At 65.2% G+C, this 108,681-nt stretch carries 116 protein-coding genes and 1 rRNA gene (1 of these 117 only partly in view); 58 read left to right on the forward strand and 59 right to left on the reverse strand.

What is annotated here, in order from left to right:
• Positions 1-167 (reverse strand): 16S ribosomal RNA (locus AV929_RS00005); the annotation flags it as partial.
• A gap of 660 nt (positions 168-827) precedes the next feature.
• Positions 828-1,136 (reverse strand): non-histone chromosomal MC1 family protein, encoded by a 309-nt coding sequence (locus AV929_RS00010; protein WP_004516406.1) that lies wholly within the window; start codon positions 1,134-1,136, stop codon positions 828-830.
• 248 nt (positions 1,137-1,384) lie between these two features.
• Here AV929_RS00010 and AV929_RS00015 point away from each other — a divergent pair, with 248 nt between their 5' ends.
• The 3 genes from AV929_RS00015 to AV929_RS00025 all read left to right on the forward strand — a co-directional run bounded on the left by AV929_RS00015 (position 1,385) and on the right by AV929_RS00025 (position 3,259).
• Positions 1,385-1,582 (forward strand): hypothetical protein, encoded by a 198-nt coding sequence (locus AV929_RS00015; protein WP_004516407.1) that lies wholly within the window; start codon positions 1,385-1,387, stop codon positions 1,580-1,582.
• Positions 1,583-1,687: 105 nt separating this feature from the next.
• Complete coding sequence (locus AV929_RS00020; protein WP_064287041.1) at positions 1,688-2,740, forward strand: quinone-dependent dihydroorotate dehydrogenase; 1,053 nt, start codon at positions 1,688-1,690, stop codon at positions 2,738-2,740.
• 39 nt (positions 2,741-2,779) lie between these two features.
• Positions 2,780-3,259: an RDD family protein gene (locus tag AV929_RS00025; protein WP_064287042.1), complete on the forward strand. Its 480-nt coding sequence runs from the start codon at positions 2,780-2,782 to the stop codon at positions 3,257-3,259.
• Positions 3,260-3,304: 45 nt separating this feature from the next.
• On the opposite strand, the gene pheT is transcribed toward AV929_RS00025, so the two are convergent.
• From pheT to AV929_RS00050, 5 genes are all read right to left on the reverse strand, one after another.
• The gene (pheT, locus tag AV929_RS00030) at positions 3,305-5,059 is read right to left on the reverse strand and encodes a phenylalanine--tRNA ligase subunit beta (RefSeq protein ID WP_064287043.1); all 1,755 of its coding nucleotides are present in this window, start codon (positions 5,057-5,059) and stop codon (positions 3,305-3,307) included.
• On the reverse strand, positions 5,059-6,570 hold the full coding sequence (locus tag AV929_RS00035) for a phenylalanine--tRNA ligase subunit alpha (RefSeq protein ID WP_011224539.1): 1,512 nt from the start codon (positions 6,568-6,570) through the stop codon (positions 5,059-5,061). The genes pheT and AV929_RS00035 overlap by 1 nt, the downstream gene beginning before the upstream one ends.
• A 273-nt stretch (positions 6,571-6,843) precedes the next feature.
• Positions 6,844-8,493, reverse strand: a complete 1,650-nt coding sequence (locus AV929_RS00040; RefSeq protein WP_064287044.1) for a tryptophan--tRNA ligase — start codon at positions 8,491-8,493, stop codon at positions 6,844-6,846.
• A gap of 141 nt (positions 8,494-8,634) precedes the next feature.
• A complete protein-coding gene (endA, locus tag AV929_RS00045; protein WP_014039236.1) occupies positions 8,635-9,669 on the reverse strand; it encodes a tRNA-intron lyase in 1,035 nt (344 codons plus the stop codon).
• Between the two features lie 263 nt (positions 9,670-9,932).
• Complete coding sequence (locus AV929_RS00050; protein WP_064287045.1) at positions 9,933-10,655, reverse strand: topoisomerase DNA-binding C4 zinc finger domain-containing protein; 723 nt, start codon at positions 10,653-10,655, stop codon at positions 9,933-9,935.
• A 117-nt stretch (positions 10,656-10,772) separates the two neighbouring features.
• Here AV929_RS00050 and AV929_RS00055 point away from each other — a divergent pair, with 117 nt between their 5' ends.
• Positions 10,773-11,429, forward strand: a complete 657-nt coding sequence (locus AV929_RS00055; protein WP_014039234.1) for an HAD family phosphatase — start codon at positions 10,773-10,775, stop codon at positions 11,427-11,429.
• 270 nt (positions 11,430-11,699) lie between these two features.
• Here AV929_RS00055 and AV929_RS00060 read toward each other — a convergent pair whose 3' ends face one another.
• Complete coding sequence (locus AV929_RS00060) at positions 11,700-11,939, reverse strand: hypothetical protein (protein WP_225306736.1); 240 nt, start codon at positions 11,937-11,939, stop codon at positions 11,700-11,702.
• A gap of 205 nt (positions 11,940-12,144) precedes the next feature.
• Positions 12,145-14,514 (reverse strand): DEAD/DEAH box helicase, encoded by a 2,370-nt coding sequence (locus AV929_RS00065; protein ID WP_064287107.1) that lies wholly within the window; start codon positions 14,512-14,514, stop codon positions 12,145-12,147.
• A 188-nt stretch (positions 14,515-14,702) separates the two neighbouring features.
• Between AV929_RS00065 and AV929_RS00070 the strand changes: the two genes are divergently transcribed.
• The 8 genes from AV929_RS00070 (at position 14,703) to AV929_RS00105 (ending at position 23,222) form a co-directional block, all read left to right on the forward strand.
• Positions 14,703-15,536, forward strand: coding sequence for a bifunctional 2-polyprenyl-6-hydroxyphenol methylase/3-demethylubiquinol 3-O-methyltransferase UbiG (locus tag AV929_RS00070; RefSeq protein ID WP_064287046.1), 834 nt, complete (start codon positions 14,703-14,705; stop codon positions 15,534-15,536).
• A 155-nt stretch (positions 15,537-15,691) separates the two neighbouring features.
• On the forward strand, positions 15,692-16,621 hold the full coding sequence (gene lipA, locus AV929_RS00075) for a lipoyl synthase (protein WP_023843075.1): 930 nt from the start codon (positions 15,692-15,694) through the stop codon (positions 16,619-16,621).
• Positions 16,622-16,793: 172 nt separating this feature from the next.
• Entirely contained in the window at positions 16,794-17,900 is a 1,107-nt protein-coding gene (pdhA, locus tag AV929_RS00080; RefSeq protein WP_064287047.1) for a pyruvate dehydrogenase (acetyl-transferring) E1 component subunit alpha, read from the forward strand.
• Positions 17,897-18,895, forward strand: a complete 999-nt coding sequence (locus AV929_RS00085) for an alpha-ketoacid dehydrogenase subunit beta (RefSeq protein ID WP_064287048.1) — start codon at positions 17,897-17,899, stop codon at positions 18,893-18,895. The genes pdhA and AV929_RS00085 overlap by 4 nt, the downstream gene beginning before the upstream one ends.
• A 3-nt stretch (positions 18,896-18,898) precedes the next feature.
• Positions 18,899-20,539: a dihydrolipoamide acetyltransferase family protein gene (locus AV929_RS00090; RefSeq protein ID WP_050037403.1), complete on the forward strand. Its 1,641-nt coding sequence runs from the start codon at positions 18,899-18,901 to the stop codon at positions 20,537-20,539.
• A 145-nt stretch (positions 20,540-20,684) separates the two neighbouring features.
• Positions 20,685-20,993, forward strand: a complete 309-nt coding sequence (locus AV929_RS00095) for a hypothetical protein (RefSeq protein ID WP_050007658.1) — start codon at positions 20,685-20,687, stop codon at positions 20,991-20,993.
• Positions 20,994-21,032: 39 nt separating this feature from the next.
• The gene (gene lpdA, locus AV929_RS00100; RefSeq protein WP_064287049.1) at positions 21,033-22,451 is read left to right on the forward strand and encodes a dihydrolipoyl dehydrogenase; all 1,419 of its coding nucleotides are present in this window, start codon (positions 21,033-21,035) and stop codon (positions 22,449-22,451) included.
• A 141-nt stretch (positions 22,452-22,592) separates the two neighbouring features.
• Entirely contained in the window at positions 22,593-23,222 is a 630-nt protein-coding gene (locus AV929_RS00105) for a hypothetical protein (RefSeq protein ID WP_014039224.1), read from the forward strand.
• A 65-nt stretch (positions 23,223-23,287) separates the two neighbouring features.
• Here the strand turns inward: AV929_RS00105 and AV929_RS00110 are convergent, their stop codons facing one another.
• Positions 23,288-23,620 carry a DUF4234 domain-containing protein gene (locus tag AV929_RS00110; protein ID WP_023843073.1) on the reverse strand — a complete coding sequence of 111 codons (333 nt, stop codon included), beginning with the start codon at positions 23,618-23,620 and terminating at the stop codon, positions 23,288-23,290.
• Positions 23,621-23,844: 224 nt separating this feature from the next.
• Between AV929_RS00110 and pheA the strand changes: the two genes are divergently transcribed.
• From pheA to AV929_RS00125, 3 genes are all read left to right on the forward strand, one after another.
• Entirely contained in the window at positions 23,845-24,660 is an 816-nt protein-coding gene (gene pheA / locus AV929_RS00115) for a prephenate dehydratase (RefSeq protein WP_064287050.1), read from the forward strand.
• 61 nt (positions 24,661-24,721) lie between these two features.
• Positions 24,722-25,129: an Hsp20/alpha crystallin family protein gene (locus tag AV929_RS00120; protein WP_050037400.1), complete on the forward strand. Its 408-nt coding sequence runs from the start codon at positions 24,722-24,724 to the stop codon at positions 25,127-25,129.
• A 2-nt stretch (positions 25,130-25,131) separates the two neighbouring features.
• Positions 25,132-25,584, forward strand: coding sequence for a peroxiredoxin (locus AV929_RS00125; protein WP_064287051.1), 453 nt, complete (start codon positions 25,132-25,134; stop codon positions 25,582-25,584).
• A 29-nt stretch (positions 25,585-25,613) separates the two neighbouring features.
• Here the strand turns inward: AV929_RS00125 and leuS are convergent, their stop codons facing one another.
• The gene (gene leuS, locus AV929_RS00130; protein WP_064287052.1) at positions 25,614-28,301 is read right to left on the reverse strand and encodes a leucine--tRNA ligase; all 2,688 of its coding nucleotides are present in this window, start codon (positions 28,299-28,301) and stop codon (positions 25,614-25,616) included.
• A gap of 153 nt (positions 28,302-28,454) precedes the next feature.
• Positions 28,455-29,846, reverse strand: a complete 1,392-nt coding sequence (locus AV929_RS00135; RefSeq protein WP_064287053.1) for a HAMP domain-containing sensor histidine kinase — start codon at positions 29,844-29,846, stop codon at positions 28,455-28,457.
• 198 nt (positions 29,847-30,044) lie between these two features.
• Between AV929_RS00135 and AV929_RS00140 the strand changes: the two genes are divergently transcribed.
• Genes AV929_RS00140 through AV929_RS00145 form a run of 3 tightly spaced genes read left to right on the forward strand, consistent with a single transcriptional unit; the run spans position 30,045 to position 30,665 of the window.
• Complete coding sequence (locus AV929_RS00140) at positions 30,045-30,230, forward strand: hypothetical protein (RefSeq protein WP_014039218.1); 186 nt, start codon at positions 30,045-30,047, stop codon at positions 30,228-30,230.
• Positions 30,230-30,397, forward strand: a complete 168-nt coding sequence (locus AV929_RS22125; RefSeq protein ID WP_014039217.1) for a hypothetical protein — start codon at positions 30,230-30,232, stop codon at positions 30,395-30,397. Before AV929_RS00140 ends, AV929_RS22125 begins: the two co-directional genes overlap by 1 nt.
• 46 nt (positions 30,398-30,443) lie before the next feature.
• Entirely contained in the window at positions 30,444-30,665 is a 222-nt protein-coding gene (locus AV929_RS00145) for a hypothetical protein (RefSeq protein ID WP_014039216.1), read from the forward strand.
• On the opposite strand, the gene AV929_RS00150 is transcribed toward AV929_RS00145, so the two are convergent.
• Positions 30,666-31,661 (reverse strand): ornithine cyclodeaminase family protein, encoded by a 996-nt coding sequence (locus AV929_RS00150; RefSeq protein WP_064287054.1) that lies wholly within the window; start codon positions 31,659-31,661, stop codon positions 30,666-30,668.
• 76 nt (positions 31,662-31,737) lie between these two features.
• Between AV929_RS00150 and AV929_RS00155 the strand changes: the two genes are divergently transcribed.
• On the forward strand, positions 31,738-32,613 hold the full coding sequence (locus AV929_RS00155; RefSeq protein WP_064287055.1) for a hypothetical protein: 876 nt from the start codon (positions 31,738-31,740) through the stop codon (positions 32,611-32,613).
• Positions 32,614-32,920: 307 nt separating this feature from the next.
• Here AV929_RS00155 and thsB read toward each other — a convergent pair whose 3' ends face one another.
• Together thsB and AV929_RS00165 are read right to left on the reverse strand one after the other, a co-directional pair.
• On the reverse strand, positions 32,921-34,600 hold the full coding sequence (gene thsB / locus AV929_RS00160; RefSeq protein WP_050037394.1) for a thermosome subunit beta: 1,680 nt from the start codon (positions 34,598-34,600) through the stop codon (positions 32,921-32,923).
• Positions 34,601-34,774: 174 nt separating this feature from the next.
• On the reverse strand, positions 34,775-35,164 hold the full coding sequence (locus AV929_RS00165) for a hypothetical protein (protein ID WP_064287056.1): 390 nt from the start codon (positions 35,162-35,164) through the stop codon (positions 34,775-34,777).
• Positions 35,165-35,289: 125 nt separating this feature from the next.
• On the opposite strand from AV929_RS00165, the gene mutS reads away from it, so the two are divergent.
• Complete coding sequence (mutS, locus tag AV929_RS00170) at positions 35,290-38,118, forward strand: DNA mismatch repair protein MutS (RefSeq protein WP_064287057.1); 2,829 nt, start codon at positions 35,290-35,292, stop codon at positions 38,116-38,118.
• A 9-nt stretch (positions 38,119-38,127) separates the two neighbouring features.
• Here mutS and AV929_RS00175 read toward each other — a convergent pair whose 3' ends face one another.
• Positions 38,128-38,844 carry a helix-turn-helix domain-containing protein gene (locus tag AV929_RS00175; protein ID WP_080510003.1) on the reverse strand — a complete coding sequence of 239 codons (717 nt, stop codon included), beginning with the start codon at positions 38,842-38,844 and terminating at the stop codon, positions 38,128-38,130.
• A gap of 120 nt (positions 38,845-38,964) precedes the next feature.
• Between AV929_RS00175 and AV929_RS00180 the strand changes: the two genes are divergently transcribed.
• Positions 38,965-39,216 carry a HalOD1 output domain-containing protein gene (locus AV929_RS00180; protein ID WP_014039209.1) on the forward strand — a complete coding sequence of 84 codons (252 nt, stop codon included), beginning with the start codon at positions 38,965-38,967 and terminating at the stop codon, positions 39,214-39,216.
• A gap of 84 nt (positions 39,217-39,300) precedes the next feature.
• Here AV929_RS00180 and nucS read toward each other — a convergent pair whose 3' ends face one another.
• Positions 39,301-40,020: an endonuclease NucS gene (nucS, locus tag AV929_RS00185; protein WP_064287058.1), complete on the reverse strand. Its 720-nt coding sequence runs from the start codon at positions 40,018-40,020 to the stop codon at positions 39,301-39,303.
• Positions 40,021-40,029: 9 nt separating this feature from the next.
• Positions 40,030-40,467, reverse strand: a complete 438-nt coding sequence (locus AV929_RS00190) for a DUF6735 family protein (protein ID WP_064287059.1) — start codon at positions 40,465-40,467, stop codon at positions 40,030-40,032.
• Between the two features lie 166 nt (positions 40,468-40,633).
• Between AV929_RS00190 and AV929_RS00195 the strand changes: the two genes are divergently transcribed.
• From AV929_RS00195 to AV929_RS00220, 7 genes are all read left to right on the forward strand, one after another.
• A complete protein-coding gene (locus AV929_RS00195; protein ID WP_004590026.1) occupies positions 40,634-40,921 on the forward strand; it encodes a zinc ribbon domain-containing protein in 288 nt (95 codons plus the stop codon).
• Positions 40,922-41,028: 107 nt separating this feature from the next.
• Positions 41,029-42,324, forward strand: coding sequence for a hypothetical protein (locus AV929_RS00200; protein WP_064287060.1), 1,296 nt, complete (start codon positions 41,029-41,031; stop codon positions 42,322-42,324).
• A gap of 30 nt (positions 42,325-42,354) precedes the next feature.
• Positions 42,355-43,338, forward strand: coding sequence for a Gfo/Idh/MocA family protein (locus AV929_RS00205; protein WP_064287061.1), 984 nt, complete (start codon positions 42,355-42,357; stop codon positions 43,336-43,338).
• A gap of 118 nt (positions 43,339-43,456) precedes the next feature.
• Positions 43,457-44,251, forward strand: a complete 795-nt coding sequence (locus AV929_RS00210; RefSeq protein WP_064287109.1) for an aldo/keto reductase — start codon at positions 43,457-43,459, stop codon at positions 44,249-44,251.
• 6 nt (positions 44,252-44,257) lie between these two features.
• Positions 44,258-44,443: a hypothetical protein gene (locus AV929_RS00215; RefSeq protein WP_050037389.1), complete on the forward strand. Its 186-nt coding sequence runs from the start codon at positions 44,258-44,260 to the stop codon at positions 44,441-44,443.
• 74 nt (positions 44,444-44,517) lie between these two features.
• Positions 44,518-44,655 carry a hypothetical protein gene (locus tag AV929_RS22130; protein WP_004516449.1) on the forward strand — a complete coding sequence of 46 codons (138 nt, stop codon included), beginning with the start codon at positions 44,518-44,520 and terminating at the stop codon, positions 44,653-44,655.
• Between the two features lie 172 nt (positions 44,656-44,827).
• Positions 44,828-45,544 carry a type 1 glutamine amidotransferase gene (locus tag AV929_RS00220; RefSeq protein WP_014039202.1) on the forward strand — a complete coding sequence of 239 codons (717 nt, stop codon included), beginning with the start codon at positions 44,828-44,830 and terminating at the stop codon, positions 45,542-45,544.
• Positions 45,545-45,567: 23 nt separating this feature from the next.
• Here AV929_RS00220 and AV929_RS00225 read toward each other — a convergent pair whose 3' ends face one another.
• From AV929_RS00225 to AV929_RS00230, 3 genes are all read right to left on the reverse strand, one after another.
• Positions 45,568-46,035, reverse strand: coding sequence for a cupin domain-containing protein (locus AV929_RS00225; RefSeq protein ID WP_064287062.1), 468 nt, complete (start codon positions 46,033-46,035; stop codon positions 45,568-45,570).
• A 101-nt stretch (positions 46,036-46,136) separates the two neighbouring features.
• Entirely contained in the window at positions 46,137-46,301 is a 165-nt protein-coding gene (locus tag AV929_RS22135; RefSeq protein ID WP_014039200.1) for a DUF6757 family protein, read from the reverse strand.
• Between the two features lie 54 nt (positions 46,302-46,355).
• Entirely contained in the window at positions 46,356-47,132 is a 777-nt protein-coding gene (locus AV929_RS00230) for a PHP domain-containing protein (protein WP_050007581.1), read from the reverse strand.
• A 146-nt stretch (positions 47,133-47,278) separates the two neighbouring features.
• Here AV929_RS00230 and AV929_RS00235 point away from each other — a divergent pair, with 146 nt between their 5' ends.
• Positions 47,279-47,566, forward strand: a complete 288-nt coding sequence (locus tag AV929_RS00235) for a hypothetical protein (RefSeq protein WP_023843068.1) — start codon at positions 47,279-47,281, stop codon at positions 47,564-47,566.
• 115 nt (positions 47,567-47,681) lie between these two features.
• Here the strand turns inward: AV929_RS00235 and AV929_RS00240 are convergent, their stop codons facing one another.
• The 4 genes from AV929_RS00240 to AV929_RS00255 form a co-directional block, all read right to left on the reverse strand.
• Complete coding sequence (locus AV929_RS00240) at positions 47,682-48,092, reverse strand: hypothetical protein (RefSeq protein WP_014039197.1); 411 nt, start codon at positions 48,090-48,092, stop codon at positions 47,682-47,684.
• Positions 48,089-48,775 carry an ATPase domain-containing protein gene (locus AV929_RS00245; RefSeq protein WP_044951579.1) on the reverse strand — a complete coding sequence of 229 codons (687 nt, stop codon included), beginning with the start codon at positions 48,773-48,775 and terminating at the stop codon, positions 48,089-48,091. The genes AV929_RS00240 and AV929_RS00245 overlap by 4 nt, the downstream gene beginning before the upstream one ends.
• A gap of 73 nt (positions 48,776-48,848) precedes the next feature.
• Positions 48,849-49,556, reverse strand: a complete 708-nt coding sequence (locus tag AV929_RS00250) for a hypothetical protein (protein WP_064287063.1) — start codon at positions 49,554-49,556, stop codon at positions 48,849-48,851.
• 51 nt (positions 49,557-49,607) lie between these two features.
• On the reverse strand, positions 49,608-50,513 hold the full coding sequence (locus tag AV929_RS00255) for an acyltransferase (RefSeq protein ID WP_064287064.1): 906 nt from the start codon (positions 50,511-50,513) through the stop codon (positions 49,608-49,610).
• Between the two features lie 138 nt (positions 50,514-50,651).
• Between AV929_RS00255 and AV929_RS00260 the strand changes: the two genes are divergently transcribed.
• Together AV929_RS00260 and AV929_RS00265 are read left to right on the forward strand one after the other, a co-directional pair.
• A complete protein-coding gene (locus AV929_RS00260) occupies positions 50,652-51,665 on the forward strand; it encodes a CPBP family intramembrane glutamic endopeptidase (RefSeq protein ID WP_064287065.1) in 1,014 nt (337 codons plus the stop codon).
• A 24-nt stretch (positions 51,666-51,689) separates the two neighbouring features.
• A complete protein-coding gene (locus AV929_RS00265) occupies positions 51,690-52,742 on the forward strand; it encodes an aldo/keto reductase (protein ID WP_050007583.1) in 1,053 nt (350 codons plus the stop codon).
• A gap of 426 nt (positions 52,743-53,168) precedes the next feature.
• On the opposite strand, the gene radA is transcribed toward AV929_RS00265, so the two are convergent.
• The 3 genes from radA to htpX form a co-directional block, all read right to left on the reverse strand.
• On the reverse strand, positions 53,169-54,218 hold the full coding sequence (gene radA / locus AV929_RS00270; RefSeq protein ID WP_014039191.1) for a DNA repair and recombination protein RadA: 1,050 nt from the start codon (positions 54,216-54,218) through the stop codon (positions 53,169-53,171).
• Between the two features lie 133 nt (positions 54,219-54,351).
• On the reverse strand, positions 54,352-54,969 hold the full coding sequence (locus AV929_RS00275; RefSeq protein ID WP_014039190.1) for a hypothetical protein: 618 nt from the start codon (positions 54,967-54,969) through the stop codon (positions 54,352-54,354).
• A 362-nt stretch (positions 54,970-55,331) separates the two neighbouring features.
• On the reverse strand, positions 55,332-56,210 hold the full coding sequence (gene htpX / locus AV929_RS00280; protein WP_014039189.1) for a zinc metalloprotease HtpX: 879 nt from the start codon (positions 56,208-56,210) through the stop codon (positions 55,332-55,334).
• A 127-nt stretch (positions 56,211-56,337) separates the two neighbouring features.
• Between htpX and AV929_RS00285 the strand changes: the two genes are divergently transcribed.
• From AV929_RS00285 to AV929_RS00295, 3 genes are all read left to right on the forward strand, one after another.
• On the forward strand, positions 56,338-57,231 hold the full coding sequence (locus tag AV929_RS00285; protein WP_064287066.1) for an NAD(P)-dependent oxidoreductase: 894 nt from the start codon (positions 56,338-56,340) through the stop codon (positions 57,229-57,231).
• Positions 57,232-57,321: 90 nt separating this feature from the next.
• Positions 57,322-58,473 carry a 60S ribosomal export protein NMD3 gene (locus AV929_RS00290; protein WP_064287067.1) on the forward strand — a complete coding sequence of 384 codons (1,152 nt, stop codon included), beginning with the start codon at positions 57,322-57,324 and terminating at the stop codon, positions 58,471-58,473.
• On the forward strand, positions 58,466-59,566 hold the full coding sequence (locus AV929_RS00295; protein ID WP_064287068.1) for a class I SAM-dependent methyltransferase family protein: 1,101 nt from the start codon (positions 58,466-58,468) through the stop codon (positions 59,564-59,566). Before AV929_RS00290 ends, AV929_RS00295 begins: the two co-directional genes overlap by 8 nt.
• Positions 59,567-59,750: 184 nt before the next feature.
• On the opposite strand, the gene AV929_RS00300 is transcribed toward AV929_RS00295, so the two are convergent.
• On the reverse strand, positions 59,751-61,478 hold the full coding sequence (locus tag AV929_RS00300) for an ATP-dependent DNA helicase (RefSeq protein ID WP_064287069.1): 1,728 nt from the start codon (positions 61,476-61,478) through the stop codon (positions 59,751-59,753).
• A gap of 161 nt (positions 61,479-61,639) precedes the next feature.
• Here AV929_RS00300 and AV929_RS00305 point away from each other — a divergent pair, with 161 nt between their 5' ends.
• Positions 61,640-61,834, forward strand: coding sequence for a cold-shock protein (locus AV929_RS00305; RefSeq protein WP_004516469.1), 195 nt, complete (start codon positions 61,640-61,642; stop codon positions 61,832-61,834).
• A gap of 56 nt (positions 61,835-61,890) precedes the next feature.
• Here the strand turns inward: AV929_RS00305 and AV929_RS00310 are convergent, their stop codons facing one another.
• From AV929_RS00310 to AV929_RS00320, 3 genes are read right to left on the reverse strand one after another with little or no spacing between them, the layout of a single operon-like run.
• Positions 61,891-62,184 (reverse strand): hypothetical protein, encoded by a 294-nt coding sequence (locus tag AV929_RS00310; RefSeq protein ID WP_050037374.1) that lies wholly within the window; start codon positions 62,182-62,184, stop codon positions 61,891-61,893.
• Positions 62,181-62,510 (reverse strand): hypothetical protein, encoded by a 330-nt coding sequence (locus AV929_RS00315; protein ID WP_014039183.1) that lies wholly within the window; start codon positions 62,508-62,510, stop codon positions 62,181-62,183. Before AV929_RS00315 ends, AV929_RS00310 begins: the two co-directional genes overlap by 4 nt.
• A gap of 1 nt (position 62,511) precedes the next feature.
• The gene (locus AV929_RS00320; protein WP_050007576.1) at positions 62,512-62,856 is read right to left on the reverse strand and encodes a winged helix-turn-helix domain-containing protein; all 345 of its coding nucleotides are present in this window, start codon (positions 62,854-62,856) and stop codon (positions 62,512-62,514) included.
• A 101-nt stretch (positions 62,857-62,957) separates the two neighbouring features.
• Between AV929_RS00320 and AV929_RS00325 the strand changes: the two genes are divergently transcribed.
• Positions 62,958-63,941 (forward strand): CPBP family intramembrane glutamic endopeptidase, encoded by a 984-nt coding sequence (locus AV929_RS00325; protein WP_014039181.1) that lies wholly within the window; start codon positions 62,958-62,960, stop codon positions 63,939-63,941.
• 4 nt (positions 63,942-63,945) lie between these two features.
• Here AV929_RS00325 and AV929_RS00330 read toward each other — a convergent pair whose 3' ends face one another.
• Positions 63,946-64,149, reverse strand: a complete 204-nt coding sequence (locus tag AV929_RS00330; RefSeq protein WP_008306949.1) for a hypothetical protein — start codon at positions 64,147-64,149, stop codon at positions 63,946-63,948.
• A 110-nt stretch (positions 64,150-64,259) separates the two neighbouring features.
• Here AV929_RS00330 and AV929_RS00335 point away from each other — a divergent pair, with 110 nt between their 5' ends.
• Genes AV929_RS00335 through AV929_RS00345 form a run of 3 tightly spaced genes read left to right on the forward strand, consistent with a single transcriptional unit; the run spans position 64,260 to position 66,970 of the window.
• Entirely contained in the window at positions 64,260-65,246 is a 987-nt protein-coding gene (locus AV929_RS00335; protein ID WP_044951575.1) for an SDR family oxidoreductase, read from the forward strand.
• 54 nt (positions 65,247-65,300) lie between these two features.
• Entirely contained in the window at positions 65,301-66,239 is a 939-nt protein-coding gene (locus tag AV929_RS00340; protein ID WP_050037372.1) for an NAD(P)H-binding protein, read from the forward strand.
• A complete protein-coding gene (locus AV929_RS00345) occupies positions 66,236-66,970 on the forward strand; it encodes a hypothetical protein (protein ID WP_064287070.1) in 735 nt (244 codons plus the stop codon). The genes AV929_RS00340 and AV929_RS00345 overlap by 4 nt, the downstream gene beginning before the upstream one ends.
• Here the strand turns inward: AV929_RS00345 and AV929_RS22140 are convergent.
• On the reverse strand, positions 66,957-67,130 hold the full coding sequence (locus AV929_RS22140) for a DUF5786 family protein (RefSeq protein WP_004516474.1): 174 nt from the start codon (positions 67,128-67,130) through the stop codon (positions 66,957-66,959). The two genes, AV929_RS00345 and AV929_RS22140, sit on opposite strands and share 14 nt — an antisense overlap.
• A 154-nt stretch (positions 67,131-67,284) precedes the next feature.
• Between AV929_RS22140 and AV929_RS00350 the strand changes: the two genes are divergently transcribed.
• The 4 genes from AV929_RS00350 (at position 67,285) to AV929_RS00365 (ending at position 71,826) form a co-directional block, all read left to right on the forward strand.
• Positions 67,285-68,259 carry a DUF5784 family protein gene (locus AV929_RS00350; protein WP_050037371.1) on the forward strand — a complete coding sequence of 325 codons (975 nt, stop codon included), beginning with the start codon at positions 67,285-67,287 and terminating at the stop codon, positions 68,257-68,259.
• A 154-nt stretch (positions 68,260-68,413) separates the two neighbouring features.
• Entirely contained in the window at positions 68,414-69,409 is a 996-nt protein-coding gene (locus tag AV929_RS00355) for an AAA family ATPase (RefSeq protein WP_064287071.1), read from the forward strand.
• Positions 69,410-69,555: 146 nt separating this feature from the next.
• On the forward strand, positions 69,556-71,238 hold the full coding sequence (gene thsA, locus AV929_RS00360) for a thermosome subunit alpha (RefSeq protein WP_008306969.1): 1,683 nt from the start codon (positions 69,556-69,558) through the stop codon (positions 71,236-71,238).
• 363 nt (positions 71,239-71,601) lie between these two features.
• Positions 71,602-71,826, forward strand: coding sequence for a hypothetical protein (locus AV929_RS00365; RefSeq protein WP_014039173.1), 225 nt, complete (start codon positions 71,602-71,604; stop codon positions 71,824-71,826).
• Between the two features lie 8 nt (positions 71,827-71,834).
• On the opposite strand, the gene AV929_RS00370 is transcribed toward AV929_RS00365, so the two are convergent.
• From AV929_RS00370 to AV929_RS00390, 5 genes are read right to left on the reverse strand one after another with little or no spacing between them, the layout of a single operon-like run.
• A complete protein-coding gene (locus AV929_RS00370; RefSeq protein WP_014039172.1) occupies positions 71,835-72,296 on the reverse strand; it encodes a TIGR00725 family protein in 462 nt (153 codons plus the stop codon).
• A gap of 39 nt (positions 72,297-72,335) precedes the next feature.
• On the reverse strand, positions 72,336-73,760 hold the full coding sequence (gene phaC, locus AV929_RS00375; RefSeq protein WP_058990864.1) for a poly(3-hydroxyalkanoate) polymerase subunit PhaC: 1,425 nt from the start codon (positions 73,758-73,760) through the stop codon (positions 72,336-72,338).
• A gap of 3 nt (positions 73,761-73,763) precedes the next feature.
• Positions 73,764-74,309 carry a poly(R)-hydroxyalkanoic acid synthase subunit PhaE gene (locus AV929_RS00380; RefSeq protein ID WP_050007575.1) on the reverse strand — a complete coding sequence of 182 codons (546 nt, stop codon included), beginning with the start codon at positions 74,307-74,309 and terminating at the stop codon, positions 73,764-73,766.
• Positions 74,310-74,354: 45 nt separating this feature from the next.
• The gene (locus AV929_RS00385; RefSeq protein ID WP_050007574.1) at positions 74,355-74,912 is read right to left on the reverse strand and encodes a hypothetical protein; all 558 of its coding nucleotides are present in this window, start codon (positions 74,910-74,912) and stop codon (positions 74,355-74,357) included.
• Positions 74,913-74,919: 7 nt separating this feature from the next.
• Positions 74,920-75,219, reverse strand: a complete 300-nt coding sequence (locus AV929_RS00390; RefSeq protein WP_014039168.1) for an AbrB/MazE/SpoVT family DNA-binding domain-containing protein — start codon at positions 75,217-75,219, stop codon at positions 74,920-74,922.
• 300 nt (positions 75,220-75,519) lie between these two features.
• On the opposite strand from AV929_RS00390, the gene AV929_RS00395 reads away from it, so the two are divergent.
• Entirely contained in the window at positions 75,520-76,065 is a 546-nt protein-coding gene (locus AV929_RS00395; protein ID WP_008306979.1) for a MaoC family dehydratase, read from the forward strand.
• On the opposite strand, the gene AV929_RS00400 is transcribed toward AV929_RS00395, so the two are convergent.
• The 5 genes from AV929_RS00400 to AV929_RS00420 all read right to left on the reverse strand — a co-directional run bounded on the left by AV929_RS00400 (position 76,066) and on the right by AV929_RS00420 (position 81,541).
• Positions 76,066-76,908 (reverse strand): alpha/beta fold hydrolase, encoded by an 843-nt coding sequence (locus AV929_RS00400; protein ID WP_050007573.1) that lies wholly within the window; start codon positions 76,906-76,908, stop codon positions 76,066-76,068.
• A gap of 76 nt (positions 76,909-76,984) precedes the next feature.
• On the reverse strand, positions 76,985-78,289 hold the full coding sequence (locus tag AV929_RS00405) for an NADH-dependent flavin oxidoreductase (RefSeq protein WP_014039166.1): 1,305 nt from the start codon (positions 78,287-78,289) through the stop codon (positions 76,985-76,987).
• Positions 78,286-78,573, reverse strand: coding sequence for a hypothetical protein (locus AV929_RS00410; RefSeq protein WP_014039165.1), 288 nt, complete (start codon positions 78,571-78,573; stop codon positions 78,286-78,288). The genes AV929_RS00405 and AV929_RS00410 overlap by 4 nt, the downstream gene beginning before the upstream one ends.
• A 38-nt stretch (positions 78,574-78,611) precedes the next feature.
• Positions 78,612-79,139 (reverse strand): KEOPS complex subunit Cgi121, encoded by a 528-nt coding sequence (gene cgi121 / locus AV929_RS00415; RefSeq protein WP_014039164.1) that lies wholly within the window; start codon positions 79,137-79,139, stop codon positions 78,612-78,614.
• Complete coding sequence (locus AV929_RS00420; RefSeq protein WP_014039163.1) at positions 79,139-81,541, reverse strand: ATP-dependent DNA helicase; 2,403 nt, start codon at positions 81,539-81,541, stop codon at positions 79,139-79,141. The genes cgi121 and AV929_RS00420 overlap by 1 nt, the downstream gene beginning before the upstream one ends.
• 116 nt (positions 81,542-81,657) lie before the next feature.
• Here AV929_RS00420 and AV929_RS00425 point away from each other — a divergent pair, with 116 nt between their 5' ends.
• Positions 81,658-81,903, forward strand: a complete 246-nt coding sequence (locus tag AV929_RS00425) for a ferredoxin (RefSeq protein ID WP_014039162.1) — start codon at positions 81,658-81,660, stop codon at positions 81,901-81,903.
• On the opposite strand, the gene AV929_RS00430 is transcribed toward AV929_RS00425, so the two are convergent.
• The gene (locus AV929_RS00430) at positions 81,893-82,339 is read right to left on the reverse strand and encodes a MaoC/PaaZ C-terminal domain-containing protein (protein WP_064287072.1); all 447 of its coding nucleotides are present in this window, start codon (positions 82,337-82,339) and stop codon (positions 81,893-81,895) included. The genes AV929_RS00425 and AV929_RS00430 overlap by 11 nt on opposite strands.
• 84 nt (positions 82,340-82,423) lie before the next feature.
• On the opposite strand from AV929_RS00430, the gene AV929_RS00435 reads away from it, so the two are divergent.
• Positions 82,424-83,893 (forward strand): MATE family efflux transporter, encoded by a 1,470-nt coding sequence (locus tag AV929_RS00435; protein ID WP_064287073.1) that lies wholly within the window; start codon positions 82,424-82,426, stop codon positions 83,891-83,893.
• A gap of 41 nt (positions 83,894-83,934) precedes the next feature.
• Here the strand turns inward: AV929_RS00435 and AV929_RS00440 are convergent, their stop codons facing one another.
• Positions 83,935-84,321, reverse strand: a complete 387-nt coding sequence (locus AV929_RS00440) for a RidA family protein (protein ID WP_064287074.1) — start codon at positions 84,319-84,321, stop codon at positions 83,935-83,937.
• A 167-nt stretch (positions 84,322-84,488) separates the two neighbouring features.
• Here AV929_RS00440 and AV929_RS00445 point away from each other — a divergent pair, with 167 nt between their 5' ends.
• Positions 84,489-85,274 carry a hypothetical protein gene (locus AV929_RS00445; RefSeq protein WP_064287075.1) on the forward strand — a complete coding sequence of 262 codons (786 nt, stop codon included), beginning with the start codon at positions 84,489-84,491 and terminating at the stop codon, positions 85,272-85,274.
• A gap of 48 nt (positions 85,275-85,322) precedes the next feature.
• On the opposite strand, the gene AV929_RS00450 is transcribed toward AV929_RS00445, so the two are convergent.
• Positions 85,323-86,450: an ORC1-type DNA replication protein gene (locus AV929_RS00450; RefSeq protein ID WP_008307001.1), complete on the reverse strand. Its 1,128-nt coding sequence runs from the start codon at positions 86,448-86,450 to the stop codon at positions 85,323-85,325.
• 94 nt (positions 86,451-86,544) lie between these two features.
• A complete protein-coding gene (locus tag AV929_RS00455; protein WP_064287076.1) occupies positions 86,545-88,593 on the reverse strand; it encodes a helix-hairpin-helix domain-containing protein in 2,049 nt (682 codons plus the stop codon).
• 142 nt (positions 88,594-88,735) lie between these two features.
• Here AV929_RS00455 and larE point away from each other — a divergent pair, with 142 nt between their 5' ends.
• Positions 88,736-89,608, forward strand: coding sequence for an ATP-dependent sacrificial sulfur transferase LarE (gene larE, locus AV929_RS00460; RefSeq protein WP_064287077.1), 873 nt, complete (start codon positions 88,736-88,738; stop codon positions 89,606-89,608).
• A 4-nt stretch (positions 89,609-89,612) separates the two neighbouring features.
• Here larE and AV929_RS00465 read toward each other — a convergent pair whose 3' ends face one another.
• Entirely contained in the window at positions 89,613-90,242 is a 630-nt protein-coding gene (locus AV929_RS00465) for a histidine phosphatase family protein (protein WP_064287078.1), read from the reverse strand.
• 1 nt (position 90,243) lies between these two features.
• The gene (locus AV929_RS00470) at positions 90,244-91,860 is read right to left on the reverse strand and encodes a twin-arginine translocase subunit TatC (RefSeq protein ID WP_064287079.1); all 1,617 of its coding nucleotides are present in this window, start codon (positions 91,858-91,860) and stop codon (positions 90,244-90,246) included.
• A gap of 104 nt (positions 91,861-91,964) precedes the next feature.
• On the opposite strand from AV929_RS00470, the gene AV929_RS00475 reads away from it, so the two are divergent.
• Positions 91,965-94,157: a twin-arginine translocase subunit TatC gene (locus tag AV929_RS00475; protein WP_064287080.1), complete on the forward strand. Its 2,193-nt coding sequence runs from the start codon at positions 91,965-91,967 to the stop codon at positions 94,155-94,157.
• 30 nt (positions 94,158-94,187) lie between these two features.
• Here AV929_RS00475 and AV929_RS00480 read toward each other — a convergent pair whose 3' ends face one another.
• Positions 94,188-94,616 carry a hypothetical protein gene (locus tag AV929_RS00480; protein ID WP_064287081.1) on the reverse strand — a complete coding sequence of 143 codons (429 nt, stop codon included), beginning with the start codon at positions 94,614-94,616 and terminating at the stop codon, positions 94,188-94,190.
• Between the two features lie 121 nt (positions 94,617-94,737).
• Here AV929_RS00480 and AV929_RS00485 point away from each other — a divergent pair, with 121 nt between their 5' ends.
• Both AV929_RS00485 and AV929_RS00490 read left to right on the forward strand, forming a co-directional pair.
• Complete coding sequence (locus AV929_RS00485; RefSeq protein ID WP_007187877.1) at positions 94,738-94,914, forward strand: ribbon-helix-helix domain-containing protein; 177 nt, start codon at positions 94,738-94,740, stop codon at positions 94,912-94,914.
• Positions 94,904-95,602, forward strand: a complete 699-nt coding sequence (locus AV929_RS00490; protein WP_064287082.1) for a queuosine precursor transporter — start codon at positions 94,904-94,906, stop codon at positions 95,600-95,602. The genes AV929_RS00485 and AV929_RS00490 overlap by 11 nt, the downstream gene beginning before the upstream one ends.
• An 18-nt stretch (positions 95,603-95,620) precedes the next feature.
• On the opposite strand, the gene AV929_RS00495 is transcribed toward AV929_RS00490, so the two are convergent.
• Positions 95,621-96,412: a 23S rRNA (uridine(2552)-2'-O)-methyltransferase gene (locus tag AV929_RS00495; protein ID WP_014039149.1), complete on the reverse strand. Its 792-nt coding sequence runs from the start codon at positions 96,410-96,412 to the stop codon at positions 95,621-95,623.
• A 319-nt stretch (positions 96,413-96,731) separates the two neighbouring features.
• On the opposite strand from AV929_RS00495, the gene nirK reads away from it, so the two are divergent.
• The 4 genes from nirK (at position 96,732) to AV929_RS00515 (ending at position 100,271) form a co-directional block, all read left to right on the forward strand.
• Positions 96,732-97,817, forward strand: coding sequence for a copper-containing nitrite reductase (nirK, locus tag AV929_RS00500; RefSeq protein ID WP_064287083.1), 1,086 nt, complete (start codon positions 96,732-96,734; stop codon positions 97,815-97,817).
• A gap of 159 nt (positions 97,818-97,976) precedes the next feature.
• Entirely contained in the window at positions 97,977-98,720 is a 744-nt protein-coding gene (locus AV929_RS00505) for a DNA polymerase sliding clamp (protein WP_004516027.1), read from the forward strand.
• Positions 98,721-98,726: 6 nt separating this feature from the next.
• Positions 98,727-99,623 (forward strand): alpha/beta fold hydrolase, encoded by an 897-nt coding sequence (locus tag AV929_RS00510; protein WP_050037352.1) that lies wholly within the window; start codon positions 98,727-98,729, stop codon positions 99,621-99,623.
• A 36-nt stretch (positions 99,624-99,659) separates the two neighbouring features.
• On the forward strand, positions 99,660-100,271 hold the full coding sequence (locus AV929_RS00515) for a hypothetical protein (protein WP_014039146.1): 612 nt from the start codon (positions 99,660-99,662) through the stop codon (positions 100,269-100,271).
• A 13-nt stretch (positions 100,272-100,284) separates the two neighbouring features.
• On the opposite strand, the gene AV929_RS00520 is transcribed toward AV929_RS00515, so the two are convergent.
• The gene (locus tag AV929_RS00520; RefSeq protein ID WP_196219965.1) at positions 100,285-101,235 is read right to left on the reverse strand and encodes a DUF4382 domain-containing protein; all 951 of its coding nucleotides are present in this window, start codon (positions 101,233-101,235) and stop codon (positions 100,285-100,287) included.
• A gap of 192 nt (positions 101,236-101,427) precedes the next feature.
• On the opposite strand from AV929_RS00520, the gene hjc reads away from it, so the two are divergent.
• Positions 101,428-101,946 (forward strand): Holliday junction resolvase Hjc, encoded by a 519-nt coding sequence (gene hjc, locus AV929_RS00525; protein WP_064287084.1) that lies wholly within the window; start codon positions 101,428-101,430, stop codon positions 101,944-101,946.
• Between the two features lie 18 nt (positions 101,947-101,964).
• Here hjc and AV929_RS00530 read toward each other — a convergent pair whose 3' ends face one another.
• Positions 101,965-102,612 carry an SWIM zinc finger family protein gene (locus AV929_RS00530; RefSeq protein ID WP_064287085.1) on the reverse strand — a complete coding sequence of 216 codons (648 nt, stop codon included), beginning with the start codon at positions 102,610-102,612 and terminating at the stop codon, positions 101,965-101,967.
• A gap of 129 nt (positions 102,613-102,741) precedes the next feature.
• On the opposite strand from AV929_RS00530, the gene AV929_RS00535 reads away from it, so the two are divergent.
• Positions 102,742-102,951: a hypothetical protein gene (locus AV929_RS00535; protein ID WP_014039142.1), complete on the forward strand. Its 210-nt coding sequence runs from the start codon at positions 102,742-102,744 to the stop codon at positions 102,949-102,951.
• Here AV929_RS00535 and priL read toward each other — a convergent pair.
• Complete coding sequence (priL, locus tag AV929_RS00540) at positions 102,948-104,024, reverse strand: DNA primase regulatory subunit PriL (RefSeq protein WP_064287086.1); 1,077 nt, start codon at positions 104,022-104,024, stop codon at positions 102,948-102,950. The genes AV929_RS00535 and priL overlap by 4 nt on opposite strands.
• A gap of 291 nt (positions 104,025-104,315) precedes the next feature.
• Here priL and AV929_RS22145 point away from each other — a divergent pair, with 291 nt between their 5' ends.
• Positions 104,316-104,468 (forward strand): hypothetical protein, encoded by a 153-nt coding sequence (locus AV929_RS22145; RefSeq protein WP_008307040.1) that lies wholly within the window; start codon positions 104,316-104,318, stop codon positions 104,466-104,468.
• A gap of 105 nt (positions 104,469-104,573) precedes the next feature.
• On the opposite strand, the gene AV929_RS00545 is transcribed toward AV929_RS22145, so the two are convergent.
• The 4 genes from AV929_RS00545 to AV929_RS00560 form a co-directional block, all read right to left on the reverse strand.
• Positions 104,574-105,029 carry a DapH/DapD/GlmU-related protein gene (locus tag AV929_RS00545; RefSeq protein ID WP_064287087.1) on the reverse strand — a complete coding sequence of 152 codons (456 nt, stop codon included), beginning with the start codon at positions 105,027-105,029 and terminating at the stop codon, positions 104,574-104,576.
• 158 nt (positions 105,030-105,187) lie between these two features.
• On the reverse strand, positions 105,188-106,465 hold the full coding sequence (locus AV929_RS00550) for an adenosylhomocysteinase (RefSeq protein ID WP_050037348.1): 1,278 nt from the start codon (positions 106,463-106,465) through the stop codon (positions 105,188-105,190).
• A gap of 44 nt (positions 106,466-106,509) precedes the next feature.
• Positions 106,510-107,469, reverse strand: coding sequence for a hypothetical protein (locus tag AV929_RS00555; protein ID WP_064287088.1), 960 nt, complete (start codon positions 107,467-107,469; stop codon positions 106,510-106,512).
• A 138-nt stretch (positions 107,470-107,607) separates the two neighbouring features.
• A protein-coding gene (locus tag AV929_RS00560) for an amidohydrolase (RefSeq protein ID WP_050037346.1) crosses the window boundary here: on the reverse strand, positions 107,608-108,681 show its 3' portion. It continues 225 nt past the right edge of the window; 1,074 of the gene's 1,299 nt are visible here — the last part of the coding sequence; its start codon lies beyond the right edge, outside the window; its stop codon occupies positions 107,608-107,610.

Below are 108,681 nucleotides of genomic sequence, written 5' to 3' on the forward strand. Positions count from 1 at the left end.
CCTGAGAGTTATATCCGCTATTGGCCTCAGTTTCCCGAGGTTATTGCGGTCTGTAGGGTAGTTTGGCCACGTGTTACTGAGCTATATGCTACGAGTCTGAACTCGTGCAACTAGCATGGCTAAATCGGACTCCGATAGCAATGGCCTCCGGCAGGATCAACCGGAATGTATCCCGGCACAATGCCGGGGGGTTAGGCGGGATCACACCCATATAATGGGTGTGGTCGCTATCGAAGGGTGTTCGAGGACACCCGTCGACCGAGTGTCACCGAACTATCAGGGCTAACATCAGATCCCATCTTGACGGCGGACCGCAGGGGTGGAATCCTCATTTCTTCGGACCTGATTGTTGTCTCGAAGCCACCATAAAGGCTTCGAGTTTCGTTGGCGAGTCGATCCCGCCTGGTCCGTGTCGGCAGGGGTTCAACACCCCGACCGAACGTCGTTCGCGTTCATTCCGAGTTCCCTATTACACTTAAGGGCATCGGATGGGACTCGCGTCGAACCGCACGACGCGAGCGACCTTTGCGTTCATTCCGAATGTCCTGTTACACTTAAGGGCGTCGGAACGAGTGCGTTCGTTCGGGGGCGTCGGCCCCTGTCCGCGTTCGCATTTCATTCCGATGGGTGAGCCACACTTAACCCCGTCGAAGGGAGTCGCCTACGGGACAAGATTACACGGGGGAGAGTGTTGCACACGACTGCAGACGGTCAGTACGGCGTGTCGGGAATGGGACGCCGAAACAGACGTCGACTCCGCGCGCGCACGAACAGTTACAGCAGCCGCTACCGGCCGGGCGTTGCACCGAAAATGTCGGGAATGCGACCTAGATCTCGTCTAGGTGTTCGACGCCCTGCTTCGAGACGTTCCCTTTCGTGATGTCGCCGGGCATCCAGTCGGGTTTGTCGTCGGGTGCTTCCTCGACCCATGCCCACGCCTCGTAGATGTGGACTTTGTGGGTTCCTTTCTCCCGTAGTCGTATCTCCTCAGGGTCAGCCTGATCTTCACCGTCGGCCGGCTCGAGTCGACGTGCTGCCTTCAGCGCAGCCTGTCGAGGTGTTCCGCCCGAGAAGACGCTCGATTCGTCACCGTCTTCGCGCAGTGCGAAGTTGCGCTTGTCACTGTCGGGTGCCATGGATTTCACCGCTCCATGCCAATTCAGCACATGGCAGAACATAAATATACCCCCCAATCCGCCCTCCGTCGGGGGGTACCTTTATAAATTGAAGCCATCACGTACCGGTTCAAACCAGCAAACCGGCCAGTTCAAGCCGAATATTCGGGTCGAAATCGTCACGCGCGTCCACAAAACCACCAGCCAGCGGCCGGCGGCACGGTAGACTTAAGTGTATCCTGCGGTGAAGTGCGGAGTAGGATAGCGCGATGGTGCGAAAGAAGAAGCTCAGCCCGAGTGGCGCCAAAGATGAGGACGGCGAGTACCACAACGTACATATCAACATTCACGAAGACGAGCTGGCCGTGGCCGGGATGGAGATCGGCGACGAGGTGTTCGTCCGCGTCCGTGACAACAAGATTATCATCCAGAAGGCCGACCCCGAAGAGGTCGAACACGACTTTTGAGGCACCATCGACGGTGACACAGTGCCACCGGGCGGAGATGCCGGAGCCATCGCCCGATATCAACCGGTCACCACTGTTTTTCGGGCCAACCGGACTACCATCACAATGAGACCCTACGATATCGCGAAACCATTCCTGTTTTCACTGCCAGCCGAAACTGCCAACCGGAGCGTCCACCGACTGCTGGAGGCAGTCGACGGAACGCGGGTCGCCGAGGCGATGGCCGACCGCTACACCGTCGCTGACGACCGACTCGCAGTGGAGGCGTTTGACCAGACCTTCGACAACCCAGTTGGGGTCGCGGCCGGCTTCGACAAGAACGCGACCATCCCCGGAGCGCTGGCGTCGCTCGGCTTCGGTTTCGCCGAGGTCGGCGGCGTCACGGCCGAGCCACAGGCCGGCAACGCCCGCCCGCGGATGTTCCGGCTCAGGGAGGACGAGGCCATCATCAACCGAATGGGCCTGAACAACGACGGGGCCATCGTCATCGGCGAGCGACTGAAGAACGTCGATGCGCCGTTCCCGGTCGGCGTCAACATCGCCAAGACCGAACACGTCGGAACGAGCGAGGCCCCCGACGACTACCGGACCACGTACGAACACGTCGCCGAAGGCGGGGACTTCTTCGTCGTCAACGTCTCCTGTCCAAACTCGGAGGGCTTCGAGGAGCTCCAGAACCGCGACGCGATGGAAGCGATCCTCAGTGAGCTACAGGACGCGGGCGCTGCTCCCCTGCTCGTGAAGCTCTCGCCGGACCTCCCCGAGCCGGCAGTCGAGGACGCGCTTGACCTGGTGACCGAACTCGGCCTCGACGGCGTCGTCGCGACGAACACGACGACTGAACGGCCCGCAAGCCTACGCTCGCCGAACGCGGTCGAGACGGGCGGCCTCTCCGGGAAGCCAATCGAAAATCAGGCGACTGAGATGGTACGGTTCGTCGCCGAGCGTGTCGACGTGCCCGTCGTCGGCGTCGGTGGCGTCTCGACAGCGGAGGGCGCATACCGGAAGATCCGCGCCGGGGCCTCACTCGTCCAGTTGTACACCGGCCTGGTGTACCGCGGCCCGTCCATCGCCCGCGAAATCAACGAGGGGCTGCTCGACCTGCTCGCGGAGGACGGCTTCGACTCGGTCGAGGACGCCGTCGGCGTGGACCTGTAGCCGGCGAATCTTGAAGTACAGTTACGGCGAACCGCCAGCATGGATGACAGTCCCCGCACCCTGCACATCGCCGCCTGGGACGACCGCTTTCTCGCGTGGCTCCTCGACATCCTGCTCGTCGGTGCCGTCCTCTCCGCACTTGGCGAGACCGCTGGCGTGTTCTCTCTCCTGGCCGGCGGCCTCTCGGGTACCACTCCGGTCACCGGCCTGAACGGGCTCGGGCTGTTCGTCTACTGGACAGTGCTCGAAGGCCGGCAAGGGCAGTCGGTCGGGAAAATGGTGATGAACATCGCCGTGACAGACGAACGCGGCGAGGCCATCGATTACGGCACGGCAGCCATCGAGAGCTTCGGGAAGGCGTTCCTGCTCCCCATCGACATCCTCGTCGGCTGGCTTGCCTACGAGGAAGAGGGCCTGCGGCTGTTCAACAAGCTCTCCTCGACCATCGTGGTCGAAACCGACGAAGAGGCCACAGGAAAACCGAGCGACGTAGAGTACGTGTACCCGAGCGACAAGTAGAGCAGCGCGGAGAGAATTGGACGCTCACTCCGCTCGCAGTCGAAGCTATTCCAGCGCGTCTAACCGGAACTCGAATGCTGCGACCGGCAGCTCCAGGTCGTGCTCGACGAGCACTTTCGGATGAATCTCGCCGATGACACCGGCCGATTCACCGTCGAGGACGACCTCGGCGGCGCGGCCGCCGATGAACGACGGATGCGTGGTTGGTGGCGTTTCGAGGTCCTTGTCGAAGGCGTCGGCGAGCGCCTGCAGGCGGGCCTTCGCGTCCTCGTATGAGGCGTCCGTGCGCGCGAGCGCGGCGGCAACAGTGCGGTGTTCGGCGACGCCGGTGTTCTCCGAGTCGTCGAGACCGGCGGCCAGCCCGATTTCGGCGAGGTCCTGCGGGTAGCTCCGGTGGGTGTTGTTCTCCAACACCATCATGATAGAGGGAAGCGCCCACGTCCGGAGGATGGTGTAGTCCTCGCTGTATGGCTCCTGAATGGTGACCGGGTCAACCAGACCGACAGTGTCTGCGTCGTTTCCGTCTTCGGCCTCCGGCGTTGAGAGGTTCATCCGCTCGAAGTTCTCGACCTCGTTTGTCATGTGGAAGTTCAGCAGGTCCTCGAAGCCCAGGCCGACGAGCGCGTCGCGGGCGGCGTCCTCAAGCCGAGACCGTTCATGCCGACCGCCGACCGTCGACACGTCGGGGTAAGTCGGTTCGAGGCTGTTGAATCCGAGCGCCCGGCCGATGTCGTCGATGATGTCCAGCGGGTGGATGACATCGACGCGGTACGGTGGGACCTCAACGTCGTATGCCACACCGTCGTCAGATTCGGTTTCGCTCGCGTCGAGGCCAGCGCGCTCGGCGTAGTCGACGACCTCGCGGCTGTCCAGTGAGACGCCGAGAATGGATTCGATACGGTCGTGCGTGACCGTCTTCGTCCGGACCGAGAAGTCCGGTCGCTCCAGCGTCTTGCCAGCGTACTCACCGGGCGCATCGTCGGCATAGGAGACGTCGACCTTCTCGACCTGGCCGCCACGGGCGGCGAGCGCGTAGCAGACGATGTTGCACATGTGGTCGATGGTCCACTGGTCGGTCCCGGTCATCTCGATGAACAGGTCCCGGGAGTCGGCGCTGACCTCGGTCCGGCGGCCGTTGATGACCGGCGGGAACGAGAACAGGCCGATGGCGTCGTAGATGGCCGGCACGCGGTCGAAGTCGGCGACGAGGTCGCCGTAGGTCTGGCCGGTCTCGTGGGACGCCATGACCTCGCTGGGGGTCATCTCCGCGTCGGCGTCAAGCGGTACGAACGTCGCCTCGTCGGGGTCCGCGCTGGTGTACGTGATGGACTTGCCAGTCTCGTCGGTGACCGAGTCGCCTTTCAACATCGTAAGGTCGTGGACCCCAATCGCACCCTTCGCCCGCTTGCGACCCATCGTCGCGTGGAGTTTCTCCTGCAGTTGGATGAGCGACTCCAGCGCTGCCTCGTCCATGTCCAGCCCGCGGACGATAGCGCCGGTGACGTACGGGCGCTCGTCGGGCTGGTCCTCGACCTCAATTGTCCAGTCAGCGCTGTTCGTGTTGGGAATCTCCACCCCGCGGTCGTCGCCGTAGTGATACCGCAGCGACCGGGCGACCCCCTCGACGGAGAGGCGGTCCAATCGGTCCGGCGCGAACTCCAGTTGGAACTCGTCGTCCTCGGTCCAGCCCTCGAATTCGAGGCCGAGGTCGAACAGGTCCGATTTGAGTTCGTCGTCGTCTTTCTCGCTGTGGCCGGTCAGATACCGCAGTTCGTCGGGGTCGACGTCGACGACCGGCATCAGCGAATCACCTCCGTCTCCCGCAGCAGTTCAAGATCACACAGCGTCCCGTGCACGTCGCGGATGTCCTCGAAGCCGTACATGAGCATGAGTAGTCGTTCGAGCGAGAGGCCCCACGCCATCACGTCGCAGTCGACGCCGAGCGGCGTGAGCACCTCGTCGCGGAAGATACCGGAGTTGCCGACCTCGACGACCTCGCCGGTCTCGGGGTGGGTGCCGAACAGTTCGAAGCTCGGCTCCGTGTAGGGGTTGTAGTGGGGCTTGAACTCCAGGTCGGTGATGCCGAACTGCTCGTAGAACTCCGTGAACGTCCCCATCAGGTCCCGCACGGAGAGGTCCTCGGCCATCACCCAGCCTTCAATCTGGAAGAACTCGAGCAGGTGGGTCGGGTCGAGCGTGTCGTTGCGGTACACCTTCTCGACGCTGAAGTAGCGCTCGGGCGGGTCGAGTTCGCCGACCTGATGGCCCGAGAGATAGCGCATCGACAGCGAGGTGGTGTGGCCCCGTAGGTCCATCCCGCGGGCGATGTCCTCGGTCCACGGCGAGTGGTACCCCTCGCCGTCGGGGCCGACGCCCTCCTTGTGGGCCGAGCGGACCCGTTCGACGAGGTCCGGTGGGAGGTGACCGATCTCCTCGGGCTCCTCTAGGGCGAACTGGTCCCAGTGGGTCCGCGCCGGGTGGTCCTGTGGCATGAACAGGCAGTCGTTGATCCAGAACTGGGCGTCGGCGTGGGGGCCTTCCATCTCGGAAAACCCCATGCCGACGAGCGTGTCCTTCACGCGGTTGGCCGTCTGGCGGAGGATGTGCTCCTTGCCGTGGCTCACGTCCTCGGCGTCGGCCTCGACGTTGTACTCGGTGAACGCCACGTCTTCCCACTCGCCGCTGGTGAGCATCTCGGGGGTGAGCTGGTCGACGGTCTCGGCGGCTTCGACGCCCTCCATCAGCGCGGTGACACCGTCGTCGGTGAGCTGGACCGAGCGGACGGTTTCCTCACGCACGTCGAGGAGCCCACGCCGTTCCAACTGCTCGAGCGCGTCCGCATCGGCGTCCTCGACACGCCCGTCTGCGACGGCCTCCAGTGCCAGCATCTCGGGGTCGGACCCGGGGTCGGCGTCTTGGTTGGCCGTGATTTCGCCGCTGTCGATCTCACCGTAAGCCTTGCGGGCGTAGTTCGAGAGCGCGATGTCGACCGCGCCGCCTTCGAGGCCAGACGCGCCGATGACCTGTCCCATCTGGACCGGACCATCAGCTGCGCCGGCGTCGATAGCTGCCTCGTAAAGGTCCTGTTCGGGCAGACTCTCGCGGACGTACTGGTCGCCTTCCTCGGTGAGTTCGTAGTGTTCCAGCGTCTCCTCGGAGACGGCAAGCAGTCCGTCGGCTTCGAGTTCGAACGCCGCTCTGGTGGCCGCTTCCGGCTTGAGGTCAGCCTCCGCAGCCACGTCGTCGATACGCCTGTCTTCCTGTGCGTCGGCGGCCTGCAGGACGGCCACCTGTGCCTGTGGTCGTTTCATACGGGTGTCTCGGTCTTGTGGGGATAACCGCGGGTCGCTCAGTTAACGGTTCTCACTTCCTGTTCGCGGTTTCGTCTGACCTCGCCTCTCGACGCCGTCAGAGTCCACACACGATCAGGCAGCGAAGAAGAAGCCGAACCCCGGACTGTCGAGTGGCTGACGAGCGACGCCTGGGTGGGATTCGGGTGCCATATCTGAGCGATTGTGATTAGCGCCTAAAAGCGTTGCGCGTGTACTCGTCTCGACACGAGACGGGGTGTCTCGGCTCGGTTCTCAGTCCGCGCTCGTCGGCGCGCGGTCGGAGTCGAGGTCGATATCAAGTTCGTCGAGCTTGTCCTCCCACTCTTCGCGTTTCTCCTGGTGGTCTTCGAGGAACTCGGCCATCAGTTCGGCGGCCTGCTCCTTGCAGCCGCCACAGAGCCGTTCGCCGCCAACACACTCGTCGTAGACCTCTTTGGCGAACTCGTCGTCGGCGCCCGAGAGCAGGTAGGCGTACAGCTCGTACACCGGGCACTCGTCGGCCTTCCCGCCCTTCTCGCGCTGTTCCTCGGCTGTGGAGCGACCACCGGTGGTGGCCGATTTCACTTTGTCGTAGCCGTCCTCCGGGTCATCCAGCAGCGAGATGTGCGAGGCCGGAATCGACGAGGACATCTTGCCGCCGGTGAGGCCGGTCATGAACCGGTGGTAGATGGACGAGGGCGGCTGGAACCCGTAGCCGCCGTTGTCGAGTTCGACCTGGCGAGCCAGCTCCTCAGCCTCGGCGTGGTCCAGGTCGAACGTGTCGATGTGCTCGTCGTACACCCGTTTCTCGCCGTCGATGGCTTCGATGAGGGCCTCGAAGGCCGCCTCGGTGGCGTTGCGGTCGAGGAACCGGATTCGCGGGCGGAGCGGTTCCTTGCCCGCCTCGGCGAGTTTGGCGACGACGGACTCGCGGGCGTCGGCGGGCGCTGGCTGGTGGTCGCGCAGCCAGTCGGCGGCCTCGCCACACCGCGGCCGGTCGACGTCCTCGGCGTACTCCTCCCGAGCATCGTAGGCCTGCCGGAGCAGCGTCCGCTCGACGGCGTCGGCCTCGAAGCTGGCGAAGGCCTCCGTCACGCCGAAGAACCGCATCCGCGCGGCGAGGTCCCGGGCCAGCCGCATGTGCGGGTCCTGGTCCGGGCCGACGGGGATGACCGTCGGCTTCGGCCCGTCCAGTTGCGGGTAGAGGATGTCCGCCATCTGGGTGACGACCGACTGCATGTGGGAGACGTCCGTCTCGCCGTCGAAGTCGTAGATGGCCTGCAGTTCCGAGAAGTTCGCCTCCGCGCCGAGTTCGAACGCGAGGTCCTGCACCTCGCGGTTGTCCGACTGGCGATACAGCGTCCCCTCGTCGGGGTCGAATCCGAGCGCGAGCAGCGAGAGGACGTAGTCCGTCGCGTGCTCGTCGATTTCATCCCACGACAGCCCGCGGGCGCTGTGGGCTTCGAGGTCGGCGATGAGCGCGTGTGCGTCCCCGCCCTGCTGTTGATGCCAGATGATCTCGTCGAAGACCAGCTTGTGGCCGATGTGGGGGTCACCGGTCGGCATGAACCCCGATAGCGCGGCGAAGGGATCGTCGTTGCGCATCGCCTCGGCGACCGGTCGGTAGTCCCGGTGGCCGAAGATGACGCCCCGCCGCATCAGGTAGTGGGGATTGGGAACTTCGGGGAGCACCTCGTCGAACTCCTCGATGCCGAACTGCTCGAACAGTTTGCGGTAGTCGGCGATAGTCGAGGAGCCCCAGGGGTCGAGCGTCGCCTCGTCGGCCCCTTCGGCCTCAGTGCCGCCGTCCGGTAGCACCGACTCGCCGCCGGAGCGGGCGTCGGACTCCCGCCACTCTCCGCCCGACTGGCGGCGGTCCTCGTCGGGCGATGCGTCGTCGTGGTGGGAATCGTCTGTCGTCATGGATGTGCTCGGCTCGCGGTGAGCCACGTTACAGGTGCTTTGGTTCCGGTCGGCGCAAAAAGGGTTCGTTTCGGTGCGCCACACAGAGCGGCGTATCAGGGAACAGATGAATGACCACCGGCCGGTGAAGTGGCGACCAGATCAGGGCGTCAGCCGCTCGACGGCGATCCACTCGAGATCGTTGCCGTTGCCGCTATCGCCACTACCGTCGCCACCGTCCGCCGTGAGAGCGAACACCATCGTCTTCCGGACGCCGTGGGCCAGGCGAACGTCCAGCGCGAGGTCCCGCGGCTCGAAGCGGTGGTCGGCCGGCAGCACCCGCACCAGTAGCTCTGAGTGCCCAAGGTTCTCGGCACTTTCGACGTCGGCGTAGGTCCGGAAGTCCGCGCCGAATTTGAAGCCGGTCTTTGGCGCAACGCCGCTCGCTCGCAGCGCCGTATAGACGGCCAGCCGGCGGTCGAAGCGGTCGCCCTCGACCTCGCGACCCCGCCCGACGACAGCGTCGGCCCCGCCATCGACCGTGAGCAGCCCCTCCTGTGCGAGATACGCGGCCTCCACGAGCGAGAGCTGGACCGCGCCGTCGTCGCCAAGTTGCTGCCCGTAGAATGCCTGATCGTACAGCTCCGCCGGCGGTTCCCAGCACACCACCCGCTCTCCGAGCAGTTCACCCGCCGTCGCTGGGACGGCGGCGTCGCTGGTCCCGGAGACCTCGCGTCGGTCGGTATCGAGGTACGTCACTTCGCTCTCCTCGTCGACGACCGCCAGCACGCAGCCGCCCAGGGCCGTCGCGTCGACGGTATCACGCTCGCCGATAACCCGGACGCGGTAGGCCACTTCGTTGTCCCACGGCCCCTTTCCCCGCGGGTAGACCACGAAGTCCGCGCCCGCGGCGTCGTCGACCCATCCTTCGCGGGCGGGCGTGAGGTAAAAACCGCGGTCCCGCAGGTCTTTGTAGACGGCGAAATCGACCTCGGAGACGGCCGCCGACCCGAGGAACGCGCGGAAGTCCATCCCGTCGATGCTCTCGATATCTCCGCGGTAGAGGAGGTGTGCGGCCTCCACCGGGGACAGGTCGATGTCGCCGTTGCGGACCTTCCCGTAGCCGCGCGAGTCGTAGAACCGCTCGCGCGCCTCGTAGCCGGCCCGCACGACATCACCGTCGAGCGTCAGTTCCATGCTCTGACGTGGCTCCCGCGGCGACAAAGCCCCTGCGGGTCAGGTCTGTTTTCACAGTCGCGGACACAAAGGGCCAGAAAGCCCCGAGACGCTGGAGTCGGGGGCAGGTCTGCGCGCCTCGCTTCGCTGCGGTGCTTGAACCAGCCGCCTTCCGCCAGCGTCTCGCCCCTTTCATTCCCACCCAGTGTCGGTTGGGCAACACTGGCTAAGTAGACTCTCAGGAGGTTCAGAACTGTACCCCCAGCAAACACAGTCTTGAAACCTCACCCCAATTCCGAACAGGAGCTGTCCAGACACCGCGTTCCCCCGGCAGTTTCGAACAGCGGCAAGCCACAGTCACAGTCGCCGACGACGACGCCTGACGGGATCGAGAAGCCGGTGTCGCAGTCGGGGTAGTGCTCACAGCCGGCGAGCAGGCCGCCGCGGCGGAGCATCAACAGGTCACCGTCGCAGTTGGGACAGTCCCACTCGCGGTCGAAGGCCGCGGTGACAGCGTCGTCCAGCGAGTCACAATCCCGGTCAAGGCACAGTTCGAACGCCCGCCCGCGTTCCACCCGAAGCGTGGGGAGTCCGCAGTCGTCACAGCGGCCGCCGGTGACCGCGGCATCGCTCGGAATTCCGTAGGCGGCGTCACAGCCAGTACAGGTGACATCGCTTCGGGTGCGGACCAGCGTTCCGGCGCAGTCGGGGCAGTCACGCACCGGGACACCAGCGTTCGAGGCCGGATAGCGGGCACTGCCGTGTTCCTCGTGAGGGACCACCTGGAGGAGTTCGTCGCCGTCGCGGGCGGTCACCGCCCCGTCGTCGATGGTGACGCTTTCGGCGCGCGTGAGCCACGCGACCGGCTGATACCCTTCAGCATCATGAACGAGGACGGTATTGTCCGGCTTGACGACGACGAGCACGTCGCCGCGCTGCTCCCGCTCGCGCGTTCCCTCGAAAACGGTCGTACATTCGCCAGCTATCACACGGGTTCCGTCGTGCATGGGCCAACCTGGCCGGGTTCCGGTACTTAAACCCTCAGTCGGCGACAGGGCCCCGTCGAACGGTCACCGCTGCCGGAGTCGGAACAGCCAAAGCCGTCGCCGAGCGACAGGGAGGCAATGAGCGAACCACCGGCTGCAGTCTGTTTCGATATGGACGGCGTGCTCGTCCAATCCGAAGAGCACTGGGTCCGTGCCCAGCGCGAGGACATTCTTCCGACGGCCGCACCGAACGACGACATCCCTGTCGCCGCCATTACCGGTCGGAACTACCGGGAAGTGTATCCGGACCTCGATGCCGAGTACGACCTCGAAATCAGCCGTGAGGTATTCGAGAGTCTGTTCGAGAAACACGGCGAGCGGATTTACGGCGAAGAGGCGACCGTCCTCGACGGGGCACACGAGCTACTGGACGACCTGCGGGACGCTGGCGTGGCGCTGGCGCTGACGACCTCCGCGCCGTGGGCCTGGATCGACGTGGCCGACGAGCGCTTCGACCTCCTCTCGAAGTTCGACGTCGCCATCAGTGCCGGCGACATCGACGGCCCCGGCAAACCGGAACCGGACATCTACGAGCGAGGCGCGGCAGAACTCGGCGTCGCGCCCGAGGACTGCTGGGCCGTCGAAGACTCCACCGCGGGTGCACGCGCCGCCGTCGCCGCCGGGATGACGACCGTCGGATTCCGGGGCGACGGCGATGAGACGGACCTGTCGATGGTCCACGAGATCGCGGACGACGCCGCGACACTGCACGAGGTGCTGTTAGGCGGTGTATAACAGCCGAGTATAGTCTGTTTGCAGGGGCGGAGAGAGGGCAGACTCATACTCCGGCTGTAACTATTTCAAGAGATTCGCCACCCCGAAGTGGCGATATTCGTCACAGACGTACAGCCGGCAGTATCAGGAGCGGTGGGTAATAGCGATCCGATACAGAACTGGGCCGGAGACCGGGAAGCGATACTGTTCGGGTATTAGTACGGTGTACAGAGATTCGAGCGTCACGAAACAGCGTGAAATGCCGGCGTGGAGGGGAAAGACCCGGCCAGGTCAGGCGGGGTCACCGTATCCTCGGCCTGCCAGCAGGCCGAAGACGTTGAGGGCAACGACACCCACGAAGATGAGGAAGCTCTGACTGTCCAGCCCGCCCAGCAGCAGCGGCGGATATGCCAGCGGCGTGACGATAGCCAACCAGAACGCGATGAATTGCAAGGGACGAGTGAGTGACCGGAGGATGAGGCTACTGGGGGCGGCTTCCATCGGGGAACGGAAGGGCGATGCACTGGACATTGTGGGCTTCCTCACTTCTTCGTAAGAACCCATACCCCCATATAAACGCCAGACCCTTGGGGATAATTCGTGCTCTTTTCGGAATGTTAACCGGATTTCAGCACCTTTCAACGATATTTCACGGAGTGCTGTAACGCTTTTAGATAGCTTTGTAAATTTTACCGAGCCATCTGAGCGCGTTTCAGAGAGACAGTCGAAACGTCGATTACCGGACCAGCACGGATCGGGTTTCGGTAATCGTCGGGAGCGGCAGCGCGGGGAACGCGACCTCGACGGTGAACGTGAGTTCGTCCGCGTCCGCGCCGAAGACGGCCACCGGAAGCGTGGCCTCGCCGAGATACGACGGCTTGGCGGTCATCTCGCGCCCGTTAACCGTCACTCGCAGGCCCGCGCGGGCGCTGCCGCCGGTGTTCCTGACCGTCACCTCCCGCATGTCGTTGTCGCCGGGCGCGATTGTCCCGGGGAAATCGCCCCAGTCGATACTGATGACGGGGAGTTCCCGCGCGTTCGCGAGCACCTGTTCGGCGACGCCGTCCGAGAGTCCGGCACGGACGAGGCCGTCCTCGCCGGCTTCGACCACGTCGGCGGGTGATGTGAGCCCCGCAGCGGCGAGTTTACCAGCACGGCCGCTGCCGACGCCGTCGATAGCGGTCAATCCTACCGCATCAGCGCTGATACCGTGTTCGACTCTGGCTTCGACCCGGCAGGCCAGGTTCGCGTAGCGGGCCGGCCCCAGCGTGTCGACGAACTCCCGCATCGCCGCGAGCAGGCGAAGGGCGTTCTGGCGGATGACCCACGCGTCGCTTTTGAGTTCCGTCGGCGTCGTCCCGGTCATGCCCGAGCGGAGGATGGCCAGCACCTTCCGCTGACCGGCGTCGAGGCTGTCGTCGACGCTGTCTCCCAGCACTGCGTGGACAGCGTCCTCCTCGTCGGAGCGGGCGCTGACGCTGTCGAACTCCGTCGCGCCGGCCACCGCGGTCAGCAGGTCGTCCGCGTCAACGGAGACAGCGGAGTCCGGGTCGGCGGCGTCCTGACACCGTTCGGCGACGTCCGCGAACCGGCGCGCGGTCGAGAGCCGGAGGTAGAACTTCGAGGCTAGCTGCCCGAGCCGCGTCGGTTCGACGTTGAGACCGTCCTGTTCGACGAAACCCTCGTCGACGAGTGCGGAAAGCGTGTCACTGACCCGGTTTCGGAGATCGCTGCCGGCGTCATACTCGTTGGGGGCCGACTGCGAGCGAGCATAGTAAAAAGTCGTGGAGAGCCAGTCCATCACGTCGTCCACGTCGTCGATGGTTCCGAGCGCGATTTCGGCGTTCAGGTGGGCGTCGAGTTCCGCCGCGAGCCGTGACTCGATCTCCTTGCCGTCCCGGAGCAGGCGGCGGTACTTGTCGGCGTCCGAGCGGTCACAGACGACCCAGGCGTAGCCCATGTCGTCGTAGCCGGGCCGACCCGCGCGGCCGAGCATCTGGAGCACGTCGAGCGGGCTCATGTCGACCTCGCCTTCAAGCGGGTCGTGGAGCTTCGTGTCCCGGATGACGACACAGCGGGCGGGGAGGTTCACGCCCCACGCGAGCGTCGAGGTCGAGAAGAGGAGCTGAATCTTCCCTTGCTTAAACCACTGCTCGACTTTGTTCTTGTCCTCGCGCGCGAGGCCGGCGTGGTGAAAGCCCACGCCGTCCAGCACGGACTGGCGGAGCGTGTCGTTCGAGAGGTCGGCGGCGTCGTTGTGGAAATCGTAGTCCCCGCGTGCACCCATCGGGATATCTCGCTCGACAATTTCGTCGCGGGCCTTCTTCGCGGCCTGGACCGTGTCCTGACGGGAGGAGACGAACACGAGCGCCTGACCCTCCTCCCGGATGTGTGGCTCGGCGAGGTCCAGCGCCCGGTAGAGCCGCCGGTACTTGTCGGCAAAGGCGTTCTCGCCGTGGGAGTAGGTCTTCACGTCAGCGTTCAGCGGCACGGGTCGGTACTTCTCGCCGAAAGCAAAGGTCGTCTCGTCGGGGGCATCAAGCCAGTCGGCCACGTCGTCGATGTTCGGCATCGTCGCCGACAGCGCCACGACCCGCGGGTCACAGAGCCGGCGGAGCCGCGAGACGGTGACTTCGAGCACCGCCCCCCGCCGGTCCGAATCGAGCAGATGGACCTCGTCGATGACACAGCAGTCCACGTCAGTGATGAAAGAGTAGCGGCTGGTCTCGTGTTTCCGGGTGGCCGAGTCGGCCTTCTCCGGTGTCATCACGAGGATGTCGGCCCGCTCGGCGCGGCGGGGGTTCAGGTCCCGCTCGCCAGTGACGACGTAGACGGAGTAGCCCAGGTCCTCGAAGCGCTCCCATTCGCTCTCCTTCTCGTTGGTGAGCGCGCGTAGCGGCGCGAGAAACAGCGCGGTCCCGTCCTCGGCGAGCGTCTTGCAGATGGCCAGTTCCGCCAGCGCGGTCTTCCCGCTGGCCGTCGGCGCGCTGACGACGACGTTGTCGTCGCGGTTCAGCAGGGCCGGCAGGGCCGCCGACTGCATCCGGTTGAACTCCTCGAACGGGAAGGCGTCGACAAACTCGGGGAGCACCTCCGCGACCGCCACAGTCGGCTCGCTGTCGCTTCTGGATGACACGTCACAGTCGCAGTTCCGCGACGGCAAAGGCGTTTCTATGGGGGAGCGAACGTGTGTGAAAAGCGGATGCATTCTCTGGCTTCGCTGTGCAGTTCATCGGTGTGAGTGTCCAGCACACCTGGCAAAAAATTAACTCAGCTGGCTGATAGTGCGCAGGTGTGCCTCTCAGTGACCCCGAGGACTATTACGACGAGAACGACGAGAGCGAGTGGGACCGCCTGACAGCCACGCTACACGGGCAGTTGGAGTGGTCGGGGACCGTTGCACAGCTCGAAGCGAACCTCCCCGACACGGGACACGTTCTCGACGTGGGCGGCGGTGCTGGCCGGTACGCCGTCTGGCTGGCCGAACAGGGATACGATGTCACGCTTGTCGACCCCAGCAAGGGCCAGCGAGCTATCGCACAGGAGAAAATCGCCGAGCACGGGTACGAAGAGCGGGTGGCCGTCGAGGCGGGCGACGTGCGCGACCTCGGGTTTGACCGGGACGTATTCGACGCGACGCTGTGTCTGGGTGGGCCGCTTTCGCATATACTCGACGCTGACGAACGGGCAGCCGCCGTGCGGGAGCTGCACCGGGTGACGAAAGCCGGGAGTCCGGTGTTCGCCTCCGTCATGGGGCGGCTCAACTGGCTGGTGCTCTCGCTGGTCGGCGAGCCGGAACACCTCGTCAATGCGGCCGAACTCGCTGAGACGGGCGATTACGACCGCCCGTTCGTGGCGCAACTCGGGCACGACGCGGCGTTCACCGAGACCCATTTCTTCCGCGCCGATGAGTTCGAGGCGCTGTTAGAGGCGGGCGGAGTAACCGTCGAGACGCTGGTCGGGCTGGAAGGGCTGGCGTCAGTACTCGCCGCTCCATGGCTCCGAGAGACCGCTGCCGACCTGTCGGCACACGAGCGGGCCGGTGTTCAGGCGCTCGTAGACGAACTCCGGACGGACCGAACTGTCGTGGATATGTCCGCACATATGCTTGCGGTCTGCCGTGCCTGAGGTGGGCACGCGGGCAGTAGCGTTGATGTCCCTGAGTGCGCAGGTGGCGGTCGGTTCGGCTGAGCCGCCTGACCGCCCGACTGGCCTTCAACAAGGGATGTGACAGAGGACATGACCCCCGCACGTTTTTGACCGACCCAACCTAACTGCCGGTAATGAGTCGTTCGCGCAAGCCTGACTGGCTGAAGATGCGGCCACCGTCGGGCGAGCGGTTCACCGATATCAAGCAGACGCTCCGGGACCGAAACCTCAATACGGTCTGTGAGGAAGCCAACTGCCCCAACCTCGGAGAGTGCTGGAGCGGGCGCGATGGACCGGGGACGGCGACGTTCATGCTGATGGGCGACCGCTGTTCGCGGGGCTGTAACTTCTGTGATGTCGAAACCGGTGGGATGGACCCGTTAGACCCCGACGAGCCACAACAGGTGGCCGACGCCGTCGCGGAGATCGGGCTGGACTACGTGGTGCTGACCAGCGTCGACCGCGACGACCTCCCCGACCAGGGCGCGGGCCACTTCGCCGAGACGATCCGGGCCATCAAAGAGCGTGACCCGTCAATCCTCGTCGAGTGTCTCATCCCCGATTTCCAGGGCGAGCCGGAGCTCGTACGAAAGATCATCGACGCCGATCCGGACGTCATCGCGCACAACATCGAGACGGTCGACCGGCTCCAGTGGCCGGTCCGGGACCGCCGGGCGGGCTACGAGCAGTCCCTCTCGGTGCTTCGGCAGGTCGACCGCGAGAGCGATTGCTACAGCAAGACCAGCCTGATGCTGGGCGTCGGCGAGTACGCCCACGAGGTGTACCAGACGCTGTCGGACCTCCGGCAGGCCGGCGTCGACGTGGTCACCTTCGGCCAGTACCTCCAGCCTTCCCGCTCGCATCTGGAGGTCTCGGAGTACGTCCATCCGGACGCCTTCGACACCTGGCAGCGGGTCGCCGAGGAGGAATTCGACTTCCTGTACTGCGCCTCGGGACCGATGGTTCGGTCGTCATACCGGGCCGGCGAACTGTTCGTCGAGAGCGTCCTGCGTGAGGGCCAGAGTGCAGACGAGGCGCGGGCGAAAGTGCGCGCTGACAACTGATACATCGGAGTTATCACTAATAAATTGGGCAGAATTTAAACCGGCTCAGAATGTCTTAGGCACCCATATTCCCAGTAATACCTACGTCGGAGGTGTTTTTCAGCCCCGCGAAAGCTCTAAAGGTAGTGCGAGTGAACAGTCGTCGTATGCCACTTCGACGGAGGCGGTTTCTATGAGTGTCCTCCAGCGCGACCCAGCGGACAGGGTACAGATTCTCGATGAAGACGGGACAGTGGTCGACGGCGCAACGGTGCCGGACCTCTCGGACGACGAACTGGTGGAGATGTACCGGTATCTCAAACTTGGCCGGCACTTCGACCAGCGGGCAGTGAGTTTGCAACGGCAGGGCCGGATGGGGACTTACCCCCCAATGTCGGGACAGGAGGCCTCGCAGGTCGGCAGCGCCTTCGCGCTGCGAGACGGCGACTGGGCCTTCCCGAGCTACCGAGAACATCTCGCGATGTACGTCAAGGGATGGCCACTGTCGGACGACCTGTTGTACTGGATGGGGTCGGAGTCGGGTAATTCGCCGCCGGAAGACGTCCAGGCGTTCTCGTTTGCGGTCCCAATCGCGACGCAGATCCCGCACGCGACCGGGGCCGCGTGGGCATCGAAACTCAAGGGCGATGACACCGCTGCCCTCGTGTACTTCGGTGACGGTGCGACCTCCGAGGGCGACTTTCACGAAGGCCTGAACTTCGCTGGCGTGTTCGATGTGCCAGCGGTGTTTTTCTGTAACAACAACCAGTGGGCGATTTCGGTGCCACGGGAGCGCCAGTCGGCCAGCGAGACGCTCGCCCAGAAGGCCAACGCCTACGGCTTCGACGGCGTCCAGGTCGACGGGATGGACCCGCTGGCGGTGTATCAGGTGACCCGCGAGGCCGTCGACAAGGCGCACGACCCACCAGAGGGTGAACTCCGCCCGACGATGATCGAGGCAGTGCAGTACCGCTTCGGCGCGCACACGACCGCCGACGACCCGTCGGTGTACCGCGACGACAGCGAGGTCGAGCACTGGAAGCAGAAAGACCCGATTCCGCGGATGGAGGCGTTCCTCAGAGACCAGGGCCTGCTCGACGACGAGCGGGTCGACGCCATCGACGAATCGATTCAGGAGGAGGTGGCCACAGCTATCGACGAGGCAGAGGCGACCGAGCGACCGGAACCGGAGGAGATGTTCGCGGACGTGTACGCGGAGATGCCACAGCGACTCGAACAGCAACTGGACTACCTCGAAGACCTGCGCGAGCGACACGGTGACGAGGTGCTACTGGAATGAGTACACAGAACGCAGACACACAGAGTTTGACGCTCGTACAGGCCGTCCGTGACGGCCTCTACGGCGAGATGGAACGGAACGAAGACGTGGTCGTGATGGGGGAAGACGTCGGGAAGAACGGCGGCGTCTTCCGAGCGACGCAGGGGCTCCACGAGGAGTTCGGTGACGAGCGGGTCATCGACACGCCGCTCGCGGAGGCCGGCATCGTCGGGACGGCTATCGGCATGGCCGCCTACGGGCTCCGGCCGGTGCCGGAGATGCAGTTTTCCGGGTTCATGTACCCCGCGTTCGACCAGATTGTCAGTCACGCCGCCCGACTTCGGAACAGGAGCCGCGGCCGATACAATTGCCCGCTCACCGTTCGCGCGCCCTACGGCGGCGGCATCCGCGCGCCGGAACACCACTCCGAATCCAAGGAGGCGTTCTACGTCCACGAGGCGGGGCTGAAAGTCGTCGTCCCGTCGACGCCGAAGGAGACAAAGGGGCTACTGACGGCGGCCATCCGGGACCCGGATCCCGTCATCTTCCTCGAACCGAAGCTCATCTACCGGTCGTTCCGCGAGGAGGTTCCCGACGACCCCTACACGGTTGAACTGGGCGAGGCGAAGGTCCGTCGTGAGGGGAGCGACGTGTCCGTGTTCACATGGGGTGCGATGACCCGGCCGACGGTCGAAGCCGCCGAGGAACTGGCCGAGGAGGGCATCGACGCAGAGGTGATCGACCTGCGAACGCTGTCGCCGATGGACACTGACGCCATCGTCGAGTCGTTCAAGAAGACCGGGCGAGCGACTGTCGTCCACGAAGCGCCCAAAACCGGCGGGCTGGCCGGCGAAATCATCGCCACCATTCAGGAGGAGGTCCTGTTGTATCAGGAGGCCCCCGTTACGCGGGTGACCGGCTTCGACGTGCCCTACCCGCTGTACGCCTTAGAGGACTACTACCTCCCCGAACCCGCCCGCATCAAAGACGGTATCAGAGAGGCAGTGGAGTTCTGACGCATGTTCGAGTTCAATCTCCCGGACCTCGGTGAAGGGGTCGCAGAGGGTGAGGTGCTGACCTGGCACGTCTCGCCGGGCGACGCCGTCACCGAGGATCAGGTCCTCGCGGAGGTAGAAACCGACAAGGCCGCCGTCGACGTGCCGTCGCCGGTCGACGGCGTCGTGCAGGAACTGCACGCCGAAGTCGGCGAGATGGTACAGACCGGCGAGGTGCTCATCACTATCGACGAGGCGGGCGATGCCGAAGCGGCCGACGCGGCGGCTGGCAGTGCGGCCGACGCCGAATCGGCAGAAGCTACCACAGAGGCAGTAGCCGACGACACTGCGAGCGAAGCCACAGCGGCCGATGCGTCGGACCAGTCGGACGCAAGCACGGCCGACGGCCGCGTGTTCGCCTCGCCGAGCGTTCGCCGACTCGCCCGTGAGAAGGGGGTCGACATCGCGGCCGTCGACGGGAGCGGGCCGGGCGGTCGCGTCACCGAGGGGGACGTCGAGGCGGCCACGGCGTCAGCCGATGAGACGGCTGACAGTGACGACGGCCCCACGTCGGTCGTTTCGGAGGCGTCCGACGACGGGGACGGCCCGACCACAGCAGTTTCGCAGGTCGACGATGCGGACACAGACGACGGGAATGCTGTCAAGTCAGCCGTCAGAAGTGTCTCCGGTGACGGACAGGCGGCCGCCAATCGCGACCAGACGCTGGCGACGCCGGCAACCAGAAAGGCCGCCCGCGAACTCGACGTGAACATCGACGCCGTCCCGACCGACCAGACCCGGGACGGCCAGCCCTACGTCGACGAGTCGGCCGTTCGGACGTACGCGGAGGCACAACAGGCCGCGCAGGCGGCTGATGCCGAAGCTGTCAGCGCCGAAGGTGGTGCGGCGGGAACGGCAGCCGAGGCGGGCGGCGCTGGGGCCGAAACGACAGCCGTCGAGACAGGCGACGGCGAGCGCCGCGAACCGTACCGTGGCGTCCGTCGGTCCATCGGCGAACAGATGGCTCGATCCCGGCGAGAGGTGCCCCACGCGACCCACCACGACCAGGTCGACGTGTCCGGCCTCGTCGAGGCACACGAGCGACTACAACCGCTCGCCGAGGAGCGCGACGTCACGCTGACGTACACGCCCTTCGTGGTGAAATGCGTCGCCGCGGCGCTGGACCAGCACCCGGTGCTCAACACGGCCCTGGACACCGAAAACGAGGAAATCGTCTACAGAGACGTCCACAACATCGGCGTGGCGGCAGCGACCGACCACGGGCTCGTCGTGCCGGTCGTCGACGACGTGGACGGGAAGGGCCTGGTCGAACTCGCAGACGAGATCAACGACCTCGTCGGGCGGGCCCGAGAGCGTGACATCGAGCGGTCGGAGATGCAGGGCGGGACGTTCACCGTCACGAACTTCGGGGCCATCGGCGGCGAGTACGCCAGCCCGATAATCAACGTCCCAGAGACGGCGATTCTCGGGATCGGGGCGCTGAAGGAGCGGCCGGTGGCCGAAGACGGCGAGGTCGTCGCAAAACCCACGCTCCCGCTCTCGCTAGCAATCGACCACCGCGTCATCGACGGGGCAGACGCCGCACGCTTCGTCAACACGCTCAAGGAGTACCTGGCGGACCCGACGCGACTCCTGTTAGAGTAGCCGCTCGGGTTCGCAATCGAAACCGAAACGGGTCACTGGAACGACAGGGCTGGTGATGCCCTCCACGAGAGACACATGGATCTGGTACGGATTAGCCGCGCTGTTCGTCTTGCCGCCGGGGTGTATGGCCCTCTCCCGGCTGTCGATGGACCTGTTCATATCGTCAGGGTCGGCCGGTGAAGCGAGTCTCGGAACGTTCCTCGGCGCGTTTGCTCTGACCGTCCTCGCCAGTTGGGCGAGTGTGCTGTTCAGCCTGCTTCTCACGGTCGGCCTCTTTCTCGACAGTCGACAGCTCCGGCGGACCGACGGCGACTGGTCCCCGACACCGCTGTATGCGCTCGCCGGCATCGTCCACGGGGTGGGATCGACACTGCTCCCGGCGTTTGCGGTGTCGGTACCGGTCGTCGGCTATTATCTGTATCGCCGGCGCACGCGAGACACGACAGCGAGGTGAAGGGCGATAGCTTTTCACGGACCCGGACGAGGCACCGGTATGGTCGTCGGAGATGTCACTACGGGAACCGAACTGCTTGTTATCGGCGGCGGTCCGGGCGGCTACGTCGCCGCGATCCGGGGCGCGCAACTGGGACTGGACACGACGCTCGTCGAGCGGGACGCCTACGGCGGGACCTGCCTGAACCACGGCTGTATCCCCTCGAAAGCGCTCATCTCGGCCTCGGACGTCGCCCACGACGCCCGGCAGGCCGAATCGATGGGTGTGTTCGCGGACCCGGCCGTCGACATGGCCGGGATGACAGAGTGGAAAGACGGCGTCATCACACGGCTGACACGGGGCGTCGAGTCGCTGTGTGAGAGCGCCGGCGTCAATCTGGTGGAGGGGACCGCCGAGTTCGTCGACGACGGGACGGTCCGGGTCGCCCACGGCGGCGATGGGCAAGGCTCGGAGTCGCTGTCGTTCGAACACGCCATCGTTGCGACAGGGAGCCGACCGATGGCGGTCCCCGGCTTCGAGTTCGACGGCGAGCACATCCTCTCTTCGAAGGACGCGCTCGCGCTCGAATCGGTCCCCGAGAAGCTGCTCGTCGTCGGCGCGGGCTACATCGGCATGGAGCTCTCGACGGTGTTCGCGAAACTGGGCGCGGAGGTCACGGTCGTCGAGATGCTCGGCGACGTGTTGCCCGGCTACGAGGACGACGTCGCGGCGGTCGTCCGCGACCGCGCCGAGGACCTGGGTATCGATTTCAACTTCGGCGAGGCGGCCGACGACTGGGACGAGACAGAGGAGGGCATTCGCGTCCAGACCGTCGACGAAGACGACGCGGTCACCGAGTATAACGCCGAGAAATGTCTTGTCGCGGTCGGGCGCGAGCCAGTCACGGACACGCTCGCGCTGGAGAACATCGACCTCCAGACGGACGAGAACGGCGTCATCCCGACCGACGACCAGTGCCGGACGGCGTACGAGTCGGTGTTCGCAGTCGGCGACGTGGCCGGCGAGCCGATGCTTGCCCACAAGGCGATGGCCGAAGGCGAGGTCGCTGCGAGAGCCGCCGCCGGCGAACCCGCCGCGTTCGACCATCAGGCGATTCCCGCCGCAGTGTTCACCGACCCCGAAATCGCCACCGTCGGGATGACTGAGAGCGAGGCCGAGGCGGCGGGCTTCGACCCGGTCACTGGGCAGATGCCGGTACGGGCCAACGGCCGCGCGCTCACGGTCAACGAGAAGGAGGGCTTCGTTCGCGTCGTCGCTGATGCTGACGAGGAGTTCCTGCTCGGAGCACAGATCGTCGGCCCGGAAGCGTCGGAGCTTATCGCCGAACTCGGGCTGGGTATCGAGATGGGCGCGCGGCTTGAAGACATCGCCGGGACGATCCACACGCACCCGACGCTCTCCGAAGCGGTCCACGAGGCGGCCGCGGCGGCACGCGGCGAAGCCGTTCACACGCGCTGAGAACGTGTGGGGCTGGTTCACGAAGGCCCAGTCAAACACAACTCTGTGGGTGTTTACTGACAGAGAGACAGAATCTTGCGCCGTGCAAAAGGGTTATATTGTGGATTGAGTAAACTGTCGGTGACTAGGAACCGGTAAGATATGTCTACTGACTCAGAGCCCGACGATACCATCGCCCAGGCGATCATTTCGGGGTCGACGTACGAGCGACTCCGTTATGAACGCCACTCGTATCTCAGACAGACCGTCCCGCGAACGCTCGCACTCCAGAGCGCCCTGCTTGGTGCGCTGGCACTGTTACTACCGATCTACGGTCTGTATCCGGACAGCACCGCGGCGTTTCTCCCGGCAGTTGACCCCGCCGTCGCCTCGCCGAAGGTGCTGTTGCTCGGGCTGTTCGGCGGGTTCTTGCAGTTGTTCGGTGCGACGTTGCTCGTCGGGTCAGTCCTCTACCGAGTCCGGCTTGCCCCGCTGACTGAGCGACAGGCGCACGCGGCGCTCAACGCCGAGGACTTCGCGCGCTACGTCGGCCTCGGGACCGGCGGACTGGCAATCGTGCTCTCGCTTTGCCTGTTCGCTGTGGGGCTTGGCGGCGGTGACGCAGTGTCCGCATACGTCGCGTTCACGGGTCGAAACCCGTTCGTCGACTCCGGGTTCGGCCTGTCGGTTGCAACGGTCTCGCTGCTCGCCTTCGTCGCCAGCGTGACGGTTTTTTACGCCTCGCGATACCTTCTCGTTCACCTCGCGCTGTTCCACCGTAGCAACGAGTGAGGAGTGTCACCGGTAGCGATACAGCAGTGGCGAAATTCCACGTCCGTGAAAAGTCGAGGACGCCGTCAGTTAGTCGCAACGTCGTTGATACCTGACTGTATCAAGAACCACGAAATGGGACCGAAGACGACGAACAGCAGGAACAGGACCACACCACTCTGGTCGGTGACGGCTTCCGCCGCGTTTGAGATCTGCCAGATCCCGATGATGTTTACGAGAGGAATGACTGCCAAGATAGGAGTCAGGTTCTGGTCTGTCCCTGCATCGAGTTGCTTGGCGGTCTTGTACAGCCAGTACAGGCCATAGAGCGTTCCAGTCACGACAAACAGGACGACCTGCAGGCCGAGCGATCCGTCTTCGAACGCGGTTGCGTCAGTCACTTGCGGTGATGCTGACATACAGTCGCTATTCGCTCACGCTTGCTGAAAAAAGTACACCCGCTGTAGATTCGCAAGCAGTCGGACGGGTGCCTGTCTGGCACGGCACTGACGAGGACCTGGCACGGTTGTCCTGAACGGCGGCTGACGCCACCGAGACAGCGTCAGACGGATACCGCGACCGCCCCGGCACAGCGCTTGCCGATGACCACGGTTCTTTTGGTTCCCACCGCTGTACCCCGGGTATGACCACTGTTACCCTGGGTCCCGAGGGGACCTACTCCCACCGCGCCGCACAGGCAGTCACCGACGACGAGATATCCTTCTCCGAGTCGGTGACCGCCATCGTCGAAGCCGTCGCCAGCGGCGAGGCCGAGCGCGGCGTCGTCCCCGTCGAGAACAGTATCGAAGGCTCCGTCACCGAATCGCTCGACGCCTTCGCGGAGTACGACGTTGCCGTCGTCGAGGAGATTATCACGCCGATCCGCCACGCGCTGCTCGCACAGGACGAGTCGTTCTCGCTGGTGGCCAGCCACGCCCAGGCGCTGGCCCAGTGTCGCGGCTGGCTCGACGAGCACTACCCCGGCGTCAACGTCGAGGCCGTCGCGTCGACGGCCCGCGGCGTCGAACGCGCCCGCGGCGACCCGGACATCGCCGCTATCGGCCACCCCGAGAACGCGACCAACGGGACCGAACTGAAGGTGCTCGCCGAGGACATCCAGGACCGGTCCTCGAACGCCACCCGCTTCGTTGTCGTCGCCACGAAGAGCGAGCGCAGCGAGGCCGGCGGCAAGACCTCCTTCATCGTCTACCCCGACGTCGACTACCCCGGCCTGCTGCTGGAACTGCTGGAGCCCTTCGCCGACCGCGACATCAACCTCACTCGCGTCGAATCTCGACCCAGCGGCGAGCGCCTGGGCGACTACGTCTTCCACATCGACATCTCGGCCGGCCTCTACGAGCAGCGCACGCAGGACGCCCTCGCCGACATCGAGGACATCGCCGAGAAGGGCTGGGTCCGCCGGCTGGGGTCGTACGACTCGCAGACGGTCGTCAACTGAGTCAGCGGGACACCGCCGGCCCCGTTCAAGCGTTAAGTCCCGGGCCCGTGTACCCCCGTGTATGTCTGACCGCGATCCGTTCAGCGAGATCGAGCGCGCGTTCGATATGCTGGGAGAGCAATTCGGCGTCGACATGGGCGCTATTCCAGTGGATGTCGTCGACGAGGGCGACGCCTTCGTCGTCCACGCGGACCTGCCGGGCTACGACAGCGACGACATCGACGTCCAGCTCGTCGAGGACCGAGAAGTCACCATCAGCGCCACGTCGAGCCGGGAGCAAGAGTCGACTGACGGCCAGTACGTCCAGCGCGAGCGCCGCCAGCAGTCACTGAGCCGGTCGGTCCGCCTCCCCGAAGCCGTCGACGACGATGAGACCACCGCGAGCTACGACGACGGCGTCCTCACCGTTCGGCTGGCGAAGGTCGGACACAGCGAGGACGATAACGGGACGGATATCCCCGTAAACTGACGATGGTACTCGAACCCGGCACGGACGTGCCGACGATCAGGGCGACGAACCAGCACGGAAACCCGGTCCAGCCCGCCTTCGAGCAGCCAACGGTGCTGTACTTCTATCCGGCAGACGACACGCCGGGGTGTACGACGGAGGCGGAACAGTTCGAGGAGCACGCAAACCGGTTCGAGGACGCCGGCGTTTCAGTGTACGGCGTCTCGACCGACGGCGTGGAGAGTCACCGTGACTTTGCGGAAAAGAACCACATCAGTTTCGACCTGCTAGCCGACCCCGAGGGACGGCTGTGTGAAGCGTTCGACGTGCCGCTGGTCGACGGGCGGAGCCAGCGGACGACGTACGTCATCGCGAAGGAACGCGTCGTCGCCGTCTACGAGCGGGTCGGCCCCGACGGCCACGCGGCGAGCGTCTTCGAGGACCTCATTGACACCGGCCTGGTCAGGGCCGAGTAGGGCTCAGAAAGCGATAGCACGCCGACGGGCTACTCGTCGATGTCGATGGCCGGGCGACCGGGACCGGCTTTGCCGACGAGGTCGGGGTCCGCTTCCGCTGGTCCCTGAACGATTACGTCAGCGCCGAACTCTCGTTCGACGAGCCACGCGGCACGTTCGAGCGCCGCCTGTTCGCGCTCGGGTGGCAGTTGCTCGTCCAGCGACTGCGCGCGGCCGGCCAGTTCCTTGGCGAAGTCCGCGGCCGCCTCGCCCTGCTCGCGCAGGTCCTCGTCCTGCATGACGGTGCCGACGACGTTGCCGTCGGCGTTCCGAGCGAGGTCCAGCACGCGGTGCTTCCACTGGGGCGCGACGGCGAGCGTGATGGTCTGTGGGTCCTCGATGCCGACCGTGTCGACGATATCGCGGATGTCCTCGCGGGTGTTCTCGACCAGCCGGCGCTCCATCTCGTAGTCTTCGGGGGCTTCAGCAGCCGGCCACTCGGCCTCTGCGATGAGGTCGTCGTGGCCCAGTTCGGCCCACATCTCCTCGGCGGCGTGGGGCGCGACCGGGGCGAGCAGTTTCGCCGCCGTCGCCAGCCCGCGCTCGAAGGTGTCGGCATCGGGGGTGGTCGCTTCCTGATAGCGGCGCAGCAGCGACACCAGTTCCCGCACGGCCTGGAGCGCGTGGTTGAAGCGGAAGTCCTCGAACTCGGCCGTCGCGTTCGCCGCGGTGGCGTCGATTTCGCGGGCGACGTAGTCCGCGATGTCGTCACCGTTCGCCAAGTCTGTGGCTGTCTCCGCCTCGCCGTTGGCGTATTCCGAGACCAGCGTGTACACATTCTGGAGGAAGCTGTGGGCGGACTGCACGCCCTCGGGACTCCAGGCGAACTCCTTCTCTGGCTGGGCGGCCTCCATGATGAACAGCCGGGCCGTGTCCGCGCCGTACTCCTCGATGATGCGCTGGGGTGAGACGCCGTTATCCAGACTCTTCGACATCTTGTTGCCGTCCTCGCCCAGCACCATCCCCTGGTTCGTGAGGTTGGTGAAGGGTTCGCGGACGCCGTCGACCATGTCGAGGTCGTCCAGCACCTTCGTGAAGAAGCGGGCGTACAGCAGGTGCATCACGGCGTGTTCGATACCGCCGACGTACTGGTCGACCGGCATCCAGTCGCTGGCCCGCTCGGCGTCGAAGGGGGCATCCGCCATCTCCGGCGAAGTGTATCGCAGGAAGTACCACGAAGAGTCGACGAAGGTGTCCATCGTGTCCGTCTCCCGCACCGCGTCGGCCCCGCAGTCGGGGCAGTCGACGTGTTTCCACTCGTCGGCCGCGTCGAGCGGGTTCCCGGTGGTGTGGACGAACTCCGGCAGTTCGACGGGGAGGTCCTCGTCGGGGACCTCGACGTAGCCACAGTCGTCGCAGTGAATCATCGGAATCGGGGTGCCCCAGTAGCGCTGGCGGGAGATGCCCCAGTCCCGGAGGTTGTATTCCGTTCTGTGTTCGCCGTCGAACTCCTCGACGAAGCGGTCGCGGGCCTCGGCGCTCGCCAGCCCGTCGAACTCGCCGCTGTTGACCAACAGGCCGTCTTCGGGATACGCTGCCTCTTGCACGTCGATGTCCTCGGGGTCGGCGTCGGCGTCCTCGGTGGGTTCGACGACCTGCACGATGTCGATGTCGTGGGCCTCCGCAAACTCGTGGTCGCGCTCGTCGTGGGCCGGCACGGCGTACAGCGCGCCCGTCCCCACGTCGGTCAGCACGTAGTCGGCGACGTAGACAGGAATCTCCTCGCCAGTAGCGGGATTGGTCGCGTACTCGCCGGTAAACACGCCGGAGGTCACGTCGAGTTCGTCCTCGTCGGCCTGTTCGGCCGTTTCGATGTACTCCGCGACTTCATCGTTGCCCTCGGCGATTTCCTGTGCGACAGGGTGGCCCGGAGCCAGCGAGAAGAACGTCGCCCCGTGGATGGTGTCCAGACGGGTCGTGAAGATGTCGACCTCGCCGTAGTCGCCAACCTCGAAGGCGACGCTCGCCCCCTCTTGCTTGCCGATCCAGTTACGCTGCATCTCCCGGACGTTGTTCGGCCAGCCCTCGAGGTCGTCTAAGTCCTCGAGCAGTTCCTCGGCGTAGTCGGTGATGGTGAAGAACCACTGGTCCATCTCGCGGGCTTCGATTGGTGTGTCACAGCGCCAGCAGAGCTCTTCTTCGCCCTCGACCTGCTCGTCGGCGAGGACAGTCTCACAGGAGGGACACCAGTTCAGCTCGGCGGCCTGACGCTCGACCAGCCCTTCCTCGCGGAACTGTTTGAACAGCCACTGGTTCCACTGGTAGTAGTCGGGTTCACAGGTCGCGAGTTCGCGGTCCCAGTCGTAGCCAAAGCCCATCTCAGTGAGTTGCTCGCGCATCGAGTCGATGCACTGCATCGTCCAGTCCCGCGGGTTGGTGTCGCGTTCCTCGGCGGCGTTCTCCGCGGGGAGGCCGAAGGAGTCCCAGCCCATCGGGTGGAGGACGCTCTCGCCGCGCATCCGCTCGAAGCGGGCGTAGGCGTCCGTGATAGTGTAGTTCCGGACGTGGCCCATGTGGAGGCTCCCGGAGGTGTAGGGGAACATCGCCAGGACGTACTCCGGGTCGCTCTCGTCGTCGTCGATCCGGAACACGTCGGCCTCGTCCCACGTGCGCTGCCACCTGGGTTCGATCTCCATGTGATCGAACCCCCGCTCGCGTTCCTCACCGGTCGTGGTCATGATATCGGAACATCCGGCAGCGACCGTGCTATACCTTTCCCTTCGGGAGGCTATCAGGGGCCGCCGCACGAGCCCACAAGCCGAATGGATGTGAATCCGGGGGACCGGCGTACCACAGAGCGGTAACGTCGCCACAGGTCGACCAGCCGCCCGCTATGCCTGACAGTCGACGTTGCCGATGTCGAATCGAGCGCCGCCCGACTCGCTCTCGGACATGGAGATCGTCCAGCCGTGGTCCGCGGCGACCCGGCGAGCGACGTAGAGTCCGAATCCGGTGTTCTCCGGGACAGCGGTGTGGCCCGCGTCGAACACGCGCTCCGGCGGTTCGACATCGATGCCCGGGCCGTCGTCGGCGACGAAGAAGCCGTCGGCCGTCGTACCGACGGTGACGGTAACCGACGGGCCAGCGTGTTCGAGCGCGTTCTGGAACAGTATCTGGAGCAACAGCCCGGCGGACTCCTGATCGGCGACAATGCGGGTGTCCCCGTCGAAAGTCAGGCACGCCTCACTGCCGGCGAGGGTGTCCCACACCTCCCGACTGAGACGGGAGAGCCAGACGTGTTTTCGCTTCGGGACCTGTTCGATCTCGTCGCGCTGGCTCGAGCGGTTCGGATCGCTCGTGGAGAGTTCGACCACGGTATCGATAATCGTCGAGATCTGGGAGAGCGACTCCTCGATGTCGGCGGTCGAATCGTCACAGTCAGCCAGTTCTTCGAGTCGCCCGTAGGCGATCTGGAGTTCGTTTCGAAGCTCGTGAGACGCCACGAGTGCGACTTTCACCATCCGTTCGTGCTGGCGGCGAAACGCGTGCTCGCGGAGCTTTCGTTCCGTGATATCCTGAGTGTGTCCGACGATTCCCCGAACGTTCCCAGCGGAATCGTACCACGGCATCTTGCGGGTGCGGACGTACGACGCGTCGAGATCGAGGAACTCCTCCACTTCGATCCGGTCCGTGTCGCCCTCGATGACGTCCATCTCATCACGCAGGGCCGCTCTCGCGTGTTCATCGGCCAGTTCCGGGACCTCGACGTCGGTGAGGCCAAGCCGGTCGGTCGGCTCGTTGAACCCCCGACCCATCAGGACGTGTCGTGCCTGCTCGTCTTTCGCGTACAGGTGGTCCGGCAACTCGTTGAACAGGGAGAGCAACAGCGTCTCCATCGGGGACGGCGGGCGTCCGGCAACAGTCGGTGGCTCAGCGTCGAGACTGTCCCGGAGGGCCTCGGCGACGGTGTCTTCGAGACGTGTCGACGCCTCGACAGCCGTCACGTCGAGGGTATCCGGGACCGCCGCCGGGTCCTCGCCAGCGACGATCACCGGCAGGTCGGGAAACAGCTTCCTGACGCCGTACGCGATATCGGTTCCGGACTGGCCGTCGACTGTTTCGGGTAGAACGAGAGCGTGGAACACCGAATGGGTGAGCGTGTCAAAGAGGTCTGTGAGGTCCGACAGGTACGTGATCGAAGCCGGCGTCTCAGCGAGAGCGGATTCGAGAGTCCCAGTATCCAGCCTGTCGGCTGCGACGACGAGCACAGATTTGCTACCCATGGTGCGTTCCCAGTGAGCAAACTATTGCGTGTGGTGGACTGTCACTGTTTCGGGTGTTTCGAAGGCCAGACGCCGCTCAGGACTGCCAGTGCAGCGATGTCGCCCGGACTGTCGAGCCGATAGCGTCGCCGGTACTCCGGCCGAGAGAGCGGCGCCCCACACAAGATTTTTGCCGGTCTCGGCTGGTGTCGGGAGTGTATGGTACACTGCCCTGACTGCCAGACCTCGCTGGAAACGGCCGACGACATCGAGTTCGTCGAAGTAGACGCCAAGACCGGCTTGATTAAAGCCTCCAAGCGCTTTTACACCGCCAACTGCGCGGCCTGTGGCGTCACTATCGGTAGCGGCGTCGCCGGCGCAAAGTCCAACGGAGGTGCGGCCTGATGGTCCACTGTCCGGAATGCGACGCGGAGATGGCCGACCAGGACGATGTAGAGTTCCTCGACATGGATTCGACGACCGGCTTCTTCACCGCCTCCAAACGCTTCTACCTCGTGGCCTGTGGCGAGTGCGGGGCCGCAATCGGTAGCGGCGTTGCCGGCGCAATGTAGTTACACCGGGGCCTAGGCTTATACACGTTTCAGTGCAAGAGAAAGTATGTCTGAATCACCTGACGACGACACGAAGGACAGCGGACGACTGCCGGCACCGCTCCGGTCGGTCACGCCGGGGACGCGTAGCCGTCCCAACGAGGGGATGGACGTGATCGGTTGGGGGATGCTCGCCGGCCTGTTCGTCCTGCTGATGCCGCTCCTTCCGTTTATCATCATCGTCTGGGGCATCTCGAAAGTGACCGAGATGCTCACGCCCTCGTCGTAATCAGGACGTGTCGGTGTCGACGAGCGAGAACGGCGTCCCGTCGCCGTCATCGCTTGCGTTCTGATAAACGACGTGGGCGGCCGCGACATCCTGAATGGCCAGCCCCGTCGAGTCAAAGAGCGTGATGCCGTCGTCGTCGGTCCGCCCCGAGAGGGTGCCCGCGACGATGTCGCCGAGCTCCCCGTGGAGGTCGGTATCAGTCAGAACGCCCTCGCCCCACGGAACGTTGATCTCGCCGGAGTGGGTGCACTGTTCGTAGTTGTCGATGACGAGTTTCGCGTCCAGCAGCGTGCGTTCGTCGTGTTCTTGCTTGCCGGCGGCGTCGGCACCAATGGCGTTGATATGCGTGCGCTCGCCGAGCCACTCCCGGTTGACGATGGGGGATTCGACGGGCGTAATCGTCGACAGCACGTCACAGCCGGCGGCGTCCTCGATACTGCCCGCACGTACGTCGAACTGGTCGGCGAAGGCGTCGACGAACGCCTGCTGTTTCTCCGCGTCCCGGTCGGCGACGACCACCGTCTCGATGTCCCGGACCGACGAGATGGCGTCCAGTTGCGTGTACGCCTGCGTGCCAGCCCCGACCAGACCAAGGGAGTCCGCGTCGGCGACGGCGAGATGGTCGGTGGCGACCGCCGCGGCCGCCCCGGTCCGCAGGCGCGTCAGGACTGTGCCGTCCATCACGGCCAGCGGGAACGCCGTCTCGGGGTCCGAGTAGATGAGCGTCCCGAGGACGGTCGGCAGGTCGTGGTCGCGGGGGTTGTCCAGGTGGACGTTGACCCACTTGACCGCGGCGGCGTCCCACGTTTCCGCGTTGACGTAGGCCGGCATCGACCTGAAGTCGCCGTTGTACTGCGGCAGGTCGACGTATGACTTGGCCGGCATGATGGTGTTCTCCCTGGCATCGGCGGCGAAGGCCGCGGCGACTGCGTCGATGACTGCCGGCATCGCCGCGTGGTCCTCGACCGCGTCCACGCCGAGAAGTAGCGTCTGCATACGGTATGTTGACACTCGACGATATTCAGCCCTCCGCCGTCACAGGGGTTATATCGTCACACGACCAGTCACGGGTATGCGTCGCGGGGCGGCGATTGCCGCGGTCTGTCTCTGTCTACTGAGCGCCGGGTGTGCCGGTCTGTTCGGCGACGACGCGGCCGCCAGGGAGACGGTGACACCGGCTCCAGTCCCGACCGCGGACGCGCCGACGAGCCCCGAACAACGGGCCCCGGGCGTCGTCGGCGACCGCGTCGTCAACGCCACCGCGCTCGGCCGCGCCCACGTCAGCCAGCTCTCGAACACCTCCTATCGCGTCCACCACACCAGGACCGTCATGAACGGCAGCGGCCTGCACAGCCGCGTCCGGACCCGTGCCAGCGTCAGCGCGGGCTACGAGTCGTACACGGCCACCCGAACGATATCTGGGCAGAGTGTGACAGCGCGTGAGATCCATAGCACCTGGCGGGACGGCCGTGCGCTCAGGCGGACGACCGTCAACGGGTCGACGTCGGCGGAAGTGGTCGCGGACAGCCGCGGTATCGGTGGCCCGCCACGCTCACCTCGGGCCGCGCTGTTCTTCGAACCCACGTTCAACGGGCGTCTCATAGCGCTGCTTTCCGCCACTAACATCACATCCATCCGCCCCGGCGACGAGGTCATCAAGCAACTGTACGGCGTTCCGTTGTATCGCATCAAAGGAACCGGGTCGGCCGACGACAGCGCGGTTGCCACCCGTCCCGTCGACCGTGTGACCAACGTCTCCCTCTCGGCGACCGTGACGCCCAACGGCGTCGTCCGAGGCTACGCGCTCCAGTACACGGTCGTGAACGGAACGGATACCCACAGAGTGACCGAGATTCTCCGCTACAGCGACCTCGGAACGACGGACGTGGTGTTCGAAGACCGACAGCGGACCGAACGCCATCGAAACCGAACAGCGCGTCCCGAATGACGCGAGCAACGGCTGGACGCCGTCGAATCAGTCACAAAACGGAGAGAGGCCCCCACCCGCTGTCACCAGTCCGTCCCACCAAACGGACCGGGACAGTCGATACTTCGCAGAGACGTACCTAACTGTTTCTCCGGTTTCACGTCTCGATATACACGCTGAGATGACTCGGCGCGTTACAGAACCGCAAAAAACCGAACCGCAAGCGGCGATTCGCTCGTTCGGAGGTCTCTCCGGTCGACCTCCCTGCTCGCGTGTCGCTACGCTCCCGCTCGCAATTCGAGGGCCCTCACTTCGTTCGGCCCCTCGCTTACATCATGCCGCCCATACCGCCGCCCATGCCGCCCATACCGCCAGGGGCGCCACCGGGGCCGCCGGGGCCGCCTTCGTCGCCGCCGGAGGTCGAGAGCTCGCCGGCAGCGATGATGTCGTCGATCTTGAGGACCAGGTTCGCGGCCTCTGCAGCCGAGGAGATCGCCTGTCGCTTGGCGTGGGCTGGCTCAACGACGCCGGTGTCGAGCGTGTTCTCGACGTCACCGGAGAAGACGTTCAGGCCGGCGCTGACATCGCCGTCCTCGTGGGCGGCGCGCAGGTCGACGAGCGTGTCGATGCTGTCGAGACCAGCGTTCTCGGCGAGGGTGCGCGGGATGATCTCCAGCGCGTCGGCGAAGGACTCGATAGCGAGCTGTTCGCGGCCTTCGACGCTGTCGGCGTAGTCGCGGAGCCGGCGGGCGACTTCGACTTCGGGTGCGCCGCCGCCGCCGAGGACGCTGCCGTTGGCGACCGTGGACGCGACGACATCGAGCGCGTCCGTGACGCCGCGTTCGAGTTCGTCGACGACGTGGTCGGTCGAACCACGGAGCAGGAGCGTGACGCCGTGGGCTCCGTCGCCGCTGCCCTCGACGTAGAACAGGCCTTCGGCGTCGTCGCGGGTGACAGAGCCGTGACCCAGGTCTTCCGCGCTCGCGGAGTCGAGATCGGAGACGATGCGGGCACCCAGAACCTCTTTGAGGAACTCGATGTCGGACTTCTTGGCGCGGCGGACGGCCAGGATACCCTTCTCGGCGAGGTAGTGCTGGGCCATGTCGTCGATGCCCTTCTGGCAGAAGACGACATCAGCGCCGGTGTCGGCGATCTGGTCGACCATCCCCTTGAGCTGCTCTTCTTCCTTGTCGAGGAAGTTCTGGAGCTGGCTCGGGTCGTCGACAGAGAGCTGCGCGTCGACTTCGGTCTCGTCGAGTTCGATGGCCGTGTCGACCAGCAGGACGTCGGCGTCGTCGACTTCGGTCGGCATCTCCTCGTGGACCGGGTCCTTGTCGATGACCGCGCCTTCGAGGAGTTCGGAGTTGCCGGCGGAGCTGCCGGTCTGGGTCTCGATGTTGAGGTACTCAAGGTCGGCAATGACGGAGCCGTCCTCGGCCTCGACGGTCACGGCGTTGACCGCATCGACGATGAGCTGGGCGAGCAGCTCCTTGTTGAGCTCCGCGCCCTTGCCCGTCATCGAGGTTTCGGCGACTTTCTTCAGGAGTTCCTCGTCGTCGGGGTCGACTTCCGTGGCGATATCCGCGATTTCGTCCTTGGCCTGCGTGGCGGCCATGTCGAACCCTTTGATGATCGCCGTCGGGTGGATGTCCTGTTCGAGGAGGTCCTCGGCGTTCTTGAGGAGTTCGCCTGCGATGGCGACGGCAGAGGTGGTGCCGTCACCGGCCTCGTCTTCCTGTGTCTCGGCAACCTCGACGATCATCGAGGCTGTCGGGTTGTCGATGTCCATCTCCGAGAGGATGGTGACGCCGTCGTTCGTGACGGTCACGTCGCCCATCGAGGAGACGAGCATCTTGTCCATCCCCTTCGGGCCGAGCGTCGAGCGTACTGACTCGGCGACCGCGCGAGCGGCCGAGATGTTGTGTTCCTGTGCAGACTTGTCCTTCATCCGCTGGGAGTCCTCTCCCAGGATGATCATCGGCTGGCCCTGCATCTGGCGTTGGCTCATAATCAAGCGAAGATTGCATGTGGTTCTATATAAAAGTATGGGTTATGGGACGTTCGTCGGTCACCCGTTGAGACAGCCAGAACAGGTGAAACCACCAGACAGAGGGAGTACGGTCCGTCGGTAATGGTAGCTGTTGGCACGCCCCATCAAGCGAGCGACGACCTGTTTATATATTCACTCGACGGGTTCCGTCCAGTGGACCGTGACCGACCCGACGACGAAGGCGTCCTTCGAGTCGGTGTCCCGTCGGAACTGGATCGTGTTCTTGCCGAGGTGCAGTCGCTCGGGTGCAATCGTGTCCATCCAGAGCTGCCACCCCTCGCCAGGCGCGATGTCGAACCCCGACAGCGCCTCGCCGTTGACCACGATCTCGTGGTCAAAGTCCTCGACGTCGAACACCTGCATCTGCACGTACGGGTCATCCGGTGACGAGGTGGGGATGTCGAAGGAAATCGGATCGGTCGAATCACCGGTGTACTCGGCCCAGGGAACGTCGAGCGAGTCCGCCGACGGGCCGAGGAGCTGCTGGAACTGACAGAGCGCGTAGTTGGCACGACGTGACATACGGGTTACGTCTCCCGGGCGGTATAAAAATCAGTGGTCAGTTGCGGTCGCAGTGTCACCCAGAGCGAACAGAGCACGCACAGGAGAGCGGAGCGCCTATGAGTGGCCGGCTGTTGCCCATCGGTATGGACGCTGCGCTTGGCCCGCCAGAGAAGATGGCCGAGCTCGAGGAGGACCTGACGCCGATGATGGCACAGTACTACGAGCTGTGCCGGCAGTACGACGACGCCCTGGTCCTCTTTCAGGTCGGGGACTTCTACGAGGCCTTCTGTGCGGCCGCACAGCGGGTCGCCCGGCTGTGTGAGATCACGCTGACCCAGCGCGAGGACTCGACCGGCGAGTACCCGATGGCCGGCATCCCCATCGACAACGCCGAGTCCTACGTCGAGACGCTGCTGGACGCGGGCTACCGGGTCGCCATCGCCGACCAGGTCGAGGACCCCGACGAGGTCAGCGGCGTGGTCGAGCGGGCGGTGACGCGAATCGTCACCCCCGGCACACTCACGGAGAGCGAACTGCTGGGCGGGGCGGACAACAACTACGTCGCCGCCCTGACCGCTGGCGAGCGATACGGGCTGGCGTTACTGGATATCTCGACCGGCGACTGCTACGCGACCAGTGTCGGCTCCGAAACCGCCGTCGCCGACGAACTCAGCCGGTTCGGCCCGGCGGAAGCCATCGTCGGGCCGGAGGTCGACGTGGACCGGGACGCCGTCTTCGGCCCGGCCTGTCTGGTGACGCGCTACGACGCGGCCGCCTTCGACCGGGAGCGCGCCGAGGACCGCGTGGGGCAGTACTTCGGCCCGCCGGAGCGCCTGCTCGCCGGCGACGCGGAAATCCGGGCCTGTGGCGGCCTGCTGGCCTACGCTGAGTACACCCGCGGCAGCAGCGGCGCGGTCGGCCCCGACGGCGAACCGGTCGACGCGGACGTGGACCCCGCCGGCACGCTCGACTACCTCAACCATCTCACGCGGTACGACCCGCGGGAGTACATGCTGCTCGACGCCGTCGCCGTCGAGAGCCTCGAACTGTTCGAACGGCGCTCGGTCCGGGGCCACGAGAACCGAACGCTCGTGGACACGGTCGACGAGACCGCCTGTGCGCTAGGGCGGCGGAAACTGACCGACTGGCTCCGCCGGCCGCTGCTCGATGCGGACCGCATCGAGGCCCGCCACGGCGCGGTCGCGGAACTCCAGCGCGACCCGGCGACCCGCGAAGGGCTCTCGGACCTGCTCGCGGAGGTGTACGACCTCGAACGGCTCATCTCTCGGGTCTCTCGGGGTCGGGCGAACGCGCGTGACCTCCGGTCGCTGGCCGCCACACTGTCGGTCGTGCCGGATATTCGTGACCACCTTGCTGACGCCGATGCCCGCCTGCTCGCGGACCTGCACGCCACGCTGGACCCGCTGACCGAGACCCGCGAGGAAATCGAAGCGGCGATCCGCCCGGACCCGCCACAGCAGGTGACCGAAGGCGGCGTCATCCGCGAGGGCTACGACGATGAACTGGACCGACTGCGCTCGACCGAACAGTCGGGCAAGCAGTGGATCGACGACCTCGAAGCCAGCGAGCGCGAGCGCACCGGCATCGACTCGCTGAAGGTCGGGCACAACTCGGTGCACGGCTACTACATCGAGGTGACGAACGCCAACCTCGACGCCGTGCCCGCGGACTACCAGCGCCGTCAAACGCTGAAAAACAGCGAGCGCTACTACACGCCGGAACTCAAGGAGCGCGAAGAGGAGATTCTGCGAGCCGAGAGCGCGGCCGACGACCTGGAGTACGACCTGTTCTGTGCGGTCCGGGACGAGGTGGCCGACGGGGCCGAGCGCGTGCAAGCCCTGGCCGAGCGGCTGGCTCGCCTCGACGTGCTGGTCTCTTTTGCCGAGGTCGCGGCGCAGTACGACTACTGCCGGCCCACCGTCGGAAGCGACGGTATCGACATCACCGCCGGCCGCCACCCGGTCGTCGAACGCACCGAAGACGCCTTCGTCCCCAACGATACGGGGCTGGGCGGCGGGCCGGTCGGGGACAAAACGGACGGGAGCGGCGACGGCGATGCCGCGGACGACAGACAGCCCTTCCTCGCGGTCGTCACGGGACCGAACATGAGCGGGAAGTCGACGTACATGCGCCAGGTCGCGCTGATATGCCTGCTCGCGCAGGCGGGGAGTTTCGTCCCCGCGAAGGCGGCGGACCTCCCGATTCTCGACCGGGTGTTCACCCGCGTCGGGGCCAGCGACGACATCGCCGGCGGCCGCTCGACGTTCATGATAGAGATGACCGAACTGGCGACGATTCTGGACGCGGCGACCGCCGACTCGCTGGTCCTGCTGGACGAGGTCGGCCGCGGCACGTCGACGGCCGACGGGCTGGCTATCGCCCGCGCCGTCACCGAGTACCTCCACGACGAGGTCGGCGCGTACACGCTGTTTGCGACCCACCACCACGACCTGACCGCCGTCGCGGCCGACCTACCGGGCGCAACCAACCGCCACTTCGAGACCAGCCGCGAGGACGGCGACGTTCGCTTCGACCACGAACTCGCGCCCGGCCCCGCGGCGGCCTCCTATGGCGTTGAGGTCGCGAGTATGGCCGGCGTCCCCGAATCCGTCGTCGACCGGTCACGGGCCCTTCTGGCGGAGGCCGAAGCGACCGATTCGGGCGTCGAAGGGTCGAGTGGGGCAGAATCCGAGGGCAAAACGATGGGTGACTCCGATACGGGTTCCGCCCCCACGGCGACGACTAGAGCGACGGAGAACGGACCAGCGGTGGCGGCGGCCGATGAGGCTCCAGCAGACGACCACAGACAAGGGATGCTTCGGGCGAACGGAGCCGCCGAGGGCGAGTTGCCAGAGTCAGTGGCACAGCAGTTAGCGTCGCTGGACGTCGCGACGATGACGCCGATAGAGGCGATGAACGCGCTCGCGGACTTGCAGGACAGACTCGAATGACAGCGCCGGTCAGCTATCACCCTCAGCAGCCAGGTCGTCGTGCGGGCAGGCGAACATGGTCGCGACGAGTTTCTGTTCGGCAGCCCGCAGATGCTTGTGAAGCGTTGGCTCCGAAATATTGAGAAGCGAAGCGAGGTCCGCAGCTGTCGCTTCGCGGGGCCAGCTGTAGTACCCCGCTTCGTGGGCCGTCGCGAGAACCTCCTGCTGTCGGTCGGTCAGTGGCTCGGTGTGGGACGCGTAGTTCTGGAACCCGAACAGCGGCACGATGGACTCGCGCTGTTTCTTCGCCGCGAGTTCGGCATCCGAGTGGGCCGTCAAGAACGAATCGATAACCGCGGCCGTATCGGTTTGGCTCGGGACATCGGCTACGATAGTCCCCTGTCCATCGACGCTCCGGGCGGTCTGTGGTACTGCCCCGGCGTCCGCAAGCGAGACAACGGGACAGTTGTCCCGCACGTTGATTTCGACGAGCCCACCGTCGCTGGTGCACTCAATCACCCGCGCCGTACCGCCGTTTTCGTCCTCAATGCGTTCGACAAGCCGGCCGGGGCGAGCACCCTCGACCGAAAAAAACTCGGCGTACGTGTCGTCTGTCTGGGGGAGACATTTTTCGAGAATCACGGAACACGATTCGGCTGCAGACACCGAGACGAAGGGATACGACCCATCAGAGAGGGCAAACTCCACACGGGTGACCGCCCGGCCGTTACCAGACTGTTGGGACATAGGTAAATGTAATTGGCATACTGTGAAGAGTGTTGGCATATATCGTGTTTCGGCGTTTACTATGCTAGCCACACTGAACTTTACATCTACAAGACAAATACAACATGAGGTCAGAGAACCGTGTCCGGAATATCACCAACCGTTATAGAAGTCCACGGCGCCGACCAGTCTATCGTCACGGCAGTCGTTCGCGCTGTCGCGACCGCGGAGAGACGGCCGGTCGAGACGCTCCCCCCACTGGCCGATAGTATCAATCCGGATGCACTGACGACGTGCATCGCTGATTCGAACACCGACGGTCATGTGGCGTTCGACTACAGCGGCTACCGCGTCGTCGTTGACACCGATGGAACGGTTACTGTAGACGGATAACTGCGTCATCCAACCGTGTGACGACAGCGGCAGTCAGTACGGGCGCGAGACTGACAGCTCCCAGAGAAGAGGAGAAAATAGCGGTTATGGCGGCTTGAGCGAGACGAACTCCAGCCCTTTCTCGGCGAGCAACTGACGCGCTCGGTCGGTCACCGACGGAGCGACGAGGATACCTCGGACCTCGGTGTCGGCGTGCAGGTCGCGCTCCAGGGCATCGACGTACCGACCCAGTTGGCCGACGGCGTCGGGACCCACGCGCCGGCGCTTGAGTTCGAGTATCGTCGTCCGGCCGTCGGCGTCCTCGCCGTAGATGTCGACCGCGCCGGCGGGGGTCTCGCGTTCGGTCGCAAGCGGCGTAAAGCCCGACTCCACCAGCGCCGGCTCGTCGAGGATGCGGTCTTTCAGATCGGCCTCCGTGCCGGTGAGTGCGAGGTCCTTGGAGTCGGTCACGTCGAAGGCGGCGGCGTGGGCGACCGTTTCAAAGGCCACTTCGAGCGACTCCTCGGGGGTCGACCGCGTGGAGCGGACGACCAGCGAGCCGTCGTCGACGCTGATGCTGTGCTCACAGCCCGGCGGCTGCCAGTTCACCGGCTGTTGGCCCTCGTCGGTGTGGACCAGCGCGGCCCCGTCGGGCTTGAGCATCACATGGCGGTCACCGAGCCCCAGCGAACTGGCCGCTCGGCCCTCGTACTCGACCGTACAGGTGCCGACAAGCGTCACCAGCGCGCCGCGGTCGGCGTTGCGCGACGCGAGGTCCAGCGCGTCAGCGGGGTCGGGGTAGGTCAGCGTCTCGACGGCGGTCACGGGTGGCGGTTAGCGGTCCCCGCGTAAAAAGGACGCGTCGTCGGGGCAGTGGACGGACGAAGCGTGGTTTCGGAGCGACGCGAGTAGGGCGCGCCGAACAGTTGCCGGGTCGCAGCCGTTGCTATCGAGAGCGCGACAGGCCTCGTCCTTGCGCCCGACCCACCACGTCCGGAACGCATCCGGGTCGGCAGTGCGGGCCAGAACGATATCGTCGAGGTCCGACAGCGTCGGATCGAGCCAGCAAACGGTGTAGGTCCAGACCGACCCGTCAAGCACGACCAACCGGTCGTGGGTAGCATCGATGGCAGCGAGGACGGCCGACGCCGTCCAGTCGTTCCCCAGCGGCCGGGACTGCGTGATGGGGTCGGCGTCGACGCCCCAGTGTGCGATGCGGCAGTCGTAGCGGCCGTCGGGACGGGTGACAGCGACGAGCGTTCGACGACCCATCAGGGACCACCGAGCGTGTAAGCGGGCATGGGGTTCCGTGGCTCCGTGGTCCTATTTGAACGCTGGCCTACAGGATCCCTATCGAGTGCCCGCCAGCGTAACCGAAACCACCGACCATTGGTAACCCAGCACAACCCTCAAGTAGTACGTTCACGTATCATTACATATGATGGTGAGCGAGTGGCTCTACGGCGCTATCGCGCTTCTCGTGGGGCTCCATGTCCTGACCATGCTGTATGCGTACCGGCACCGGGGTGACCCCGCCGGTGCGACCGGGCAGGGCGATACCGAAGGGCGCCGTGGCAGCGCCACCGACGACAGCACTGAATCCATCGACTGTCCCCACTGCGGGGCGAGGAACGAGCAGGACTACCAGTTCTGCCGGCAGTGCGTCGCCGACCTGACGAGCGGGAGCCCGCAGCGTCAGCCGACGGATCGAAGCCAGCCGTACTGACCGTTTACAAGGCCGGGGTCGAATCAACCGGATTGAGCGCTGCTGTCGGCCAAAGTATTTATTTCTCCGAATATATATTTGAATATACTGACGAACGGGGGTAGACTGTGGAAACCGTTATCGACGTACGCTCCTCGGGTCGACCGGAGATATTCGAGCGGGCGAACACCGACGGGCTGTTCGGACGCACACGCCGGCTCGAGCAGCCGCTGGGGCAGTATCTACGGGCGGCAGAGACGCCACGATATCTCGCGTACAACGACCGGTCCGGCGTCGTCGCTGGCCGGGGAAACGATAAGTCGCTCACGCCGGCCGGCGACTACCGCGCGTATCTGCTTGCAACGAACATCCGGGTCGTGTTCGTCGTCGGCGACGACAACGGCGACCGGACCATTTCGCTCCCTTGCGAAGACATTGTGGCCGTACACTGTCAGTCGGGGCTCCGTACGTCGACACTCGAAATCGTCACCGTCGACGAAGACCGCTGGGCGTTCGAGTGTAAAGGCGACCTGACACCGGTTCGTGCGTTCGTCGACGAAACCACACAGGTCTGGACGCACACGCTGACCGAGCTTGACCGGGCAGAATCTCAGGTCGAGGCTGCAACGGCGGCACTGGAGGCGGCGAACCCCGACACAGCAGCCATGCACATCACGGCCGCACAGGAGGCACTCGATAGCGGACGGGAACGGGTCGAATCGCTGGGGGAGGGGGCGACAGCGACCATCGATGCACGCCTCCAGTCAACGCAAGCACAGATCGACACCAGCCAGCGCCGACGGCACGTCAGGGCGGCCGAGGAGCACCGCGACGCGGCCCGGCACGCGTGGGAGGACCGGGCGTACGAGCGGGCCGCGGATGCGTACGCACAGGCCAGCGTCGAGTACGAACGAGCACTGGCGGTAACGGCACCGGAGCCGTCGGCAGAAGCCATCACGGACGCACGGGACGCAGTCGAGGCGGAATACGCCGAACACCTGTCGGCCCCGGTCGACGCGGCACAGGCGGCTGCGGGCGCGGCCAGAGCCGCGACGGACCCGGCAGCGCGGGCCACACATTGGGAAGCCGCCCTCGACCGATACCGGACGGCGTACGAACTGGACTGGGGTCGTGACCGCCGCTTCGACGGCGACCGGGCGTCGCTCCGACAGGCGCTCGCGGACATCGCCGTCGAACTGGTCGATGCACACCGTGAAGCGGGGCAAGAGGCGCTGCGTGAGGGCAGCGACGAGTCAAAGCGAGAGAGTGCCGGGGCCGCGTGTGACGGTGCGGCGGCCCACTTCGAGCGCGCACGCGAGGTGGCCGCCGAACTCGTGCCCGACAGACGCGAGCCGCCAGCGGACGGACTGGCCGCCGTATCCGAACAGGAAGTCAGCGTCGAGTCAGAAGCGAAAGGTCGGTAATTGTTTATCAACGGAGAGTCGGGTATCGGTATGCGCTTTGGCATTATTTCGACGGCGAAAATCGCACGCAAGGACGTGATTCCGGGCATCCAGAAGTCGGACCACACGGTCGCGGCGATCAGCTCCAGAACCCGGGACCGTGCCAGCGAGGTCGCCGAGGCCCTCGATATAGACAGTGCCTTCGGCGACTACGAGACGATGTTCGCCGAGGCGGATATCGACGCGGTGTACAACCCGCTTCCGAACGCGCTCCACGCCAAGTGGAGCCAGCGGGCCGCCGACCACGGGCTCGACGTGCTCTGTGAGAAGCCACTGACCGTCGACACTGCCGGGGCAGTGGACCTCTTCGACTACTGTGCCGAACAGGGCGTCACGCTGATGGAGGCGTTCATGTATCAGTTCCACCCGCGGACCCGGCGGGCAAGGGAAATCGTCAAAAACGAACTTGGCGAGGTACACACCGTCGACGCGTCGTTCAAGTTCTCGCTCAGCGACGCCAGTAACATCCGGCTGGACCCGGAACTGGCCGGCGGGAGCCTGATGGACGTGGGCTGTTACGCCGTCAGCGCGGCCCGGGGCTTCCTCGGCGAGCCGGACCGGGCGTTTGCCCATGCCCGTGATTCCCGGGACAGCGGCGTGGACACGAACTTCAGCGGCGTCCTCTCGTACGACGACGGGGGGGTCGCCTCGGTTTCCTGCGGGTTCGACGGACCGAGACGGGAGTACTACCGGGTCGAGACCGACGACGGCTGGCTCGAAGCGCCGAACTGCTTCGGCCCGGAACACGACGAGTCAGTCTCGCTGACGTACAGCGTCGACGGCCGCGAGGTCACAGAGACGTTCGACCCGGTGGACCACTATCAGTTGCAGGTCGAGGCGTTCGCGGACGCCGTCGAGAACGGCGAAGCGCCGCCGATTGACCGCGCCGAGACGCTGGGGAACATGCGCGCCATGGACGCGCTGGCCCGGAGCGCGGACACCGGCCAGCCGGTCGACATCGCCAGTCCCGAGTGAAACGTAAATCGGGCGTGTGCCACGACACGACGAGCGCGAAACGGTTTTGACTGCGGCGGATGAGGCACGTACTGTGACACCCCCAACAGTGACGCTTCCGAGTGGCGACGAACTGCCGATGGTCGGCGTCGGGACGTGGGACATCGACGGCGACACCGTACAGGAGTCCGTTCGAGCGGGGCTCGATGCGGGCTACGCTCACGTCGACACCGCCGAAGGCTACCGGAACGAGGCCGAAATCGGCGAGGCCCTGGCCGACTACGACCGCGAGGACGTGTTCCTCACGTCGAAGGTGCTGCCCAAGCACCTCGATTACGAGTCCGTCATCGAGGCCTGCGAGGCGTCGCTCGACCGCCTCGGGACTGACTATCTCGACCTGTATCTCGTCCACTGGCCAAACCCCGCTGTCTCTATCCGCGAGACGATGAACGCGATGGCGACGCTCCACGACCAGGGGAAGATCCGCAACGTCGGCGTCTCGAACTTCAGCGCGTACCAGCTCGGGGCCGCTCAGCACGTCGCCGACGTGCCCATCGCCGTCAACCAGATCGAGTACCACCCCTGGAACACCCAGGACCAAGTCGTCGAGTTCTGCCGCGACACTGACACCGTCGTCGAGGCGGCCGCGCCGCTGGGTCGGACCGAGGTGTTCGCCGACGACGTGATTCAGGAGTTAGCCGGGGAATACGACAAGTCGCCGGCCCAGATTATCCTGAAGTGGGCGGTCGAGAACGACGTGGTGGTGCTACCGAAGTCTTCCTCTCCCGAGCACGTCCGCCAGAACCTCGCGTTGTTCGACTGGGAACTCGACGCCGCCGACCGCGAGCGAATCGATGCCATCGAACGCGAGCAGGCGGTCTACGACACCGGCGTCAACGACTGGGACAACGATACTTACGGCATTTCACAGTAGTCCCAGATGGTCGATCCGCCCGCACTGGACCGCTGGGACGCCACGGCCGCGGCGAGCATTGCCGCTTTGCTTGTCCTGGCGTACGTCCTGGTTCCGAACCCGACAGTCCAGTACGGGACGTGGCTGGTCATATTCTGCGTCTGGATGGCCTGGTTCGTCTCTTTCGGTGCCAGATGGTTATATGGCCCCTAGAGGAGGTCGTTGAAGCTTTTACTCGATTCCGTGTCAGCGGAGATTTATTTACTCCCGCTCTCTATACGCACTTGATGCCCCGTATCGAAGTCTCGGAAAACCTGTACCGGCAGATCGAGAGCGAAGCCAACAACGACGACTTCAACGACACGCTGTGGAAGATGGTGGGCTCCTATCGGCGGACGAACAACCCGGAAGCGGACCAAACGTAAACGCACGTATCGTAGTCGTCGACGCCCCGTAGCGAGACAGTTCTGAATGGCCAGTTATCTCCGATAGCCGCTGTATCCGTGGTCGATTTGACGCCGGTGTCCCGTCACTGTGAGCGGCAATCACTACCGTCAGTACGTACGTTTTTACCGTTTGAGCCGCTGCATACTGGTAATGAGGCCACGGATCGCCCTACTGAACGCGGCCCACGACGGCGATGACAACCGCCGGAACTTCCGGCGGGAACTCGACGCCGACCTCGTGGAATACGACGTGACCGAACGCGAACTGCCCGACACCTTCGCGTTCGACGGCTGTCTGGTCACGGGCAGCCGCGCGTCCGTCTACTGGGACGAGCCCTGGATACGGGACCTCGAATCCTGGGTGACCGACGCGGTCGACCGCGACATCGCGTTCCTGGGCGTCTGTTTCGGCCACCAACTGCTGGCGCACGCGCTCGGCGGGACCGTCGAGGCGATGGACGAGTACGAGATCGGCTACCGAACCGTCGAACACGACGGCGAGAACGAACTGCTCGCCGGCGTCGACGAGTCGTTTACCGTCTTCACGACGCATTCGGACCGTGTCGCCGAGGTGCCGCCGGGTTCGACCACGTTCGCCGAGAACGACTACGGCGTCCACGGGTTCCGGAAAGAGAACGTCTTCTCGGTGCAGTTCCACCCCGAGTACGACCCCGAGACGGCCGAGACGGTGACGAAAGGCAAGGACGAGCAACTCTCCGACGAGCGCATCGAGGCGGTGCTGGACGGCGTCACGGAGGAGAACTACCGCGCCGCCTGCGAGGCCAAGCGACTGTTCGACAACTTCACCGAGTTCGCCGCGCGTCAGACTGGTGACGCGACCGGCACCGCCGCTGCTTCCGATGACTAAGCCGTCGAAGTACCTTCTGACGGTCAGGTGAACCGGCCGGTCTCGGCATCACATTCCTCACAGCGTGTCACCAGCGCGTCCCGGTCGTCCGTCATCTCGACGTAGTTGTGCGTGCGACCGCCACACTCCTCGCAGTGCCGAAGCATGTCCGTGTCGCCCATCTCCTGTGGCGCGCCGAGCGCAAGCGCAACGACGCGCTCGTCGCCCTCGTTGTGGCCGCGTTGCCACTCACCGGGGGCAAAGCGGATGGCCTCACCGGTTCCGACGCGCACGTCGCCGTCCTCCGTCTCGAACGTCGCTGTGCCCGACTGGACGAGAAACACCTCCTCCTGGTCAGGGTGGCGGTGGTAGCCGAAGCCGAAGGACTCGCCCGGTGCCAGTTCGTAGTAGTTCAGCGCGATGGCGTCGGTGCCGAGCGGCCCGGCGAGCGCCCGCTTGACCGACGCCGGCCCCATTCGCGACTCGACGGCGTCGAGACTGACTTTCTCCATAGTTGCCATGTACAGCGGACAGTCCTTAACCGTTAGTCAGGGCGAGTCACATCGGTGCCACTGGGGCACGCCACGGCAGAAGCAGCAAAACGGAGCGTCGGTCACTCGCGTCGGTCGATGTCGAGTTCTTCGTCGAGGTCTTCGAGCCAGTCGGCGTCTTCCAGTTCCGCCATCTGTTCACGGAAATGCGTCTTGCAGACACCGACCTTGATGCCGTCGCTCTCGACGGCGATGTCGGCTTCACGGTCGCAGTAGTGACACTGCATACCTGAATAGTAGCCCCGGACGACATTGAACCCTCGGGTTCCGTCTGCCGGTTGTCAGACGCTGAGCGCTGTTTCTACCTTGCCCCAGGCGGCGGCGTCCAGACCGGTGTCACCCAGCGTCTCGCCGTGAGCGTCGCTGCCGCCCGTCGGCACGAGGTCGTATCGCTCGATAGCGTCGTCGACGAGGCTGTCGTCGACCGTACGGCCATAGGGGTACCACCGTTCGACGGCATCGAGCGACGCACACTTGGACAGCGCGGCCGCCGTATCGGGGTATCGAAACGGATGGGCGAGGCCGACCAGCCCGCACGCGTCCGAGAGGACTGCACAGCCGCGCTCGAAGGACGGGACCTCCCGGGCGACGTAACAGGGACAGTCGTCGCCAATTAGCTCGTCGAATGCGGACTGGAAGGTGTGATCCGACACCTCGGCGATCCCGTGGGCGATGTGGGGGCGACCCAGGCCGTCACGCGGTTCGACGGGGAGCGAGACGCCCAACCGGTCCTCGACACATTCGATGATGCGCGCGCCGCGCTCTCGGCGGTTCCGCTGGATGCGCTCACACTCGGCCCGGAGTTCGTCGGTCGGGTCGACGCCGTAGCCCAGCAGGTCCAGTCGCTGGGTCCCGGTTTCGACGCGGAGTTCGATGCCGTGGAGCAGCGTCACGCCGTCCCGGTCGGTAACGGGGCTGTCGAGTGCAGGCTGGAGTCGGTCGTGGTCCGTGAGGGCGACGACCTCGACGCCCGCTCGTCTCGCGGCGGCCGGGACCTCGTCGAAGGAGAGCGTCCCGTCGGAGCGGGTCGTGTGTACGTGCAAGTCAGCGACGACCATACAACACCCACAATCCCCAGCAGCAAGCCGCTTCTGGTCGAGCCATGTGTCGTGGGCACACGAAACGTGAGTTCCTTATACGCATTAAGGGATATTATGATTATCTATAGTGGAGGTTTATTATCGACCATGAACTTTCGACACATATGCGAATGCTAAGCAACGCGACGGACGCCTTCCAATCGTATGACTACCCGGTTTCCGCCGAAGAGATCATCGAGGGCGACGGCGACATGGAGCTAGAACTGCCAAACGGCACCGAACGGCTGGGCGACGCGCTGAGCCGGTCGGCCCCGGAAACCTTCGAGAGCGCGGAAGACGCCGAGTTCGCGGCGTTCGCGGGCGTGTCGAGCAAGGCCATCGGCCGAAAGGGCTACTCCGACCGCGACCCGGTCTGCATGGGCGAAGACGGGCCGGACCAAGTCTCCTTCTAACGGCCCAGCACTACCTGCGGCCACCCCAGCTCTGGACGGGTTTCCCGTCTCCTTCGTTTTTACACGGGCGAGCAGCAGCGCTATCGCTGTCGGTGAGTGCACACACTGGAGCCAGCTACCTGTCGAGAAAGTCCGGTCTGTCGACGGCGTCAGTGCTGTCGATCGACTGCCTGTCGAGCAGTTCCGAGGAGTCGAGCGCCGACGGCAGACCGTCGCGGCCGCTGGTCGGCACGTCGTCTTCGTCGATGTACGTCTTCTCGCCGTTGATCAGGTCGGCCCAGAGGGCGTCCCGGTCGGCGTTGGTCGTCTCCGCCGCTTCCTTCGCTTCGTTGCGGCCTTCGTCGTACGCGAGTTCGACCATGCTCTTGTGGTACGCCGAGTTCATCTCGGCGTAGATGGCTTCGAGTTCCTCGCGGTTGTACTCCCCGAGGCGCTCGGCAACGCCGATGGCGTAGGCCCGGTCGGTCGCCTCGTCCTTGTCGAGGGTCTCCCAGTCGGTCCCGAACTCGCGCTCGTAGCGGCTCATGTCTCCACTTTCCGGTCGGCGTGGACCTGCAGTCCGGCGTCAGAGAAGGATATCTCCCGAATGTCACAGTCGATGGCAGTGCCTCGCATCTTGATAACCTGGACGCCGCGGGTCATGCTCCCGTTTTCGAGGAAGTTGTGGAAGAAGACGACGCCGTGTGCGAGGTAGTGTTCGTCGCTGTAGGAGGACGGGTCGGTCATCTCAGAGATGAGCAGCGTCGTCGCGTCCGTCTGTTTCAGCGCGGAGAGAAAGCCCGTGATCTCGTCTTCGACGTCGTTCATGAAATGCTGCAACAGCATCGTCGAGTCGATGACGACCCGCTGGATGTCGTTCTGTCTGATATAAGCGACGAGGCGGTTCGTCAGGCCGCCCTCGCTGCCGAACTGCGTGATAGTTCGCTTTCCGCTCTCGGTGACGAGGTTGAGGAACTGGATGGCGTCGGACTGCATGGCCCGGTCGAACCCGAACTCGTAGCCGGCCATGTCCTGCATCAACTCCGTCTTGGTCTCGTGCATCGTCACGTACAGGCACGTCTCGCCCTCTTTGACGCCCTGTGTAATGAACTGTGAGCAGAAAGTAGTCTTCCCGCTGCCCGGCGGGCCGCTGACCACATAAAGACGATTCGGGAGTAGCCCCCCCTCAATGAGTTCGTCGAAGCCGGGGACCCCACTAGAGAGACGCATATCAGCTACCTGAGTCCGTCTGGACATATGCTTTCACATTCTATTTTCACCGGTGATAACTCATTCGGCTGCCTCAGCGTTCGAGGGCGCTGGGGTGGCTATCAGCCAGTTCGAGCAGTCGCTCCGTGCCAGCCTCGTCGAACCGCATCGGCCGTCGCCACCACGGCCCCTTCCCCGAGTCGGACGACAGTTCGGTGACCAGTTCGTTCGCGTCGGTGCCGCCGCTCGGTGCCGACAGCGGGACGACCGTGTCGTACAGTCGTGACTCGTCAGCGTTGCCGCGAATGAGAACGCGAGCGTCGAAGGGGTCGCGTTTCACATGGGCGTTCGAGGCGAACTGTGCCTGTTCCTCGGACGGGAGGTCCCGGTACTCGTCGCCGGTCACCGCGTCACGAGCGAGTTGGAAGTGACCGATGACGTGGGCACCCCACTTCGGCGACGCCCAGGCCGAACGCTCGTCGGCCATCGACAGCGTCGCGTAGAAGAACAGGTAGTCACCGGCCGACAGCTCCGAGAGCGGGCCGGCCTTCACGCCGTGTTCGTCGCCGTACGTGTAGCGCTCGCCGCCGGCCTCGGGAAACTCCGGGTCGAAGTGGACCGGCTGGTCGGCCACCGCAGAAACGTCGGTCCGCAGGTCGAGGTCGCCGTAGGTCGGCACTGGCTCGCTGGTCGGTTTCGATTCGGGAATGGGAATATACTCGAAGGTGCCGTCGGAGAACAGTGGCCCGCGAAAGCCGGGCTCGTTCGTGTTCGCTCCGACGTTGATGGCGACGCTTCGCATACCAGGGGTTCGGTCGGTGCGGCAAAAGGACTGCCGGCGTGGCCGCACCGGCTACTGGCGGTCCGGCGGCTGGAGGTCCCGCTGGAACTCGTCGAACTGCTCCAGATTATCGGGCAGGGTAACGGACAGTTGCCGCTCGGCGCGGCGGTCGACGTTCGCCCCCTCGATGGGTTCCGCGACGGACTCCCAGCCGTCCTTGACGGTCAGGGACTTCGCCGGCGTGCCGGCGGCGATATGATGGGCTGGGATGTCCTTGCCGGCGATGGACTTCGCCGCGAGGATGGCGTTTTCCCTGACTTTGACGCCGGCCCGGACCATCGAGTCGTAGGTCAGGCGCACGTCGTCTTCGATGATGGTGTGGTAGTTGTCGACGTGGGTCTGGTCGACGGCGTCGTGGTCGTGGCTGTAGACGTGGGTGTCGTCGGAGATAGAGACGCGGTCGCCGATAGTGAGTCTCCCGCGGTCGTCCAGGTGGACGTCGTCGTGGACCACGACGTTGTCACCAACCTCGATGTTGTGGCCGTAGGTGAACGTGATGCCCTTGAAGAAGCGACAGCCCTCGCCACAGGAGTCAAAGAGGTGGTCGGCGAGCATCCGCCGGAACCGGAGCGCGAACTCGACGTTGTCCGCCATCGGCGTCGCGTCGAACTGCCGCCAGAGCCACTGGAGGTGTTTCGAGCGTTTGAACCGCTCCTCGTCTTTCTCGGCGTAGTACTCGCTTTCGAGGGTCGTGTTACAGGGGTCATAGCCCTGAAGCCGGACCCGCTCGGCCGGGGAGATATCCGCGCCGTCCTGCCAGCGCTCGTAGGCGTCCCGGTCGCCGTGGAGGTCGACCAACACGTCAGTGACAACATCGCAGGTGTCCTCGTCACCGGAAAGGCGCTCGTCGACCTCGTCGATGAACGCCCTGAGCCCCTCTTCAGCGAGCGGTGGCAGCGACACGTGACGCTTCGTCATGTCGAGTACGTGGCTTCGCGGGCAGATAGGGGTTTCCGTTACCTGAAACCTACCCAGTAACACCCGTGTCACGACACCGTATACCACGGAATTCGGCGAGCAAGCCACAGTTAAGACGCCGCCGTTCCAGACGACGACATGGTCAGGTCGGATTTCATCATGGAGATACGGCGCTACATCGTCAATCCCTCTGAGCGCCGGCTGCGAGCGCCGTGGCGGGTCACGCTGTGGGTGTTTCTCGCCGGATTCGGCCTCGTTCTGCTCTCAGGAGTGGTCGCAGTGGTGTCGTCCGTGGTGGGCGTGACGCCAGCGGTCGCAGTTGCGCGCCAGATTGCGCTCTTTGCGGCCGGAACCACCGTCGCTGTCGTACTCGGCTATCTGCTGGACCGACGGACGCTCTCTGACTACGGGTTAGGGTTCGACCGACAGTGGTGGCGCGACGCTGCGTTCGGCCTCGCGCTCGGGGCGGGGCTTCCCACGCTCGTCCTGCTTGTCGAGCTAGGCGCAGGGTTCGTGGAAGTCAGCGTCATCTTCGCTACCGTCGACAGCGGGCCGCTCCCACTGACCGCGTTCGGACCGCCGGTCGCTGTCCTCCTCTTGGGAGCGTTCTTCATCCTCCAGGCGACTGCAGAGGAAGTGCTCGTCCGTGGCTACCTGTTGACGAATGCGGCCGAGGGGCTCGCTGGCTGGGTCGGGAAGCGCCGCGCGGTCATCGCCGCGACGGCGCTGACCGGCGCGCTATTCGGCGTTCTCCACTGGACGAACCCCAGCGCGTCGCTGCTCAGCGTGACCAACATCACCCTCTACGGCCTCCTGCTCGGTGCGTGTTACGTCCTGACCGGGCGACTCGGGGTCGCCAGCGGCTTCCACGTCGCCTGGAACTACACGCTGGCACTGCTTGGCTTCCCCGTGAGCGGCCTCCGCATGGGTGTCTCCCTGCTCTCAACCGATGCGACCGGCCCGACGCTGGTGACCGGCGGCAACTTTGGCCCCGAAGGCGGCCTCATCGCGCTCCCGCTGCTTGGCGTCGGCGGAGCCGCGCTATACTGGTGGGTCCACCGCGAGTACGGCACGGTCGAACTGCTCGATGCTATCGCCACCCCCGAGCTCCGGATTCGGACGCGGTCCGACACCGCAAACCAAGACGGCTAAGTGGACAGCGCCGCTACAACGGGTATGGAATACGCGACACTCGGAAACTCCGGCGTCGAGGTCTCGGAAGTCGGATTCGGTGCCTGGGTCGTCGGCACGGACTGGTGGGGCGACCGCACCCGCGACGATGCTATCGACATGGTCCAGCACGCACTCGCGGAGGACGTGACGTTTTTCGACACCGGCGACGTGTACGGCCACGGCGACAGCGAGGAGATCATCGGCGAGGCGCTGGCGGAACACCGCGACGAGGTCACCGTCTCGACGAAGATCGGCTACGACTTCTACAACAACCCCCAGGCCGGCCACGGCGAACTCCCGAAGAAGGTCACGCCCGAGTGGGTTCACACCGCCGTCGACCGCTCTCTCGACCGCCTCGGCATGGACCACGTCGAACTTCTGATGCTCCACAACGCCAACGTCGACGAGGTCGACGAGGACGTGCTGGAGGCGCTGGACGAACTCCGCGAGGAAGGGAAAGTCGAGGCCATCGGCTGGGCGCTCGGCCCCTCTATCGGCTGGCTCGCCGAGGGCGACGCTGCGGTCGCAAACGAATTCGACGCGCTCCAGACCGTCTTCAACCTCTTCGAGCAGACTCCCGGCCAGCATTTCATCGACACTATCCGCGAGCAGAACGCCGATACGTCGGTACTCGCTCGTGTCCCGCACTCCTCGGGCCTGCTGAACGAGCAGGTGACCCCCGAGACGGAACTCGGCAAGGGCGACCACCGTTCCCACCGGCCGAGCGAGTGGTACGAAACCGGCTGGGAGAAAGTCGAGGAAATCCGGTTCCTAGAACGTGACGGAGCACGGACGATGGGCCAGGCGGCCATCCAGTGGCTCCTCTACAACGACGAGGTGGCGTCGGTCACTCCGACGTTCCGGACGAACGCCGACATCGACGAGTGGGCCGGCGCGCCCGATACGCCGCCGCTCAGCGACGAGGAGTACGACCGCGTGCAGGAACTGTACCGGGACAACTTCGGTATCGACCGCGACGACGGGATGGACGCCCTGCGCTCGTCGGTCGGCGGTGCGGACCTCGAAGAGACCGGGATGAAATCTGCCGGGGACTGACGGCGAGGTGTCGGAGCGCCGACGCACAGGCCACGGCAGATCAGGCGGGCGACTGATTTTCTCGCTGTCCACCGACTTTCGTACCGTCCAAACATGGCGGTTGGACTCTGACATCTCCAGTCGACAACTGACCCCTGGAGAACATCGACGACCAGACAGCTGTCTGTCGGTTCCCGGCTGTTACCCCTCTGTTTCGACAGGAGATGTACCGCCGTCTTGCGGTTGGGGTGGCGAAGTTTCACATTCACCACGGTGCGTCTGACAGCCGCAAGACGCGGGACGGAAGGCGGTTCGAGATGAAATGAAGGGGTTCGAGGCGCGGGAGCAGTCCACATGCCAGTTCGGGCGGACGCTGTTGCGGGTCTCGAAAACCGCCGGAGAAAAAGTCTGGAATCGTCGCGTCGGTAGTAGTCCTTAGGACTCGGGCTACTCGTTCAGCAGGCCGTCTTCTTCGACGCGCATGACGCCCTCGCCGTCTGGGAGGTTCGGCGCGTCGACGAGTTTGACGATGCGCTTGTTCCCCTTGGACTTGCGGAGGTACATTCGGAACGTGGAGGTGTGGCCGAGGATGTTGCCACCGATGGGCTGGGTCGGGTCGCCGAAGAAGGAGTCCGGGTTGGAGGCGACCTGGTTCGTGACGACGACGGCGGTGTTGTTGAGGTCGCCGACCCGCATCAGGTCGTGGAGATGCTTATTGAGCTTCTGCTGGCGGTCGGCGAGTTCGCCACGCCCGACGTACTCGGCTCGGAAGTGGGCGGTCAGCGAGTCGACGGCGAGCAGGCGGACGGGGAACTCCTCGTCCTGACTCTCGCTTGCGATTTCCTGGGCCTTCTCGGCCAGGAGAATCTGGTGGTTGGAGTTGAACGCTTTCGCGACGTGGATCTTCTCCAGCACGGAGGCGACGAGGTCATCGAGCAGGTCCTCATCGGTGGGGTCTGCGTCGTCCCCCTCCTCGACGATGCCGTGGAGGACCATCGTGTCTGCCAGTACCTCGTCGGCGAGGCCCTTGACCATCTGTTCGATACGCTCCGGTCGGAACGTGTCCTCGGAGTCGACGAAGATGGCGCTGCCTTCCAGTCCGCCGTGTTCGGCCGGCAACTGGACGTTGACCGAGAGCTGGTGGGTTACCTGGGACTTGCCGGCCCCGAACTCGCCGTACACCTCGGTGATGGACTGGGTCTCGACGCCGCCGCCGAGCAGGTCGTCGACCTCGTCGACACCCCACGAGAGCTTCCCGATCTGCTCGCGGCGTTCGAGCACCGTCGACCCGGTTTCGAAGCCGCCGATGTCGGCCGCTTCGCGTGCGGCCTGGATGATGTCTGCCGCCGACGACTCGCCGATGTCGGCCGTATTCGACAGTTCGCCGGGGGAGGCGACCGCAATCCCCTGGTATGAATCGTAGCCGTTGTCTTCGAGTTTCTCTGCTGTCGCCGGACCGACACCCGGCAGCTCTTCGAGGTCCTCACTTGCGGACATGGACGTGCCTTGTGCGTCCGGGGGTATAAAGCCTCGTTAACACCAGAGTGAAAGTGAAAGTGTAGGACGGCAGCGGTGTCGTTCGAGACGGAATCGGGAGTTTTAGATGGGAAAGGGGAAAGAGCGCGTCGTCCTACTCCCAGGGGTGGTAGCCGGGACGGTCGGGCCACAGCGGATACCAGTACTCCTTGTCGCCTTCCACGGTAATTTCGTCGCTGAGGTTGCTGTCCAGTTTGAACTCCGCGGACGTGTTGCGTTCGTGGCTGTCGTGAGGGTCCGGCGCGAACGGGTAGTACGCGCCCCGGCGGAACGAGTACACCCAGTAGACAGTCTGGTTCTCGCGCGCGTGCTCGAACGCGAACAGCGCTGCGAGCAGGCGCGACCCGTAGCGCCGCTCGACGAGCGTGTCCGCGGCGAAGTGGATCGACGTGAGCAGGTCCTCGAAGTCGTCGTCGTGCAACACGACCCACTGGTAGCCGTGGTCGTCGGTCTCGAAGGTCGCCCGCGTGCCCGTCTCGACCATCCCGGCGTCGAGAATAGATTCGACCTCGTCGACGGCGTCCTGGAAGTCCGTGCTGTCGACGTCGGCGAAACACAGTGCCGCCTCGCCGGTCGGCTCGTACCCCAGGTCGGCCTCCATCGTGACGTAGGCGGTACTCATCCCGAACAGGTCGTCGGGGTCGGCGTCGCGTGTCGCGTCGGCCTCGGCTTTCACCCCGAGGACGCTCTTGAGTCCGTCGAGCAATCCCATATGCGAGCCTCTACGGGCCGGGGACCAAGGTGGTTTGTGTCTCTGGCGGGAGGAGTCGGATTCAGGAACAGGTAGTAGAACAGCCAGAAAACCCCGCCCTGTAGCTGATTGAGCAGCCGAAACGGTGGGACTGAAAGGGGCGAGACGCTGGGCGTACGAGACGACGTAAGCACTGGAGCGAATGGAATGAGCGAAGCGCGCAGCGAGTGTGCGGCGCTCCGCGCCGCGACTACTCGAACGGCGAGCGAAGCGAGCCGTGAGAGTCACAGGAGCCCAGCGTCTCGGGGCTTTCTGGCTCTATGCAGTAGCTACTGCGAGACGGCACACTCCGTCATACCTGACAGTCAGAAAACTAGCTATTTCTAGCGGCCTTCGAGTTCGCGTTCGAGGTCCTGCAGGCGGTCGATACGTTTCTTCGTCGACGGGTGGGTACTGGCCAGGCGGCCGATCCACCCGACGTCGATGGGGATGATGAAGAAGGCGTTCATCTCCGCCTGGTCGCGCATGTCCTCCTTCGGAACTTTGTCCATTTGGCCGTCGATCTTCATCAGCGCGTTGGCGAGGGCGGCGGGCTTGCCGGTAATCATCGCGCCGCCGCGGTCGGCGGCGTACTCGCGGTAGCGGCTGAGCGTCCGGATCAGGAGGAACGAGATGACCCAGACGACCAGCGAGATGAGGATGGCGACGATGACCGGTACCTGCTGCCCGCCGCGCTCCCGGCCGCCGCTGAACAGCCAGCCCCAGCGGACGATGAGGAAGGCGATGGTCGAGAGGAACGACGCGATGGTCATCACCATCACGTCACGGTTCTTGATGTGGGCCAGCTCGTGGGCCAGCACGCCCTCCAGTTCGTCCTGATCGAGCGTGTCCATGATGCCCGTCGTCACGCAGACGGCCGAACTGTCTTTCGACCGGCCGGTGGCGAAGGCGTTGGGCACCCGAGAGTCGGCGACGGCGACCTTCGGCTTCGGGAGGTCGGCCTGCTGAGCCAGGCGGTCGACAGTCCGGTGGAGTTCGGGGTACTCTTCCGGTTCGACCGTCCGGGCTCCCATCGAATACAAGGCGAGCTTGTCGCTGAAGAAGAACTGCGCACCGAGGAACAGTCCCATGACGACCACGATAAGCGCGAGGTTCTCGAAAGCCACAACGAGCACTCCGAGGAAGACGATGTACAGCGCGAACAGCAGGAACATCGTCAGGGCCATTCGGCCGCGGAGCCCCCAGTCTGTTTGCCACTCCATGCCCAGTGATAGACGGTCGACACTCTAAAACCTCGCTATCGTGGGAAAGTGCCACACGTCGGGGCCAGAGGACCGTCAGCGGGGCAACTGTCCACACACATTTACTCTCAGGGCAACAACCGGATGCATGAGCGACACAGTCGTCGTCACTGGCGGGCGCGGGCGCTCCGGGCGTTGGATTTGCGACCACCTCGCCGGCGAGTATCGCGTCGTCTGCGTGGACCTGGACCACCCCGGATGGGAGATTCAGACGCGGGAGCACATTGATTTCAAGGCTGCCGACGTGACTGAAGGGGTGGAGGTCCGTGATTTGTTCAGCGAAATCGACCCGGACGCTGTGGTCCACTGGGCCGCGTTGCCAGCGCCGGAGCGCCACGCGGGCTCGCGGGTGTTCGACACCAACGTTTCGGCGACGTACAACGTCATCGACGCGGCGGGTCGGGCCGGCGCGGACGTCGTCTGGGCGTCCTCCGAGAGCGCCTACGGACTGGCCTTCGCCGAGGAGACGCCGCTCCCGGCGTATCTCCCGATAGACGAATCGCATCCGACTGCGCCGGAGGACCCGTACGGCACGTCGAAGGTCGCCGGCGAAGAAGTAGCGAAGATGGTCGCCCGGCGCGATGGGATCGACGTGGCGTCGATACGGCCGTCGTGGATTCAGTACCCCGGCGAGTACAACTGCCGGGACGTGGCCACGGGGGACCTCGCCGGCGGCACCGGTAACTGCTGGTCGTATGTCGATGTGCGCGACGTGGCGACAGCGGTCGCGGCGGCGCTCGATGCCGACATCGGCGGTCACGAAGCGTTCAACGTCGCCGCCGCCGAGAACTACGTCGGCCGGCCGACGGCTGACCTCGTGGAAGAGCAGTGGGGTGAGCTTCCCGCAGAGTGTGAACTGGACGACGACCAGTCGGCGCTCTCAACTGCGAAAGCGCAGGGCCTGTTGGACTGGGAGCCGGAATACGACTGGCGTGAGGCCGTCGACGCCGACATTGCAGCGCCGACCCTCACGGGTGAGTGAGCGCTTGGGAGCAGTGCTGGACCTGCCGACGGCGTCCTGCCGCGGCGGCGGAACACACGGCTTAAACAGTTCAGTACAGTAAGGCCGGTAATGAGCCGGTCGGGAGAGTTCTGTCCACGCTGCGGTGACGAAATACCGGAGGGCACTGACGAGCGCCCGGAGCTTGCGGGTGCCGGCGGCCAGCGCAACTCCGAGCACGTCCTCTGTGACGCCTGCTACTTCGAGGAGTTCGACTTGGTGGACGCCCCCGACACCATCCAGGTTCGGGTCTGTTCGCGGTGCGGCGCGGTCCACAAGGGGAACCGCTGGGTCGACATCGGCGCGGAGGACTACACCGATATCGCCGTCGAGCAGGTCAGCGAGGCGCTCGGTATCCACGTCGACGCCCAGTCAGTTGCCTGGCAGGTCGCCCCCGAACAACTCGACAAGAACAACATCCGGATGCACGCGGAGTTCTCCGGCGTCATCCGCGGAACGCCAGTCACCGAGGAAGTGACCGTCCCCGTCCGCATCTCCCGGCAGACGTGCAAGCGCTGCGGGAAGATCGCCGGCGGGTCATTCGCCAGCATCGTTCAGGTGCGGGCCGACGGGCGCGACCCGACCGACGACGAGCGCGAGCGGGCCGAAGAAATCGCAGAAGAGTACATCGCCGCCCGTGAAGCGACCGGCGACCGCAACGCCTTCATCACCGAGACGAAGTCCGTCGACAACGGGCTGGACATGAAGATCTCGACGAACCAGATGGGGCTTGGCATCGCCAAGCGCATCACCGCCCAGCTCGGCGGGTCGTACTCCGATTCGCGGCGTCTCATCTCCGAAGACGAGGACGGCCAGGAGCTGTACCGGATGACCTACGCCGTCCGCCTGCCACGGTACCGCCAGGGCGAGGTCATCGACCCGGAGGACGGCGACGGGCCGGTGCTGGTCCGTTCGGTGCAGGGGAACCTCAAGGGCGTCCGCCTGACGACGGGCGAAGACTACGAGGCCAGTTTCGAAGAGGGCGAAACGCCCGACGCCCGCCGCCTGGGGTTCCGCGAGGACGCCCAGACGACCACTCTCGTCGCCGTCGAGGACGACAACGCCGTCCAGGTGTTAGACCCCGAAACCTTCGAGAGCAAGACCGTCCCGCGGCCGGACTACCTCGACACCGACACCGACACCGACGAAGTGCCGGTGCTGAAGAGCCACGCCGGGTTGCACATTCTCCCGGCCGAGGGAGACAACACGGATACCGATGAGTGAGGACGGAGCCAGACGCGAGTCGAGCGAGACGGACGACCAGCAGCTAGCCGCTGTCGTCGCCAAGCCTCGCTCGCAAGTCGCTATCGAATCTTTGCGGGCCGAGGGCGTCTACGACGATACCAGAAGCATCACCGAGTGGACCGCGGACAGCGTCGCGGTTCCGGTGACGGCTCCGCCACAGGAGACGCAGTTCCGGGAGGTCGTCCGGCAGGTCGGCGAGCGCCGTCTCCGAACGCTCGATGACCACCTCCGGGAGCGCGGCTGGAGCGACGAGGAGATCGCTGCCGCGCCGAGTTCCTGGGCCGTCCTCGGCTCCGTCGTGCTGGTCGACATCGGCGACAGCCCTCGGCCGGCGGAAGTCGGCGAGGCGCTGCTGGCGCTCCACGGCGAGGCCGAAACGGTGCTGGCCCGTCACGGCATCTCCGGCGAGCACCGCGAACCCAGCGTCGAAGTCATCGCCGGCGACGGCGACACTGAGACGGTCCACACCGAACACGGCACGCGCTACGCGATGGACCTCGCCGAGGTTATGTTCTCGCCCGGCAACAAGGCCGAGCGGGCGCGGATGGGCGACATCGTCGCGGCAGACGAGCGGGTGCTGGACATGTTCGCCGGCATCGGCTACTTCACGCTCCCGATGGCCCGTGCCGGCGCGCAGGTCACCGCCGTCGAGCGCAATCCCACGGCGTTTCGCTTTCTGGTCGAGAACGTCATGCTGAACGATGTGGACGAGCGGGTCCACCCCTACCGGGCCGACTGCCGGGATGTCGTTCCGGGCTTCGCCGAGGAGGCACTCGCCGACCGAATCGTGATGGGATACTACGAGGCCTCCGCGCCGCGCGCGGATGACAGTCGGGCTCCGCCCGACGCTTCCCACGAGTACCTCGACAGCGCGCTCGACGCGCTCGCGCCCGGCGGCGTCCTCCACATGCACGAGGCCACGCCGGACGCGCTCGTGTTCGACCGTCCCATCGAGCGACTGGAGGCGGCCGCCACCGAGGCCGGCCGGGACGTCGAGATTCTGGATACCCAACGCGTCAAGGAGTACAGCGAGGGCGTCGCCCACGTTGTCGTCGACGCTCGGGTGCAGTAGGGCGTCTTTACGCACGCAATCCAGACAAGTGAGAACAGGTAGCATGCCCCGGGCAGACGGTCGTAACGCCTAATTAGGCGAGTAGTCAAGGGAACGGCATGGACAGACAGCAGATTATCGCCATCATTCTCGTCGGTCTGATGGTCGGGTCGTCGGTGGTCTACGGGTTAGCCTTCGCCTTCTTCTAGTCCCACACGTCCGAAAGCGGGTGGTTTCCGTCCCCGGACCGCGAGCGCGAGCGGTCGTGCCGGCGTTTGGTCCCCGAACTGAGCGCAGAAAGCGCCTGGTCCGGTGCGAACCGTGGCAGGTCGGGCGCTGAGAGGCGGTCGACCTGCGCACGGAACCAGTCGGGCATATCGTGCTCGGCGCGCTCAAACAGGTCCAGCAGCGACGAGTCCGCGAGGTAGGTCGCGCCATAGTCGTCGGGCGCGCGGACGACGCGGCCACAGGCCTGGATGACCGTCCGCAGTGCCGTCCGGTAGTACCAGCCCCACTGGTCGTCTTCGAGCCGTCGGGCGACGCGGGAGTCGCGGGTGTTTGGATAGGGAGCCTTGCACAGCACCTGCCAGCGACAGAGATCGCCCTCCAAGTCGAGGGCCTCCTCCATCTTCACCGAGAGGAACACGTCGGGGTTGTCGCTGCGCTTCCAGGCGGACAGCGCCCCGTCTCGGCCGTCTTTATCATGGGTGCGGACGCGAGCGCCGACGCCGAAGTCGTCGAGGAGGTCCTTCAGTTGCTCCTGAATAGCGTAGGAATGGCAGTGAATGAGCCCCTTCTCGTCCGTGTGCTGTGCCATGATGCGAACGACGGTCCGGGCGATGTCGGGCAGCGTGTCGTCGCGGTGCTCGTAGGTCATCTTCCCCTGGGCCACGTCGTACAGCGGCCGGTTCTCGACGGGGAAGGTGTGGCCGACCTCGACGAGCGCGACGTTACTGGGATCCAGACCGACGTTCGCACAGAACGCCTCCTTGTTGAGGATGGTCGCCGACAGCAGAGCGAAGCGGTTGCCCCGGTCCCAGACGGTGTGTTTGAGGTAGCGCTCGGGGTTCATCGGCTTGATCGTCACCGGGGCGTTCTCGCCGTCGGCCTGGTCGACGACCCAGGTGGTCGCGCTCTCGGTGTCGGTGTAGTCCTCGCGGAACCACCCGAGGTCCTGTCGGAGCGTGTTCAGCGAGTCACGTTCGGCCACCTCGTCGCCGGTGAGTTCCGCCTTGTTCCGCAGTTCCTTCACCCGGCGCTCGGCGAGGTGTTCGACCCGTTCAGTGAAGGAGACGGCCTCGTCCAGGCCGTCGATGTCCGGCACGTCGATGTCGTTCCACATCGGGATGGACTGCGGCGAGAGGTCGATGGTGGCGTACATCTCCGCCCACTCGCCCAGGCCGTGGGCCTCGTCGATAACGACCACGTCGCGCTTGCCGAACACGTCGCTGCCGGCGGTCTGCATGAAATAGGCCAGTGTCATCGCGGCGATGCGGCGGTTCGAGGCGATGGCGCGGTCCGAGAAGTACGGACAGCGGTGTTTGACCTGGCAGTCGAACTTCCGTTCGCGCACGCACGGGGCCTGGTTCACCGGCGTGTCCGTCTCGCCGGGGAGGATGCAGTCGTAGTTGTTCTTCCCGCGGATGACACAGAGGTCCTCGAGCAGAGCGTCCTCGGCCACGTCGTCCAGCTGGGAGACCTGCGGTGTCGTGTAGTAGGCGTCGACGACCTGTTCCGGGGCGGCCTCACCCGCGGTCCGGGCACAGCCGGCGATAGCCCGAGCGAGCAGGGACTTCCCGCTCCCAGTCGGCGCGCGAACGAGGACCACGTCCTTGCCGCTCTCAAAGGCCGCACGGATGTCAGCGAGGGCCTGCTTCTGGTTGCCCCGGTAGGACGGGGCCGGGAACTCGTCGGTAATCCGCGCGGGGTACACGCGAGAAAGCAACGGACGAGGCGGCCTAAACCTTTCTTGTCGTTGGATGAGCGTCGGCGGCTAGCCGAGATGACGGGGGTGTGTCGTGTTCACAGGCACACGGTCGTGGTACTGATACTCTCGGAACTCTTATACATATACCCCCTGTACGTATATTTGCAATGGCAAACGGTAAGGTTGATTTCTTCAACGACACAGGCGGTTACGGTTTCATCTCGACTGAGGACGCGGACGATGACGTTTTCTTCCACATGGAAGACGTTGGCGGCCCTGACCTCGAAGAAGGCGAGGAGATCGAATTCGACATCGAACAGGCCGACAAGGGCCCCCGCGCGACGAACGTCGTCCGCAACTAAGGCAGATTTCCGGTCGCCTTTGGGCGACCACATCTGACACTTGTTCTTATCTGAAGTCACTCGACGAACAGCGCGTACAGCACGGCACAGAGCCCTGCGACGGTCACGAGACCCCTGACGAGCAACACAATGCCAGCCCCAGCGCCCGCCCAGACAGCGATGGTGGCAGTGGCGTAGACGCCGGCGGTCAGCGACCCGATTCCGACGGCGAGCCACCACATCTTCGGCGCATCGTTACGCCGGTAGCCCCGGTAGGCCAGCGACGCGACGAACAGTCCGACGACGGCCGTCAGGGCTCGCGAGAGTTCCGCGACGGCGTCCGGCGCGAGCAGGTCGAACGGGACCGTCACGACGACTCACCCCCGTAGACGGTCCACAGGATCGTTCCGAGCCCGAGCAGTTCGCAGGCGCTCACGAGGAGCGAGCGCCCGACGACACCGACGCCGGTGGCCGTGGGGAGCGCGATGCGGAGGATCTCCGGTACAGTCGTGAGCAGGAGAAGCCCGACGGCGAGCGTCAGCATGCCCGTCCGACCCGGCCCGCGACGATAGCCGTGGACGAGGACGACAGCGATGGCGGCCGAGAGCAAGACGGAGAGTATCGACAGCGCGACGACGGCCAGCGCAATTTCCGGATCGGTCCCACCCGTGCGTATCTGCAGTAGCGTCGCGAACATCTCAGGACAGCCCCTCGAACAGGTCGGTGAATCGGTCCGCCGGGTCCGACGAGGACCGCGTGACAGCCACGTCGTACGACCCGTCGGCGAACGTGACGGTCACGTCCTCGACGGTCGCGACATAGCGCTTGTAGTGGTGTCCGTCGGGGTCGACGGCCTGCCGTTCGGCGACGAGGTCGGCGGCTTCCAGTCGGTCGAGGCGGCGGTACGCCGTCGGGTCGGACATCTCGCAGGCCGTACAGAGTTCGGAGACGGACATCGGTCCGGTGGTGAGTTCGGCGATGATGGCCCGCGCGTACTCGTCTTCGAGCAGCGCGAGCAGTTCATCGTCGCCGACCGCGTCCATGCTCGCTGAAAGCGAGCGAGACGCAATAAAATCGGTCCACTGGCTTCCGAATCAGAAGCAGTGCCCGCGGTGATACGTCGGTCCCGGCCGGTCGTCCGGACATGCCACCGAAGTCACCGGAGCAAAGAGACAGCCGGACGACCCCGAGCGTCGTCGAGCGGACTGTCTCTCGCCTCGTCTGGCCGATCTGGAACAGCGCGGACGGCAGGCTCAGAGCGCCACTGCGTGCGGTTCTCCCGGCGGTACTGTCGTTTCTCGCCCTCGCGGCGCTACAGAGCGTCGTTCGGGCCCGATTCACGCACCCCATCCGAGAACCGCTCGAAGCGGCCGGGATCGGGGCAGTCCTCGTCGCCACGGTGTTCGTCAGCGCGCGGGTCCTCGACCGCCGACCTGTCGGCGAGTACGGCCTGTCGCTCGACCGTCACTGGTGGCGGTCATTCGCCGTCGGCGGGGCGATAGCGACCGTGATCAATGCCGGCGCGCTCGCCGTCGCAGTCGGCGTGGGCTGGGCCACTGTCGTCGGCGTCGCGGAGGGAGCCGGCGATCTCCCGTTTCTGCCGGCGATGGCCGTCGTCTTCACCTACGTCGCCCTCGCGTCGGCGTGGGAGGAGATCGTCTTCCGCGGGGCGATGCTGAAGAACCTCGCCGAAGGGGCCGACGGGCCCGTCCCGCGGTGGGCCGCGGTCGGCGTGGCGGTGCTCGCGAGTTCGCTCGTCTTCGCCTTCCTGCACGGCGGGAAGGTCGACCACCCGAGCCAGTACGGCTATTACCTGCTCGCCGGACTGGTCCTGAGCGGCGCGTACGTCCTCACCGGCGACCTCGCCCTCCCGATCGGCTTTCACGCCTGGTACAATTTCACCCAGAGCGCGGTGTTCGGTCTCGGCCACTCACAACGGACGCCCGAGCTAATCGCAGTCGATATCGTCGGCCCCGCACGCTGGGTGGGCGAAGAAGGGATCGTCTACTCGCTCTTCGTGGTCGTCGGCGGCCTCCTGCTACTGACGTTTCTCCGCTGGCGCGACGGCCGCCTTGGAATCGACGAGCGCGTGACGCGGTGGACGCCCGGATTCGAACGGGAGACGTGACGACTTAGAGGGCGGCCACGTCCGCCGCCGTCACCTCGCGGTCGTCGGGAAGCTGGTCGATGCAGTCGTAACAGAGGAAATGCTCGGTGTCGTCGCCGAGTTCGAGGACGATGCCCTCGGTCGGTCTGGACTCCTGCGACCAGATGTTGGCGATACCGCCGGCTATCGAAACGTTCGTATCGCACCCGTCGCAGGCTCTAGAGGCCATTAGCGAGTTTTTATGCGCTGTATACACTTCAAGGTAGCTGGCCCCTTCGAACAGTTCAGTACAGTTAACTCTCGACATACTTTTGTCGTCCGATGGCCACCGTCCAGATAATGCAAATACTGGTCACAGGGGGTGCCGGGTTCATCGGCGGCCACCTGGCACAGCGGTTCGCCGCCGACAGCCACGATGTGGTCGTATTGGACAACCGCGACCCGTTCTACGATCTGGATATCAAGCAACACAACATCGAAGCTGGACAGGCGGCCGCCCGGAACAGCGACGGGAGCTACGAGTTCATCGAGGGCGACGTGCGTGACGCGGAGCTAGTGACGGACCTCGTCGCCGACGCCGACTACGTCTACCACCAGGCCGCCCAGGCCGGCGTCCGCCCGAGCGTCCAGAACCCCCGCAAATACGACGAGGTCAACGTCGACGGCACGCTGAACCTCCTCGACGCCTGCCGCGACGAGGGCATCGAGCGGTTCGTGATGGCGTCCTCCTCCTCCGTTTATGGCAAGCCAGAGTACCTGCCCTACGACGAGCAACACCCCACGACGCCCGTCTCACCCTACGGCGCGTCGAAGCTCGCCGCCGAGCGCTACGCCTGCGCCTACAGCGAGGTGTACGACCTGCCCGCCGTCGCGTTGCGATATTTCACCGTCTACGGCCCGCGGATGCGCCCGAACATGGCCATCTCGAATTTCGTCTCCCGGTGTCACAACGGCGAGCCGCCGGTCATCTACGGCGACGGCACGCAGACGCGCGATTTCACCTACATCGAAGACGTCATCGACGCAAACATGACGCTGCTTCACGAGGACGCCGCCGACGGCAAGGCCGTGAACATCGGCTCGACGGACAACATCGAGATCAAGACGCTCGCGACGGAGATCCGGGACCAGATCGACCCGGATCTCGACCTGGTCTACGAGGAACGCCACGACGCCGACGCCGAACACACCCACGCCGCGACCGACCGCGCCGAGGAACTGCTCGGCTACGACCCGGACCACACCATCCGGGAGGGCGTCGCGAAGTTCATCGACTGGTACCGCGACAACCGCGACTGGTACGAGCCGCTCGTTCGACAGTCCTGACGGGCGACACGAACAGGCCACGGTTTTAACCCCGTCCCGTCCTGCAGGAAGGGTATGCACGTCCTCGTGACCGGTGCGACGGGGTTCGTCGGGGGCCACCTCGCCCCGGCGCTCCTCGCGGCCGGCCACAGCGTCCGCGCGCTCGTTCGCGACCCGAGCGAGTACGCCCCGCCCGACGGCGTCGACGTGGCGACAGGCGACCTGCTCGACGCGGGCAGTTTCGACGCCGCCCTCGCCGGAATCGACGTCGCGTACTACCTCATCCATTCGATGCGTGCCGGGACCGACTACGCCGAGCGGGACCGGCGCGCTGCGCGGAACTTCCGTCGGGCGGCCGACGCGGCCGGCGTCGACCGAGTCGTCTACCTCGGCGGCCTCGGCGAGGACGACGAGACGCTGTCCGAGCACCTCCGGTCGCGCCGCGAAGTCGAGTTCCTCCTCAAGGAGGGCGAGTACGACCTGACGACGTTCCGGGCGGCCATCATCATCGGCGCGGGCTCAGCGAGCTTTCGGATGATACGCGAACTGACGACGCGGCTACCAGTGCTGGTGACGCCGCGTTGGGTGCGCACGGACTGCCACCCAATCGCTATCGACGACGTCATCGCGTACCTGGTCGACGTGCTCGACACGCCGGAGACGGCCGGCGAGACCTACGAGATTGGCGGCCCGGAGGTGTTGACCTACGCGGAGATACTGCGGCGGACAGGGCGAATCATGGGCACGGGCGAGCCGAAAATCGTGCCAATACCGGTGCTGACGCCGAAGCTGTCTGCGTACTGGGTCGGTCTACTGACCGACGTGCCATCGAGCGTCGCCCGGCCACTCATCCACGGACTGAAGACGCCAGTGGTCGCGGACACCGAGGCCGCTCAGGCACAGTTCGCCGTCGACCTGACGCCGTTCGCAGACGCGGTCAGGCTGGCCCTCAGTGAACCGCGGAGTCGCGAAACGGCGCAGGCGGCCGCGGCCACGGGTGGTGCAGGCAGATGAGCGGGGATAGCGCCCGTCCGGAATACGGCGAAACGTGGGTGTACGAGAGCATCATCGGCGCGCTGCCGGGGATTCGGCTACCGACGTGGGCAGCGATGGCGATTCAGCTGGTGATCTTCGAGGTCGCCATCGTCGGCCTGTCGTGGTACTACGACGTCTGGAGCGCCGCAATCGCCGGCACGGTCGTCGTGTTCGTCGCCACCATCGGGAGCGCGGAGATGCTCCGTATCAGTACGCTCATCCGCCGCATCGACGTGCCGCCGACCTACCGCGCGCTGTTGTTCGCCTCGAACGTCGAGGTCGTGCTCTCCGTGCTCGCGTACGTCGCGCTCCTGACTCACCTGTTCGTCTTCGACCCGCAAGTCAGTTCGATGCCGCTGCTGGACCAACTGTTCGGCTCAGAACCGCCGGTACTAGTGGTGTATCTAACGCTGCTCATCCTCTGGGACGTGAGCTACCGCATCGGGACGGGCTGGTGGGCCAGCGTCACGGGTCTGTGGCGATCAGCGCGCTACCGGTTCGACCCCGAGACGGCGCGGGTGTTCATCCGGGCCGACCTGGAGATCTGGGGCTTTGGCGTCCTCCAGCTCGTGCTCGTTCCGTTCGTGCTCGACCAGCCGGTACTGCTCGCGGCGCTGGTCGGCCATGTGATAGCCGTCACAGCCGTGACGGCCGCCTCTGTCGGGCTATTGCGCTACCGGTCGAGAACGGCCGCCGTCAGTCAGAGTTGATCTGCTTGAACTGGTCGAGCAGCTCTTCTGTCGACTCGTCACCGTCGTAGTCAACACTCCCGTGGTACGTGCTCCGGTCGTCGTCTTCCGACAGGTCGACCTCGCTGTTCTTGCGTTCACGGCGTTCGTGTTCGTCGTCGTCGTACGCTCCCATCGACATAGGTTACCACGGTGAAACTTGGCTGGTAGTGACTATCAATGTAACGGTGGTCCCAGAAACCGTACCACACGACCTACAGAGTGTGCGAGCAGTCCGAACCGGGGTGTCTCGATAGGGCGGAACGCCCAAGACCACTGACCGTCTACACGGCCCTGTGGCTGGTCCCTTACGTCTGCGACGGTCGAACGAGCGATGGAGCGAGAAGCGGGTCCGGACAGACCTGCTGACACCGCTGCAGAACACCTTCGGTGCGACGATGAACGGTCCGTGGTTCGCCCCGCCGGAGGGGTGGGCCGCGCGCCGACTGGAGATGGACAACGGCGACCTCGCACTGTTTTGCTGGAACGGCCAGCGCGCGTACTGGGTCGGGAACACCGAGACCCCGGAGACGCTGTGGCGAACGGAGAAGTACACGTTCGACGAGGTGCCCGACGAGATTAGCGAGTGGGTCCAGCGTGAGCTGTTCGCCCAGTTAGAGGTGGAGGACCCGTGGCTCACCGAGTACGAGACGCTGGCGCACTTCTTCCTGCCCGTGTTTCTCTCGAAGGACGGCCGGGAGTCGACACGGACGTTCTTCCGGGACCACGCCAGCGGCTTCCCGGACGCCGACCGGGCGGACGGGCTGGCGTTTTACGACGACTTCCTCGCGACTGGCGAACTCGACGACTACCGCTACACGATGGCGAGCAAACTCGGGACCAGCGAGGGCTTTGACCTCTCGCGGATGCGAGCGACGATGGGCGAGTTCAACGTCGCCAAACTGCTCGTCGACGCGGGCAACGACATCAGACCCGAGGTCGAACTGAACTCGGGCCACTCCGTCGATTTCCGAGTCGAGGACACGCTCGTGGAGGTCACCCGCCCACGGCCGCCGTCCCGACGGCAGGTCAACACCGGTATCGCCGCGGTCAAAGCATCGGGTGACGCGAAGACTCGCGACCAGCTAGCGGCCCACCCCGGAGCCGTCCTCGTCGTCGACTGCAGTTCCTTCCCGGACGACGACTGGCGGCGGGTCTACGGCGAACAGCCCGATGTCGGCTACTCGCCGACCATCGTCTTCCGCGCCCGGCCGGACGGCAGCATGGAAGGGTACGCCTACGGCTCGGTTCCGTTCCCGCTCCCGTTGTAGTCAGTTCGCAACTGACGGTAGGTCGCGTTATCTTCCCCGAAATTCGGGGCGTAACATATAACGCGCCGGACGGGCAACACTGAGAGAGATAGCCGTGGTGGACGACACAGAGCAATCGGGGACCAGCGGCGCGGGTCAGTCGGTTTCCGAGGTAATGGACCGGCTCGAATCGCTCCGGTCCGAAGAAGAAGAACGTTCCGAGAGCGCCACCGCCGGCGTGTTACTGGACCAGTTGCAGGAGGTCGAACAGCGACTATTGGCCTTCGGCGAGGCGCTGGGCGGGACCGCCGATACCGTGACAGACCTCCCGTTTACCGAGGAAGCCGGGCTGGACCACATGCCCGAGCCGCTGTACGTCCGCCACGACACCGAGATGCTGAATCAGGTCACGTCCTGGCTCCTGCAGGACCAGCACATCGGATTAGTGAGTCCCTACGGCACCGGAAAGACGGCCTTCCGGGAAATCGTCCTGCGTGACCTTTCGAAACACGAGGGCTTTGTCATCACGCATCTGGACAATCCACGCGAGACGACGCCGCGAAAACTGTACCAGACAGTGCTAACCGCCGCCTACGCCGCGGGCTACTCCATCGACCAGCGCAACTACTCGCAGGTCCGAGACGGGATTCCGTGGGCGACCGCTGAAGCGAAAGACGCCGTCCACGAAATCGTCCGTCGCGTACGCGAGGACGGCAAGACGCTTCTGCTGGTCGTCGACGAAATCGAGGTGCTGGAGGCGGACCTGCTGTCGCCGCTGCAGGTGGCCGGCGACGCCGGCGTCCGGCTGTTCCTCACCGGAACACCGGAGGGGAAGCGGCGGGTGGCGGAGATCCGGGGAACGCTCGACTCACGGCTTCGCTACTACGAGGGCATCGACCCGTTCTCGTCGGACGACGTGGCCGAGTACGCCGCTCGCTCGCTGGCGTACTTCCGGGGCGACCCCTACGAGGGGCAGGCCCCGGACCTGTTTACGCGGGCCGCAATCGAGGACATCCACGAGCGGACCGAGGGCAACCCCCGTGAGGTCCGCATCGAGTGTCGCGAACTGTTCACCAGAGCGGCGTTTGTCTGGTACCGAACCGGCCAGGACATCTCTCGCATCCAGATTACCCCCGAACTGCGCCACCGGCGGTTCGGAATGGGCCGCTGAGCGCCCCTGAAAGGGTATATAAACCACCTACGTGATACGGTATCACACCGACGAGTGTGGCATGTAGTCGGGCGATACAGCGTCCGGCACCACAGCTTTTATATAGAATCACATTCAATCATCGTTTGACTATGGCTCAACAGCAGATGGGCAACCAGCCCATGATTGTACTTTCCGAGGAGTCCCAGCGGACATCCGGAAAGGACGCGCAGTCGATGAACATCACGGCCGGGACGGCCGTCGCCGAGGCCGTTCGGACGACACTGGGTCCGAAGGGCATGGACAAGATGCTCGTCGACAACTCGGGCTCAGTCGTCGTCACGAACGACGGCGTCACCATCCTCGACGAGATGGACATCGAGCACCCCGCCGCCAACATGATCGTTGAGGTCGCCCAGACCCAGGAAGACGAAGTGGGCGACGGCACGACCACGGCGGTCGTCATGGCCGGCGAACTCCTCTCGAAGGCCGAGGAACTCCTCGACCAGGACATCCACGCCAGCATCCTGGCTCAGGGGTACCGCCAGGCCGCAGAGAAGGCCAAGGAGATTCTCGAGGACAACGCCATCGACGTCGACGCCGACGACACGGAGACCCTCGAAAAGGTCGCCGCGACGGCGATGACCGGCAAGGGCGCGGAGTCCTCCAAGGACATCCTCGCCGAACTCGTCGTTCGCGCCGCACAGTCCGTCGTCGACGACGACGGCAGCGTCGACACAGACAACATCCAGATCGAAACCGTCGTCGGCGGCGCAACCGATGAGTCCGAACTCGTCGAAGGCGTCATCGTCGACAAGGAACGCGTCCACGACAACATGCCGTTCGCCGTCGAGGACGCCGACGTGGCCCTGCTCGACACGGCCATCGAGGTTCCGGAAACGGAACTCGACACCGAAGTCAACGTCACCGACCCCGACCAGCTCCAGCAGTTCCTCGACCAGGAAGAAGAGCAGCTCAAGGAGATGGTCGATCAGCTCAAAGAAGCCGGTGCTGACGTCGTCTTCTGCCAGAAGGGCATCGACGACATGGCCCAGCACTACCTCGCTCAGGAAGGCATTCTGGCCGTGCGCCGCGCCAAGAAGTCCGACATCGAAGCGCTCTCGCGCTCGACCGGCGCGCGCATCATCTCGAACATCGACGACATCGAAGCCGACGACCTCGGCTTCGCCGGCTCCGTCGCCCAGAAGGACATCGCCGGCGACGAGCGCATCTTCGTCGAGGACGTCGAGGACGCCCGCGCTGTCACGATGATCCTCCGCGGCGGCACCGAACACGTCGTCGACGAAGTCGAGCGCGCCATCGAGGACTCGCTCGGCGTCGTCGCCGCTACGCTGGAGGACGGCAAGGTCCTGCCCGGCGGCGGTGCCCCCGAGACGCAGCTCGCCCTCGGTCTCCGAGACCACGCCGACTCCGTCGGTGGCCGCGAGCAGCTCGCCGTCGAGGCCTTCGCCGATGCCATCGACGTCATCCCGCGCACTCTCGCGGAGAACGCCGGTCTCGACCCGATCGACTCGCTGGTCGACCTCCGAAGCAAGCACGACGGTGGCGCAGTCACCTCCGGGCTTGACGCGTACACGGGTGAGGTCGTCGACATGGAAGAGGACGGCGTCGTCGAGCCCCTCCGTGTCAAGACCCAGGCCGTCGAAAGCGCAACCGAAGCAGCCGTCATGATCCTCCGCATCGACGACGTCATCGCTGCTGGCGACCTCAAGGGTGGCCAGGGCGACGACGACGAGGACGAAGGCGGACCCGGCGGCCCAGGCGGCGCGCCCGGCGGAATGGGCGGCGGCATGGGCGGCATGGGCGGCGGTATGGGCGGCATGATGTAAGCGAGGTTTCGAAGAAACCTCGGCACGCCGAGCGGGGAACAGAGCGGGACCGAAGGTCCCGCAGGCAGTCGGGCGGCATCGCCGCCCGACGACGAAGTGACCCGCGAGGCAAGCCACATTGGCGAAAAAGGCGGAATCGCCGCAAAGCGGCGATTCCGAGAACCGCGGCCTTCGGCCGCGGATGCCTGCCTCGCCCGTCGACCTCGTGAAGAATCGGTGCGATTCTCTATTTTTGTTTTCAGTATAGGTGGATAACGACGCTATGACGATAGCGTAGCCGCGGTGAACGCCGTCTCGCCCCTAAGAATCCTACTATCACGAAGTAGACGCCACGGTCAAACCGACGTATCCCTTTGAGTCGGTATGGACCTGACACGGACCGAACGGCGGTTGCTGTGGGTCGGAACAGCACTAGCGGGCGCGCTTCATCTGCTCGTTCCGGGGCTGTTACTGTCGCTGGCGCGGCTGGGCTATCGCTGGGTGCTGTCGGTGGAGTTCACGCCACAGGACGGGGCCCATCGTCGGGTCAGGCTGCTTGGCGTTGGGAACCTCGTTGTTGCGGCGGTACTGAGACGGCTACTCGACTGAAACGACGGCTACTGCACGGCAGACTCAACGTATGCGACAGCCTCGGCAGGGGTGTCGACGTGTTCGATGGCGTCGCCGTCGGCCACGCCGTCGAGGCGGTGGGTACCGAGCCCGGCGACTGGGCGATTTATGTCGAGGGCGTGGCCGAGTTCCGAGAGCGTTCCGGTGCCGCCGTCAACGGCGATGACGGCCGCGCCGTTCATCACGACGAGGACGTTTCTGGCGTTTCCCATCCCCGTCGCGATAGCTGTCTGGACGTAGTCGTTCGCGTCGGCCCGGCGCTCGCCGGGTAAAATACCGAGAGTGTGACCGCCCGCCTCGCTCGCACCGCGACAGACGGCTTCCATCACACCCGTGAGACCGCCACAGACGACGTCGTGGCCGTGCTCACCGAGTAGTTTCCCGACCTCGCGTGCCTGTTGGTACTGTTCGTCGGTAACTGTCGAGCCGCCGATGACCGAGACGCGCATAGCTGGTCGTGCAACGGGAAACAGAAAAACGCCGCCGGATTACAGTTGGTCGAGCCAGTCTTGCGCGCGGGATTCGGTGGTTTCGGCGATATCGGCCAGTTCGGCCGCGTCGTACTCGGCCAGGTCCGCGACGCTGTGAATGCCGGCGGCGTGCAGCCGTTCGGCGTAGGTGGGGCCGATACCGGAGACGCTATCGACGTCGGCGGGTTCGTCGGCTGCGTCGGCGTCGTCCTCGGTAGCGTCGGCATCGACATCGTCAGTCGCGTCAACCTCGATATCAGTGGATTCCGACTGGTCCACTGTGTCGTCTTCAGGGGACTCGACCTCGATGTCGACTTCCTCGCTCCCCTTGCTGCGCTCGGAGTACCACTCGGCGACCTCGGGCCAGAGGTCAGCGTGGGTCGACGACGAGACGGAGAGACCGATGTGGCCCGTCGAGAACTCGATGGTTCGCGTGTCGTCGCTGGCGATGACGTCGTTGAACGGCTTGGAGGCCTCCGGCGGGATGAGGTGGTCGTACTCGCCCATGAGCTGGAGGACGGGCATGTCGATGTTGTCCAGGTCGACGTGCTTGCCGTTGAGCTCAAGCTCGTTCTTGTAGAGTTTGTTGTCCTGATACACGTCTTCGAGGAACTGAACGTAGGCCTCGCCGGCGACGTCGATACCGTCACCGAGCCACTGCTCCATGCGGCCGAAGTTCTCGACGAAGCCCTCGTTCTCCATGTTCTCCGCGAACCGGATGTACTTCGTGACGTAGTTCTCGACGGGGTCCATCAGCGCGAAGCCGATGTCGAGCATGTCCGAGGGGACGTTGCCGAACGTATCGACGACGTCCTGCGGGGAGTAGTACTCCTCGGAGCCCCACTCTTCGAGGACGCCGCCGGTGTGATCGAAGCACAGCCCAGCGGCCATCAGGCCCAGGGTGTTGACTTTCTCCTTGTGGAGCGCGGTGTACATCACCGACATCGTGCCGCCCATACAGTAGCCGAGGATGTTGATCGCGTCCTGACCGGAACGTTCGCGGACCACGTCGACGCAGTTATCCATGTATCGGTTGACGTAGTCATCGAGCGTGAGGTGCTGGTCGAGCCGCGACGGCTCGTTCCAGTCGATGAGGTACACGTCGTGGCCTGCCTCAAGCAGGCGTCGGACGACCGACCGCTCTTCCTGCAGGTCGAGGATGTACGGCCGGTTAATGAGCGCGTACACGATGAGAATCGGCACGGCTTCCTTGTCCTCCTCGGCGACCTCGATGCCGGCGGCCTCGGCGTCGTAGTGGAGGAGTTCGAGCTTGTTCTCCTCGTAGACGACGTCGCTGGGCGTCTGGCCGACTTCGACGGACTCCATCAGCTCCAGTCGCTCGTCGGCGATCTGACTGGTCTCGGCGGCGTCGGTCATGTTCTCCAGCGTCTTGCGCTGCCAGTTGAGCGCGGCCTCGAACGGATTGAACGGGTTACTGGACATGAGTTACTCTTCCATGTGTTCGAGAATGCGGTCGAGCTTCTGTTCGACCGCGTGCTGACGGCGCTCCAGTTCGATGAGCCGCTCAGCAACTTCGTCGACATCGTTGCGCGTTGGGAAACCCATCTGCTCCAGAGCGTCCTGACTCAGGTCGTCGGCCTCCTGTTGCATCTCCATCATCGACTCGACGAGCTGGCCGTTGGCGGCCGCGAAGGCCGAGGTTCCCATGACGTGTTTGAACGCCTCGTTGGCGGACTGCAGCCAGATATCACGGAACTCGGCGGGGTCGACGTCCTCGCCCTGTGCGGCGTCGGTCGAGCGCTCGACCATCTGCTCGGCGGCGTCGATCCACTCCTCGTAGGCGCGGTTGTAGCCATCCATCCCGTCGGCAAGGTCCTCTTCTTTGGGAATCGTGTCCTCGACGGCGTCGGCCCACGACTCCACGAAGGCCGCCTGGGCCTTCATGTTCTGCTCCATCGAGTCAGCGACCGCGTTGTTCATCTCCTCAACCATCTCCGTCCATTCCTCCTGAATGTCGTTTGTATTACTCATAATAGTACCTCGGCGGCGGGCGCACAAAAAAACCGACTGTCGTATTTACGCTTCGACGTCGACAGCGTCGGCGGCTTCGGCCTGCACTTCCTCGACCTGTTCCTGAATCTCTTCGACCTGCTCCTGCACTTCTTCGAGTTGCTCGCCGAACTGCTCGGCGGCCTCGACAGACTGCGCTTCGAGTTCCTCGTGGGCCTCGACGAGCATATCGACCTGATCGTTGACAGCGGTGACGTACTCGTCGGTCATCTCGTCGTAGGTGTCAGCGCCCTCTTCGAGCTCCGTTTCCATGTTGTCGAATATCTCGGCGTGGTTCTCGAGCAGGAAGTCGAACTGCTCGTCGACGGTTTCGCGGATCTGCTCGACAGTCTCGGTCATGCCGGGCATCGTCGACGCCATCGCGTCGAGGTAGCTGTGGAAGGCGGTCTGCTGAAGCTCGACGCCGCGGCGCTGTGCCGACTCCTGTGTGTCGAGGCTGTCGATGACCGCGCTGTTGACGTTTTGCTGGAAGGAAACGCTCTGTTCGAGCGCCTTCTGGCTCTGCTCGATCGTGGTACGCTGCATCTCGAACGCTGTCGTGACGGGGGTTGTGTAGTCTACCATTGTTGGATTACTCGCTGTTGTTGTTAGTGACCGGGAGGACGACGGCTTGAACGATATCGCCTTCGTCGATGCCCAGCGCCTCTCGCTCCGCATCGGGGATGCTGATCCGACCCCCGCTTTGCACGCGGGTTTTGAACGTCGCCATCTGGCTCATGGCACCGAGCTGATTCATATCGAAACTCGGCATGCCACCGCTGGCGAACATCTGTTTCATCAGCTGCTGTTGCTGTTCCATCGCGTTCTCGCTTGCCTGTTGCATCCCCTTGAACATCGGAGGCCACAGCAGGCCATCATCCTCGTCGGCCATCGGTCAACTACATGTACTCTCCTCAACAATATAAACTTTCCGCTGAAACCCATTGAATACCATTGATTGGTAGAGAATGGTATTACCGATTGAGGAGCGTCGAGGGACGTGCTACGCTCTGTAGCACCGATAACTTCAACCCCAAATACACGTCTGACGCCCGTTAGACGGTATTTACCGACATCTGAGGCGAAACCAACACCAAGGTTTAATACTCCGACCAATAAATTAGCAGAACAGATGAGTTCTGAATCGCCACGAAACCCGCTGTTAGACACATGGACTGAAACATCGTCACATATGTTCAACAGCGTCGTTGCAGCTAACCGGGCAGCGTTCGCTGCGTTCGGCGTCCAGCAGGAGGACGAGAACGGCGTCACGCCCGCAGACCGTATCGAGCCGGACGAAGACCTCCCGGAGTGGCACGTCTCGATCTCCGAAGACCACCCGGGCCGCCTCGGCGTCGGCGACCACGTCGATTTCACGAAGACGATCTCGGAGAACGACGTGCAACAGTTCGCCGCCGCGAGCGGCGACACGAACCCGCTTCACCTGGACGACGAGTTCGCAGAGCAGACGCGCTTCCGCGGCCGTATCGCCCACGGGACGCTCGTCGGCAGCCTCATCAGCGCGGCCCTAGCACGCCTGCCTGGGCTGACGATCTATCTCTCACAGGACCTGGAGTTCCACAACCCGGTCCGTATCGGCGACCGACTCACTGCCGAGTGTGAGATCGTCGAGGACCTCGGCGACGAACAGTACCGGCTAACCACGCGCGTCCTCGCAGACGACGAAGTCGTCATCGACGGCGAAGCGGTCGTCCTCATCGACGACCTGCCAGAATAGTCAGCAGAACGCTCGAACGGCCCGGTTGAAACGGTCGGGGTGTTCCCGCGGCGGACAGTGCCCGCAGTTCTCGAAGATTTTCAGCGTGCTATCAGTGACCGTCCCGGCCGCCTGCTCGGACCACCGACGGGGGAGCAGTGGGTCGACGGCCCCGTGAATCAACATCGTCGGCACGTCTATTTCCGCTAACCGGTCGGAGTAGTCGGTCCGGAAGCCACACCACTGGAACTCGCTGCGCTGCCAGCGCCGCATCGCCCGGACGGTCTGGCGGTCGACGGCGCTGTCGACGTCCTCGACCAGTTGCTGGGGTGGCTCCCCGGGACCCATGCTTCGGAGACTGTTTCTGATCGCCGATTGGGACGATCCCACACCCTGCCAGAGCATATTTCCGAGTATCGGTGTCTGCAAGACGCTGCTGGCCGCTGTGCGCCAGTAGGCGTCGGAACCCAGTCCGTAGCTGTCGACTAATACAAGCCGTTCGACCGGACCGCCGTCGAGCGCGTGTCCGAGCGCGATTGCGCCGCCCATCGAAAGGCCGGCCAGCGCGGGTTCCTCGATACCGAGCGCGTCGATGAACTCGGCCACGGTCTCAAGGTAATAGTCGGTCGTGTACGCGCGGTCTGGCTTGTCGCTGTCGCCGTGGCCCGGCAGATCGAGTGCGTACACCGTCCGTTCCGGCGCGAGTGCGGGGAGTGCGTGACGCCACGAAACTGTCGCGGCGTCCAGCCCGATGCCGTGGAGAAACACCAAAGGCGGCCCCTCGCCGCCGGTCCGGTAGTGAATATCGACGTCCTCACCGTCGACGGACAGTTCGACGCGCTCGGACGAAATCCCTGTCGTCATCGGCGTTCGTTCGGGACCGAGGGCGTATGAGCCTTTGTATCCGCCCAGTTATCACGGCGGGAGCGTCCGAAATCGGTCACTCGGGTCGCTCGTACGCACCGTCTCGCTGGAGTCGGGCTTGCTCGCGGACGATAGCCGGCGTCCGACAGCGACCCGGTTCGCCGGTGACCTGCGGGACAGTGCAGTTGTTACAGCTCTCACACAGCGCGTCTGCGCCCTTGAGCAGGCGAGCGCCGAGCCGCGGCTCCGCGTAGAACGGGCGAGCCATTCCGACCGCATCGGCGGCGGGGACGGTTCCAGTCGCTCCGAGGAACCGATCGCAGTCGGCCCGCGTCCGAAGTCCGCCCTCCAGCAGAACCGGCACGTCCACGCGCTCGCGGACCGCCCGGCAGAAGTCGGCGTTCCACCCCGGGTCGCGGCTGAAACGGCAGGCTTGCAGGCGATTAAGCAACTGAACGGCACGCGCTCGTAGTCGGCCGCCGAAGACTGCTGCGTAGTCGTCCTGCAGGTCACTCGCGTCCCAGGCCCGGTCCGGAAACGCACCACGGACAATGCTCATGTCCCAGAACGGGGACACCTCGACCGGAACGAGACCATCATAGCCGATAGCCGCCGCTCGCGTCGCGATAGCCACGCCATCCCTCCGAGTGAGATGCCGTCGAACGAAACTCGGCGCAGCGGTCTCAGCTGGGACCTTCGTGACCAGCGGCACGTCGCCGGCGTGTTCCCGAACGGCGTCATGGATTGCTTCGAGGAAGCGGACGCCGTCCCGGAACTGGTCGTTCCGACGGTTGTAAAACGGCGAGAGGAACTGCTGGATAAGGCTCATGTTCGCCGCAGAAAGGTGGATGCCGTCGTATCCCGCCTCGACGGCGTAGCCGGCACAGCGCCCGAACTGCTCGGCCAGGGCCCATACCTCCTCTGTCGAGAGCACATCCGGCTGGAGCGAAATCAGGCCAAGCCGGTCAAGCATCTGGAGCTGCCACGGCGGGTGGCTGACGGCGAGCTGGCGCTGGTCCGGGTGCTGTCGGCGGTACTCGGTGTGCCACGTCGCCATGCTCCGGAGACCGCCGTGGGCCAGTTGCAGGAAGACCCGGCCGCCGTGGTCGTGAATCGCACCGGTGAGCCGTTCGAGGCGCTCGACGAAGGCCGGGTCGTGGACACGCGTCATGTTCGGCGCGGCACAGCCGCCGCGGTCGGTGACGATGCTCGCCCCCTGAAAGAGGAGGCCGACACCGGAGGCTGCCGTCGGTCCGAGTTCGTCGATAAGCGTGTCGACTGCGGCCGCGCCGTTGCCCGCACACTCCAGTACCGGTGCGCGGTACAGCCGATTAGGGACCTCGACGCCGCCGATCCGCAGCGGCGTCTCCAGGTCGGTCACGACTGTTCGCGCTCGTCAAACGTCGCCTCGGTACGGCTGCCCTCCTGTGGTGTCACCTGCCGGATGGCCGCCCGGACCTCCGTCGGCGAGTCGAACTCACCGTCGGTGCCGCCCTCGATCGCGGCCGAGAGGTCCCCGGCGGGCGGGTCGGCGCTGCCGTACTCGTCTGCCAGTTCCTCCACGCGGACCGGGTACGCGGCCCCACCGGTGGTGCGGTCGACCGTCGCCTCGACCCGGCGGGCGCGCTCGCTGGCCCGCTGCCGTGCCGTCCGCTGTGGATCCATGTGTGAATATAACACGGTCGTTGTCAAAAATACTGTCGCTACTTCTCGACCGGCAACAGCGCGACGCGCTCTCGGACGGCGTCGGGAATCCCGCCCGCCGTCGCTGCGAGCTCGGTGTCCGTCACGTCGAAGAACGACCGGACGCGGTCTTCGTCGTACGCGCCAAGCGTCGGCCGGGGCGTGAGGTGGTCACGGACCTCGTCCACAGCTGCCGCGATAGCGTCATCGCCCTCATTTCCTTCGTGCGTATCTCCAGAGTCGGGGTCGACGACGGCCACGACGACGGGACAGGTCCCCTTGCTGACGCCCATCGTCAGCGCGCGGTTGATCTGGCGGCGACCGGCCGCGTACAGCAGGATCTCCACGCCGAAGTCCTCGGCGATGCCTTCGCCCCGGTCGTGGGCCCGCGTCGCAAGTTCGACGGCCAGTTCGAGGTGGGCCTGGTCCACGACGTAGCGGGCGTCGAACGCCTGTACCGTGACATCGTGGCGGTCACCGATTGCACTGAGCGTCTCCACGAACGCCCCCACGTCGTCGATATCGGCAGTGCCCTCGACGACCCGCATCAGAAATCACCCAGGCTCGACTGGTCCTCGTTCGCCGCCGCTTCGGCGTTCGTGTCGGTGTCCGCCTCGTCGTCGAGGTCGACGGACACGTCGGCTGCGGGTTCGACGCCCTCCATCGACGGGTCGCGGTGGCCGGCGTTCTCCAGCACGTTCTCGGCCGTTTTCCGGCGGCCCCGGAGCGCCGCCAGGACGACCGACTTATCGGCGTCCCGGAGCTGTGCGCGGTCGGTGATACCGGCCTGAAACAGCCGGCGGGCGCGCTTGCGGCCGACGCCGCGGACGCCGGCCAGGTCGACCAGTTCCTCCCGGACGCCGTGTTCGACGCGGATGCGGGCCTCGCTGATGGCCCGCGCAGCGTCCAGATCGACCTCGCTGGCCAGCGATTCAGCGGCCCCGAGCAGCCACTGGGCGGTTTCGACTTTCCCGCGGATGTCGCCCGGGCCGACGCCGTAGCGCTCCGTGATCGTCGCCTCGTCGACCTCCGTCGCCCAGTCTTCGAGCAGGCGGGCGGTCTTCAGCGCCGAAAGCCAGTCCTCAAAGCGGCCCTCCTCGAACTCCGAGGGGGTGGGGCCGAGCAGTTCGTCCTCCCGTTCGAACAGTTCCATCTCGTACTCCTCCCGGTCGCCCGACCGGAGATACAGTTGGTACATGTCCGGCGTCCGTGAGACGAGGTGGTACAGGCCCAGCGCGGAGATGTCATCCGGGTCCGCGTCGGCGTCGTCGCTCCCATCGGCATCCTCGGCCAGTTCGCTGGCGGTGGTGAAGCCGCTGTCTGCCGGCGGTTCAGCGGGTGCGTCAGCCGGCGACCCGCTCGCGGAGGTGCTGTCACTTGCGCCGCGCTCCCAGTCCCGGAGGCCGTCGACGATTTCGGCGGCGCTCATCGGGTCAAGGTAGAGCCGTGAGACAGTGTGGCCCAGCGAGGTAGCATCCAGCTCTCCGCCCTCGATTTCGAGGAAGTCGTTGCGCTGGAGGTACGTGAGCACGTCGTCGACGACGCGTTCCAGTTGGCCGCTGTCGTCGGTCTGGCTGGCGTACAGCGTCTGTTCGAGGAACTCCAGCAGCCCCTCCCGCGAGCGGGCGAAGCCGGAGGCGACGGTCGCGAGGATGTGGGTCCGCAGCGCCGGTTCGGCCGCGAGTTTCGACCGGACCGGCTCCGGGTCGGCCCAGACGTAGCGCTCGAACAGCTCGTCCACTTCGTCGTGGCTGGACGCGATGAGAACAGCCTCGCCGTAGGGGTCGAGTCCCGGGCGGCCTGCCCGCCCCATCATCTGATGCACTTCGAGCACCGAGAGCGGGGCCATTCCGCCGGCCGAGCCGTCGTAGCGCCGCCAGTCGCGGACGACGACGCGCCGCGAGGGCGTGTTGACGCCGGCCGCGAGCGTCGGCGTCGCGCAGACGACCTTCACTAGCCGGTCCCGGAAGGCGTCCTCGACGAGTTCGCGGTGGCCCCGGGAGAGGCCGGCGTGGTGGAACGCCGCCCCGTCCGCGACGGCGTCCGCGAGGTCGTCGCTCGTCTCCGTGTCGCTCACGTCGCGGATCTCCTCGGCGATGTCGGCCAACTGGTCCCGCTCCTCGGCAGTAAGGTGGGGCCGGACGGTGTTCGCCAGTCGGCCCGCCGCCGCCTCGGCGTTGCGCCGGGAGTTGACGAACACCAGCGTCGACCCGTCGTCTTCCAGCGTGTCGCGGACGATTGCCGCCGTCTGCTTCTCGTTGTTTTGTACCGAGAGTCGCTGCTGGCTCCCGTCTTCGAGGTGCAGCGCCTGCCCGTAGTGGACCCCCTTCTGGAGGTCGATAGGCCGCCAATCAGAGTCGACGAGCCCCGCATCGAGCCACGTCGCCAGCGCCTCGGCGTTGCCGATGGTCGCCGACAGCGCGACGGTCTGCAGGTCGGGGTTGAGCCGCCGGAGCTTCGCCAGCGTCACCTCCAGTGTCGGCCCCCGCTCGCCGTCGTCGACGAGGTGGACTTCGTCGGTGACGACGCAGGTGAGGTCCTCGATCCAGGGGGCGTCGTTGCGGACCAGCGAGTCAACTTTCTCGCTGGTGGCGACGACGATATCCTTGTCCGCGAGCCACCCACCTTCCGACTCGTAGTTGCCCGTCGAAACGCCGATGTCGAGGCCGTACTGTTCGAACTCCTCGAAGTCGGCCTGCTTCTCGCTGGCCAGCGCCCGAAGCGGGACGATGTACAGCGCCTTGCCGCCGCGGGCGACCGAGGAGAGCATCGCTAGCTCGGCGATGAGCGTCTTCCCGCTCGCCGTCGGAATCGACGCGACCAGGTTCTCCCCCTCGGTGACGCCGGCCTCGACAGCCTCGGCCTGGGGCGGATACAGCTCCTCGATACCGTCGTCGCGCAGGTGGTCCGGGAGCCACTCGGGCACGCCCGGCAGGTCCGCAACGTCCATTACACCCCGCTTGGGTCCTGCCCCGATTTAAACTGTCGCACTGCAACCGCATCGACTCACTGGCGGATCGAGCACCGAGGGGGAACGCCTTTGCCCGCGAGCGGCCAACACGAGGTATGCGAGTCGAGTACGACTACGACACCTGTATCGGGATGTTCCAGTGTGTCGCCGAGTGGGACGCCTTCGAGCGCGACGAGGACGCCGGCAAGGCGGTGCTGGCGGACAGCGAGGAACGCGAGGAGGACGTGTTTGTCCGGGAGGTCCCCGACGACGCCGAACTGGACGCGAAGTTCGCGGCCCGGTCCTGTCCGGTCGACGCCATCACGATTTACGACGACGACGGCGAACAGCTCATTCCCTGATTATTCCCTCGACAGTCGCTTCGAGCACGACGGTGTCAGCGGTGTCGCCATCGGTCGATGTCGCCGCGGCTGTGTCGGCCTGACTGGGTTCGTCGCCGCGATTGCTGCGCCGGACGGTCACGTCGCCCACGAGAGCGACGCCGGCGTCGGGACGTGGGTCAACGTTCACTACCGTCAGCTCGCAGACTAGCGTCTCACCGGTGTACACCGGGCGCTGGAACTGCAGGTCCATCTGCGAGGCGAGCACTTCGAGGTCGCCGCCGATACTGGTCAACAGCGACGCGGTGAGCAGCCCCTGAACCATCCGCCGACCATCTCCGTCAGGCTCCGTGTGGCGAGGCTGGTCGTCTCCGGAGAGGGCAGCGAACTGGTCGACATCTTCGGGCTGGAACGTCCGCGTCTCGGTGAACGTCTCGCCGGCTTCGACGGAAGGCATGTGCTGGCCTGTCGGCGTTACGGGAGAAAAGTCTATGGCCTCGTCCCGAAACCCACAGGGGGCTGGACTTCCCAGGTCAGAGCGATGTCGACTGGTGGTCGCCTCCGTCGTCTTCTGACTGCGTTCCCGGCATTGCTGGCCAGTGCAGGGCTCGTCGACCGAGAGAAGGCGACTGCCGCGACAGATCTCGCCGCGCCGGTGATGGTCACCGGCGGGCTCCGGATCCTGCTGCGCCTCGCCGACTTCCTGATGGTCGGCCTGGCGCTCGGTGACGCGGCTATTGCCGGCCTCGAACTCGGCTTCCAGTACTACTTCGTCGGGTTCGGGCTCTCGCTGGCGGTCTCCTCCGGGACGATAAGCGTCGTCTCACGGCTGCAGGGAGCCGACCAGCCCGAGCGCGCGAACCTCGCTGTCAAGCAATCGCTGTGGATCGCGTTGCTCATCTCCATCCCGCTGTCGGCGCTCTGCTGGCGCTATCCGGATCTTCTGGTGGGGGTTCTCACCGACGATCCGGCGACCATCCGGTTCGGCGCGACGTATCTGGCTATCGTGATGCTGTCGCTGGCCCCGCGGTTCTGGAGCATGGTCGCCGCCCGCGCGCTGGCCGGCAGCGCCGACACGAAGACGCCGATGTACGTCCGCCTGCTCACGCTGCCGACGAACGTCGCGCTCAACGCCGTCCTCATCTTCGGGGTGGGCCCGTTCCCCGAACTCGGCATCGCCGGTGCGGCGTGGGGGACGGCCATCGCGAACACGCTCGCGGCGGTGATTTTCCTCGGACTGTTGCTGTCCGGGCGCTACGTCGTCACGCTCCGGCCCGGCGGGACACAGTTCAGTGCCGAGCTCATGCGCGAAATCGTCCGCGTCGCGCTCCCACTGTCCGGAATGCGGTTGCTCCAGACGTTCGCCCGCTTCCCGTTCCTGTTCATCCTGGGCGTGCTGGGGACGCCGACGCTCGCGGCCTACGCCATCGGCCGCCGGGTCATGCTGCTGGCGCTGATGCCGGCGTGGGGCTATGCGACCGCCGCGTCGACGCTGGTCGGGCAGTCGCTGGGGGCCGGTGACGAGCGGGAAGCGACCGCCTACGGCTGGCAGACGCTTCGCGTCGCGCTCGCCGTCCAGCTCGTCGCGGCGGTCCTGCTCGTGGTGTTTGCCCGCCCTATCGTCGCCCTGTTCGGGACGGCCTACCCCGATCTGGCGGCAGCGTTCGTCCGCGTCTTCGGCCTGCTCGTCGCCGGCTTCTCCATCTCCCGGACGATGCGGGGCAGCCTTCGTGGCGCTGGTGACACCCGCTGGCCGCTGTACGGGACGTTTCTGGGCGGCTACTGCTACCGGCTCCCGGTGGCCGCGCTCGCCCTCCCATCGTCGTTCATCGTGACAGTTCCCGTTCTCGACATCGCCGTCTCGCCGGGCCTCGGACTCGGACTACCCGCAATCTTCGCTGCGCTCGTCGGCGACTTCTACCTGAAGGCCGCGGTCAACGCGGGCCGGTTCTGGTCCGGCGGGTGGCGCGACGTCGCCAGACGGTCGGGCGTCGGTGCGATAGACGACTGACGCCGGAGGCTATCAGCCACACCGGCCCGCTGTCGACCGCGTCACTCGACCTGCGCGACGGCTTCGACCTCGACGACGGCCTCGGGTGTTGCCAGTCCGCTCACCTCGACCATCGTCGCCGCGGGGCGCACGTCGCCGAAGAACTCGCTGTGGGCCTCGCCGACCCGCTCCTGGTCGTCGATATCGGTGACGTACATCCGGGTCTGGACCACGTCCTCGATACCGGTGTCGAGGTCCGCGAGCGCGTCCTCGACGAGACCGAAGGCGTGTTTCGTCTGTTCGTACGGGTCACCCGGCGCGACGACCTCGCCGTCGTCGTCCGTGGCGATGGTACCGGCGACGCGGACGGTGTCGCCAGCGCGTATCGCTCGCGAGTAGCCAACCTGCTGTTCCCAGACGGTGCCCGTCGAAGTGCGTTCGCGGCGCATACTCAACACTCACTTTGGACCCCGAAAATCGTTTCTCAAGTTTTAATGTCTGGCCCGAGATACTCATTGGCATGAGCAAGGCCACAAAAATCGTCCTCGGAACAATCGGCGTGTCAGCACTGCTGTCAATCGGCATCGTCATCAACCTCGTCCTGTTCTCGGCGTAGATGTTCACCGAGCGTTCACTGACCGGCGAACTGCCGGCAGTACGTGCGGCCTACGCCCCTGAGACACTCGTACTGAACTGCGACCGTGACTTCGAGACGCTGGACCCCGCAGTCGCCGAGGAACTCCTGCTGGTGACTGACAGCCTCGACCAGATTTCTTACGACGGTGCGTGGCTGCCGACCACAGCCCCGGAGGTACTACAGGAGTACATCGGCAGCGACCTGACTATCGGGATGCCGGGGGACGGCGGTGTCGCCTGGACACACCAGACAGTCCCGCCCTGCGTGTTTGTCAAGCCACGGCTGGAGACCTCGCCGGACGACTTCGTCTCGTTTCTCATCGCCGAGGCGCTCGTCGAGGTCAGTCTCGACGAACCTGAGCATTTCCTTGGCTTCTTCGGCGAGCGCTACCCGGAGTTCGTGGCCGCCACCGAGGACCACCTCGACGCCAACTCCCGGTACCAGCTCGCAGCGGCGGTGTACACAGCGTATCTGGGCCTCCAGACCCGCGCGGAGTTCGCCGACTGGGCCGACGACTACCCCGAGCTGTACGCGGCATGGGAGGATGCCGGCGAGCGCCTCCAGCCCCGCCTCGAAGACCTCCCCAGCGAAATCGCCCAGGGCCAGACGGAGTTCGCCGCGGCCGCCGAACTCGCCTGTAGCGGCGTCAAGCACGGACTCGACCTGCCCGCGCCGTTTGCCGCGCTCGACACCGACGCCTATCTGGAGTACGGCGCTGACTACGCCGTCCAGTGGGCCGAGACGACGTTCGAGAAGATGGAGTGACTCGGTTCCGCTTCGGAGGAGCGGAAGAATACGCTCTAATACGATGTGCTACAGCCGTTCCAGCACCGCATCGGCGTCGTAGTTGAGCGTCAGCTCCCGCGACCGACCGCGACCCTCGACGTTGGTGTAGTCGGCGTCGATGATGTCGAGCTGGTCGAGCTTGTTGATGATCTCGGAGTACCGGGTGTAACCTAGGTCTGTCTGCTCGGAGAAGGCGTCGTAGATGTCGCCGGCCTGCTGGCCGTCGTGGGCGGCGATGACCTCCACGAGCGCGGTTTCCGAGTCTGACAGTTCCCGCAACCGGCGGGAGAGGTGGACGTATTTGGACTTGTCGTAGGCCTCCTCGACGTCCTCCGTTTCGACAGAGCGGGAGGCACGCATCTCGGCGTTCATCCCGGCCCGGCGCAGGAGGTCGATACCGACCCGGAGGTCCCCGCCCTGCTCCTCGGTCAGTTCGGCGACGCGGTCCAGCACCGTGGGGCCGACGACACCTTCGTTGAACCCCCGGTCGGCGCGCTCGCCCAGGATGTCCGCGATTTCGGCCTGTCCGTAGGGGTTGAAATACACCTCCTCCGGGCGAAATACGGACTGGACGCGGGTATCGAGGGCGTCGATGACGTCCAGTTCGAGGTCCGAGGAGACACAGATAACGCCGATTTTCGCGCCGGAGTGGGCCTCGTGGGCGCGCAACAGCGAGTACAGCGTGTCACTGGCCTCGCTCTCGTAGAACAGGTAGTTCACGTCGTCAAGGGCGACGACGAGCACCTCGTCTTCCTCGACCAGTTTGTCGGTGATCTGTGAGAACAATTTCTTGAAGGAGATGCCCGAGGACGGTGGTTCGTAGTCGAATATCTCGGCGAACAGGCGCGAGAAGACGGCATAGCGCGTCGAGTCCATCTGGCAGTTCACCCGCACGGTTTTCACGTCCGTCTGGGCGGTGAGTTCGTCGAACAGTATCTGGACGGCCGTCGTCTTCCCCGTTCCGGGCGGTCCGCGGGCGATGACGTTGAGCGGGCGCGACCCGCGGACGGCCGGCCGGAGCGCGTACTTCAGCGTCTCCATCTGGGTGTCCCGGTGTTTGAACGTCTCCGGGAGCCAGTCGATTTCGAAGACGTGTTCGTCCCGAAAGACGGACTCGTCCCAGCCGAGCATCCGGTCCTCGGGGTCGTCGCTCATCACTTTCACCGAGCTTCGCGGCCCACTTAACCATTTGCCACAGCTTCACGAGCAGTGACAGGTACACGAGGGATCGCGGTTTCGCCGGCGGTCGCTACTCGAACTTCCCGAGCAGGTCGCTGTAGAACCCATCGGCATCGTCGGCACCGTCGTCGGCGAGCTTCTCGACGATGAGTTCCGGCGTCGACCGGGCGAGCTTTCCCTTCACCGGTGAGCGCTCGACCCGCAGTTCGCCGTTTTCCAGCCCCTTGGCTTCGATGCCGTCGATGCTGATGTCGGTCTCGGCGGCCTCGCGGATGTCGCGTGCGAGGTGGGAGACGAAAATCGCCGTGGCCTGCCGTTCGCCCAGCGCTTCGAGGATGCCGGCCATAATCTTCGCGCTGGCCCCGGGTTCGGTTATCGACTCGAGTTCGTCGACCAGCACCATCACCGGGCGGTCGTCGGTCCCGGCCGCTGGGCCGTCGGTAGCGGCACCGTCGTCTCGTCCCGGGTTGCGGTGATCGACGTCCGCGACGAGGTCCCCGAACTCCCGCAGCGTGGCCTCGAACGCGCCGGCGTCCAGCGTGCCCTGGGTCTTGGCGTGGTAGTGGAGTTCCGAAACCCGGCCGACGCGGGCAGACTCCGCCGGGACGGGCAGGCCCATGTGGGCTAGGGTCGTTACCAGCGCCACGAGGTCCAGCGTCGATGTCTTGCCGCCGCTGTTGACCCCCGAGAGGACCGTCACACCCTCGACAGCGTAATCGACGGGCTCGACGGCTTCGAAGGGGACATCCAGCAGCGGGGAGCGCCCGCCCTCGATGGCGACGCCCTCGGACTCGGTCAGGTCCGGCATCGTGCAGTCGAAGTCCGCGGCGAAGCGGGCGATGGCCAGCTCCACGTCGAGTTCCAGCGCGGCGTCGACCAGCGCCGCGGCGTCGTCGCGCATCTCGGCGAGGTCGTCGGCGAGTTCCCGCTTCCGGCGGGTCGCGCGCTGGTCGCGCGCGGCAGTCAGTTCCTCGCGGAGACGGGCAACGACATCCTCGCTGTGTTCGACAGGATAGGCGGGCTCGTCGGGGAACGCCCGGCGCGCCGTCGCCTCCATGTCTCGGAGCGCCAGCGCGTCGACGAGGTGGTCGCGGGCTTTCTCGACGGCGGCGGCGTACTCGTCGGCCAGTTCGCGCTGGAGCAGCGAGTCGACGCCCGCGCCGCGTTCGACCAGCGACAGCAGGTCCGTCCCCTCGATGGTCACGTCCTGCTCCTCGATGGCCTCCCGGAGGTGGTCGTTGGCGACGCTTTCAGCCGTGGAGACCGCCGCGTCGAGATCGTCGACAGCGGTGGCGAGGCGGTCGAGTTCCTCGTCGCCGCTGACACTCCCGTCCTCGTCTAGCTGGTCGAGCGCCGACAGGAGCGTCTCCAGATCACACGGCGAATCGAGGTCGGCGACGCGGTGGACCTCGGCAGCGGCCCGTATCCGGTCGCGGTTGCGAGCGAAGAAGGTGAGCACGCGTTCGGGCACGACGGATTCGGGCTCTTCGAGCGCGTTCGGTTCTACCCGGACATCGCCATCCACGTCAACACCGGCGAAGGCCTCGTCCAGCGCGACGACCGTCGAGTACGAGCGGGCGAGTTCGGCCAGCTGGCGGGCGTCGTCGACGACCTCGACACTGACCTCCGGAATCGCGGCCTGCGCGTCGGCGTAGCGCTCGGCGTCGCGGGTCGCCAGACAGCGGTCCCGGACCCGCACGTCGCCGGGTTCAGAAAGCGGTTCGACGGCCGACAGGGCGTCGAGAACTGCCGGGTCGGGGTCGCGGGCCATCGCCGACTCGGCGAACGCCCGGACCTCCTCGATGCGGCTGCGGACGCCGCTGGGATAGATCGTCTCCAGTCGCTTCGCGGCGTAGTCGGTCACTGTCCGCTCGGTCAACAGGGCCAGTGCATCCTCGTGGATTTCCCGGGCGCGTTTCGTCGCGGTGAACCCACCGGGGTCGTCGTGTTCGGCCCGGATCGCACCGCGAGCGATGCGGGCGGCCCGGCCCTCGCTGATGCCCGGTGCGCGTGCGAGCGACGCCACGTCGCCGTCCCGAAGTGCCGCCTCCGGATCGTCTAGTTCCCGGAGCGCCGCGGCTGTCTTTGCCCCGACGCCCGGAACCGATTCGAGCTCCATCTGCCCGCCCATTCGACGCCAGCGAGAAAAAACCCGTTGCCAGCGGCTCCGGCGGCAGAGTGGGTAGTCGACACCGCTTCGACTACGTCAGCTAAACACCGAACGCGAAGGCGTTTTTGCGCTCCACCGAGAAAGGAATCCCATGTCTGCTGTTTCGGAGAAGCTAGCGGCCGCCCGCGAAGACCTCGAATCGCGAGACGGCGTGCTGATCGCCTTCTCCGGTGGTGTCGATTCGAGTGTCGTCGCCGCACTGGCTTACGACGCCCTCGGCGACGACGCTATCGCCTGTACCGCCAAGTCCGAGACGCTCCCCGCTGCCGAACTGACGGACGCCACGCGCGTCGCGGAGGAGATCGGTATCCGTCACGAAATCGTGGAGTTCTCCGAACTCGACAGCGACGAGTTCATCCAGAACGACGACATGCGGTGTTACCACTGCCGGTCGATGCGCCTGGGCGCGATGTACGACCGCGCCCGCGAACTCGGCATCGACGTGGTGTGTGACGGGACGAACGCCTCCGACGTGGGCGAGGGCCACCGCCCCGGCCTGCGCGCCGTCGAAGAACTGGACGCCTACTCCCCGCTGCTGGAACACGACATCGAGAAGTCCGAAGTCCGCGAAATCGCCCGCGAGTACGACCTCTCCGTAGCCGACAAGCCCTCGATGGCGTGTCTCTCATCGCGGATTCCGACTGGGCTCGAAGTCACGGAGGAACGCCTCTCCCGCGTCGAGAAGGCCGAGCGCCTCCTGCGAACGTGGGGCTTCGAGCAGTTCCGCGTACGCGACCACGACGGCCTCGCCCGCATCGAAGTCGGCGAGGAAAAACTCGAAACCGCACTTGATCCCGACTTCGTTCGCACCGCCCGCGACCACATCGAGGACTGTGGCTTCGACCACGTAACGCTGGATCTCCACGGCTACGAGACAGGAAGTGTGAGCCCAGAAACGGAAGAATCAGCCGAAGAAGACGTGGTCAGCAACGTTTTCGACGCTGACTACCCGTCCGTCGACTGAGGGCTCAGTCAAGCAACGTCCGCCAGCCAGTCAGTTCCTCGCCGACCAGTTCGGGGCTGTCCCCATCGAGCCGAATCTCGTTGACGGCGCAGTTCGCCTGTGAGTGTTCGGCCAGCGCCGCGTCCGGGTCTATATCCGTGAGTTTCGCCAACAGGACCTTGATGACGCCGCCGTGGGTGACCACCAGCGTGGTTTCACCGGCGTCGGTCGTCGCGATTGCCCGGTCCCAGGCCGACTCGACCCGTCCGCGGAAGGTCGGGATGCCCTCGCCGCCTTCCGGGGCCGCATCGAGTGAGATGACGCTCGCGTCCCGGTCGTGGCCGGGAAACTCATCGAGCAGTTCCTCCGCGTACAGGCCCTGCATGGTTCCGAAGCCGCGCTCACGCCAGTCAGTCTCGAACTCAGGGTCGGGCAGGCCACCGTAGCCGTCGTTGGCTGCGGCGGCCGTCTCGCGGGTGCGCCGGAGGTCCGAGGCGAAGACGCGGTCGACGCTGTAGCGGTCGTCGAGCCACGCCCCGAGCGCCGTGGCCTGCTCCTGTCCCTGGTCGGTCAGCCGACTCGGCGCCCATCCCTGGATGCGCCCGTCGCGGTTCCACGTCGTCTCGCCGTGCCGGGCGACAAGTAGGGTTCCCATCTTATTCACCCCGGTTTCGCCAGCGCGCGACGGCGATGGTCCCCTCGTAGAGGAGGATGAGGCCGGCGGCGACAGCGATTGCGGCGTTTCGCGGGAGGCTGAACTGGTTCACGAGGCGGAACAGCGTCGGGTCGGGGCTGCCGAGGTAGCCGACGACGATGGCGACGGCCCACACCGGCAGGCGGGCGGCCCGGAACCCGCGCCAGAGCTTGACCGAGCCGTAGTAGTTCTTGTTCACGTAGGCTAGCGCCTCGAACAGGACGATCATCCCGCCGCCGACGAGCATCGGCGTGGCGTTCCCGAGGCCGACGGCCGCCAGCGTCTCGGTGACGGTGGCCGGAAGCCGCTCGTAGTAGCCCGTCGGGACCGGCGCGGGGCTGAGCAGGTAGCCGGCGATACCGAAGACCAGCCACGCGGCGGGACGGCGAGCGGCGAGGTCGTCGGCCGTCGGCACCGGCGACGTGCTGCCGGTCCACCGGAGGAGCAGCAGGGTCCCCTCGAACAGGCCGATCATCGTCACGGCGACCATGAGCGGGGCCATCCCGGTCGGGTCCGGGCTGAACAGGAACGCCACGGCGGCGAAGCCACCCCAGAAGTACAGCCGCCGGTCCTGGAGCCACTGGCGCGTCGTCACGCCCATCATCACCGCAAGCATCACGAACAGCGGAATCTGGAAGATGAGCGCGAACAGCCCGAGCATCAGGATGATGAGGTTGAACGTCTCGCTCAGGCCGAAGGCCAGGTCGGCCGCGCGGTCGGAGTAGGTGATGAAGTAGTCGAACATCGCCCGCAGCACGGCGAAGTACGCGAAGCCGACGCCGACGGCTGCGAGGACCAGACTGGTCGGGACTGCCGCGAGGTAGTAGCGCCGCTCGCGGGGGTACAGTCCCGGCCGCATGAACAAGTACGTCTGGTAGACGAACACCGGCAAGGCAGCGATAAAGCCGACTAGCGAGGACACTTTCAGCCGCGCCAGAATCAGCGCGAGCGGGTTGTACACGTTCGGACAGTCCGCCCCTTCGACGACACTGCCATCGGCATTCGTCGCGACCTGACCGCATTGGCTTGCCGGGCCATCGAGGAAGGAGTACCACAGGAAATTGATGAGTTCGTCGGAGTACGGCAGGGCGATGACGGCGACGACGGCCATCACGCCGACGACGACGAACAAGCGCATCGCCATCTCCTCAACGTGGTCGGCGAGGGGCATCTCCTCGTCGTCGGGCGCGCCCTCATCGACGATGTCCTCATCCGGGTCGTAGGTGGGCGCGTTCCCGCCGCCGTGGGTCGGTGTGGCACTGCCACCAGCCGGTGACGGCGTCGACTTGCCCCAGTCGGTCGGGACATCTGCCGGGACAGCGGCGGCAATGTCCGACGCGTCCCGGTCAAACAGCCCGGCGCTGGATTCGGATTCAGTCGGCGTGGCGTGAGAGCCAACGGTATCCTCATTGCCGCCGGCCGGTGCGGGACCGGGGCTCGTTACTTCGTCCGTCTCCCGATCGGCATCGGCCTCGGCCACGGGGTCGGTGGGGATCGACGACTCGTCGGATTCGTCGTCGGACGGTAGTGGCGGCTCTTCGGACCCGCGCCGCTCGTCGTCTTCGTCACCGTCCTCCATCTGTTCCGGGCTTAGACGGTGGGTGTTGTAAACTTTCTTTTCGAGCAGTGACCGTCACCGGGATGAATAAATTGATAACGCCCACTGGGCTAGGCACAGAGAAGATGGCGAGTGCTATCGACGAGGACACCGTCCAGACGGTCCAGAGCGGGCGCGCGACGCTCGGCGCGATGCTCCGTTCGGCACAGGTGCACCTCCAGAAGGTGTTCATCGTCTTCGTCATCGGGATGATCGGCACGATCATGGGACTGCAGTACGGCGTCTGGGACACGCTACGCGCCGATCTCCTGTACTCGCAGATGGACCTCACCACGCAGGAGGCCACGAGCATCGTCGCGGTCACGCCCTTCGACGTCATCCTCCTCCAGGTGAAAATCGGGGCCGTCATCGGGATTCTCATGTCGTTGCCGCTGTTGATCTACTTCGGCCGCGACGGACTCCGCCAGCGCGGCTGGTGGCCGGCCGAGCACATCCCGACCTGGAAGGGCGCGCTGTTCGTCACGATCAGCTTAGGTCTGTTTTTCGGCGGCGTGGCTTACGCCTACGAACTGTTCTTCCCGCTGATGTTCAACTTCCTCGCCGGGGACGCGTTCAAGGCCGGCTTCACGCCACAGTACTCCATCGTCAAGTGGTTCCAGTTCGTCTTCCTGCTGGCCGTCTCCTTCGGACTCGCCGCCCAGTTGCCCCTCGTGATGACGGTGCTCTCCTACACCGAGATCATCCCCTACGAGACGTTCCGGGACAAGTGGCGCTACGCGGTAATGGGGATTTTCGCCTTCGGCGCGCTGTTCTCGCCGCCGGACCCCTTCACCCAGATTATGTGGGCCGCGCCGCTGTGTGGTCTCTACGGCATCAGCCTCGCGCTGGCGAAGCTCGCGATGCTGGTCAGGCGTTCCGGTGACCTCGTCAGTACCAGCGCCGTCGCTCGCGGGCACTGGAACACGATTCTCGGCGGTGCAGTGCTGGGCGGCGGCGTGGTGTACTACGTCCTGGCGACGCCGGCATTTCAGTACGTTCAGCGGTTCGCCGAGGTGTTCCCCTCCGACCGGCTCACCGGCGACATCCAGCCGCCGGCGCTGTTCGGACTCCCCGTCGAGAGCACGGCACTGCTTCTCGCTGCCGTGTTCGGTGTCATCGGTGCTGTCGTCGTCCTCTACTACCACGTCCTGACCGCCCTCTCGGAGAAGGCCGGCCCCGGTCAGGTTGGCGACCCGACAGCCATCGACATCGACGAACTCAACGCCTCGGCCGTCGAGGTTGCTCCGCCGGAAGTGTTCGAGGAGATGACCGAGGACGAGGCGCTCGCCCACGCCGACCGCGCCCTCGCGGACGACAACAAGGAGAAAGCACAGGCCGTCCTCGACCGGTGGGACATGGCCCACGAGGACGACTCGGAGGGTGACGGTGGCGACGGCGCGGACGAGACCGCCGAAGCGGACGAAGAAGAGGCAGGCGTGTTCACCTCGACGACCGCCGGCATGGTCGATGCCTTCACCGAGGACGAGACTACGGAAGACGAAATCGGCGGCTACTACTACGACATTCAGTTCATCCTCAGCGCGCTGGCCTCCCGGGCGTTCGTGATTCTGGGCATCTTCGGGGCAGTGCTCGCCGCCGCGTTCCTGTTCCTCTATCAGGGCGGCATCGGGTCGATACAGCGGACGTTCGTCAGCAGGCTCCCGCCGGAGATGGCCGCCGACGTGAGCATCGTCACGCTCCACCCCGTCGAGCACCTGGTGTTCATCGTCAAGTTCTCGACGATACTCGGGGCCGTCTCTGTCATCCCCGTTGTGCTGTACTTCGCGTGGCCGGCGATGCGCGAGCGCGGCCTCGTCATCGGCAACCGCAACATCCTGGGCATCTGGGGCGGGACGCTGTTCGCCGCGCTCATCGGCGGGAGCCTTCTCGGCTTCCTCTACGTGGCCCCGATGACCATCTCCTGGATCGCCTACGACCAGCTGAACTCGAACATGGTCATCGCCTACCGGGTGAGCAAGTTCGGCTGGCTCGTGTTCTTCCTCACCATCGGGATCGGCCTGCTGGCGGAGATCCCGGTGACGATGTTCCTGTTCCACAAGGGCGGGATTATCCCGTTCCACCTGATGTACGAGCGCTGGCGGGAGGTCGTCATCGCCATCGTCGCCCTCTCGGCGATTCTCTCGCCCAGCGGCATCTTCACGATGTTCATCGTCGGCATTCCGACGGCGCTTTCGTACATGCTCGGCCTCGGCATCCTCTGGGTGTACACGCTCGGCGGCCGGCGGACGACGAACCGCCGCAGCGAACCGGCTGACTGATAGCTGTTCGTAGCGGCGACACGTCGACCGTTATTCGACGAGTATTGTGCCGCCGTTCCGGTCGTGGAACGCACAGTGATACTCGTAACGGCCCGTGACCTCGATGACAATCCCCCGAGACTCCCCTTCCTCTAGACTGAAGCTCCAGGCTTTGCCCCCGTCCGGCCTGTCGTGAGTGCAGTAGATTTCGTGGTTTCCGGAAACTGCCTGAAAGTGGACGCCCGCTCCGGACTGAATAGTGATGCTGTCTGGCGCGACGTGGTTTTCATCATCGACGCCCATGCGGATAGTGTTTTCACTGACAGGAGTCGAATCCGCTGTCGTCGGACGAGTGTCCGTCGAACTGTTACGTTCGGTCGTGGTGTCGTCTTCTTCAGCACTGTTCTCATTACTGCAGCCCGCTAGTCCGACCATCAGCGGGACGCTGCCGAGTACTGTGCGTCGCTTCAACTTTCCCATATTTTTCTGTAAATAAATGCGGAATAAAAAGCTATCGGAGAGCTGTCTCAGCGCACGCCGCCTATTCACCGCCGGTCGTCAAACCACAGCCCATAAGATACTCTTGATATATTCTTCAGATATGCCCAAGATAAGCGTCGAGGTCCCGGCCGAACTGCTGGACGACATCGACAAGCACGTCGGCGAAGACGGGAAGTTCGTCAACCGGAGCGAGGCTATCCGCGCCTCGGTACGAAAGACACTTGACATGCTCGACGACATCGATGAACGCCAGGGACGACTCGACGATGACCAGTGAGCGGTCGGAGGCGGTGCGCGTCGGCCTCGTCGCGCTGTTCGTGACGGCGCTGGTCACCTCACAGGTGACGGCCTCGAAGCTACTCGCGTTCTCGCTGCCGTTCTCGCTCCCGCTTGCCGGGTCGACGCTCGTCCTGCCCGGAGCCGCGCTGGCGTACGCGCTGACGTTCTTCGCCTCCGACTGCTACGCCGAACTGTACGGCCGCCGAGCCGCGACGGTCGTCGTCAACGTCGGCTTCGCGATGAACTTCGTCCTGCTGGCGCTGGTCTGGAGCACCATCTTCGCGCCCGGCCTCCCGCAGGCGGCACAGCCGGTCGACCTCGCAGCCTTCCAGAACGTCCTCGGGGCCAGCACGGCCATCGTCGTCGCCAGCCTGTCGGCCTACGTCGTGAGCCAGAACTGGGACGTGTTCGTCTTCCACTGGCTTCGGGACCGAACCGACGGCGAGAAACTCTGGCTCCGTAACATCGGTTCGACGGCCACCAGCCAGCTACTGGATACGGTCATCTTCGTCGGCGTCGGCTTCATCCTGTTTCAGGGCGTCCCGCCGGCCGAGGCACTGGCGCTCATCGTCGGCCAGTACTTGCTGAAGCTCGCTATCGCCGTCCTCGACACGCCGTTCGTCTACGCTGTCGTGGGCTTCGCCCGGCGAAACGACGTCGCACCGACCCCGGCACGGGCCGACTGAAAAACGACTGCCAGCGGCTCACTCGACCGGTTCGGCGAACGCGTACCGGGGCTTCACGTCGTCGATGCGGACCTCGACGGTTTCACCCGCTTCGACGCCGCTGACGAACACAGTGAAATTCTCGACTTTAGCGATACCGTCACCCTCCTCGCCGATGTCGTCGATAGTGACTTCGACGATGTCACCCTCGCGGACCGGCCCGGTCAGGCGGTGTTTCGCAACCAGATACAGCTCCGAGGAGGAGTCACGGGAGGCGTCGGGGCGGACCTCACGGACGTACTCGAACTCCGGTTCGATATCGGCGATGAGGTCGTCGAGGTCCTGTCCGTCGAACACCTTCGCACAGAAGTCCCCGCCCGCGTCGAGCAGGTCCGTCGCGACCTCGAAGGCCTGCCGGACCAGGTGGACCGACCGGGCGTGGTCGAGGTCGTACTGGCCGGTCATATTCGGGGCCATGTCGGAGATGACCACATCGACCGGGCCGCCGCTGCCGTCGCTCTCCCCGACAATTTCGCGGATTTCGTCTTTCGTGCTGTCCTCGGTCATGTCGCCGCGGACGTACTCGACGGTCGGTTCGGGGTCCTCCAGCTCGTCGATGGTCTGGCGGTCGACGCCGACCAGCGTCCCGCGCTCGCCGATCCGCTCGGCCGCGACCTGCATCCACCCGCCGGGGGCAGCGCCGAGGTCCACGACGGTCCGCCCCTCGCCCAGCAAGCCGGCCGTGTCGTCTAGCTGCTGGAGCTTGTAGGCCGACCGCGCGCGGTACCCCTCCTGCTTCGCTCTGTTGTAGTAGTCGTCTTTGCCCGACATGGTTACCACACACCGCGCTGTGACACGTTTTGAGCGCCGAAATGCGGCGAAATCGCAGTCATAGTAGTGGGAAGGCGGTCAGCGCTGAAATGGATGCCGACTCGAAGTTTCCGGCCGAGCCACGGCACGACAGTCGCCAGTCGATTGCCGCACCGACAATCAGGGCAAGCGCCAAGGACGTGACTACGTGCTTTACCATCAAGCCGAACACGTTCAGAGCCATTCTTACCGCGCAAGAACGCGTCTCAGCGGCTGAGATTTGCCGTCCCCATATATACAGGTCACGCGCTGAGTCCTATCTGTAGGAAGTGACCTCCCAATGTCAACCATTCCGACGGCGACGCGGAGGCGGGTGTTAGAAGCCCTGGGCGTCGGCACGGCCGCGCTTGCGGGCTGTGCCAGCGCACCGGGCGCAAAAGAGCAACCGACCGAGGCGAAGACGACCCCACAGGAGCCAGCTATGAACGCCGCACAACAGACTGACGTCGACCGTATTGCCGCGGACCCGACCGCAATCCCGGACCCAATCGACCGGTCGGAGCCAAAGACCGTGTCGGTCGAGATGACCACCAAAGAGCAGGTCGCAGAGATTGAGCCGGGCGTCACCTACACGTACATGACCTTCGGCGACCAGATTCCCGGCCCGATGATCCGAGTCCGCCGTGGCGACACCGTCGAACTCACCATCACGAACGAGGAGGGGAACTCGATGCCCCACAACATCGACCTCCACGCGGTCCGCGGCCCCGGTGGCGGTGCTGAGGCGTCGATGGTCACGCCGGGCCAGACCAAGACGTTCCGGTTCAAGGCCACCTACCCCGGCGCGTTCATCTACCACTGCGCCGTCCCGAACCTCGATATGCACATCTCCTCGGGGATGTTCGGGATGATACTCGTCGAGCCGAAAGAGGGGCTGCCCGAAGTGGACCACGAGTTCTACTTCGGCCAGCACGAACTGTACACCACCGGCGACACCGGCGAGAAGGGGCACCACGACTTCGACATGGAGGCGATGGCGGCCGAAGAGCCGACGTACGTCCTGATGAACGGCGAGAAGTACGCAATCACGCCGGACGTTCACGGCGCGCCCAGCATGCAGGTGGGTGAGACAGCCCGGGTGTACTTCGTGACCGGCGGTCCGAACCTCGACTCCAGTTTCCACCCCATCGGCTCCGTCTGGGACGAGGTCTGGCAGCAGGGCTCTATCGCTGGGCCGCCGAACAAGTACGTCCAGACCACGCCGGTCAAGCCGGGGTCCTGTGCCATCGCGACCCTCCACGCCGAGGTGCCTGGACCCATCAAACTGGTCGACCACGCGCTCTCCCGGGTCGCCCGCAAGGGCATGATGGCTGTCATCAACCGTGAAGGGGCGGCAAACCCCGACGTGTTCGAACCGGAGGTCTGACCGCTTCGCCGGAGTAACGCTCCGCACTGCCGCTTCGCGTTCGGCCCGATTACTCGATAACCGGTGTCGCTCGTAACCGCTGGCCCGTCCTCGGTCGCTCGCGCGCACGCGGTTTCAATGAGGGACTTTTTAATGGATGGGGGCATAGTCCGGTTCAAGATGTTCAACGCCATCGTGAGCGCAGACACGCTCCAGGCGACTCTCGACTCTGTGAGCGTGCTGGTGGACGAGTGCAAGATCCACCTCGAAGAAGACGGGCTGGAAATCCGGGCAGTCGACCCGGCAAACGTTGGAATGGTCGACCTGCGACTCGACGCGGCGGCGTTCGAGTCCTACGAGACTGATGGTGGGCTCATCGGCGTCAACCTCTCCCGCCTCGAAGACATCGCCGGTATGGCCGACGCCGGCCAGCTCGTCCACCTCGATCTGGACGAAGAGACACGGAAGCTCCACATCTCTATCGACGGCCTGGAATACACCCTCGCCCTTATCGACCCCGACTCCATCCGTCAGGAGCCCGACCTCCCGGACCTGGACCTCTCGGCGAACATCGTCATCGAGGGGAAGGACATCGACCGGTCGGTCACCGCCGCGGACATGGTCAGCGACCACATCGCGCTGGGCGTCGACGCGACAGAGGAACTGTTCTACGTCGACGCCGAGGGCGACACCGACGACGTCCACCTCGAACTCACCCGCGACGACCTCATCGACCTCACTCCCGGGGACGCCCACTCGCTGTTCTCGCTGGATTACCTGAAGAACATGAACAAGGCCATCCCGAAGGACGCCGAGGTCGAGATGGAACTCGGCGAGGAGTTCCCGGTCAAGATGCACTTCAGCTTCGCCGAGGGGCAGGGCCGAGTCACGTACATGCTCGCACCGCGCATCCAGAGCGAATAACGACGGATGGGGTCCGCGCCGCCGATTCCGGCCACCGACTGGCTGCCGAACGATTCCGAGACCGAGTCGCTCTCGCTCCCTGACGGTCGGCGGCTGGCCTACGCCACCTACGGCGACGCCGACGGCTATCCGGTCCTTTTCTGTCACGGTACCCCCGGATCACACGTCGCCGCACGGCTGCTCGCCGCGCCGGCTCGCGAACGCGGCATCAACCTCATCGCTCCGGACCGGCCGGGCATCGGGAACTCCGAAGACGCAGCTGTTACGTTCGAGGACTGGCCGGACGACGCCGCGAACCTCCTGTCCCATCTCGATGTCGACGCGGCTGGTGCCGTCGGCTTCTCCGGCGGCGGCGCGTTCGCGCTGGCCTGTCACCGACTGCCCGAGATAGAGCGAATCGCGCTCCTGGGCAGCAGCGGCCCACCGTCAATCGGTTCGACGGGGCGCGTCCAGCAGTTCGTGGGGTCGCTGTCCCGACACGCTCCGTGGGCGCTCGGGCGACTCTTCCGGCTGCAACGATGGTTCGCCCTCCGCCGGGATCCGTCCTACGCTGTCGGGTTCGTTGCCGAGGAGACACCGGAAACAGACGCCCTGGCAGCCGACGAGGTGGCTCGGGTCGTCCGTGCGGATATGCTCACGTCGATGGCACGCGGTCCAAGCGGGATCATCCGCGAGCAGCGACTCCTCTCACAGCCATGGCCGTTTGCCCTCGAAGACATTTCAGTGCCGGTTACTGTGTTTCAGGGACGAAACGACGCCAACGTCGCCCCGTCGACGGCGAAAGCCCTCGCCCAGCGGCTTCCGGACGCCTCGCTCGACCTCGTCGACAGCGACCATCTCGGTACGTTGACAGCTGCTGGCGACGGCGCGCTGGCCGCCGTACAGCGTCGCACACGCGTCTGACGTACCGTTTTGTGGGTCGGGTGCCAACGGGCCGGTATGGAGAATCTCGGGGACGCGTACAACGACCGGCGCTGGGAGGGACGCGATCCCCGCCGCGTCGTTGCCGGTGCGACCCTGGGGTTCGTCGGCGCGCTGGCGGTGGTCGTGGCGATACTTCTGGTGACGACGCCGCTGTCGGCAGTCGTCGGCGCAACTGCACCCCACGCCGCCGAGAAACTCGGCGGGACGCTGGGTGGGCTGGGAATCCCCGCAATGTTCCTGAGTGTCGTCGCCGTGCTCCCCTCGAGCCGCCGGGAACAGAGCGGTGTCACCGTCGGCGCATTCCTCTGTCTGGTCGGCGTCGGGCTGTTTCAGGTAGCATATCCCTACAACTGGACGGTGGGCGGACAGACGCTGGCGTTCGAAACGACGATGGCGTACTTCATCGGGACGTGCGTGGCGTTCTGGTTCGTCTTCACGGCGATGGCGAGCTTCCGGCGACGGAACAACCCACACGGCACCGTGAAACTGGAAATTTCGCACAAAGGCGAGACCAAGACTGTCCAGGTGTCTCCCAAAGAATACAAACGCTACACGCAGGCGGTTCGCGGCGACGGCGGGACGACCGACGAGGTCATTCAGGAACTGGAGTCCCGAATCGAAGACTAAGCGTAGCTGAGCGTTACTCGGCGGCCGTCGTTTCGTTGCCGCGCTGGTCCGACTCCGTCATCGAGTCGCGATCCGTTTCCTCGGTTTCCGTCGTCTCGACTTCGGTCTCCTCGTCGTCATCGTCATTGTCGTCGGCATCTGTACCTTCGCCGACTTCCTCCACCTCAACGTCCTTGCCAGCGACGCCGCTCTCCGAGATGACCGGTAGGAGGTTGTAGCCGCCGTTGCCCTTCTTGACGACGTTGATGTCGAAGACGAAGTCGACCGATTCGCCGGCGACGACTTCGAACGGCTTGGTGAGCTGGAGCTTCTCGCTCGGGATCTTCACGTCGACCGACGCCCCGTCGACGACCCCGTCGACGGATTCGGCGTACAGTTCGATCTTGCTGTAGCGGCCCGCTTCGAGTTCGCCGTCGAGGACGCCGATGGCCTTGTCGCCGACGACCTCGGTGAGGTCGACGGTCGCGCCGTCGAGGTCGCGGACGACGAAGCCGTTGTTGTCGTCGCCCTCCTCGTCTTCCGTCTCATCTTCGTCGGCTTCGTCCTCCGGCTGGTCTACGTCGTCCATCTCCGCCGTCTCGGTCGGTTCGGCCGTTGCAGTCTCGTTTGTCTCTGTCGCCTCCGTCGTGGCAGTTTCGTTCGTCTCGGTTGCCCCGGCCGTCTCCGTGGCTTCGGTCTCACTCCCTGTATCCTCCCCGCCTGCATGGAAGATGCGGGCCCGTGAAAAGGACACGTCGAGCGAGTCGAAGTCGCCGATAGCCGCGGGCTGGTCGCTGATCAGCAGCCGGAACGTCCCAACGGTTCCGCCGTCGTCCGTCATCGCGTCCTCGTCGGTGGAGCCGCCGTCACTGGTTCCGTCACCGCTGGTCCCGTCAGACCCGCCGGAGTCGCTCGACCCGGAACAGCCGGCGAGGAGACCGACCCCGACGCCCGCGCCCGTGGCGATGAATCGTCGTCGTCTCATTGGCGTCGCTCCCCGTTCTGCGCCGCTATCATTACTGTCTCTGCTGTTGCGAACGAAATCATTCCATGACGTGGGATGGGACTGGTGCGTATATGCCCCGCGATAGGTCAAATCGATATACGGCCCTTTGAACGGAATGAACGGTCTGGCCGTATCTGAACGGTTTTACCCCCGTCGCTCCACGTCCTGATAATGGCAAACTCGAACGCGAAGGGCGACCGCCGCGAGCGCGAACTGGTCAACGCACTCGACGAGGCGGGCTTTGCGGTGATGCGCGCGCCGGCCAGCGGCAGCGCGACCGAGCGGGAACTGCCGGACGTGCTCTCGGGCGACGGCGAGACGTTCTACGCTATCGAGGCGAAATCCAGCGCCGGCGACCCCATCTATCTCACCGGCGAGGAGGTCGAGGCGCTACTGTTTTTCGCCCGGAACTTCGGCGCGAAGCCGCGTATCGGCGTCCGGTTCGACCGCGAGGACTGGTACTTCTTCCACCCGGCGGACCTCCACACGACCGACGGCGGCAACTACCGTGTCAAGAAGGAGAAGGCCCTCTCCGACGGGACCGACTTCGACGAGTTCGTGGGTAACTCCGAGAAGGTCACGCTGGACGAGGTGGGCGACGACGACCCCGACCAGAGCGTGCTGGACGTGCTGTCGGCCTTCGAGCGCGGCGACCTCGACAAGGAAGAAGCTGCGGCGATGCTGGAATAGCGGTTCGCAGACGTTCGATTACTGGGCCTCACTGCCGATGAGTTCAGCGTCCTCGACGCGGCGGAGCCGCGACAGGGGAAAGGCGTACTCTCGCGGGTCGGTCGCGCGGACAGCGTCCGAGAGATACGTCACCAGCACCACGAGGTCGTCGGATGGGTAGCCATCGTTGGTGTCGTAGTCGGCGACTGTCTCGCCCGTTGCCTCGATGGTCCAGTCGTCGGCCGACGTGTCGGTGACGGCCGTCACGACGAGTCTGTCGCCCGTCTCGCGGTCCCGCACGATGTCGCCGGTCTCCAGTCGGCAGTGCCCACAGAGATGCGGCGCCTGTGCGTCCGCGGCGACGAAGGTGACGGTACCACAGGCGTCACAGGTCGCCCGTTCCTTCCCGGGCGGCGCGATCCGCTTGGCAGTGATTTCGATGGCGACGCGCCGGAGGTGTTTGCAGTGCTCGCCGCGGATGCGGTTGTCGGGACAGGTACAGGAGTGCTGTGCGACGTCGACGAGGTACGTGCTTTCGCTCTCCGTCGTCACAGCGTACGTACTGCCCGCTCGCGGGCGCACGGCCATGCGCTCGGTCCAGGCGCGGGCTGCCCGGTCCGGGAGGGAACGGAGGTCCGGTGCAAGTGCGGTACTGTGCCGGTCAGCGGAAGGCTCGATAAGCGTCATAGGTGCGGACGCGGCTGTATTTTCCAATGCGTCCAGTTGAAACGTAGGTGCTACACGGTCCTAAATGGCTCGGCCAGCGGGCTCCGGCGCTTCGATACCCTTTTTGCCGGCCCTGTGAAACCGCAGAGCATGGATATCGAGCGGGAGACGCTCCTGCAAATCGTCATCTCGGCGGTCGCCGTCGTGCTGTTCGTCGGCGCAACTATCACCGCCTCACAGATGTATCTGGACGGGTCAACCGTAGAGGCGACGGGCGGCTACGCGCTCATCGGCGCAATCGGCCTCTTCGTCGTGTTTATGACCGCTGCCGGCCTCTGGCTCGAACGCCAGCAGTTCTAGGCGTCGGCCTCTTCGTCGCCCTCGTCCTCGCGCCAGTCGACCAGTTCCTCCTCGTCGGTGTCGTCTATCTTCTGCTCGTAGTAGCCCATCGGGTGGGAAATCGTCTCACAGAGGTCGTCCATGTTGACACAGTCGCCGTAGGACTGCATGGTCGAACACGCCGGCGTCGAGTACTCCGTCGGGCTGGTCTCCCCGCGGATGTGGTCGACCTGATACCGGGTCGCCTCCTCGCCGAAGCCGGGGTTGACCTGGAACAGGTCGACGATTTCGTCCGTCGTCATCCCGATGCCGATGAGGAAAGTCGCGATAGCAAACCGGGAGTGGTGTTCGAGATGTTCGCCCTTCTGCACCCGGTCGAGGAGGGACTTCATGCAGGGCGGGAACAGTTCCGGGACAACGGTGTCGATTTCGCGGGTGAGTTCCAGTTCCGAGAGCACTTCCTCTAAGCGGTCGACTTCCTCTGTTAGCTCATCGGCGATAGCGTCGGGGACGGTGAACGGCAGGCCGTCAGTGACCCGATGGCGGATGGCCTGTTTCAGGAGGACGTTCAGTTCCTCGGCGGTGACCCTGACCTCGCCGTCGGCCAGTGGCCGATTGACCAGCCGCCAGGAATCGCCCCGCTGGTCGGCCGCCAGGTCGAGATACGCGCCGACCTCGACGCGGTAGCCGTCACCAGTGTCGCTGACGGCGCTCGCGAGGTCGAACTCCGCGAGGAGTTCCGTGCGGTCCAGCGTCTCGCGTTGGGTCGATTTCAGTTCCGTCGTCGTCGCGAACTCCTCGGTGAACCGGTCGTAGGCCGCCTCGGCCTCCGCCTGGGCGTACTTCCGGGTGCAGATGTGCACGTCGACGAGCGACACCAGCACGCGGGCGACCGGGTACGACAGCAGTTCGACGCGGGTCCGCCGGTGTGGCTCCCCGACAGTGCCGTTCGTGATTGCCGATTCGACCCGCTCCAGCGCGCGCGCCGTGACCGTCTCGTCAGTGGCGACGATTTCGCCCAAGTCCACCGCCGCGGCTTCGACGGCCTCCCGCGACCGCGCCAGAAAGGGGTAGCGTGCGTGGAGCGGTTCCATTGCCACCACCTTTCGGATGGGAGTGAATAAAATTGCCGTCACCGGGACGGTCGGTGTCGGATTCCCGACAGCCGGTTCGAGAGTCAGTGCGGCGATATCGCGAGGCTATACATATAGTCCCAGGCCGGCGGCGGGTGAATACAGCTAGTAGACAAGCCGATACCTGCCAACCCCTACCGACAAAGTGTGGTAAGGACGCGGGTCGGCGACTGCACACGGTTCGGTCGGGGAACCGGACCAGTGCAGTCATCCCCGACGAGGGAACTGCCAGACGAGACACGGAGCACATCGATGACGCACGAGCACGATACCGATTCACAAGAGAGCATCAGAGCGACATTCGAAGAGTACGACGTCGGCGTGGACACGGTCGCCCACATCGGCGATCCCGAAAACCCGTCTGCGTGGATTCAGTCGACGGTCTTCGTCGACGTAACCGAGTAGGGCTAGTCGACGGTCTATCGGCGACACCAGCGGAGCGAGCGGTTTTACTGTCCGTCTCCCGGGACGGTCCGCTGGGACGTGGAAACCGGGGTGCTGTGCCAACGCTCAGAGGGAGCGCTGTACCGTCCCCGTGGCGCTCCGGACCACGGTCTCGGCTGGGACGTCTTCGGTGACGGTGGTTCCGGCACCGACGACGGCGTTTTCGCCGACCGTGACGCCCGGAAGGATCACCGCGCCAGCGCCGACGAAAGCCCCGTTCTCGATGACTATCTCGTCGAACGTGTCGTTCTGAAACTCCATGCCTGCGTCGGTGAGGTCGTGGGTTACGCCGACGATGGAGGCGTTGGGCCCGACCTGGACGGACTCGCCAAGCGTCGCGTTCTCGACGTAGGCGTTCGCGTTGATATCGGTCGGTCCATGGATAGTCGCCTTCTTGATCGAGGCCCCTTCGTAAATCTGGACGCCGTCGCCGATGTCGGCGTCGTGGATTGTCACGTATTCGCGAATCTCGACGGTGCCCAGCGTCGCGTTCTCGACCTGGGCGGTCTCGTGGACAGCCATATGCAGACGTCAGCGCCGACCGTAATCATCGTGGCGGCGGCCAGTGTCGGAACTGGATATGGGAGTCGTAGCGCGGCTCAAAAAAAGTCGCCAGTGGTCGGCGCTCTGGAAGGGGTGCCGCCGCTCGACTGTTCGGTTCTCGCGCTTGGCGCGAGAACCTACGTCCCGTGCTGCCAGGAATCCATATACTCGGCCTGGGTGTCAGTCAGCGAGTCGAAGTCGACACCCTCAGCGTCGAGCTTGATCTCCGCGACTTCCTTGTCGAGCCGGTCCGGGACGGCGTGGACACCGGCCTCGTAGTCGTCGCCGTTCTCGACCAGTTCGCGGACACAGACGGCCTGCACGCCGAAGCTCTGGTCCATCACCTCGACGGGATGGCCCAGCGCAATCGGCGTCGCGAGATTGACCAGCCGGCCCTCGGCCAGCACGTTCAGGCGGCGGCCGTCAGCCATCTCGTAGGTCCGGACGCCGTCGCGGGCCTCGTAGGTGTCGGCGGCGAGGTCCGACAGCGCGTCGAGGTCGACCTCTACGTCGAAGTGGCCGGCGTTGGCGAGCAGGACGCCGTCCTGCATCGCCTCGAAGTGCTCCTCAACGATGACATCGCGGTTGCCGGTGGTCGTGATGAACACGTCGCCCTCGGCGGCGGCCTCGGCCATCGGCTTCACGTCGTAGCCCTCCATGTGGGCTTCGAGCGCACGGCGGGGCTCGACCTCGGTCACAATCACGTCGGCGTTCTGACCGCTGGCTTTCTTTGCGACACCTTTGCCGCAGTCACCGTACCCGGAGACGACGACGGTCTTGCCGGCCCACGAGAGATTCGTCGTCATCGCAATCGAGGCCAGCGAGGATTCGCCGGTGCCGTGGACGTTGTCGAACAGGCGCTTCATCGGCGTGTCGTTGACAGCGAACACAGGATAGTCGAGTTCGCCGTCATCGTCCATCGCGCGCAGTCGGTGGACGCCGGTCGTCGTCTCCTCTGCCCCACCGATGATAGTGTCGATGAGTTCCGGATAGTCCTCGTGGATGGCCGCGACGAGGTCCATTCCGTCGTCGACGGTGATGGTCGGCTTGTGGCCGATGACAGCCTCGATAGCCTCGTAGTACTCCTCGTCGTCGACGCCGCGCTCGGCGTAGGAAGTGATGCCGTCGACGGCGTCGAGTGCGGCACTCACGTCGTCGTGCGTCGAGAGCGGGTTACAGCCGGTGATGGCGACTTCCGCGCCACCGATTGCGAGGATTTCCGCGAGGACGGCGGTCTTGGCTTCGACGTGCATCGCCATGCCGATTCGCTCGCCGTCGAAGGGCTGGTCGGCCTCGAACTGCTCGCGAAGCGCGCCGCAGATGGGCATATGCTGGATGGCCCAGTCCATCTTTCGGCGGCCGGAATCGCGAGCCTCGTCGAGGTCGTCAAGTCGCTCGGAGATAGGCGTCGTCATGTCACGACAGACGGAGAGAGTTCCTAAAACGCTACCGAAGCCGCTCAGTTACCGCGCTCGTCCGGCGGGCCGGCGTCGTCCGGTGGGCCACCATTGCCGCCGTTGTTGCCGTTGTTGCCGTTGCCGCCGTCATCGTCGTCCTCGTCAGCGTCGTCTGACTCCTCAGTCTCGTCGTCCGGTGCTTCGGTTTCGTTCTCGTCGTCTTCGGTTTCGTTCTCCGCGTCGTCATCACGATCCTCGGGCGGCCCAGCGTCTTCCGGGGGGCCGCGCCGGTCGTCCTCGGTTTCGTTCTCGTCGTCATCGCTGTCCGGGCCGCGGTCCTCGGGCGGTCCGGCGTCCTCGGGCGGGCCGCGTCGGTCGTCCGTCTCGTTTTCGGTCTCGTTCTCGTCGTCACCGAAGATGTCGGCCGGCGGACCCTGTCGTTCGCTGGGGTGGGTCTCGTTGTCGTCGGACTCGTTTGCACCGGTGACGTGTGCGGGCGGGCCGGCGTGGTCCGGCGCGTTGCCGGGGTTGTTCGCCGTCACGAAGCTGGCGACGGCCGGGCCGATGCCGCCGGTCCGGTTCTCGTCGCTCAACAGGTCGCTCACGTAGGCCGACACTTCGAGTCCGAAGGTGTCGAATTCGGTGACGTTCTCGGGCGCGACGGACAGGTCCGCCGTCGTCGTCGCGGTGTGATTGTCGGCCGTCGCCGTCACGTCGACCGTCACGTTCTGCTCGGGCGCGGGCAGTCCGACCGTCCCGTCGCTGTCGGTCGTGTAGTTGCCGGTCCCAGCGTAGGAGGTGTTGTCAGCCGATTCCACGGCGACAGAGGCGTTCTCGACGCCCGTCTCGTTCTGTGTGACCGATACCGTCGCGCTGCCGTCGTCAGCCTGTGAGACACCGACCGCGAGGGTGTTCCCCGCGCCGGTGTTGCCGGCCGAGTCCGCAGCGGCCGCCAGACCCGGACCGACGGCCAGCAGGGCCAGTCCGACAGCGGCGTACAGTGCGAAGAGTTTGGTGCGCATCGTAGCCAATACGTTCGCCGAGAGAGCGATAAACACCCCCTCCCGTTCAACTCGTTCACGCCGTTCGCAGCATCGACAACACCGCCTGAAATATAGTTATACCGTTTAAAACCCGTTCTCAGCGTTTATTCCGCTCACTCAGTCACCGGCTCGTTCGACCAGCGCGGACGCGTGGTCGCTCGCTCGTTCGCGGACGGCCTGCTCGTCGAACACCTCGACCGTGCGGTCGCGCATGAGCACTTCGCCGTCACAGACCGTGTGGCGAACGTCGCTCCCGTGGACGGCGTAGGCCAGGTGCGAGACGAGGTCGTGGGCCGGCGTCAGGTGGGGAGCGTCGAGGTCGATGACGGCCAGGTCCGCGTTCGCGCCGGCTTCGAGACGGCCGCTGTCGAAGCCGAGCAGGTTTGCGCCGTTTTCCGTCGCCATTTCGACGACAGTGCCAGCGTCGACCGCGCTGGCGTCGTCGGCCGCGAGTTTACCTATCATCGCCGCGTCGCGCATCTCGTCGAACATATCGAGGTCGTTGTTTGAGGCCGCGCCGTCGGTTCCGATGCCGACGGTGACGCCGGCGTCCAGCAGGTCCTGCACGGGGGCCATCCCGCTGGCGAGTTTCATATTCGAGGCTGGACAGTGAGCGACGCCGGTACCAGTTTCGGCCAGCAGGTCGATCTCGCTGTCGTCGACGTGGACGCCGTGGGCCACGTAGGTGTCGCCGTCCAGCAGGCCGATGTCGTCAGCGTAAGAGAGCGGGCGCTGGTCGTGCTCGTCGACGATGGGTGTCACCTCGTCGCGCGTCTCGTTGGCATGCAGGTGAATCGAGCGGTCATCGTCGAGGGCCTTCGGGACGTACTCGCGCAGGTATTCCTCACCGACGGTCGTCAGGGAGTGGGGCTGGAACGTCGTCCGGATACGGCCGTCGGCCGCGCCGTCGAGTTTCCGAGCCACGTCGAGACTCTCCTGCAGATCAGACCGTGCGGCCTCGTCGTCCTTACCGACGGTGACTGCAGTAAAGCCCAGCACTGCTCGTATCCCGGCCTGGTCGACGGCGTCCGCGATTTCCTCGACCTCGAAGTACATGTCCGATAGTGCTGTCGTCCCCGACCGGATCATCTCGACCAGCCCGAGTTCCGCCCCGGCGCGGATGTCCTCGGCGGTCAGTTCCGCCTCGACGGGCCAGACGTCCTCCTGCAGCCAGGCGTCGAGGGGCTTGTC

Source organism: Haloarcula sp. K1 (assembly GCF_001647155.1).
Lineage (GTDB): Archaea > Halobacteriota > Halobacteria > Halobacteriales > Haloarculaceae > Haloarcula > Haloarcula hispanica.

Bases quoted from the DNA above. Each gene is read 5' to 3' on its own strand.
- AV929_RS00025 (WP_064287042.1), top strand. From the start codon at position 2,780: ATGGATGACAGTCCCCGCACCCTGCACATCGCCGCCTGGGACGACCGC.
- priL (WP_064287086.1), bottom strand. From the start codon at position 104,024: ATGGAACCGCTCCACGCACGCTACCCCTTTCTGGCGCGGTCGCGGGAG.
- AV929_RS22125 (WP_014039217.1), top strand. From the start codon at position 30,230: ATGGTCCACTGTCCGGAATGCGACGCGGAGATGGCCGACCAGGACGAT.
- pheA (WP_064287050.1), top strand. From the start codon at position 23,845: ATGACCACTGTTACCCTGGGTCCCGAGGGGACCTACTCCCACCGCGCC.
- cgi121 (WP_014039164.1), bottom strand. From the start codon at position 79,139: ATGCGGGTCGTCGAGGGCACTGCCGATATCGACGACGTGGGGGCGTTC.
- AV929_RS00165 (WP_064287056.1), bottom strand. From the start codon at position 35,164: ATGTCACGTCGTGCCAACTACGCGCTCTGTCAGTTCCAGCAGCTCCTC.
- AV929_RS00055 (WP_014039234.1), top strand. From the start codon at position 10,773: ATGAGCGAACCACCGGCTGCAGTCTGTTTCGATATGGACGGCGTGCTC.
- AV929_RS00495 (WP_014039149.1), bottom strand. From the start codon at position 96,412: ATGTCGGGCAAAGACGACTACTACAACAGAGCGAAGCAGGAGGGGTAC.
- AV929_RS22140 (WP_004516474.1), bottom strand. From the start codon at position 67,130: ATGTCGATGGGAGCGTACGACGACGACGAACACGAACGCCGTGAACGC.
- AV929_RS00510 (WP_050037352.1), top strand. From the start codon at position 98,727: ATGGGGTCCGCGCCGCCGATTCCGGCCACCGACTGGCTGCCGAACGAT.
- larE (WP_064287077.1), top strand. From the start codon at position 88,736: ATGTCTGCTGTTTCGGAGAAGCTAGCGGCCGCCCGCGAAGACCTCGAA.
- AV929_RS00325 (WP_014039181.1), top strand. From the start codon at position 62,958: ATGCCACCGAAGTCACCGGAGCAAAGAGACAGCCGGACGACCCCGAGC.
- AV929_RS00015 (WP_004516407.1), top strand. From the start codon at position 1,385: ATGGTGCGAAAGAAGAAGCTCAGCCCGAGTGGCGCCAAAGATGAGGAC.
- AV929_RS00535 (WP_014039142.1), top strand. From the start codon at position 102,742: ATGGATATCGAGCGGGAGACGCTCCTGCAAATCGTCATCTCGGCGGTC.
- AV929_RS22145 (WP_008307040.1), top strand. From the start codon at position 104,316: ATGACGCACGAGCACGATACCGATTCACAAGAGAGCATCAGAGCGACA.
- AV929_RS00475 (WP_064287080.1), top strand. From the start codon at position 91,965: ATGGCGAGTGCTATCGACGAGGACACCGTCCAGACGGTCCAGAGCGGG.
- AV929_RS00440 (WP_064287074.1), bottom strand. From the start codon at position 84,321: ATGCGCCGCGAACGCACTTCGACGGGCACCGTCTGGGAACAGCAGGTT.
- thsA (WP_008306969.1), top strand. From the start codon at position 69,556: ATGGGCAACCAGCCCATGATTGTACTTTCCGAGGAGTCCCAGCGGACA.
- AV929_RS00275 (WP_014039190.1), bottom strand. From the start codon at position 54,969: ATGGGATTGCTCGACGGACTCAAGAGCGTCCTCGGGGTGAAAGCCGAG.
- AV929_RS00400 (WP_050007573.1), bottom strand. From the start codon at position 76,908: ATGACGACAGGGATTTCGTCCGAGCGCGTCGAACTGTCCGTCGACGGT.
- AV929_RS00190 (WP_064287059.1), bottom strand. From the start codon at position 40,467: ATGGGTCGTCGAACGCTCGTCGCTGTCACCCGTCCCGACGGCCGCTAC.
- AV929_RS00135 (WP_064287053.1), bottom strand. From the start codon at position 29,846: ATGGGTAGCAAATCTGTGCTCGTCGTCGCAGCCGACAGGCTGGATACT.
- AV929_RS00230 (WP_050007581.1), bottom strand. From the start codon at position 47,132: ATGGTCGTCGCTGACTTGCACGTACACACGACCCGCTCCGACGGGACG.
- AV929_RS00555 (WP_064287088.1), bottom strand. From the start codon at position 107,469: ATGCGCACCAAACTCTTCGCACTGTACGCCGCTGTCGGACTGGCCCTG.
- AV929_RS00090 (WP_050037403.1), top strand. From the start codon at position 18,899: ATGTTCGAGTTCAATCTCCCGGACCTCGGTGAAGGGGTCGCAGAGGGT.
- hjc (WP_064287084.1), top strand. From the start codon at position 101,428: ATGGCAAACTCGAACGCGAAGGGCGACCGCCGCGAGCGCGAACTGGTC.
- AV929_RS00465 (WP_064287078.1), bottom strand. From the start codon at position 90,242: ATGGGAACCCTACTTGTCGCCCGGCACGGCGAGACGACGTGGAACCGC.
- AV929_RS00020 (WP_064287041.1), top strand. From the start codon at position 1,688: ATGAGACCCTACGATATCGCGAAACCATTCCTGTTTTCACTGCCAGCC.
- AV929_RS00120 (WP_050037400.1), top strand. From the start codon at position 24,722: ATGTCTGACCGCGATCCGTTCAGCGAGATCGAGCGCGCGTTCGATATG.
- AV929_RS00550 (WP_050037348.1), bottom strand. From the start codon at position 106,465: ATGACGACGCCTATCTCCGAGCGACTTGACGACCTCGACGAGGCTCGC.
- AV929_RS00390 (WP_014039168.1), bottom strand. From the start codon at position 75,219: ATGGCCGACGAGGATGATGGCCTGCTGTGGCCTCCGATGTTCAAGGGG.
- AV929_RS00340 (WP_050037372.1), top strand. From the start codon at position 65,301: ATGCACGTCCTCGTGACCGGTGCGACGGGGTTCGTCGGGGGCCACCTC.
- AV929_RS00330 (WP_008306949.1), bottom strand. From the start codon at position 64,149: ATGGCCTCTAGAGCCTGCGACGGGTGCGATACGAACGTTTCGATAGCC.
- AV929_RS00255 (WP_064287064.1), bottom strand. From the start codon at position 50,513: ATGACGAAGCGTCACGTGTCGCTGCCACCGCTCGCTGAAGAGGGGCTC.
- AV929_RS00260 (WP_064287065.1), top strand. From the start codon at position 50,652: ATGGTCAGGTCGGATTTCATCATGGAGATACGGCGCTACATCGTCAAT.
- AV929_RS00155 (WP_064287055.1), top strand. From the start codon at position 31,738: ATGCGTCGCGGGGCGGCGATTGCCGCGGTCTGTCTCTGTCTACTGAGC.
- AV929_RS00220 (WP_014039202.1), top strand. From the start codon at position 44,828: ATGAGGCCACGGATCGCCCTACTGAACGCGGCCCACGACGGCGATGAC.
- lpdA (WP_064287049.1), top strand. From the start codon at position 21,033: ATGGTCGTCGGAGATGTCACTACGGGAACCGAACTGCTTGTTATCGGC.
- lipA (WP_023843075.1), top strand. From the start codon at position 15,692: ATGAGTCGTTCGCGCAAGCCTGACTGGCTGAAGATGCGGCCACCGTCG.
- AV929_RS00125 (WP_064287051.1), top strand. From the start codon at position 25,132: ATGGTACTCGAACCCGGCACGGACGTGCCGACGATCAGGGCGACGAAC.
- AV929_RS00205 (WP_064287061.1), top strand. From the start codon at position 42,355: ATGCGCTTTGGCATTATTTCGACGGCGAAAATCGCACGCAAGGACGTG.
- AV929_RS00145 (WP_014039216.1), top strand. From the start codon at position 30,444: ATGTCTGAATCACCTGACGACGACACGAAGGACAGCGGACGACTGCCG.
- thsB (WP_050037394.1), bottom strand. From the start codon at position 34,600: ATGAGCCAACGCCAGATGCAGGGCCAGCCGATGATCATCCTGGGAGAG.
- AV929_RS00455 (WP_064287076.1), bottom strand. From the start codon at position 88,593: ATGGAGCTCGAATCGGTTCCGGGCGTCGGGGCAAAGACAGCCGCGGCG.
- AV929_RS00285 (WP_064287066.1), top strand. From the start codon at position 56,338: ATGAGCGACACAGTCGTCGTCACTGGCGGGCGCGGGCGCTCCGGGCGT.
- AV929_RS00215 (WP_050037389.1), top strand. From the start codon at position 44,258: ATGGTCGATCCGCCCGCACTGGACCGCTGGGACGCCACGGCCGCGGCG.
- AV929_RS00265 (WP_050007583.1), top strand. From the start codon at position 51,690: ATGGAATACGCGACACTCGGAAACTCCGGCGTCGAGGTCTCGGAAGTC.
- AV929_RS00410 (WP_014039165.1), bottom strand. From the start codon at position 78,573: ATGGATCCACAGCGGACGGCACGGCAGCGGGCCAGCGAGCGCGCCCGC.
- AV929_RS00515 (WP_014039146.1), top strand. From the start codon at position 99,660: ATGGAGAATCTCGGGGACGCGTACAACGACCGGCGCTGGGAGGGACGC.
- AV929_RS00040 (WP_064287044.1), bottom strand. From the start codon at position 8,493: ATGACGACAGACGATTCCCACCACGACGACGCATCGCCCGACGAGGAC.
- AV929_RS00210 (WP_064287109.1), top strand. From the start codon at position 43,457: ATGGTCGGCGTCGGGACGTGGGACATCGACGGCGACACCGTACAGGAG.
- AV929_RS00225 (WP_064287062.1), bottom strand. From the start codon at position 46,035: ATGGAGAAAGTCAGTCTCGACGCCGTCGAGTCGCGAATGGGGCCGGCG.
- AV929_RS00450 (WP_008307001.1), bottom strand. From the start codon at position 86,450: ATGAGCGACGACCCCGAGGACCGGATGCTCGGCTGGGACGAGTCCGTC.
- AV929_RS00385 (WP_050007574.1), bottom strand. From the start codon at position 74,912: ATGGTAGACTACACAACCCCCGTCACGACAGCGTTCGAGATGCAGCGT.
- AV929_RS00480 (WP_064287081.1), bottom strand. From the start codon at position 94,616: ATGGGAAAGTTGAAGCGACGCACAGTACTCGGCAGCGTCCCGCTGATG.
- AV929_RS00195 (WP_004590026.1), top strand. From the start codon at position 40,634: ATGATGGTGAGCGAGTGGCTCTACGGCGCTATCGCGCTTCTCGTGGGG.
- AV929_RS00010 (WP_004516406.1), bottom strand. From the start codon at position 1,136: ATGGCACCCGACAGTGACAAGCGCAACTTCGCACTGCGCGAAGACGGT.
- AV929_RS00150 (WP_064287054.1), bottom strand. From the start codon at position 31,661: ATGCAGACGCTACTTCTCGGCGTGGACGCGGTCGAGGACCACGCGGCG.
- AV929_RS00240 (WP_014039197.1), bottom strand. From the start codon at position 48,092: ATGAGCCGCTACGAGCGCGAGTTCGGGACCGACTGGGAGACCCTCGAC.
- AV929_RS00305 (WP_004516469.1), top strand. From the start codon at position 61,640: ATGGCAAACGGTAAGGTTGATTTCTTCAACGACACAGGCGGTTACGGT.
- AV929_RS00520 (WP_196219965.1), bottom strand. From the start codon at position 101,235: ATGAGACGACGACGATTCATCGCCACGGGCGCGGGCGTCGGGGTCGGT.
- AV929_RS00420 (WP_014039163.1), bottom strand. From the start codon at position 81,541: ATGGACGTTGCGGACCTGCCGGGCGTGCCCGAGTGGCTCCCGGACCAC.
- htpX (WP_014039189.1), bottom strand. From the start codon at position 56,210: ATGGAGTGGCAAACAGACTGGGGGCTCCGCGGCCGAATGGCCCTGACG.
- AV929_RS00355 (WP_064287071.1), top strand. From the start codon at position 68,414: ATGGACCGGCTCGAATCGCTCCGGTCCGAAGAAGAAGAACGTTCCGAG.
- AV929_RS00370 (WP_014039172.1), bottom strand. From the start codon at position 72,296: ATGCGCGTCTCGGTCATCGGCGGCTCGACAGTTACCGACGAACAGTAC.
- AV929_RS00505 (WP_004516027.1), top strand. From the start codon at position 97,977: ATGTTCAACGCCATCGTGAGCGCAGACACGCTCCAGGCGACTCTCGAC.
- AV929_RS00110 (WP_023843073.1), bottom strand. From the start codon at position 23,620: ATGTCAGCATCACCGCAAGTGACTGACGCAACCGCGTTCGAAGACGGA.
- AV929_RS00470 (WP_064287079.1), bottom strand. From the start codon at position 91,860: ATGGAGGACGGTGACGAAGACGACGAGCGGCGCGGGTCCGAAGAGCCG.
- mutS (WP_064287057.1), top strand. From the start codon at position 35,290: ATGGACGCTGCGCTTGGCCCGCCAGAGAAGATGGCCGAGCTCGAGGAG.
- AV929_RS00530 (WP_064287085.1), bottom strand. From the start codon at position 102,612: ATGACGCTTATCGAGCCTTCCGCTGACCGGCACAGTACCGCACTTGCA.
- AV929_RS00175 (WP_080510003.1), bottom strand. From the start codon at position 38,844: ATGTCCCAACAGTCTGGTAACGGCCGGGCGGTCACCCGTGTGGAGTTT.
- AV929_RS00365 (WP_014039173.1), top strand. From the start codon at position 71,602: ATGGACCTGACACGGACCGAACGGCGGTTGCTGTGGGTCGGAACAGCA.
- AV929_RS00095 (WP_050007658.1), top strand. From the start codon at position 20,685: ATGGACCTGTTCATATCGTCAGGGTCGGCCGGTGAAGCGAGTCTCGGA.
- AV929_RS00395 (WP_008306979.1), top strand. From the start codon at position 75,520: ATGTTCAACAGCGTCGTTGCAGCTAACCGGGCAGCGTTCGCTGCGTTC.
- AV929_RS00050 (WP_064287045.1), bottom strand. From the start codon at position 10,655: ATGCACGACGGAACCCGTGTGATAGCTGGCGAATGTACGACCGTTTTC.
- AV929_RS22135 (WP_014039200.1), bottom strand. From the start codon at position 46,301: ATGCAGTGTCACTACTGCGACCGTGAAGCCGACATCGCCGTCGAGAGC.
- AV929_RS22130 (WP_004516449.1), top strand. From the start codon at position 44,518: ATGCCCCGTATCGAAGTCTCGGAAAACCTGTACCGGCAGATCGAGAGC.
- AV929_RS00250 (WP_064287063.1), bottom strand. From the start codon at position 49,556: ATGCGAAGCGTCGCCATCAACGTCGGAGCGAACACGAACGAGCCCGGC.
- nirK (WP_064287083.1), top strand. From the start codon at position 96,732: ATGTCAACCATTCCGACGGCGACGCGGAGGCGGGTGTTAGAAGCCCTG.
- AV929_RS00430 (WP_064287072.1), bottom strand. From the start codon at position 82,339: ATGCCTTCCGTCGAAGCCGGCGAGACGTTCACCGAGACGCGGACGTTC.
- AV929_RS00345 (WP_064287070.1), top strand. From the start codon at position 66,236: ATGAGCGGGGATAGCGCCCGTCCGGAATACGGCGAAACGTGGGTGTAC.
- AV929_RS00035 (WP_011224539.1), bottom strand. From the start codon at position 6,570: ATGAAACGACCACAGGCACAGGTGGCCGTCCTGCAGGCCGCCGACGCA.
- AV929_RS00315 (WP_014039183.1), bottom strand. From the start codon at position 62,510: ATGTTCGCGACGCTACTGCAGATACGCACGGGTGGGACCGATCCGGAA.
- pheT (WP_064287043.1), bottom strand. From the start codon at position 5,059: ATGCCGGTCGTCGACGTCGACCCCGACGAACTGCGGTATCTGACCGGC.
- AV929_RS00485 (WP_007187877.1), top strand. From the start codon at position 94,738: ATGCCCAAGATAAGCGTCGAGGTCCCGGCCGAACTGCTGGACGACATC.
- leuS (WP_064287052.1), bottom strand. From the start codon at position 28,301: ATGACCACGACCGGTGAGGAACGCGAGCGGGGGTTCGATCACATGGAG.
- AV929_RS00295 (WP_064287068.1), top strand. From the start codon at position 58,466: ATGAGTGAGGACGGAGCCAGACGCGAGTCGAGCGAGACGGACGACCAG.
- pdhA (WP_064287047.1), top strand. From the start codon at position 16,794: ATGAGTGTCCTCCAGCGCGACCCAGCGGACAGGGTACAGATTCTCGAT.
- AV929_RS00335 (WP_044951575.1), top strand. From the start codon at position 64,260: ATGCAAATACTGGTCACAGGGGGTGCCGGGTTCATCGGCGGCCACCTG.
- AV929_RS00290 (WP_064287067.1), top strand. From the start codon at position 57,322: ATGAGCCGGTCGGGAGAGTTCTGTCCACGCTGCGGTGACGAAATACCG.
- AV929_RS00085 (WP_064287048.1), top strand. From the start codon at position 17,897: ATGAGTACACAGAACGCAGACACACAGAGTTTGACGCTCGTACAGGCC.
- AV929_RS00140 (WP_014039218.1), top strand. From the start codon at position 30,045: ATGGTACACTGCCCTGACTGCCAGACCTCGCTGGAAACGGCCGACGAC.
- AV929_RS00060 (WP_225306736.1), bottom strand. From the start codon at position 11,939: ATGTCCAGTGCATCGCCCTTCCGTTCCCCGATGGAAGCCGCCCCCAGT.
- phaC (WP_058990864.1), bottom strand. From the start codon at position 73,760: ATGTCCAGTAACCCGTTCAATCCGTTCGAGGCCGCGCTCAACTGGCAG.
- AV929_RS00380 (WP_050007575.1), bottom strand. From the start codon at position 74,309: ATGAGTAATACAAACGACATTCAGGAGGAATGGACGGAGATGGTTGAG.
- endA (WP_014039236.1), bottom strand. From the start codon at position 9,669: ATGGAACTGACGCTCGACGGTGATGTCGTGCGGGCCGGCTACGAGGCG.
- AV929_RS00445 (WP_064287075.1), top strand. From the start codon at position 84,489: ATGTTCACCGAGCGTTCACTGACCGGCGAACTGCCGGCAGTACGTGCG.
- radA (WP_014039191.1), bottom strand. From the start codon at position 54,218: ATGTCCGCAAGTGAGGACCTCGAAGAGCTGCCGGGTGTCGGTCCGGCG.
- AV929_RS00235 (WP_023843068.1), top strand. From the start codon at position 47,279: ATGCGAATGCTAAGCAACGCGACGGACGCCTTCCAATCGTATGACTAC.
- AV929_RS00425 (WP_014039162.1), top strand. From the start codon at position 81,658: ATGCGAGTCGAGTACGACTACGACACCTGTATCGGGATGTTCCAGTGT.
- AV929_RS00320 (WP_050007576.1), bottom strand. From the start codon at position 62,856: ATGGACGCGGTCGGCGACGATGAACTGCTCGCGCTGCTCGAAGACGAG.
- AV929_RS00245 (WP_044951579.1), bottom strand. From the start codon at position 48,775: ATGCGTCTCTCTAGTGGGGTCCCCGGCTTCGACGAACTCATTGAGGGG.
- AV929_RS00545 (WP_064287087.1), bottom strand. From the start codon at position 105,029: ATGGCTGTCCACGAGACCGCCCAGGTCGAGAACGCGACGCTGGGCACC.
- AV929_RS00105 (WP_014039224.1), top strand. From the start codon at position 22,593: ATGTCTACTGACTCAGAGCCCGACGATACCATCGCCCAGGCGATCATT.
- AV929_RS00435 (WP_064287073.1), top strand. From the start codon at position 82,424: ATGTCGACTGGTGGTCGCCTCCGTCGTCTTCTGACTGCGTTCCCGGCA.
- AV929_RS00490 (WP_064287082.1), top strand. From the start codon at position 94,904: ATGACCAGTGAGCGGTCGGAGGCGGTGCGCGTCGGCCTCGTCGCGCTG.